The organism is Promicromonospora sp. MEB111, from assembly GCF_030209445.1.
In the GTDB taxonomy this organism is placed as follows: Bacteria; Actinomycetota; Actinomycetes; order Actinomycetales; family Cellulomonadaceae; genus Promicromonospora.
This window is the reverse complement of sequence record NZ_JARVSD010000018.1, coordinates 57,031-169,159: the sequence shown is the minus strand read 5'-3', so window position 1 is coordinate 169,159 and position 112,129 is coordinate 57,031. Positions and strand designations below refer to the sequence as shown.

General features: G+C 72.8%; 112 protein-coding genes (2 of these 112 running past the window's edge). 52 read left to right on the top strand and 60 right to left on the bottom strand.

Annotated elements, in window-relative coordinates; translation table 11 throughout:
* A protein-coding gene (locus QRN56_RS22015; RefSeq protein ID WP_285106858.1) for an acetyl-CoA C-acetyltransferase crosses the window boundary here: on the bottom strand, positions 1-459 show its beginning. 765 nt of this gene lie to the left of the window's left edge; 459 of the gene's 1,224 nt are visible here — the first part of the coding sequence; its start codon is at positions 457-459; its stop codon lies off the left edge, out of view.
* Between the two features lie 43 nt (positions 460-502).
* Positions 503-1,702 carry an acyl-CoA dehydrogenase family protein gene (locus QRN56_RS22010; protein ID WP_285106857.1) on the bottom strand — a complete coding sequence of 400 codons (1,200 nt, stop codon included), beginning with the start codon at positions 1,700-1,702 and terminating at the stop codon, positions 503-505.
* Positions 1,703-1,794: 92 nt separating this feature from the next.
* Here QRN56_RS22010 and QRN56_RS22005 point away from each other — a divergent pair, with 92 nt between their 5' ends.
* Complete coding sequence (locus QRN56_RS22005; protein ID WP_285106855.1) at positions 1,795-2,256, top strand: acyl-CoA thioesterase; 462 nt, start codon at positions 1,795-1,797, stop codon at positions 2,254-2,256.
* Here the strand turns inward: QRN56_RS22005 and QRN56_RS22000 are convergent.
* The 12 genes from QRN56_RS22000 to QRN56_RS21945 all read right to left on the bottom strand — a co-directional run bounded on the left by QRN56_RS22000 (position 2,201) and on the right by QRN56_RS21945 (position 14,388).
* The gene (locus QRN56_RS22000) at positions 2,201-3,859 is read right to left on the bottom strand and encodes an AMP-binding protein (RefSeq protein WP_285106853.1); all 1,659 of its coding nucleotides are present in this window, start codon (positions 3,857-3,859) and stop codon (positions 2,201-2,203) included. The genes QRN56_RS22005 and QRN56_RS22000 overlap by 56 nt on opposite strands.
* Positions 3,856-5,109: an acyl-CoA dehydrogenase family protein gene (locus tag QRN56_RS21995; protein ID WP_285106851.1), complete on the bottom strand. Its 1,254-nt coding sequence runs from the start codon at positions 5,107-5,109 to the stop codon at positions 3,856-3,858. The genes QRN56_RS22000 and QRN56_RS21995 overlap by 4 nt, the downstream gene beginning before the upstream one ends.
* On the bottom strand, positions 5,109-6,227 hold the full coding sequence (locus QRN56_RS21990; RefSeq protein WP_285106849.1) for a phosphotransferase family protein: 1,119 nt from the start codon (positions 6,225-6,227) through the stop codon (positions 5,109-5,111). The genes QRN56_RS21995 and QRN56_RS21990 overlap by 1 nt, the downstream gene beginning before the upstream one ends.
* A 57-nt stretch (positions 6,228-6,284) precedes the next feature.
* Positions 6,285-7,562 (bottom strand): ABC transporter substrate-binding protein, encoded by a 1,278-nt coding sequence (locus QRN56_RS21985; protein ID WP_285106848.1) that lies wholly within the window; start codon positions 7,560-7,562, stop codon positions 6,285-6,287.
* Positions 7,563-7,568: 6 nt separating this feature from the next.
* Positions 7,569-8,609 (bottom strand): branched-chain amino acid ABC transporter permease, encoded by a 1,041-nt coding sequence (locus tag QRN56_RS21980; RefSeq protein WP_285106846.1) that lies wholly within the window; start codon positions 8,607-8,609, stop codon positions 7,569-7,571.
* Positions 8,606-9,484 carry a branched-chain amino acid ABC transporter permease gene (locus QRN56_RS21975; protein WP_285106844.1) on the bottom strand — a complete coding sequence of 293 codons (879 nt, stop codon included), beginning with the start codon at positions 9,482-9,484 and terminating at the stop codon, positions 8,606-8,608. Before QRN56_RS21975 ends, QRN56_RS21980 begins: the two co-directional genes overlap by 4 nt.
* 23 nt (positions 9,485-9,507) lie before the next feature.
* Positions 9,508-10,239, bottom strand: a complete 732-nt coding sequence (locus tag QRN56_RS21970; RefSeq protein ID WP_285106843.1) for an ABC transporter ATP-binding protein — start codon at positions 10,237-10,239, stop codon at positions 9,508-9,510.
* On the bottom strand, positions 10,236-11,042 hold the full coding sequence (locus QRN56_RS21965; protein WP_285106841.1) for an ABC transporter ATP-binding protein: 807 nt from the start codon (positions 11,040-11,042) through the stop codon (positions 10,236-10,238). Before QRN56_RS21965 ends, QRN56_RS21970 begins: the two co-directional genes overlap by 4 nt.
* A 93-nt stretch (positions 11,043-11,135) precedes the next feature.
* Entirely contained in the window at positions 11,136-11,906 is a 771-nt protein-coding gene (locus QRN56_RS21960; protein WP_285106840.1) for an SDR family NAD(P)-dependent oxidoreductase, read from the bottom strand.
* Positions 11,903-12,925 carry an NADPH:quinone oxidoreductase family protein gene (locus QRN56_RS21955; protein ID WP_285106838.1) on the bottom strand — a complete coding sequence of 341 codons (1,023 nt, stop codon included), beginning with the start codon at positions 12,923-12,925 and terminating at the stop codon, positions 11,903-11,905. Before QRN56_RS21955 ends, QRN56_RS21960 begins: the two co-directional genes overlap by 4 nt.
* A gap of 3 nt (positions 12,926-12,928) precedes the next feature.
* Entirely contained in the window at positions 12,929-13,531 is a 603-nt protein-coding gene (locus QRN56_RS21950; protein WP_285106837.1) for a TetR/AcrR family transcriptional regulator, read from the bottom strand.
* Between the two features lie 38 nt (positions 13,532-13,569).
* A complete protein-coding gene (locus QRN56_RS21945; protein WP_285106836.1) occupies positions 13,570-14,388 on the bottom strand; it encodes an SDR family oxidoreductase in 819 nt (272 codons plus the stop codon).
* A gap of 148 nt (positions 14,389-14,536) precedes the next feature.
* Here QRN56_RS21945 and QRN56_RS21940 point away from each other — a divergent pair, with 148 nt between their 5' ends.
* Genes QRN56_RS21940 through QRN56_RS21930 form a run of 3 tightly spaced genes read left to right on the top strand, consistent with a single transcriptional unit; the run spans position 14,537 to position 16,291 of the window.
* Complete coding sequence (locus QRN56_RS21940) at positions 14,537-15,166, top strand: QsdR family transcriptional regulator (protein ID WP_285106834.1); 630 nt, start codon at positions 14,537-14,539, stop codon at positions 15,164-15,166.
* 13 nt (positions 15,167-15,179) lie between these two features.
* The gene (locus QRN56_RS21935; RefSeq protein WP_285106833.1) at positions 15,180-15,716 is read left to right on the top strand and encodes a YbhB/YbcL family Raf kinase inhibitor-like protein; all 537 of its coding nucleotides are present in this window, start codon (positions 15,180-15,182) and stop codon (positions 15,714-15,716) included.
* On the top strand, positions 15,713-16,291 hold the full coding sequence (locus QRN56_RS21930; RefSeq protein ID WP_285106831.1) for a YbaK/EbsC family protein: 579 nt from the start codon (positions 15,713-15,715) through the stop codon (positions 16,289-16,291). Before QRN56_RS21935 ends, QRN56_RS21930 begins: the two co-directional genes overlap by 4 nt.
* 60 nt (positions 16,292-16,351) lie before the next feature.
* On the opposite strand, the gene QRN56_RS21925 is transcribed toward QRN56_RS21930, so the two are convergent.
* A complete protein-coding gene (locus tag QRN56_RS21925) occupies positions 16,352-17,329 on the bottom strand; it encodes a siderophore-interacting protein (RefSeq protein WP_285106829.1) in 978 nt (325 codons plus the stop codon).
* 311 nt (positions 17,330-17,640) lie between these two features.
* Between QRN56_RS21925 and QRN56_RS21920 the strand changes: the two genes are divergently transcribed.
* Positions 17,641-18,456, top strand: coding sequence for an MHYT domain-containing protein (locus tag QRN56_RS21920; RefSeq protein WP_285106828.1), 816 nt, complete (start codon positions 17,641-17,643; stop codon positions 18,454-18,456).
* 278 nt (positions 18,457-18,734) lie between these two features.
* On the opposite strand, the gene QRN56_RS21915 is transcribed toward QRN56_RS21920, so the two are convergent.
* The gene (locus tag QRN56_RS21915; protein WP_285106826.1) at positions 18,735-19,577 is read right to left on the bottom strand and encodes a TrmH family RNA methyltransferase; all 843 of its coding nucleotides are present in this window, start codon (positions 19,575-19,577) and stop codon (positions 18,735-18,737) included.
* A 25-nt stretch (positions 19,578-19,602) separates the two neighbouring features.
* Complete coding sequence (locus tag QRN56_RS21910) at positions 19,603-20,685, bottom strand: DNA polymerase IV (protein WP_285106824.1); 1,083 nt, start codon at positions 20,683-20,685, stop codon at positions 19,603-19,605.
* 188 nt (positions 20,686-20,873) lie between these two features.
* Here QRN56_RS21910 and QRN56_RS21905 point away from each other — a divergent pair, with 188 nt between their 5' ends.
* Positions 20,874-21,587 carry a sigma-70 family RNA polymerase sigma factor gene (locus QRN56_RS21905; RefSeq protein ID WP_285106822.1) on the top strand — a complete coding sequence of 238 codons (714 nt, stop codon included), beginning with the start codon at positions 20,874-20,876 and terminating at the stop codon, positions 21,585-21,587.
* Here the strand turns inward: QRN56_RS21905 and QRN56_RS21900 are convergent.
* A complete protein-coding gene (locus QRN56_RS21900; RefSeq protein ID WP_285106820.1) occupies positions 21,562-24,474 on the bottom strand; it encodes a hypothetical protein in 2,913 nt (970 codons plus the stop codon). The two genes, QRN56_RS21905 and QRN56_RS21900, sit on opposite strands and share 26 nt — an antisense overlap.
* A 118-nt stretch (positions 24,475-24,592) precedes the next feature.
* Positions 24,593-25,546, bottom strand: coding sequence for a hypothetical protein (locus QRN56_RS21895; protein WP_285106818.1), 954 nt, complete (start codon positions 25,544-25,546; stop codon positions 24,593-24,595).
* Positions 25,547-25,732: 186 nt separating this feature from the next.
* On the opposite strand from QRN56_RS21895, the gene QRN56_RS21890 reads away from it, so the two are divergent.
* Both QRN56_RS21890 and QRN56_RS21885 read left to right on the top strand, forming a co-directional pair.
* On the top strand, positions 25,733-26,896 hold the full coding sequence (locus QRN56_RS21890; protein ID WP_285106816.1) for a sensor histidine kinase: 1,164 nt from the start codon (positions 25,733-25,735) through the stop codon (positions 26,894-26,896).
* Entirely contained in the window at positions 26,893-27,504 is a 612-nt protein-coding gene (locus QRN56_RS21885) for a response regulator transcription factor (protein WP_285106814.1), read from the top strand. The genes QRN56_RS21890 and QRN56_RS21885 overlap by 4 nt, the downstream gene beginning before the upstream one ends.
* A 6-nt stretch (positions 27,505-27,510) precedes the next feature.
* Here the strand turns inward: QRN56_RS21885 and QRN56_RS21880 are convergent, their stop codons facing one another.
* Together QRN56_RS21880 and QRN56_RS21875 are read right to left on the bottom strand one after the other, a co-directional pair.
* Complete coding sequence (locus tag QRN56_RS21880) at positions 27,511-27,912, bottom strand: YchJ family protein (protein ID WP_285106812.1); 402 nt, start codon at positions 27,910-27,912, stop codon at positions 27,511-27,513.
* Positions 27,913-27,929: 17 nt separating this feature from the next.
* Complete coding sequence (locus tag QRN56_RS21875) at positions 27,930-28,763, bottom strand: helix-turn-helix transcriptional regulator (RefSeq protein WP_285106810.1); 834 nt, start codon at positions 28,761-28,763, stop codon at positions 27,930-27,932.
* A gap of 101 nt (positions 28,764-28,864) precedes the next feature.
* Between QRN56_RS21875 and QRN56_RS21870 the strand changes: the two genes are divergently transcribed.
* Positions 28,865-29,632 (top strand): SDR family oxidoreductase, encoded by a 768-nt coding sequence (locus QRN56_RS21870; protein WP_285106809.1) that lies wholly within the window; start codon positions 28,865-28,867, stop codon positions 29,630-29,632.
* Between the two features lie 15 nt (positions 29,633-29,647).
* On the opposite strand, the gene QRN56_RS21865 is transcribed toward QRN56_RS21870, so the two are convergent.
* From QRN56_RS21865 to QRN56_RS21830, 8 genes are all read right to left on the bottom strand, one after another.
* On the bottom strand, positions 29,648-29,887 hold the full coding sequence (locus QRN56_RS21865) for a helix-turn-helix domain-containing protein (protein WP_502928825.1): 240 nt from the start codon (positions 29,885-29,887) through the stop codon (positions 29,648-29,650).
* On the bottom strand, positions 29,887-30,480 hold the full coding sequence (locus QRN56_RS21860) for a hypothetical protein (RefSeq protein ID WP_285106807.1): 594 nt from the start codon (positions 30,478-30,480) through the stop codon (positions 29,887-29,889). The genes QRN56_RS21865 and QRN56_RS21860 overlap by 1 nt, the downstream gene beginning before the upstream one ends.
* A gap of 163 nt (positions 30,481-30,643) precedes the next feature.
* Entirely contained in the window at positions 30,644-32,554 is a 1,911-nt protein-coding gene (locus tag QRN56_RS21855) for an ABC transporter ATP-binding protein (RefSeq protein ID WP_285107076.1), read from the bottom strand.
* A 193-nt stretch (positions 32,555-32,747) separates the two neighbouring features.
* Entirely contained in the window at positions 32,748-34,538 is a 1,791-nt protein-coding gene (locus QRN56_RS21850; RefSeq protein WP_285106805.1) for an ABC transporter ATP-binding protein, read from the bottom strand.
* Positions 34,538-35,407 (bottom strand): TetR/AcrR family transcriptional regulator, encoded by an 870-nt coding sequence (locus QRN56_RS21845; protein WP_285106803.1) that lies wholly within the window; start codon positions 35,405-35,407, stop codon positions 34,538-34,540. Before QRN56_RS21845 ends, QRN56_RS21850 begins: the two co-directional genes overlap by 1 nt.
* A gap of 181 nt (positions 35,408-35,588) precedes the next feature.
* Positions 35,589-36,737: an SPFH domain-containing protein gene (locus tag QRN56_RS21840; RefSeq protein WP_285106802.1), complete on the bottom strand. Its 1,149-nt coding sequence runs from the start codon at positions 36,735-36,737 to the stop codon at positions 35,589-35,591.
* Positions 36,738-36,837: 100 nt separating this feature from the next.
* Complete coding sequence (locus QRN56_RS21835; RefSeq protein ID WP_285106800.1) at positions 36,838-37,266, bottom strand: NfeD family protein; 429 nt, start codon at positions 37,264-37,266, stop codon at positions 36,838-36,840.
* 211 nt (positions 37,267-37,477) lie between these two features.
* Complete coding sequence (locus tag QRN56_RS21830; RefSeq protein WP_285106799.1) at positions 37,478-38,263, bottom strand: ABC transporter ATP-binding protein; 786 nt, start codon at positions 38,261-38,263, stop codon at positions 37,478-37,480.
* A gap of 43 nt (positions 38,264-38,306) precedes the next feature.
* On the opposite strand from QRN56_RS21830, the gene QRN56_RS21825 reads away from it, so the two are divergent.
* The gene (locus tag QRN56_RS21825) at positions 38,307-39,068 is read left to right on the top strand and encodes an Rv1486c family protein (protein ID WP_285106797.1); all 762 of its coding nucleotides are present in this window, start codon (positions 38,307-38,309) and stop codon (positions 39,066-39,068) included.
* Between the two features lie 21 nt (positions 39,069-39,089).
* On the opposite strand, the gene glgA is transcribed toward QRN56_RS21825, so the two are convergent.
* Entirely contained in the window at positions 39,090-40,313 is a 1,224-nt protein-coding gene (gene glgA, locus QRN56_RS21820) for a glycogen synthase (protein WP_285107074.1), read from the bottom strand.
* Positions 40,314-40,462: 149 nt separating this feature from the next.
* Here glgA and glgC point away from each other — a divergent pair, with 149 nt between their 5' ends.
* A complete protein-coding gene (gene glgC, locus QRN56_RS21815; RefSeq protein ID WP_285106795.1) occupies positions 40,463-41,704 on the top strand; it encodes a glucose-1-phosphate adenylyltransferase in 1,242 nt (413 codons plus the stop codon).
* Positions 41,705-41,759: 55 nt separating this feature from the next.
* Positions 41,760-42,386, top strand: a complete 627-nt coding sequence (gene serB, locus QRN56_RS21810) for a phosphoserine phosphatase SerB (RefSeq protein ID WP_285106794.1) — start codon at positions 41,760-41,762, stop codon at positions 42,384-42,386.
* A 117-nt stretch (positions 42,387-42,503) separates the two neighbouring features.
* Here the strand turns inward: serB and QRN56_RS21805 are convergent, their stop codons facing one another.
* The 3 genes from QRN56_RS21805 to fabG form a co-directional block, all read right to left on the bottom strand.
* Positions 42,504-43,043: a SixA phosphatase family protein gene (locus tag QRN56_RS21805; RefSeq protein WP_285106793.1), complete on the bottom strand. Its 540-nt coding sequence runs from the start codon at positions 43,041-43,043 to the stop codon at positions 42,504-42,506.
* 17 nt (positions 43,044-43,060) lie between these two features.
* Positions 43,061-43,831, bottom strand: coding sequence for an enoyl-ACP reductase FabI (fabI, locus tag QRN56_RS21800; RefSeq protein ID WP_020013108.1), 771 nt, complete (start codon positions 43,829-43,831; stop codon positions 43,061-43,063).
* Positions 43,832-43,991: 160 nt separating this feature from the next.
* Positions 43,992-44,729 (bottom strand): 3-oxoacyl-ACP reductase FabG, encoded by a 738-nt coding sequence (fabG, locus tag QRN56_RS21795; protein WP_285107072.1) that lies wholly within the window; start codon positions 44,727-44,729, stop codon positions 43,992-43,994.
* A 263-nt stretch (positions 44,730-44,992) separates the two neighbouring features.
* Between fabG and QRN56_RS21790 the strand changes: the two genes are divergently transcribed.
* From QRN56_RS21790 to QRN56_RS21780, 3 genes are read left to right on the top strand one after another with little or no spacing between them, the layout of a single operon-like run.
* A complete protein-coding gene (locus tag QRN56_RS21790; RefSeq protein WP_285106791.1) occupies positions 44,993-45,406 on the top strand; it encodes a DUF3099 domain-containing protein in 414 nt (137 codons plus the stop codon).
* Entirely contained in the window at positions 45,406-45,657 is a 252-nt protein-coding gene (locus QRN56_RS21785) for a hypothetical protein (RefSeq protein ID WP_285106789.1), read from the top strand. Before QRN56_RS21790 ends, QRN56_RS21785 begins: the two co-directional genes overlap by 1 nt.
* Positions 45,654-46,601 carry an SURF1 family cytochrome oxidase biogenesis protein gene (locus QRN56_RS21780; RefSeq protein ID WP_285106788.1) on the top strand — a complete coding sequence of 316 codons (948 nt, stop codon included), beginning with the start codon at positions 45,654-45,656 and terminating at the stop codon, positions 46,599-46,601. The genes QRN56_RS21785 and QRN56_RS21780 overlap by 4 nt, the downstream gene beginning before the upstream one ends.
* 63 nt (positions 46,602-46,664) lie before the next feature.
* Here the strand turns inward: QRN56_RS21780 and QRN56_RS21775 are convergent, their stop codons facing one another.
* A complete protein-coding gene (locus QRN56_RS21775) occupies positions 46,665-48,263 on the bottom strand; it encodes an ABC-F family ATP-binding cassette domain-containing protein (protein ID WP_285106786.1) in 1,599 nt (532 codons plus the stop codon).
* A gap of 127 nt (positions 48,264-48,390) precedes the next feature.
* On the opposite strand from QRN56_RS21775, the gene QRN56_RS21770 reads away from it, so the two are divergent.
* Together QRN56_RS21770 and QRN56_RS21765 are read left to right on the top strand one after the other, a co-directional pair.
* Positions 48,391-49,638 (top strand): MFS transporter, encoded by a 1,248-nt coding sequence (locus QRN56_RS21770; protein ID WP_285106784.1) that lies wholly within the window; start codon positions 48,391-48,393, stop codon positions 49,636-49,638.
* A 54-nt stretch (positions 49,639-49,692) separates the two neighbouring features.
* Positions 49,693-50,349 carry a hypothetical protein gene (locus QRN56_RS21765; protein WP_285106783.1) on the top strand — a complete coding sequence of 219 codons (657 nt, stop codon included), beginning with the start codon at positions 49,693-49,695 and terminating at the stop codon, positions 50,347-50,349.
* A gap of 42 nt (positions 50,350-50,391) precedes the next feature.
* On the opposite strand, the gene thrS is transcribed toward QRN56_RS21765, so the two are convergent.
* The 4 genes from thrS to QRN56_RS21745 form a co-directional block, all read right to left on the bottom strand.
* On the bottom strand, positions 50,392-51,717 hold the full coding sequence (gene thrS, locus QRN56_RS21760) for a threonine--tRNA ligase (RefSeq protein WP_285106781.1): 1,326 nt from the start codon (positions 51,715-51,717) through the stop codon (positions 50,392-50,394).
* A gap of 163 nt (positions 51,718-51,880) precedes the next feature.
* Positions 51,881-52,768 carry a KPN_02809 family neutral zinc metallopeptidase gene (ypfJ, locus tag QRN56_RS21755; RefSeq protein WP_285106779.1) on the bottom strand — a complete coding sequence of 296 codons (888 nt, stop codon included), beginning with the start codon at positions 52,766-52,768 and terminating at the stop codon, positions 51,881-51,883.
* 47 nt (positions 52,769-52,815) lie between these two features.
* Positions 52,816-54,246 (bottom strand): serine hydrolase domain-containing protein, encoded by a 1,431-nt coding sequence (locus QRN56_RS21750; protein ID WP_285106777.1) that lies wholly within the window; start codon positions 54,244-54,246, stop codon positions 52,816-52,818.
* Positions 54,247-54,263: 17 nt separating this feature from the next.
* Positions 54,264-54,908 carry a DedA family protein gene (locus QRN56_RS21745; RefSeq protein WP_285106775.1) on the bottom strand — a complete coding sequence of 215 codons (645 nt, stop codon included), beginning with the start codon at positions 54,906-54,908 and terminating at the stop codon, positions 54,264-54,266.
* Positions 54,909-55,035: 127 nt separating this feature from the next.
* Between QRN56_RS21745 and QRN56_RS21740 the strand changes: the two genes are divergently transcribed.
* The 3 genes from QRN56_RS21740 to QRN56_RS21730 all read left to right on the top strand — a co-directional run bounded on the left by QRN56_RS21740 (position 55,036) and on the right by QRN56_RS21730 (position 57,199).
* Positions 55,036-56,211 carry a sensor histidine kinase gene (locus QRN56_RS21740; protein WP_285106773.1) on the top strand — a complete coding sequence of 392 codons (1,176 nt, stop codon included), beginning with the start codon at positions 55,036-55,038 and terminating at the stop codon, positions 56,209-56,211.
* On the top strand, positions 56,211-56,840 hold the full coding sequence (locus tag QRN56_RS21735) for a response regulator transcription factor (RefSeq protein WP_350224598.1): 630 nt from the start codon (positions 56,211-56,213) through the stop codon (positions 56,838-56,840). The genes QRN56_RS21740 and QRN56_RS21735 overlap by 1 nt, the downstream gene beginning before the upstream one ends.
* A gap of 89 nt (positions 56,841-56,929) precedes the next feature.
* Positions 56,930-57,199, top strand: coding sequence for a DUF1905 domain-containing protein (locus QRN56_RS21730; RefSeq protein ID WP_285106771.1), 270 nt, complete (start codon positions 56,930-56,932; stop codon positions 57,197-57,199).
* A gap of 101 nt (positions 57,200-57,300) precedes the next feature.
* Here QRN56_RS21730 and QRN56_RS21725 read toward each other — a convergent pair whose 3' ends face one another.
* Positions 57,301-58,416 carry a serine hydrolase domain-containing protein gene (locus QRN56_RS21725; protein WP_285106769.1) on the bottom strand — a complete coding sequence of 372 codons (1,116 nt, stop codon included), beginning with the start codon at positions 58,414-58,416 and terminating at the stop codon, positions 57,301-57,303.
* Between the two features lie 165 nt (positions 58,417-58,581).
* Here QRN56_RS21725 and QRN56_RS21720 point away from each other — a divergent pair, with 165 nt between their 5' ends.
* Positions 58,582-59,166 (top strand): NAD-dependent epimerase/dehydratase family protein, encoded by a 585-nt coding sequence (locus QRN56_RS21720; RefSeq protein WP_285106768.1) that lies wholly within the window; start codon positions 58,582-58,584, stop codon positions 59,164-59,166.
* Between the two features lie 134 nt (positions 59,167-59,300).
* Positions 59,301-62,195 (top strand): tetratricopeptide repeat protein, encoded by a 2,895-nt coding sequence (locus QRN56_RS21715; protein ID WP_285106766.1) that lies wholly within the window; start codon positions 59,301-59,303, stop codon positions 62,193-62,195.
* Between the two features lie 30 nt (positions 62,196-62,225).
* Here the strand turns inward: QRN56_RS21715 and QRN56_RS21710 are convergent, their stop codons facing one another.
* The 3 genes from QRN56_RS21710 to QRN56_RS21700 all read right to left on the bottom strand — a co-directional run bounded on the left by QRN56_RS21710 (position 62,226) and on the right by QRN56_RS21700 (position 64,033).
* Positions 62,226-63,026, bottom strand: coding sequence for a hypothetical protein (locus QRN56_RS21710; protein WP_285106764.1), 801 nt, complete (start codon positions 63,024-63,026; stop codon positions 62,226-62,228).
* A 51-nt stretch (positions 63,027-63,077) separates the two neighbouring features.
* Positions 63,078-63,587, bottom strand: coding sequence for an NUDIX domain-containing protein (locus QRN56_RS21705; protein ID WP_285106762.1), 510 nt, complete (start codon positions 63,585-63,587; stop codon positions 63,078-63,080).
* A gap of 113 nt (positions 63,588-63,700) precedes the next feature.
* Positions 63,701-64,033, bottom strand: coding sequence for a hypothetical protein (locus QRN56_RS21700; RefSeq protein WP_285106761.1), 333 nt, complete (start codon positions 64,031-64,033; stop codon positions 63,701-63,703).
* A 150-nt stretch (positions 64,034-64,183) separates the two neighbouring features.
* On the opposite strand from QRN56_RS21700, the gene argS reads away from it, so the two are divergent.
* Complete coding sequence (gene argS, locus QRN56_RS21695) at positions 64,184-65,968, top strand: arginine--tRNA ligase (protein ID WP_285106760.1); 1,785 nt, start codon at positions 64,184-64,186, stop codon at positions 65,966-65,968.
* Between the two features lie 75 nt (positions 65,969-66,043).
* On the opposite strand, the gene QRN56_RS21690 is transcribed toward argS, so the two are convergent.
* Positions 66,044-66,982, bottom strand: a complete 939-nt coding sequence (locus QRN56_RS21690; protein WP_285106758.1) for an aldo/keto reductase — start codon at positions 66,980-66,982, stop codon at positions 66,044-66,046.
* A 115-nt stretch (positions 66,983-67,097) separates the two neighbouring features.
* Between QRN56_RS21690 and QRN56_RS21685 the strand changes: the two genes are divergently transcribed.
* Positions 67,098-67,718: a TetR family transcriptional regulator gene (locus QRN56_RS21685; protein ID WP_285106756.1), complete on the top strand. Its 621-nt coding sequence runs from the start codon at positions 67,098-67,100 to the stop codon at positions 67,716-67,718.
* Here the strand turns inward: QRN56_RS21685 and QRN56_RS21680 are convergent.
* From QRN56_RS21680 to QRN56_RS21670, 3 genes are read right to left on the bottom strand one after another with little or no spacing between them, the layout of a single operon-like run.
* Positions 67,715-67,843 carry a hypothetical protein gene (locus QRN56_RS21680; protein ID WP_285106754.1) on the bottom strand — a complete coding sequence of 43 codons (129 nt, stop codon included), beginning with the start codon at positions 67,841-67,843 and terminating at the stop codon, positions 67,715-67,717. The genes QRN56_RS21685 and QRN56_RS21680 overlap by 4 nt on opposite strands.
* A 54-nt stretch (positions 67,844-67,897) precedes the next feature.
* Entirely contained in the window at positions 67,898-68,638 is a 741-nt protein-coding gene (locus tag QRN56_RS21675; protein ID WP_285106752.1) for an ASCH domain-containing protein, read from the bottom strand.
* 42 nt (positions 68,639-68,680) lie between these two features.
* Positions 68,681-69,268, bottom strand: coding sequence for a DUF4291 domain-containing protein (locus tag QRN56_RS21670; RefSeq protein WP_285106750.1), 588 nt, complete (start codon positions 69,266-69,268; stop codon positions 68,681-68,683).
* Positions 69,269-69,560: 292 nt separating this feature from the next.
* Here QRN56_RS21670 and QRN56_RS21665 point away from each other — a divergent pair, with 292 nt between their 5' ends.
* From QRN56_RS21665 to QRN56_RS21655, 3 genes are all read left to right on the top strand, one after another.
* Entirely contained in the window at positions 69,561-70,238 is a 678-nt protein-coding gene (locus tag QRN56_RS21665; RefSeq protein ID WP_285106749.1) for a hypothetical protein, read from the top strand.
* Between the two features lie 199 nt (positions 70,239-70,437).
* Positions 70,438-70,902 (top strand): NUDIX hydrolase, encoded by a 465-nt coding sequence (locus tag QRN56_RS21660; protein WP_285106746.1) that lies wholly within the window; start codon positions 70,438-70,440, stop codon positions 70,900-70,902.
* Positions 70,903-70,965: 63 nt separating this feature from the next.
* Entirely contained in the window at positions 70,966-71,481 is a 516-nt protein-coding gene (locus QRN56_RS21655; protein ID WP_285106744.1) for a GNAT family N-acetyltransferase, read from the top strand.
* Between the two features lie 104 nt (positions 71,482-71,585).
* Here the strand turns inward: QRN56_RS21655 and QRN56_RS21650 are convergent, their stop codons facing one another.
* Positions 71,586-72,740, bottom strand: coding sequence for a CobW family GTP-binding protein (locus QRN56_RS21650; protein WP_285106742.1), 1,155 nt, complete (start codon positions 72,738-72,740; stop codon positions 71,586-71,588).
* Positions 72,741-72,866: 126 nt separating this feature from the next.
* Here QRN56_RS21650 and rpmB point away from each other — a divergent pair, with 126 nt between their 5' ends.
* Genes rpmB through rpmF form a run of 6 tightly spaced genes read left to right on the top strand, consistent with a single transcriptional unit; the run spans position 72,867 to position 74,247 of the window.
* Positions 72,867-73,103 (top strand): 50S ribosomal protein L28, encoded by a 237-nt coding sequence (rpmB, locus tag QRN56_RS21645; RefSeq protein ID WP_285106740.1) that lies wholly within the window; start codon positions 72,867-72,869, stop codon positions 73,101-73,103.
* Positions 73,103-73,408 carry a 30S ribosomal protein S14 gene (gene rpsN / locus QRN56_RS21640; protein ID WP_285106738.1) on the top strand — a complete coding sequence of 102 codons (306 nt, stop codon included), beginning with the start codon at positions 73,103-73,105 and terminating at the stop codon, positions 73,406-73,408. Before rpmB ends, rpsN begins: the two co-directional genes overlap by 1 nt.
* 58 nt (positions 73,409-73,466) lie before the next feature.
* Positions 73,467-73,589, top strand: coding sequence for a type B 50S ribosomal protein L36 (gene ykgO, locus QRN56_RS21635; RefSeq protein WP_020013141.1), 123 nt, complete (start codon positions 73,467-73,469; stop codon positions 73,587-73,589).
* 17 nt (positions 73,590-73,606) lie between these two features.
* Entirely contained in the window at positions 73,607-73,909 is a 303-nt protein-coding gene (locus tag QRN56_RS21630) for a type B 50S ribosomal protein L31 (protein ID WP_285106736.1), read from the top strand.
* Positions 73,909-74,076, top strand: coding sequence for a 50S ribosomal protein L33 (rpmG, locus tag QRN56_RS21625; protein WP_285106734.1), 168 nt, complete (start codon positions 73,909-73,911; stop codon positions 74,074-74,076). Before QRN56_RS21630 ends, rpmG begins: the two co-directional genes overlap by 1 nt.
* A 3-nt stretch (positions 74,077-74,079) precedes the next feature.
* A complete protein-coding gene (rpmF, locus tag QRN56_RS21620) occupies positions 74,080-74,247 on the top strand; it encodes a 50S ribosomal protein L32 (RefSeq protein ID WP_285106732.1) in 168 nt (55 codons plus the stop codon).
* A 117-nt stretch (positions 74,248-74,364) separates the two neighbouring features.
* Here rpmF and QRN56_RS21615 read toward each other — a convergent pair whose 3' ends face one another.
* Positions 74,365-75,636, bottom strand: coding sequence for an ATP-grasp domain-containing protein (locus QRN56_RS21615; protein WP_285106730.1), 1,272 nt, complete (start codon positions 75,634-75,636; stop codon positions 74,365-74,367).
* A gap of 119 nt (positions 75,637-75,755) precedes the next feature.
* The gene (locus QRN56_RS21610; RefSeq protein ID WP_285107070.1) at positions 75,756-77,165 is read right to left on the bottom strand and encodes an MFS transporter; all 1,410 of its coding nucleotides are present in this window, start codon (positions 77,163-77,165) and stop codon (positions 75,756-75,758) included.
* 260 nt (positions 77,166-77,425) lie between these two features.
* On the opposite strand from QRN56_RS21610, the gene QRN56_RS21605 reads away from it, so the two are divergent.
* Positions 77,426-77,950 (top strand): VOC family protein, encoded by a 525-nt coding sequence (locus QRN56_RS21605; RefSeq protein WP_285106728.1) that lies wholly within the window; start codon positions 77,426-77,428, stop codon positions 77,948-77,950.
* Here the strand turns inward: QRN56_RS21605 and QRN56_RS21600 are convergent.
* Positions 77,947-78,843, bottom strand: coding sequence for a LysR family transcriptional regulator (locus QRN56_RS21600; protein ID WP_285106727.1), 897 nt, complete (start codon positions 78,841-78,843; stop codon positions 77,947-77,949). The genes QRN56_RS21605 and QRN56_RS21600 overlap by 4 nt on opposite strands.
* 81 nt (positions 78,844-78,924) lie before the next feature.
* Here QRN56_RS21600 and QRN56_RS21595 point away from each other — a divergent pair, with 81 nt between their 5' ends.
* Positions 78,925-80,229, top strand: coding sequence for an MFS transporter (locus tag QRN56_RS21595; RefSeq protein WP_285106726.1), 1,305 nt, complete (start codon positions 78,925-78,927; stop codon positions 80,227-80,229).
* Positions 80,230-80,356: 127 nt separating this feature from the next.
* Here the strand turns inward: QRN56_RS21595 and QRN56_RS21590 are convergent, their stop codons facing one another.
* Together QRN56_RS21590 and QRN56_RS21585 are read right to left on the bottom strand one after the other, a co-directional pair.
* A complete protein-coding gene (locus QRN56_RS21590; RefSeq protein WP_285106724.1) occupies positions 80,357-80,857 on the bottom strand; it encodes an SRPBCC family protein in 501 nt (166 codons plus the stop codon).
* A 1-nt stretch (position 80,858) separates the two neighbouring features.
* A complete protein-coding gene (locus QRN56_RS21585; protein WP_285106722.1) occupies positions 80,859-81,218 on the bottom strand; it encodes an ArsR/SmtB family transcription factor in 360 nt (119 codons plus the stop codon).
* Between the two features lie 177 nt (positions 81,219-81,395).
* Between QRN56_RS21585 and QRN56_RS21580 the strand changes: the two genes are divergently transcribed.
* A complete protein-coding gene (locus QRN56_RS21580) occupies positions 81,396-82,652 on the top strand; it encodes a sialidase family protein (RefSeq protein ID WP_285106720.1) in 1,257 nt (418 codons plus the stop codon).
* A gap of 178 nt (positions 82,653-82,830) precedes the next feature.
* Here the strand turns inward: QRN56_RS21580 and QRN56_RS21575 are convergent, their stop codons facing one another.
* Positions 82,831-83,865, bottom strand: a complete 1,035-nt coding sequence (locus QRN56_RS21575; protein WP_285106718.1) for a LacI family DNA-binding transcriptional regulator — start codon at positions 83,863-83,865, stop codon at positions 82,831-82,833.
* Between the two features lie 141 nt (positions 83,866-84,006).
* Between QRN56_RS21575 and QRN56_RS21570 the strand changes: the two genes are divergently transcribed.
* The 8 genes from QRN56_RS21570 to QRN56_RS21535 all read left to right on the top strand — a co-directional run bounded on the left by QRN56_RS21570 (position 84,007) and on the right by QRN56_RS21535 (position 94,050).
* Positions 84,007-85,236, top strand: coding sequence for an amino acid ABC transporter substrate-binding protein (locus QRN56_RS21570; RefSeq protein WP_285106716.1), 1,230 nt, complete (start codon positions 84,007-84,009; stop codon positions 85,234-85,236).
* Positions 85,237-85,240: 4 nt separating this feature from the next.
* Positions 85,241-86,125: a branched-chain amino acid ABC transporter permease gene (locus tag QRN56_RS21565; RefSeq protein WP_285106714.1), complete on the top strand. Its 885-nt coding sequence runs from the start codon at positions 85,241-85,243 to the stop codon at positions 86,123-86,125.
* On the top strand, positions 86,109-87,167 hold the full coding sequence (locus QRN56_RS21560; protein ID WP_285106712.1) for a branched-chain amino acid ABC transporter permease: 1,059 nt from the start codon (positions 86,109-86,111) through the stop codon (positions 87,165-87,167). Before QRN56_RS21565 ends, QRN56_RS21560 begins: the two co-directional genes overlap by 17 nt.
* Complete coding sequence (locus QRN56_RS21555) at positions 87,164-87,916, top strand: ABC transporter ATP-binding protein (protein WP_285106710.1); 753 nt, start codon at positions 87,164-87,166, stop codon at positions 87,914-87,916. The genes QRN56_RS21560 and QRN56_RS21555 overlap by 4 nt, the downstream gene beginning before the upstream one ends.
* The gene (locus QRN56_RS21550; protein WP_285106708.1) at positions 87,906-88,712 is read left to right on the top strand and encodes an ABC transporter ATP-binding protein; all 807 of its coding nucleotides are present in this window, start codon (positions 87,906-87,908) and stop codon (positions 88,710-88,712) included. The genes QRN56_RS21555 and QRN56_RS21550 overlap by 11 nt, the downstream gene beginning before the upstream one ends.
* Before the next feature lie 53 nt (positions 88,713-88,765).
* Positions 88,766-89,794, top strand: a complete 1,029-nt coding sequence (locus tag QRN56_RS21545; protein ID WP_285106707.1) for a ThuA domain-containing protein — start codon at positions 88,766-88,768, stop codon at positions 89,792-89,794.
* Between the two features lie 61 nt (positions 89,795-89,855).
* Positions 89,856-92,207 carry a PQQ-dependent sugar dehydrogenase gene (locus QRN56_RS21540; RefSeq protein ID WP_285106706.1) on the top strand — a complete coding sequence of 784 codons (2,352 nt, stop codon included), beginning with the start codon at positions 89,856-89,858 and terminating at the stop codon, positions 92,205-92,207.
* Positions 92,208-92,280: 73 nt separating this feature from the next.
* Entirely contained in the window at positions 92,281-94,050 is a 1,770-nt protein-coding gene (locus tag QRN56_RS21535; RefSeq protein ID WP_285106704.1) for an ABC transporter ATP-binding protein, read from the top strand.
* Positions 94,051-94,079: 29 nt separating this feature from the next.
* On the opposite strand, the gene QRN56_RS21530 is transcribed toward QRN56_RS21535, so the two are convergent.
* The gene (locus QRN56_RS21530) at positions 94,080-94,550 is read right to left on the bottom strand and encodes a winged helix-turn-helix transcriptional regulator (RefSeq protein ID WP_285106703.1); all 471 of its coding nucleotides are present in this window, start codon (positions 94,548-94,550) and stop codon (positions 94,080-94,082) included.
* Between the two features lie 74 nt (positions 94,551-94,624).
* Between QRN56_RS21530 and QRN56_RS21525 the strand changes: the two genes are divergently transcribed.
* Together QRN56_RS21525 and QRN56_RS21520 are read left to right on the top strand one after the other, a co-directional pair.
* Positions 94,625-95,872: an MFS transporter gene (locus QRN56_RS21525; RefSeq protein ID WP_285106701.1), complete on the top strand. Its 1,248-nt coding sequence runs from the start codon at positions 94,625-94,627 to the stop codon at positions 95,870-95,872.
* Complete coding sequence (locus QRN56_RS21520) at positions 95,872-96,576, top strand: SDR family oxidoreductase (RefSeq protein ID WP_285106700.1); 705 nt, start codon at positions 95,872-95,874, stop codon at positions 96,574-96,576. The genes QRN56_RS21525 and QRN56_RS21520 overlap by 1 nt, the downstream gene beginning before the upstream one ends.
* Positions 96,577-96,631: 55 nt before the next feature.
* Here QRN56_RS21520 and QRN56_RS21515 read toward each other — a convergent pair whose 3' ends face one another.
* Positions 96,632-97,735 carry a sensor histidine kinase gene (locus QRN56_RS21515; RefSeq protein ID WP_285106699.1) on the bottom strand — a complete coding sequence of 368 codons (1,104 nt, stop codon included), beginning with the start codon at positions 97,733-97,735 and terminating at the stop codon, positions 96,632-96,634.
* Complete coding sequence (locus QRN56_RS21510; RefSeq protein ID WP_285106697.1) at positions 97,732-98,394, bottom strand: response regulator transcription factor; 663 nt, start codon at positions 98,392-98,394, stop codon at positions 97,732-97,734. The genes QRN56_RS21515 and QRN56_RS21510 overlap by 4 nt, the downstream gene beginning before the upstream one ends.
* Positions 98,395-98,482: 88 nt before the next feature.
* Here QRN56_RS21510 and QRN56_RS21505 point away from each other — a divergent pair, with 88 nt between their 5' ends.
* Complete coding sequence (locus QRN56_RS21505; RefSeq protein WP_285106695.1) at positions 98,483-99,151, top strand: M15 family metallopeptidase; 669 nt, start codon at positions 98,483-98,485, stop codon at positions 99,149-99,151.
* Between the two features lie 27 nt (positions 99,152-99,178).
* On the opposite strand, the gene QRN56_RS21500 is transcribed toward QRN56_RS21505, so the two are convergent.
* The 4 genes from QRN56_RS21500 to QRN56_RS21485 all read right to left on the bottom strand — a co-directional run bounded on the left by QRN56_RS21500 (position 99,179) and on the right by QRN56_RS21485 (position 107,685).
* Entirely contained in the window at positions 99,179-100,204 is a 1,026-nt protein-coding gene (locus QRN56_RS21500) for a DUF4037 domain-containing protein (protein ID WP_285106693.1), read from the bottom strand.
* A gap of 117 nt (positions 100,205-100,321) precedes the next feature.
* Positions 100,322-101,806, bottom strand: a complete 1,485-nt coding sequence (locus tag QRN56_RS21495; RefSeq protein ID WP_285106692.1) for a BadF/BadG/BcrA/BcrD ATPase family protein — start codon at positions 101,804-101,806, stop codon at positions 100,322-100,324.
* Between the two features lie 153 nt (positions 101,807-101,959).
* Positions 101,960-106,918 carry an MSCRAMM family protein gene (locus QRN56_RS21490; protein ID WP_285106691.1) on the bottom strand — a complete coding sequence of 1,653 codons (4,959 nt, stop codon included), beginning with the start codon at positions 106,916-106,918 and terminating at the stop codon, positions 101,960-101,962.
* Positions 106,919-107,013: 95 nt separating this feature from the next.
* Positions 107,014-107,685 carry a GAP family protein gene (locus QRN56_RS21485; protein ID WP_285106690.1) on the bottom strand — a complete coding sequence of 224 codons (672 nt, stop codon included), beginning with the start codon at positions 107,683-107,685 and terminating at the stop codon, positions 107,014-107,016.
* A 235-nt stretch (positions 107,686-107,920) separates the two neighbouring features.
* Here QRN56_RS21485 and QRN56_RS21480 point away from each other — a divergent pair, with 235 nt between their 5' ends.
* The 5 genes from QRN56_RS21480 to QRN56_RS21460 form a co-directional block, all read left to right on the top strand.
* Positions 107,921-108,493, top strand: coding sequence for a TM7S3/TM198-like domain-containing protein (locus QRN56_RS21480; RefSeq protein ID WP_285106689.1), 573 nt, complete (start codon positions 107,921-107,923; stop codon positions 108,491-108,493).
* 109 nt (positions 108,494-108,602) lie between these two features.
* Positions 108,603-110,297, top strand: coding sequence for a SulP family inorganic anion transporter (locus QRN56_RS21475; protein WP_285106687.1), 1,695 nt, complete (start codon positions 108,603-108,605; stop codon positions 110,295-110,297).
* A 95-nt stretch (positions 110,298-110,392) separates the two neighbouring features.
* Positions 110,393-110,893, top strand: coding sequence for a DUF1269 domain-containing protein (locus tag QRN56_RS21470; RefSeq protein WP_285106686.1), 501 nt, complete (start codon positions 110,393-110,395; stop codon positions 110,891-110,893).
* 17 nt (positions 110,894-110,910) lie between these two features.
* Positions 110,911-111,381: a DUF7144 family membrane protein gene (locus tag QRN56_RS21465; protein ID WP_285106684.1), complete on the top strand. Its 471-nt coding sequence runs from the start codon at positions 110,911-110,913 to the stop codon at positions 111,379-111,381.
* A gap of 203 nt (positions 111,382-111,584) precedes the next feature.
* Positions 111,585-112,129, top strand: partial view of a LuxR family transcriptional regulator gene (locus tag QRN56_RS21460; protein ID WP_285106682.1) — the start only. The gene runs 2,212 nt beyond the window's last position; the window shows 545 of its 2,757 coding nt (coding positions 1-545); the start codon lies at positions 111,585-111,587; the stop codon falls past the right edge of the window.

Below are 112,129 nucleotides of genomic sequence, written 5' to 3'. Positions count from 1 at the left end.
CCCGGCGCGCTTCTCGGTGCGGGCCAGGGCGTCTGCGAAGACGGGGTTGTGCAGGTCCACGCCCGGGATGTAGTCGCTCGACCCGGTCGCGAACGAGCTGACGGACTCCACGCCCGCGGAGACGAAGACGTCGCCCTCACCCGCCTTGATCGCGTGGAACGCCATGCGCGTGGTCTGCAGGCTGGAGCTGCAGTAGCGCGTGACGGTCGCGCCGGGCACGGTGTCCCAGCCGCACAGCACCGCGACGATGCGCGCCAGGTTCATGCCCTGCTTGCCGCCCGGCAGGCCGCAGCCCAGCAGCAGGTCGTCGATCCGCGCCGGGTCCAGCCCCGGCACCTGCCCGACGGCGGCGCGCACCATCTCGGCGGCGAGGTCGTCGGGGCGCACGTCCTTCAGCGACCCCTTGTGCGCGCGCCCGATGGGCGAGCGCGCGGTGGCCACGATGTAGGCCTCGGTCATGTGCTCCTCCTTGAGCCAGTGGTGAGCCAGGTGGGCGGCGCCCTCAGACGAACGCCGCGTGGCCGGTGATGGCGCGGCCCACGATGAGCTGGTTCATGTCCTTGGTCCCCTCGAACGTGTAGACCGCCTCGGCGTCGGCGAAGAACCGCGCCACGCCGTGATCCAGTGTGATCCCGTTGCCGCCGCATGCCTCCCGGCACAGCGCGACGGTCTCGCGCATGCGGGTGGTGACGAACGCCTTGGCCATCGCGGCGTGGGCGTCGGTCTGGGTGCCGCGGTCCTGGAGCTGTGCCACGCGGACGCACATGGCGAAGCTCGCCGTGACGTTCGCGTACGCCGTGGCGAGCTTGTCCTGGATGAGCTGGTAGCTGGCGATGGGGTTGCCGAACTGCTCGCGCTGCCTGGTGTAGGCCACGGCGGCCTCGTAGGCGCCGATCATGGTGCCCAGCGCCTGCCAGGACACGCCGTCGCGGGTGATGCGCAGCACCTTGGCGACGTCGCGGAAGCTGTTGATGTGCTGCAGGCGGTCGGCCTCGTCGACGCGGACGCCGTCGAGCACGATGTCGGCGTTCTGCACGATGCGCAGGGACTGCTTGCGCTCGATCTTGGTGGCGGTGAAGCCGGGCGTGCCCTTGCGCACCAGGAAGCCCTTGACCTGGTCGTCGGCGGTGTCCTTGGCCCAGATGACCACGACGTCGGCGAACGTGGCGTTGCCGATCCAGCGCTTGGCGCCGTCGAGCACCCAGGTGTCGCCGGTGCGGGTGGCGGTGGTGCGCAGGCCCTTGGCGGTGTCGGAGCCGGCCAGGGGCTCGGTGAGCCCGAACGCGCCGATCACGTCGCCGGCCGCCATGGGCGGCAGCCACTGCTCGCGCTGCTCGGCGGAGCCGCCGAGGCCGATCGAGGTCATCGCCAGGCCGCCGGAGACCCCGATGAAGGTGCAGAACGAGGAGTCGACGCGCGCCGTCTCCATGCCCACCCAGCCGCGGAACACGGCCGAGGTGTCCTCCCCCTGCGTCTCGGCCCAGCCCGACCCGATGGTGCCGAGCTGCGCGTAGGGCTTGAACAGGTGCACGGGGCACTCGGCGCGCTCCCAGTAGTCGTCCGCGATGGGGCGCACCTCGCGCTCCATGAACTCCCGGACGGCCAGGGCCTTCTTCTGCTCGGCCGGGGTGAGCAGGTCCTGGAACGCGTAGAAGTCCGCCTCCAGCAGGTCCGTGGCGGGTGGCTCGGGTGCGAGCGTCATCGGTCCTCCGATCATCGTCGATCTGTATGTCCAGTATGCATCATTCTTGGAGATGTTGCACCGACCCCTGGGGGCCGGGCTACGCTGCCTCGATGGGCTATCGGCACCCCTTCCCGCTGCGCTGGAACGACAACGACCAGTACGGGCACATGAACAACACCGTCTACTACGAGGCCATGGACACGGCGGTGAACACCTGGCTCATCAGGCACACCGACCTGGACCCGGCGGGCGCCGTGATCGGGCTCGCCCGCGCCTCCTCGTGCGAGTTCCTCGCCCCGGCGTCGTTCCCCGAGGAGCTGGAGGTCGACGTCGCCGTCGGGCGCCTCGGGCGCAGCTCGCTCACCTGGGACCTGGCGATCCTGCGCGCGGGCGCGCCCGACCGGAGCGAGGCGTACGCGACGGGCAGCTTCACGCACGTCTTCGTGGACCGGGCCGCGCGCCGACCCGTGCCGGTGCCGGACGTGATCCGCGCCGCGGTCGAGGACCACCTCGGCGTCACCCCTCCCGAGCCAGGTCCGGGGCCGAGTGCCGGGCCGTCAGCTCGCGCTTGAGCACCTTGCCGCTCGGGCCCAGCGGCAGGTCCGGGGAGACGTGCACCACGCGGGGGTACTTGTACGCCGCGACGTGCTCCTTCATGTACGCGACCACGGCGTCCGGGTCCACGTCGGCCCCGGAGGACGGCACGACGGCGGCGTGCACCTCCTGCCCGCGCGCGGCGTCGGGCACGCCGAACACCGCGGCCAGCGCGACCCCCGGGTAGCGGGCCAGCACCGCCTCGACCTCCGTGGGATACACGTTGTAGCCGTTGCGGATGATCATGTCCTTCTTGCGGTCCACGACCGTCACGATGCCGTCCGCGTCGACGGTGCCCAGGTCGCCGGTGCGGAACCACCCGTCCACGACGGCGGCCGCCGAGGCGTCCGGGCGGCCCAGGTACCCCTTCATCAGGTTGTGCCCGCGCACCACGATCTCGCCCAGCTCGCTCTGCTCCCCGGCCGCGGAGCCCGGCGCCGGGGCGGGCAGCAGCTCGACCCGGTCCTCCACCTCGGCCACCGCCACGGCCACGTCGACGCCCCACATGGGGCGGCCCACGGTCCCGGGCCGGATGGGTTCGGACGTCACGTTGAAGGTGCACGACGGCGACGTCTCGGTGAGCCCGTACCCCTCGTGCACCTGCGCGCCGTACGCCTCCTCGAACGCCTCCAGCAGCGCCACCGGCAGCGCCGCACCGCCGGAGACGGCGAACCGCAGCGGGGGCCGCGCCGCCGACCGGCGGGCCGCCTCGACCATGCCCGCGAAGTTGGTCGGCACGGCCGTGAACACGGTCGCGCCGTGCGCCACCAGCAGCTCCAGGGCCTCGTCCGGGTCGAACCGGGGCAGCAGCACGATCGACGCGCCGCGCCGGAACGCCATGTTGAGCACCGCCATCTGGCCGAACGAGTGGAAGAACGGCAGGCCGCCGTACACCACGTCGTCGGGCCGCAGGTCGAACGAGTCGATCAGGGAGCAGTGCACCTGCTCGACCATCGCCAGGTGCGAGCCCACCGCGCCCTTGGGCGTGCCCGTGGTGCCGCTCGTGTACAGGATGGTGGCCGCGGCCAGGGGGTTGACGCTCGCGTGCCGCTCGATCGGCGTGGCCGCGGCCGCCTCGTCCTCCAGCCGCCCCACCGGGGTGCCCTGGTCGGCGAGCCGGCGGGCGGCGTCCTGCGGCAGCAGCACGGTCAGCAGCGGCACGCCGGCCCGCGCGGCCGCGGGGGCGGCCTCCGCCAGCATCGGGGCGGCGACCACCACGACGTCGGCCCCCGCGTCCCGCAGCACGAACTCGATCTCGTCCGTGCGGAACAGCAGGTGCACCGGGACCACGACGGCGCCGAGCGCGAGGGTGGCGTAGTAGACGCGCGCGAAGTCGGGCACGTTCGGCACGATCATCGCCACGCGCGAGCCCGGCCCGATGCCCCGGGCCGCGAGCGCCCCCGCGTACGCGCGGGTCTGGTCCCAGAGGTCGCCGTAGGTGGTGGCCTGCCCCAGGAAGTACAGGGCGGGGCGGCCGGGGTACCGGCGGGCGGTCTCGGCGAGCATGCTCGCGATGGACAGGGTGCCGTACCCGGGCCCGTCGACGGCGGGGTCGGGCGCGGCGGCGGGTGCTGGGGTCATGTCGGGTCTCCTTCGACGGTCGACGGGGCTGACGGGGTTGCGGAGGGGCGCGCCAGGTAGGGCGCACGACGGCGGAGCTCGGCCCGGCCGAGGGAGGCGAGGTGCACCTCGTCGGGCCCGTCGGCCAGGCGCAGGGTGCGGACGCCGGCGAGCAGCTCGGCCAGGGGGTGGTCGCCGGAGACCCCGGCGGCGCCGAACACCTGGACGGCGCGGTCCAGGATCTGCCCGACGGCGCGGGGTACCGCGATCTTGATGGCCTGGATCTCGGTCATGGCGGCCTTGTTGCCGACGGTGTCCATGAGCCAGGCGGTCTTGAGCACGAGCAGGCGCAGCGACTCGATCTCGATGCGGGAGGTGGCGGCCCACTCGCGCACCACGCCCTGGTCGGCGAGCGGCCGGCCGAACGCGACCCGCTCGGCGGCGCGCTCGCGCACCAGGTCCAGCGCCCGCTCGGCCGTGCCGAGGGCGCGCATGCAGTGGTGGATGCGGCCGGGCCCGAGGCGGGCCTGGGCCATGGCGAACCCGTCGCCCTCGCCGCCCAGCAGCGCGGTGGCGGGCACGCGGACGTCGTCGAACACGATCTCGGCGTGGCCGCCGTGGTCGCGGTCGTCGTAGCCCAGCACGGTCAGGCCGCGCAGCACGGTGACGCCGGGGGTGTCGCGGGGCACGAGCACCATGGACTGCTGCCGGTGCCGGGGCGCGTCCGGGTCCGTCTTGCCCATCACGACCAGCAGCCCGCAGTCCGGGTTCATCGCGCCCGTGGCGAACCACTTGCGGCCGGTGATCACGTACTCGTCACCCTCGCGCACGATGCGGGTGGCGATGTTCGTGGCGTCCGACGACGCGACGCCGGGCTCGGTCATGCAGAACGCCGACCGCTGCGCGCCGTCCAGCAACGGGTCGAGCCAGCGCTCGCGCTGCTCGGGCGTGGCGAAGTGGGCAAGCAGCTCCATGTTGCCGGTGTCGGGCGCGGCGCAGTTCATGGCGACGGGCGCGAGCCGGGGGCTGTACCCGGTCAGCTCGGCCACGGGGGCGTACTGCAGGTTGGTCAGGCCGCCGAACAGGTTCCACAGGCCCCGCTCGCGGGCCGTGGCCTGCAGGTGGCGCACGACGGGCCGGAACGACCAGTCGTCGGGGGTGGCAGCGAGCTGCGCGGCGAGCACGGGCTCGGCGGGCAGCACGTCGTCCGCCAGGAAGTCCCGGACCCGGCCGGTGACCTCCCGGGTCGTCTCGTCGGGTGCGAAGTCCATCAGGCTCCCCCTTCCGTGGTGGCGGGACGGGACGGGACGACGCCGCCGGTCGCGACGCCGAGCCGGGCCAGCCCCTCGGCGGCCAGCGGCGCCACCAGGGCGCCGATCGTGTCGAACCCGGCGCCGACGGTCTGGCCGCCGGTGAACCGGTAGTGGATGCCCTCGAGGATGACCGCGAGCTTGTAGCAGGCGAACGCCCGGTACCAGGCCAGGTCCGGCACGGCGATGCCGGCGCGGGCCGCGTAGGCGTCGATGACCTCGGCGAAGTCCGGGTAGCCCGCGCCGGGCACGATCGCCCCGGCGACGCCGACGACGCCGGCCGCCCGCGTCAGCTCGTGGATGTCCCAGTACATGCCGAGCATGCCCAGGTCCACGAGCGGGTCGCCGAGCGTGGCCATCTCCCAGTCCAGCACCGCCGCGACGTGGGGCGCGTCGGGCCGCCCGGCCACGAGCACGTTGTCGAGCCGGTAGTCGCCGTGCACGATGCCGGAGCGCGCCCCGTCGTCGGGCACCGCGTCCGCCAGCCGCTCCTGGAGGGTGTCCAGGAGTGGCTGGGGCCGCGACCTGGAGGCGTCGTACTGGCGCCGCCAGGTCTTGAGCTGACGGCCCAGGTACCCGGCGGGCCGGCCGAAGTCGGCCAGCCCGACCGCGACGGGGTCGGTGCCGTGCAGGTCCGCCAGCACCTCGGCCAGCTCGGTCGCGAGCCGGCCCAGGCCCGCGGGGGTCCAGGCCGCGTTGTCCTCGGGCCGGGCCAGGACGGCGCCGGCCACGTACCCCATGACGAAGAACACGGTGCCCGTGACCTCGGCGGCGGCGGTGTCGTCCACCACCGCCACCGTGGGCGGCACCGGGATCGTCCCCGCCAGGGCGGTGATGACGCGGTGCTCGCGCCGCATGTCGTGCGCGCTGGACAGCACGTGCCCCAGCGGCGGGCGCCGCAGCACCAGCGGACGGGCGGCGCCGTCCACCCGGTAGGTGAGGTTGCTGCGGCCGCCGGGGACGAGGGTCGCCGTCAGCCCGGGGCCCGGGCCGGTGTCCGGACCCGCGAGCTCCGGGTGCTCCCTGGCCAGCCAGGCGGACAGGCCGGCGACGTCCAGGCCGGGCAGTTCGTTCGTCATGGTTCCCCTTCCCTGCGGTGGTTCTGGTTCCGGTGCGGCGCCCTCGCCGGACCCCGGTCACTCGGTGACCGGGATGCCCTCGTTCTCCAGCGGCACCTGCGCGGGCTCGGCCGGGGTCGCCCCGGCCTCGGACACCGTGTAGGCCTCGTCGGTGAAGTCCTGCACGCCGTCCGTCACCACCGCGATGCGGACGGTGCGATGGGCAAGATGATCCTCCGCGGAGTACGTCAGCGGCGCGATGCCGTTGCCCTGCAGCTCACCCGACTCGATCGCCGCCACGATCGATTCCCGGGTCGGGTCGGTGCCGGCCGCCGCGAGCGCCTCGGCGAACTGGTAGCCCACGCTCATGCCGTAGGTGGTGTTGCCCGTGTAGGGCGCGCCGTCGTTGTACTCGTCGTTGATCCGCGAGAACAGCTCGTACCACTCGGACGACGGGCTGTTGGGCAGGTAGTTCACGGAGACGAGGCCCTCCAGCACCGGCGCGACGTCCGCGCCGAGGTACTCGACGAGCGTCGGGTGGTCGGCGCCCGAGGAGGACACGTGCCACCGCGGGAACCAGTCCATCTGCGCGGCCGTGCCCACGGCCAGGGCCGTGAACCCGTTGATGGTGCCGAGCACGTTGTGCGTGCAACCGGCCTCCTTCATGGCGCCGATCTGCGCGGTCACGTCCTGGTCGGCGGTGGAGTAGGTCTGGCTGCTCGCCACCCCGTCCGCGCCCACGGCCAGCTCGACGCCCGCCAGGATGCCCTCGCCGAAGTCGTCGTCCTGGCCCAGCACGCAGACGACGGCGTCCGGCTCGGTGTCCAGCGCGTACTGCGCGAGCGCCGCGCCCTCGGTCACGTAGTCGGCGTTGAAGCCGAACGTGTTCGGGTACTCCTCCGGCTGGTCCCACGTCAGGGAGCCCGAGGCGACGAACAGGTCGGGCACGTCGTTCTGGGCCAGGTAGTCGAGCACGCTGGAGTGCGTGGGCGTGCCCAGGCCGTTGACGACGGCGAAGACCTCGTCCTCCTGGACCAGCTCGCGCACCACCGTCTGGGTGTTCGCGGGGTTGTAGCCGTCGTCCTTGACGACGTACTCGATCTCGCGGCCGTGGATGCCGCCGTTCGCGTTCACGTGGTCGAAGTACGCCGCGGTGGCCGCCGAGATCGACGCGAAGCCGGCCGCGGCCGGACCCGTCAGCGGCTGGTGGGTGCCGATGACCACCGTGTCGTCGGTGACGCCGGGGACCTCGGCGGCCGCGGGGGTGGAGCAGGCCGACAGCGCCGTCGCGGCGGTCAGCCCGAGGACGGCCGCCGTGCCCACGGAGCGGGGGCTGGACAGAGAAGCAGTGCGCATTTCCGTTCACCTCACTGTGTTGGAAAGGACGTGGCTGGGAAAGGGCTTGCGGTCAGGGAACAGCCGGGCGAGCCCGCCCGGCCGGAGGACGGTCACGACGATCACGACCACGCCGAACAGCGCGATCTCGAGGTTGCCCTGCAGGCGGTGGCCCAGATCGGCGGGCAGGGCGGCCGTGGCCTGGTCGACGACCCACGGCAGCAGCGTCACGAGCACCGCCCCGATCGCGGCGCCGCCGAGCGAGCCGAGCCCGCCGATCACGGCGGCGACCACGAGCAGCAGCGAGAACCCGAGGCCGTACGCCCCGGGGCTGACCTGCTGCGTGACGATGGCGAGCACCGCGCCGCCCAGGCCCGCGGCGAGCGAGCTGAGCACAAAAGCCCCGGCCTTGACCCGGCCGGGGTCGACGCCGGCCAGGCGGGCGGCCGTCTCGTCGTCGTGCACCGCGCGCATGCGCAGGCCCGCGCGTCCGGCGCGCAGGGCGACCAGCGGCGTGACGGCGCAGGCCGCGACCAGGATCGCGAGCCAGGCGTGCCACTGCTCGGTGGCGATGAGCAGCGCCAGCGTGTCGGGCACGGGGACGAACGGGGCGCGCACGCCCTGCTCCCCCGCCAGGCCGGGGATGGTGCTCGCGGCCGAGGGCAGCGCGATCACCAGGGCGAGCGTCAGGCCCGCCAGGTAGGGGCCGCGCAGCCGGGCAGCGGCCAGCCCGAGCAGCAGGCCGAGCAGTCCCGAGGTGACCAGGGCGCCGGCCACCCCGGCGAGCAGGGGCAGGAGCCGGCCGCCGACGCCGTCGGCCACCGGGGTGCCCTCGATCGCGGACTCGACCCGGGTGGCGGTCAGGGCGTACCCGTACCCGCCGGCGGCCATGAGCACGCCGTGCCCCAGGGAGAGCTGGCCGGTGAGCCCGACCAGGAGGGTGAGCCCGGCCACGGCGGCGAAGACCCCGGTCGCGGTGGCGAGCTGGTAGTTGCGGTACGGGTCGAGCAGGAAGGTGGCGCCCAGGGCGAGCAGCGTGAGCAGCCCGGCGCGCAGCAGGAGTCTCATGCGGTCCGGGCCTCCCTCGCGGCGAAGAGCCCCTGCGGGCGCACGAGCAGCACGACCGTGAGGAGCGCGAGCACCGCCGGCGGCGCCGCCGCGGCCGACGCGTACCCGGTCACGAGGGCCACGAGCACGCCGACCGACAGCCCGGCCACCAGGGCCCCCGCCGGCGAGTCGAGCCCGCCGACGACGGCGGCGGCGAACGCATTGACGAACAGCACGTCGGCCGCGTGGGGGTCCAGGCCGAGCCCCGTGGGCACCAGCAGCAGGGCCGCGAGCGCCGCGGTGGCGATGGAGAGCGTCCAGCCGAGCGTGACCATGCGGGGCACGCGCACGCCCAGCAGGCGGGAGGTCTCGGGGGCGAAGGCCGCCGCGCGCAGCTGGAGGCCCAGCGAGGTGCGGTTGAACAGGAGGGCCAGGCCGCCCATGACGACGGCGGCGACCACGAGCACGAACAGGTCGTACGGGCTCATCAGCCCGACGCCGCCCACCTCGAGGGGCCGCTGCGGGAACGGCGCGTGCACGGGCCGGTGGTCGGGTCCGAAGGCGATCGCGAGCCCGGCCTGGAGCACCATGACCAGGCCGATCGCCACGATGATGCCGGCCAGCGGGTTGTCCTGCGGCACCAGGCGCATGAGCCGCCGCTCGACCACGGTACCGAGCAGCGCGCCGGTGGCGAGCGCGGCGGCGAGCCCCAGCCAGTACGAGCCGGTGGCGGACGTGATCGCGAAGGCCACGTAGACGGGCACGACCGCCAGGGCGGCCTGGGCGAAGTTCACGACCCGGGCGGCCCGGTAGACGATCACGAGCGACAGCGCGAACAGGGCGAGGACGGCGCCGCGCGCGAGTCCGGTCGACAGCAGGAACACGAGTCTTTCCATGGCTGGTCTCCTCTCGAAACCGGCTAGAAGCCCAGGTAGGCGTGGCGGAGGGCGGGGTCGGCGGCCAGCGCGGCGGCCGGCCGGTCGGCGACGACCTCCCCCAGGGACAGGACGACGCCGCGGTCGGCCACCGACAGCGCGCCGGTGACGTTCTGCTCGGCCAGGAGCACGGTGAGCCCGGTGGCCCGGGCCTGGTCGCGGAGCACGCCGAGGAGCTGGGCGACCACCAGCGGCGCCAGCCCCAGGGAGGGCTCGTCGAGCAGGAGCACCGCGGGCCGGGCCACCAGGGCGCGGGCGAGCGCGAGCATCTGCCGCTCGCCCCCGGACAGGGAGTGGCCCGCGGCGTCGCGTCGCCGCGCCAGCGGCTCGAACAGCTCGTACATCTGCCCGACGGCGGCGTCGCGCGCGGCGCTGGTGTGCCCCCGCCCCGCGTCCCTCCACAGGGCGCCGAGCCGGAGGTTCTCCGCGACGGTCAGCTCGGCCACCACGCCGCGCCCCTCGGGGACGAGCGCGAGCCCACGGCGCGCGCGGTCCTCGGTGGGCAGCCCGGTCAGGTCGGCGCCGTCGAGCAGCACCCGGCCGCCGCGGACGGGGACCAGGCCCAGCAGGGCGCGCAGCAGCGTCGTCTTGCCGGCGCCGTTGGCCCCGAGCAGCGCGACGACGCCGCCGGCGGGCACCTCGAGGTCGAGGCCGTCCAGCACGGCGGCGCCGTCGCCGTGACCGACGGTGAGGCGCTCGATCGTCAGGGTGCTCATGCCGTCTCCTCCGAGGCCCCGGTCCCGGCGGGCACGCCGAGGTAGGCCTCCTCGACGGCGGGGTCGCGGCGCACCTCGTCGGGCGTGCCGGCGGCGATGACGTGCCCGAAGTCGAGCACCACCACGCGGTCGGCCACGTCCGTCACGAAGTCGACGTGGTGCTCGACCAGCAGCACGGAGCAGCCGGCGCCGGACACGTCGCGCACGGTTCCCGCGAGCCGGTCGATGTCCGCGGGACCGAGCCCGCCGGCGGGCTCGTCCAGGAGCAGCAGCCGCGGCCGGGTGACCAGGGCGCGGGCGAGCGCCACGCGCTTGCGCTCCGGGTAGGGCAGCGTCCCGGCGGGCACCGCGGCCAGGTCGCCCAGGCCGAGGGCGGCCAGCGTCTCGCGGGCCGTGTCGAGCCCGAGGGCCCGGGCGCGCGAGCCGCCGGGGGTGCGCCGTCGGGGCCGGCGCGGGCTCGTGCCGGTCAGCGGCACCAGCACGTTCTCCAGCACCGTGAGGCGGTCGAACAGCCCCAGGCCCTGCAGGGTCCGGGAGACCCCGGCCCCGAGCAGCCCGGTCGCGGACGACGGCGCGGGCGCGCCGTCCACCCGGACCTGGCCCCGCCGGGCGCGCACCAGGCCGCACACGGCGTTGAACACCGTCGTCTTGCCCGCACCGTTGGGGCCGATGAGCGCGACGGTCTCGCCGTCGCCCACGGTGAAGGACACGTCGTCCACGGCGGTCAGGCCGCCGAACGTCACGGTCAGCCCCGAGACCTCCAGCCGGGGCGGGCTGTCTGCTGTCCTGCTCTGCGTCGTCATCGGCACCTCTTCGTGTCGGATGGGTGGGTGCGAAACCGACCGGCCGGTTTGTTGGGGGCCCAGAACGCCGCCGCCGACCGGCCGGCGGGCGTCCTACCGGTGCGGTATCCCGCTGGTCATGCCGCCGTCCACCACGATCTCCTGGCCGGAGATCCACGCCGACGCCTCGCTCGCGAGGAACAGGATGGTCCCCGCCAGGTCGGCGGGCACCCCCGGCCGGCCGAGCGGGATCACCAGCGCGTCGGGGTCGATCCGCGCGCTCATCTCGGTCAGGACCAGGCCGGGGTGCACCGAGTTGACCCGGATCCCGTCCTTGCCCAGCTCCACGGCGAGCGACTTGGTCAGGCCCCGCACCGCGAACTTGGAGGCGGTGTACCCGTGCAGGCTCCAGCTCCCGCGCAACCCCTCCACCGAGGAGATGTTGATGATCGAGCCGCGCCCCGCCGCCTTCATCGTGGGCACCACTGCCCGGCAGCCCAGGAACACGCCCGTGGCGTTGACCGCCATCACGGCGTTCCACTTGGCGAGCGTGAAGTGCTCGATCGGGGCCGCGTTGGCGATGCCCGCGTTGTTGACCAGCACGTCCACGCCGCCGAGCTCGTCGACCACCTGGCCCACGACCCGTTCCCACGCGTCCTCGTCGGTCACGTCCAGGTGCGCGAACCCGGCCCGCTCCCCCAGCTCCTCGGCCAGCGCCCGGCCCGCGGCGTCCAGCACGTCGGTGATCACCACGTGCGCACCGGCGTCGTGCAGGATCCGCACGTACGCCTCGCCGATGCCGCGCGCCGCGCCCGTCACGAGGGCGACCCGGCCGGTCAGGTCGTGCAGCGCGGCGACCGTCGGGCCCGCCCCCGGGGCCGTCATGCCGCCACCTCCCCGTCGCCGACCACCGCGTCGTCGGCCACCCGGACCACGAGCCGCCCCGTCGTCGCGCCGCCCGCCAGCCGCGCCACCGCGGCGGGCGCCTGGCCGAACCCGACCACGTCGCCCAGCGCCGGGCGCAGCACACCGGTCGCGGCGAGCCGCTCCAGCTCGGCGTGCGCGGCGTCCACGAGGTCGGGCCGCCGCTGCTGGTAGAGCGCCCAGTGCAGGCCGAGCACCCCGTAGTTCTTCACCAGAGCGAGGTCGGCCCGGACCTTCGGCAGCTCCCCGCTCGCGAACCCGACCACCACGATCCGCCCCTCGAACGCCAGGCAGCGCGTGGAGCGCTCGAACGACTCGCCGCCCACGGGGTCGAACACCACGTCGACACCGCCGCGCAGCGCGCCGACCCAGTCGTCGTCGCGCAGGAACACCTCGTCCGCGCCCGCGGCGCGGGCCGCGGCCACCTTCTCCGGGCTGCCCACCACCCCGACCACGCGCGCGCCGGCAGCCGCGCCGAGCTGGCACGCGGCCGTGCCCACGCCGCCCGCGGCGGCGTGCACCAGCAGCGTCTCGCCCGCCCGCAGGCCGGCCCGCCGGTGCAGCCCGAACCACGCCGTCTGGTAGGCGATCGTCAGCGCGGCGGCCTGGGCGTCGTCCAGGGCCGACGGCGCCGCGTGCACCGCCTGGGCCGGGACCGTCGCGTACTGCGCCAGCACCCCGATCTTCGAGCCGACCACACGGTCGCCCACCCGCACCCGCTCCCCCTCGGTCACGCCGGGCCCGAGCGCCACGACGTCGCCGCACAGCTCGATGCCCGGCACGAACGGCAGCTCGGGCCGCTCCTGGTACTCGCCGCGCGCCAGCAGGACGTCGGGGAAGTTCACCGCCACGGCCCGCACCCGGACCAGCACCTCGCCCGGTCCGGGCTCGGGCACCGGCACGTCGTGCAGCTCCATCACCTGCTCGGGCTCCCCGTGGGAGACCACGCGCCACGCCTTCATCGCCGTGGGTGGGTTCACGTCTCAGTCCTTCCTGCTGCCGTGTCTGATGCCGCGCAGGAACAGCTCCGTGAGCTGCTCCGCCACCTCGGCGGTGGTCTCGGGCCCCGTGGGCGAGTACCACTGGGGCAGGTAGTGCACGTCGGAGAAGAAGTTGGCGATGAGCACCGCGGTGGGCACGTCGTCGCGGAACACGCCCTCCTTGATCCCGCGCTCCAGCAGCGCCTGGAAGTCGTCGTGGTACGCCCGACGGCGCCGCTTGACCTCCGCCTGCCGCTCCGGCGCGAGCATGTGCTGGCTGCGGGTGAACACGGTGCCCTCGGGCAGCAGCTCGATCGAGGTGGTCACCACGTCCTCGCAGACGGCGCGCAGCACCTGCTCCACGTCGTCGCCTCGCTCCTCGCCCGCCGCGACGAGCTGGTCGAGCCGCGCCTTCTGCAGCGACAGCATCCGCTCGTAGATCGCGAACAGCAGGTCGTCCTTGGAGGCGAAGTAGTGGTACATGGCGCCCTTGGTGACGCCCGCGGCGGCGACGATCTGCTGGACGCTCGTGGTCGCGTAGCCCTGCGAGGCGAAGAGGTCGAGGGCGGCCCGCAGGACCTGGTCGTGGACGTTCGTGGTGCGCATGGGCACATCCTTCACCGCGAGCGCCGTCGCCGGGCGGCTCACCACGCCGCCCGCACGCTCGCCCCGCCGTCGACCAGCAGGGTCTGGCCGGTGACCCAGGCGGCGTCGTCGGACAGGAGGAAGGCGGCGGGCCCGGCCACGTCGTCCGGCTCCCCGAGCCGCCGCAGCGGGTAGGCGCGCGCCGCCTCCTCCTCGCGATCCTCGTACAGGGCGCGCGCCAGCTTCGTCTTCACGACGGCGGGCGCGAGCGCGTTGACCCGAGTGGCCGGGGCGAGCTCGTCCGAGAGCTGCACCGTCAGGTTGATCAGGGCCGCCTTCGAGACGCCGTAGAAGCCGATGTTCGTGGCCGACGTCGTACCCGCCAGCGACGCCATGTTGACGACGGAGCGCAGGGCCGACCCAGCCGTCGCCCCCGCGACCGCGTCCCGCGTCCACTCCAGCGCCGCGATCACGTTCACCTCGAGGATCTTGCGGGCCACGCCCGTCTCCAGCCCCGCGAGCGGCCCGTAGGCGGGGTTGATCCCCGCGTTGTTCACCAGGTGGTCCAGCCGCCCGAAGCGCTCGATCGTCCGCGCGATGGCCTCGGCGCGGTGCTCGGCGTCGTCCGCCTTGCCTGCGATGCCCAGCGCGCGGTCCGCACCGAGCCCGGCCACCGCCTCGGCCAGCGTGTCGGCGGAGCGGCCGGTGAGCACGACCCGGCCGCCCTCGGCCACGATCCGGCGGGCGATCGCGAGCCCGATCCCCCGGCTCGCCCCGGTGACGAGCGCGACGCGGCCCGCGAACCTGCGCCCGGTTCCACCCTCGGGACCGTACCCGGCCCCGCTCCCGGACCCCTCGGCGACGTCGTCGTCAGCCACGCTACCTCCGTACCGTCTGGTCGGTTTGTATGGGGACCGTAGCACGCCCCGACGCCCGAGGATAGGGTGCTGTTCAGAGAGGGATGTCCCGTATGCATCATTCTGCATTGTGTTGCACGGGACGCCGGTCCAGCGGTTGGATGACCTGATGACGACCACGACGTCGAGCATCGCGACGGTCGGGCTGCAGGCGGCGCCGAGCCGGCTGTCCGCCCGGCTGGCCACGCACCCCGAGGCGCAGCGGGTGCTCGACCTGGCGCGGGACACCTTCATCGAGGGCTACCGCATCGACATGGGCCCGCTGGCCACGCAGCTCGGCGTGGACCGCACGTCGGTGTTCCGCTGGGTCGGCAACCGGGACGCCCTGCTGTCCGAGGTGCTGTGGTCGCTCGCCGTGCCCACGCTGGTGCAGGCGGAGCACGCGACCGAGCACCTGACCGGCGCCGAGCGGCTCGCGGACCTGCTGACCACGTTCGCGCACGACCTGATCGTGGCCGACTACTTCCGCGCGTTCCTGCGCCGCGAGCCGGCCCGCTCCCTGCGCCTGCTCACCACGGCGGACAGCCCGATCCAGCGCCGTTTCGTCGCGACCGTCGAGTGGCTCGTGGTCCGCGACCTGGGCGACGAGCCGTTCGGCGGCACCATCACGCCGGAGGAGCTGGCCTACCTGCTGGTGCGGGTCTCGGAGTCGCTCACCTACGCGGACCTCATCACCGGCGACGAGCCCAGCCCGGCGCGAGCCCGCACGGCGTTCCGCCATCTGCTCCGTGTCACCTGACAGAGTGAGCCCCATGGATTTCACTCGTCCCTACCCGCCGGACCCGTACACGCTGCTGCCCGCGCCCGCCGTCTTCGAGCTGAAGAGCACCGACCTGATCGACGGTGAGCGCATGCCGGACGCGCACGCCGCGCACGACCGGACCATCTCCCCCGCGCTGGAGTGGAGCGGCTACCCCGAGGGCACCAGGTCGTTCGTCGTGACCTGCTACGACCCGGACGCGCCGACGCCGATGGGCTACCACCACTGGACCGTGGGCGACCTGCCGGCCGACGTGACGTCGCTGGAGACCGGCGCGGGCGCACCCGACGGCTCGGGGCTGCCCACCGGAGCGTTCCAGACCCGCAGCGACGGCCACACCCCGGGCTTCGAGGGCGCGGGCCCGCCACCCGGCGACCACCCGCACCGGTACATCTTCGCCGTGCACGCGCTGGACGTGGCGCCCGGCGAGCTCGGCCTGGGGCCGGACAGCACCAACGCGCAGGTGGCGTTCAACGTGTACTTCCACCTGCTGGGCCGCGCCACGCTGACGGCGACGTACAGCCGATGAGCGACAACGCCACCCTGCCGACCCTGGGCGACCTCGCCTGGGCGCCCGCGCTCGACCACCCGGAGCTCCTCGCCGAGCCCGTCCGCGCGGCGCTGGCCGCCTGGGCCGCCGCCGACGAGCGGGTCGCCAACCAGGTCGCGGTCACCGAGATCGACCCGGACCACGCCGACACCGCGACGCTCAACGAGCTGCACGACTTGCCGCCGGAGGCCTCGGCCAACTGCGTGCTGGTGGCCGGCAAGCGGGCCGAGGAGGAGCGCATCGCGGCCTGCGTGGTGCCCGCCAGCACGTTCGCCGACGTCAACAAGCGCGTGCGCAAGCTGCTCGACGTCCGCAAGGCGTCGTTCCTGCCGACCGACCGCGCGGTGGCCGACTCCGGCATGGAGTACGGCGGCATCACGCCCGTGGGCCTGCCGGAGCACTACCGCGTGCTCGTCGACTCCCGGTTCACGCAGGACGGCACCATGGCGCTGATGGGGTCCGGCGTGCGGCGCTCCAAGCTGCTCATGCCCGGGCCGCTGCTCTGCGTCATGCCGGGCGTCGAGGTGGTCGAGGACCTGGGCGTCCTGCGCTGAGACGACGAACCGCGTCGACCGGCACGGTCGACGCGGTTCGTGGGCTCGTACGCCGCGGGATCAGTTCTCCGCGCGGCCCTTGCGCCAGTAGCCCATGAACGCCACGGACTTGCGGTCCACCTGGCACTCGTTGACGAGGTACCGGCGCAGCGTCTTGATGACGCCCGCCTCACCCGCGAGCCACGCGTACAGCACGGTGTCCTGCGCCAGGGGGCGGCCCGCCTCGTCGACCGGCACCTCCCAGAGGATGCCCGTGTCGATGTCGACGTCGTCCGCCTCGCCGGACAGGTCCACGCCGGCGGCGGTCAGCGCGGGCGAGGTGTCCGACGACGGCCGCACACCCATCGCGAGCAGCCGGTCGGCGGCGGCCTGGACGGCCGGGACCAGCACGTCGCCGTGCTCGCGCCCATCACGGGCCAGCCAGTGCACGCGCACGCCCTCGGGCGCGCCGAGCTGCCAGCCGTCCTCGGGGTGGGGCACCTCGAGGAAGACCTCGCCCACGGCGTCCTGGGGCAGGGACTCGCAGATGGCGGCGATGGCGGGCACCGCGGTCTCGTCACCGGCCAGCAGCAGCGCGTGGCTGGACCTCGGCGGCGCGAACTCGACGCCCCCGTGGATGCCGTCGTACTCGGCGTTGGGACCCATGATGACCAGGGGGTCGCCGGCGGCTGCCGTCAGTGCCCAGCGGGACGCGGGACCGGTGTCACCGTGCATCACGACGTCGACGTCGACCTCGCGCAGGTCCTGGCGCACCGTGCGGACCGTGTAGGTGCGCATCGGGTTGCGGTGCTCGTCGGGGAGCATGCGCCAGGCGGCGTACCAGTCGGGGTCGTCCCGGCGCAGCGCGTCCCAGCCGCCCTGGGGCGACGGGAGGAGCAGCTTGATGCGCTGGTCGCGGCCGTTGTCCGCGAACTTGTCCAGGTCCGGGCCCGTGAAGGTGAAGCGAACGAAGGACGGGCACAGGCGCGTCACGCGCGCGACCTGGACATCGAACATTCGCGAGGGCTTGACGTCGAGCCCCTCGGTCTTGGTGGTCACGACGGTGAGCCTAACCTAACTTTGCCGGGCCTGTTCCACCCCCTCCGGAGCGTGGGACGGGACCTGCGTCACACCGGCGGCGGGGCGCCGGCGAGAAACGGAAACCCGAGGAAATGCTGGGCCCCGCGGCGCGAAAAGATCACCCCTTCGTCGGTGAAATTAACCCTGTACAAACAGTGCATGTCGTCCCATAGACCCGCTAACTTGGCGACGATCCGAACCGCTTCGATGTCCGTGCGACATCCCTGCGACGTCCTCGAGCGACGGCGGGTCGCACCCCCCTCACTCTGCACTCGCTGGAGAACGACATCATGATCGACCACTTCGCGCTGGGCTGGGTCACCCCCGTCCTCTCGTTCCTGCTCTCGTGCGCCGGCTGCGCCGTCGGCCTGACCTGTACGGCCCGCGCCCGCGTGGCCCATGGATTCGCAAGCGTCGCCTGGCTCGGCCTCGGCGCGATCTCCATCGGCGGCACGGGCATCTGGGTGATGCACTTCGTCGCCATGCTCGGCTTCTACGTGCGCGGCACCGAGACCCGCTTCGACGTCCCGCTCACGCTGGCGAGCGGCCTGCTCGCCATCGTCGTGGTGGGCCTCGGCCTCTTCATCGTCCGCACCGCGGGCGTCGGGCCGGTCGCCCTGGTCGCGGGCGGCCTGATCACCGGCCTGGGCATCGCCGCCATGCACTACCTCGGCATGCGCGCCCTGCACGTGGGCGTGGAGATCACCTACGACATCCCGACCGTCATCGCGTCGGTGATCATCGGAGTGGTCGCCGCGACCGCGGGCCTCTGGCTCTCGGCGAAGGTGCGCAACTTCGCCGCCGGCGCGGGCGCGACGGTGATCATGGGCCTCGCCGTCTCCGGTATGCACTACACGGGCATGGCGGCCATGCGGGCCGAGGAGACCAACGCGATCATGCCGATCGACACCGGCATCGGTGTGGGAGCGCTCCTAGGCCCGCTCATCATCGGCGTCACGGTCAGCACGATCATGATGCTCCTGGTCGTCGGGCTGGCGCCCAGCCCCCAGGAGATGGAGGCGCAGGAGAAGTTCAAGGGCTGGCAGGGCCGCCAGGACGAGCTCCAGCGCGAGACCGCCGCGCCCCGCCGGTCCCAGCTGCTCTGAGCCGGCGCGGCGGCGTCGAGGGAGTCGACGCCGCCCGCCGTCGGGCTAGCGCACCACACACCACCGACACCCGTCAGGACCAGCGACACGGCAAAGGCTGACCCCTACCAGAGCGGCTGCCACACCAACCCCCGCAACAGCCCGATCCCGTATCAGCCAGGACAGCGGCCAGAATCACGGCCACGACGCAGCCCGAGCCTTGCCGAGGTGGGCGAGCCGTCTGGGTCGACCGAGAACGTCCGCTCCACGATCCGGACGGAGTCCTCCTCGACGAGGAGTCAGTGCCCGTCGTCCGGCACGCGCGTCGCCCATGCGGCTACAGCAACGGCCGATGCGACGTTCAGCGAGTCCACTCCCCCGGACATGGGGATCCGAACGGTCAGGTCGCAGTTGGCGATCGTGCTGGCTTTCAGGCCGTCGCCTTCCGTGCCGAGCACCAGCGCAAGCTTCTCGGGAGGATTCGCCACCAGGTCATCCAACGAGATCGAGTCGTCCTCCAGCGCCAGGGCGGCCACCGTGAAGCCGCGATCGTGCAGCGTCTCGATGCCGCCCGGCCAAGGATCGATCCTTGTCCACGGGATCTGGAACACGGTGCCCATCGAGACCCTGACGGCACGCCGGTACAAGGGGTCCGCACAGCTCGGCGTGAAGAGCACGGCATCGACGCCCAGGGCCGCGCACGCACGCATGGCAGCCCCGACGTTGGTGTGGTCGACGATGTCCTCGAGGATCACCACCCGCCGCGCGCCTGCCCCGCCCCGCGCCCCCGCGAGCAGCTCGTCCACGCCCGCCAGCGGCGGCCGGTGCATCGCGGCCAGGGCGCCGCGGTGCAGGTGGAAACCCGTGATCTCCTTGAGCAGCGGCTCCTCGGCGACGTAGACGGGGGCGCCGGACCGAGCGATCACCTCGCTCATCGAGTCGAGCCACTTGGGCGCCATGAGGAACGAGCGCGGCCGGTGCCCCGCCGCGAGCGCCCGCCGGATCACGGTCGAGCTCTCGGCGATGTACAGCCCCTTGGCCGGCTCGTGCTTGGAGCGCAGGACCACGTCCGTGAGGCTGTTGTAGTCGGCCAGGCGCTCGTCGGCGGGGTCGTCGATGCGGACGACGTCGAGGGTGGTCACCGACCCATTCTCCCTGACGGTCCGGTCAGATCCGCCCGCGGACGGGGGTCCGCTCGACAGGGTCGCCGTCGTCGGGCATCACCATCTCGGCGCGGACGCCGAGCAGGCGTACCTCGCGGCCCGGCTCCATGTCCTCCGCGAGGGCGAGGACGGCGGCGGTCAGCTCCTCGAGCGACCGGGTCGGGGCCGGGAGCTTCTTCGAGCGGTCCCGGGTGAAGAAGGGCGCGTAGCGCACCTTGAGGCCCACCCGGAAGACGGGCCGGTCCTCCGCCTCGGTGTCGGCGTGCACCTGCGTGACCAGGTCCCGCAGCGCCGCCTCCACCTGCTCGGGCGTGGTGAGGTTGCGCTGGTAGGTGGTCTCGCGGCTGTGCCCGCGCGCCACCCAGGGCGTGTCGTCGACGACGGCGGAGCCGCGCCCCCGGCCCAGGTCGCCGTACCAGGCGCCCATGCGCGGCCCGAACTCGGCGACCAGCGCGTCGCCGTCGGCCGCGGCCAGGTGCGCGACGGTCTGAATGCCGTGGGCCGCGAGGCGCTTGGACACCTTGGGCCCGACGCCCCACAGGTCGATGGTGGGCCGCCGGCCCATCACGTCGAACCAGCTCTGCTCGGTGAGGCGGAAGATGCCCGCGGGCTTGCCGAACCCGGTGGCGATCTTCGCGCGGATCTTGTTGTCGCCGATGCCGACCGAGCAGTGCAGGCCGGTGGCGTCGGGGACCGCCTCCTGCACCTGGCGGGCGACCGCCTCCGGGTCGTCCGCGTCGCAGCCGAGGAACGCCTCGTCCCAGCCGAGCACCTCGACCGCCCTGCCGAGCCCGCGGAGGGTGTCCATCACGTGCCCGGAGGCCTCGAGGTAGGCCTCGTGGTCGACGGGCAGGATGATCGCGTCCGGCACCTTGCGGGCCGCGACCCGCAGCGGCATGCCCGACCCGACGCCGAGCTCCCGCGCCTCGTACGACGCGGTGGAGACCACCGCCCGCTCCGTCGGGTCGCCGCGGCCGCCCACGATGACCCGTCGCCCGGCGAGCTCGGGGCGCCGCAGGATCTCGACCGCGACCAGGAACTGGTCGAGGTCGACGTGCAACACCCAGCGGAAGGCGCGCGGGCCCATGGCACGAGTCTCCTTGAGCGGGCCCGGGCTGTCCTGCCTGGAACGCGTGTTGCCGCGCGGCAGCCGGCTGGCACACCGTTATCATCCCGTTATCTCTCACAGCGAAACTCTCCCCTCTTCCCTCGGAGCACCAAGACTCCATATTCTCCGGGCAAGGAAAGTTCGTCTCACTCAACAGGAGAGCTGCGATGAGAACTACCAGGAACTCCCGGTCTCCCCGCTCGCGCCGCGGCAAGGAACCCGCCCCGCACCCGGCGTTGCCGCAGTCCTACGCGGCAATGATCGAGCGCACGCCGTCGCTGGACGATGCGCAGCTGGAGTCCCTCCTCGAGCGAGCAGTCGCCGGAGCGGACGCCGCGCGCACCCTCGACGCCACCGCGGTCTCCCCGAGCCTGCGCGCACAGCTCGAGACCAGGGTCAAGGACGGGCAATACGCGAAGGAGCGTCTCGTCCTCGCCCACCTCCGCCTCGTCCCGGCCATCGCCGGCTCCTACGCGGGCCGCCTGCCGTTCATGGACCTCGTGCAGGAGGGCAACGTCGGCCTGGTCCGCGCCGCCGACTCGTACGACCCCGCGCACGGCACGTTCGCCGCGTACGCCCACCGCTGGGTACGCCGCTCGATCGTCCGCGCCGTCGCCGCCGCCGAGCAGGCCGAGCGCACGAGCGGGCCCACCCCCGAGCAGAACCTGCTGCGCCGCCGCGTCCGGCAGGCCCTGGCCCACCTCGACGCCGTCGAGGCCCGGGTCCTGGAGATGCGCTTCGGCCTCCTGGACGGCACCACGCGCACCCTCGACGAGATCAGCCGCCGCCTCGGCGTGACCAAGGAGCGCGTGGCGCAGATCCTCGAGTCCGCGCTGGCCCGGCTCCGCGACGTCGTCAGCCCGGCTCCCCTCGCTGCGTGACCGCCGGCTGGGCACCCGACTGCCCGGCCGGCGTCAGCCGCCTCAACCGATCGATCACCTCGCCCAGCGCCTCGTGGTACGCCCACGACGCCGGGTACCCCGAGTGCGCCGCCACGGCGAAGAGATAGGCCGACCGGTCCATCTCCTCCGCGCCGCGGTCGACGTCGTTCTCCCCGTAGCCCATCACCGGGAAGCCCAGGAAGTCGGTGCGCCGCCACAGGTTCACCCACGCGGGCTTCTTCGCACCGCAGGTCAGCAGCGACAGCAGCGTGACCTGTTCCCCCGAACCGGGCTCGGGACCCTCCGGCGTCAACGGCGCCGCCGGAACGGCCCCGGGTCCGGAACCTGCGGCCCGCTCCGCGTGCGCGGCGGCCTCGACCTGCCCGCCCCACGGGTCCGCCGACCAGGCCGGGCCGGTGCTCCGCGGCAGGCCGGTCGTCGTCGGCCCCAGGAGGTCGGGGAAGAACCGGCCGAAGAACGGCCGCAGCTGCACGCCGTAGGTCAGCAGGCCGAGACGCCCGTCCGCGCTGTCGGACGGGCGGCCGGACGGGGTGTCGGACGCGGCGTCGGTCACCGGGTTGCCCGCCCGGATCAGGATGACGGCGGCCGCCAGCACGCCGCCCATCGAGTGCCCCGACAGCACCACGCGGCGCTCGGGGGCCACCCGCGCGCGCTCGGCGTCGTCGGCGATGTCGGCGCCGGTGAGCCAGGCGTCCACGCGTGAACGCACCTCGGGCACCACGCGCTCGGCGTAGCTCGGCGGGCCGAACGGGTGGGCGCTGCGCGGCAGGAAGCACAGGAGGTCCCACAGCAGCCCCCACGGGCGGCCCGGGACGCCGCCCGAGGCGCCCGCCAGCGCGCTGGCCACCAGCGTCACCGCGAGCACCCCGAGCGCCGGCACCGCCAGCGACGACAGCCACTGCGGCACCCGGACGGCCCCGGTGCCGTCGTGCTGGGCGATCAGCGGGATGTGGGCCACCAGGGCCGCGACGTAGCACGCGGCAGCCAGGGCACCGACGGCCAGCTCCACCCGGTGCGACATCGCCGCGACCTGCCGGCCCCGCAGCACGCGCTCCAGCACGGGGTTGGCTCCGCCGTCGGGGTCCGGGGCGTCGGCGACCGCCCGCCAGGCGGGCACCGCCGGACCGTACGGCGGCCCGAGGGTGTTCGGCGCGCCCGGGATCCAGAGCGCCCGCGAGCGCAGGGTGTCGATGACGTACGGCCCGGCCGCCGCCACGACCAGCAGCACCACGAACACGAGCGCGATCACCACGGACGCCGTGCCGAACTCGGTGTAGACCGGCGGGACCCGCACGAGGTCGGGGTCGGGCACGGTGCGCGCGACGCCGACCAGGCCGCCGTCGAGCGGTTCCGGCGCCGGGTGCTCGCCGCTGCGCAGGGCCCACTGCACGCCGAGCACCAGCAGGCTGGAGTACACGGTCGCCGCCGCGACGGAGACCAGCAGGAACACGCCCGGCCCGGCGCCGTTCCAGCCCTCGGCGGCCCGGCGCCGCAGCAGCATCGCAGCCAGCACGACCACCACGGGGCTCAGCACGGCGACCAGCGCGACGGCCACGAGCAGGTGGCGCAGCACCGGGCCCGGCTGGGTGACCAGCACGACGCCGACGCACGCGGTGGCGACCACCGGCACCACCGTCCACGCCGCGACGGCCCGGGTGCTGCGCGCGGTGCGCCACGCGAGGCCCGTCGCGGCGATGCCGCCCATGCCGACGCCGAGCAGCGCGGGCACCAGGTCCAGGCCGATCAGGGCGGGCATCCGCCCCGGCTGCGGCCCGGCGACGCAGGCGGCGCACGCCAGCAGCCAGACCAGCAGCCCGGCGGCGAACACGGCGAGCCCGGCCCGGCCCTTCCAGCGCGGGGTGACCGCCTGGACGCCGTCGTCGTCGGTGCGCAGGGCGACGAACCCGCACGCCCCCAGGATCACGACCAGGGCCGCCAGGGGCAGGGCCGGGGCCGGCAGGCCGGCGTCGGCGTAGCGCGTCCAGGTGAGGTACTGCCCCGTCAGGGCGAGCGCCGCGCCCAGGTGCGCCCACAGCAGGCCCGAGCCCGAGCGCTGCGACCAGAAGCCCGCGCGGTGCAGCGGCGGGCCCGACGGAGGCACGGTGCGCCCGGCGCGCATCACCGAGAACTTCGATTCGAACCGGACCTGCCCTCCGTGCGCCACGGCCACGAGCACCGCGACCAGCAGCACCGGGGCGAGGGACAGGAGCGCCAGGCGGTCGCCGACGTCCAGCCGGGCCAGGCCGTACAGGGCGTCGGGGATGCGGGCGCAGACGGGGACCACGGCGTCGGGACCGAGGGTGGCCAGCCCGATGCACCGCGTGCCGATGACGGACATCGCCACCGTCGCGACGGCCGAGACGAACAGCAGCGTCAGCCCGAGCGAGAACACGCGGGTCAGCGCGGCCGTCGGGTCCGGGCGCAGGCTGCCCGTCTGCGTGTCGCGCGCCACGGGCCGGTGCGCCGCAGGAGCCGGGGCCGGGATGCGACGGGCCCAGTACGCGGCGTTCACCAGGCCGAACGGGACCATCGCCGCCCACAGCAGGCGCACCGCGACCGTCCCCACGACGCCCAGCAGGCCACCGAACGGCAGGCCGCCGAGGCGCGCCATCGCGCCCCACGAGTACGCCTCGCGGCGCACGTCGGGCCGGATCGCATGGACGTCGCCGGGCGGGAGCGCCCGGTCCCGCGCCTCGGCGTCCGGCGTGGGCACCCAGAAGCTGCCCAGGCCGTCGCCTTCGGACTGCGTCACCTCGTCCCGGGGCAGGCCGAGCGCCCCGTACGGCAGGGTGTTCGCGATGCCGTGGATCCGCAGCTCGAGGATGCGTGGCGGGGTACCGGGCCGGGTTCCGGGCGCGCTGTCCATAGCGCCCCAACGTAGGGGTGCCCGACGTCGCCGAGCGTGCCGCCACGCGCGGCCCGGCCGGATCCTGCGGGAATCACGCAGGACCCGGCCGGGCGGGCTGACCTGGGACGCCGCCGGATCAGGGGGCGAACGTCACCGCGACCACCGCCGCGGCCAGCAGGAGGTCGTAGACCACGCAGGTCTCGGCGTACCAGCGCCACACGACCGCGCCGGCCCGGTGGTGGAACGCGTCCCAGACCGCGTGGCCCACCAGGCCCGCCGCGACCACGTACGCCCCGGTGTCCTGCCCCGCGAAAGCCGTGGCCAGCAGCGCGACCACCGCGAACACCGCGAGCCCGGCCGCCTGCAGCAGCACCATCGACCGGCCCCGGATGCTGCGCCGGACCAGGCCCACCACGGGGTACACGAGGGCGACCCCCAGGATCAGCCACGGCGGGAGACCGCCCACGCCGCCCGCGATCGTCAGGGCGAGCAGCGCCAGCCCGAGCAGCACGGGCCACCGGCCCCTCAGCCACGCCAGGTCGAACCCGTGGACGTGCTGCGTGTACTCGGCCGGGCGCAGCAGCATCGCCCCCGCCATGGCCGGCACCATCAGCACGTGGCCCCAGAGCATCAGGTCACCCGCTGTCACGACCCCGGCCCAGAACAGCGCGAGCAGCACCGCGAACGGCGCCGCCATCGCGGCGTTCATCTCCCAGATCGCGGCCCAGCCGTGCCGCCGCACCCGCATCCACACCGTCATGGCCGCGACCATGTCCAGGACCATCACCACCGCCCCGACGTCCGGCCGGGCCAACGCCACCTCGACGCCGAGGACGGCACCCGCCAGGTCCCACGCCGGGGCCAGCGCCAGCATGCCGAGCACCATGACCACGACCATCTCGGCGAGGTGCGCCAGGAACCTGCCGACCGTCCGGGCCCGCGACACGGGTGCGGTGTCGTGGTCCGCGTGCGCCATCCCGTGGGCGGCCGGGTGGCCCACCATCGGCGACGCGGTGTCGCCCGTGCCGTCTCCCCTGACCGGCACCGTCATCGAACCTGCGGCCGTGACCCGGCCTGTCGTCTCCGTCATCGCTCCGTCTCCTCGCTCCGGGCGGCGCTCCTCGCCGCGCTGATCTCCACGCTGTCGCGCGACGAGGAGCGCCAGTAGTGCCGGACCGCACCCGGGCGCGGGCACATGTCACGAGCCCGTATGACAGATGTCATCAGGGCGTCGCGGCGCGCCCCGGACCGGCGTCGGCGCTGGCAGGATGGCGTCATGAGCACCGGCCCGGCCGTCGCGGACGACGGCGGCAGCGGACTCGCGAGCTTCCGCCGCAACGTCTGGTGGGGGCTGGCGGGCACCGTGGCGTGCGTGCTGGGCTTCGCCGTCGGCGACTGGGTGCTGGACCCCGACGTCCCCGCCGGGCTGCGTGCGCTGACCGGCCTGTCCACGGCGACCACGATCGTGGCGTGCGGCGTCCTGCTGGGGCGGCGGATGCGGGACCGGGCGCCGTCGGCCGGGTGGCTCGTGACCGCCGCCGGCGCGGCCCTGGTCGCCGCGGCGGTGCCGCTCGCCGTCGGCAACTTCGGGATCTGGTCCATCGCGCCCGCCGCCACGATCGCGGTGCTGGTGATGTTCCTGCCCGCCCGCCGGGCGTGGCAGGCGCTGGGCCTCGCGCTGCTCGTCCTGCCCGCGATCGGCCTGGTCACGGCGCTGGCCACGGGCGAGCCCAACGTGGCGCACGCGGTGTGGATGCCCGCCCTCATGGTCGTGGCGTTCGGCCCGGCCATGCTCGGTATGCTCCGCGGCTGGCAGGTGGCCGCCCGGCTGGACGACGCCCGGCGGCTGGCCGGACAGCTCGCCGTGGCGGACGAGCGGCTCCGCTTCGCCGCCGACCTGCACGACATCCAGGGGCACCACCTCCAGGTGATCGCCCTGAAGAGCGAGCTCGCCGCCCGCTTGGCGGAGGCCGACCCGGCGCGCGCCGCGGAGCAGATGCGCGAGGTGCAGCAGCTCGCCGGGGACGCCCTGCGCGAGACCCGCGCCCTGGTGCAGGGCTACCGGCGCACCACGCTCGACGCGGAGATCGCCAACGCGTCCAGGGTGCTGACGGCCGCGGGCGTGGAGGTGCACGCCGACGTCGACGCCGGCCTCGCCGCCGCCCTCCCCCAGGCGCCGCGCAGCCTGCTGGGCCTGGTGGTCCGCGAGGCCACGACCAACGTGCTGCGGCACAGCAGCGCCACGCGCGCGGCGATCGTCCTGGTCCCCGACGACGCCGGCGCGCGTCTCGTGATCGACAACGACGGCGCGCGTCCTGTCGTGGCCGGCGACGGGACCGGGCTGGCCTCGCTGGCGGAGCGGCTCGACGCCGTCGGCGGCCGCCTGTCGTGGGTCAGCGACGACGACCGGTTCGTGGTGACCGCGACGGTGACCGGATGATCCGCCTGCTGCTGGCCGACGACGAGGAGCTGCTGCGCGGCGCGCTGTGCGCCCTCCTCGACCTCGAGGAGGACCTGCACGTCGTGGCCGAGGCGGCCACCACCACCCAGGCGGTCCGGCTGGCGGGACAGCACCGGCCCGACGTCGCGGTGCTCGACCTGGAGATGCCGCCCACCGACGGGCTGCACGCCGCCGGCCAGATCCTGGCCGACGCCGACGGCACGCCGCCCCGCATCATCATCGTCACGCGGCACGCCCGCCCCGCCGTCCTGCGCCGGGCGCTTGCCGCCGGGGTGAGCGGGTTCGTGCCCAAGTCGACGCCCGCGGCGCGGCTCGCCCAGATCGTGCGCGACGTCGCCGTCGGTCACCGGTACGTGGACCCCGAGATCGCGGCGTCCGCGCTCACCGAGAACGAGTGCCCGCTGACGGACCGGGAGCTGGAGGTGCTGCGGGCGGCCCGGACCGGCTCCCCCGTGGCCGACATCGCGGCCGCCGTGCACCTCGCGCCGGGCACGGTGCGCAACTACCTGTCCTCGGCGATGGCCAAGCTCGGCGTCGCGACCCGCCACGCGGCGGCCCACCGCGCCTGGGAGGAGGGCTGGATCTGACCGGCCCTAGCGGTCGAGGGCTTCCCGGGCGCCGTCGACGTAGAACCATCGGCCGCCCTCGCGGACGAACCGGCTGGTCTCGTGCAGGCTGCCGCGCACGCCCGTGACCGGGTTGCGGTAGAAGGCGGTGAACTCGACGACGCCGCTCGTGTCGAACGGGCCGCCGCGCTCCGTGCGGTGGATGTCGAGGCGGCGCCACTGCTCGTCGCCGATCCCCGCGTCGTCCGGCCGGGTGTCCGGCGCCCACGTGGCCAGCAGGTAGGCGTCGTCCCCCACCGCGAACGCCGAGTAGCGCGAGCGCATCAGGGCCTCGGCGGTCGGGGCGTTCGCGGCGCCGGAGTGGTAGCGCCCGCAGCAGGCGCCGTAGGTGTCGCCGGAGAGGCAGGGGCAGCGTTCGTCGTCGTGCACGGGGACGATCCTCGCACCTAGGCGAACGTCTCGTGCCCCAGGACCGCGAGCAGCCGGACCTTCTCCTCGGCCGCGCTGCCCGGCGCAGGGGTCAGCACCAGGAGGGCCTGGGACTGGTCCTCGGTGAACAGCGCCTGGCAGTCCACGTCGATGCGGCCCAGCTCCGGGTGCACCAGCGTCTTGTGGTCCTCGAACCGGCGGGAGACCTCGTGCAGCTCCCAGAGCCGGACGAACTCGGGACTCTGCCGGAGCAGGACGCGCAGCACCTCGTCGGCGGGCGAGCCGGGCCCCGCCGCCGCGTGGGCCGCCCGGAGGGAGGAGACCTGGCTCCGGGCCTGGCGGTCGTGGTCCTCGGGCGGGTAGACGTCCCGGGACCCGGGGTCGGTGAACCACCGGTAGACGGAACTACGGGCCAGGCCGGTGGTGGGCGCCGGGCCGAACACCGCCTCGGCGAGGCGGTTCTGCACGAGCGTCTCGCCCAGTCCCGAGACGATCAGCGCCGGGGTGTCCTCGAGCCGGTCCAGCACCCGCAGCAGGGCGGGCGCGACGTGGGAGTCGGCCGGCGTGCGCCGCGGCACGCCGTGCCCCGCGAGCCGGAACAGGTAGTCGCGCTCGTCGGCGGTCAGGCGGAGAGCCCGCGCCAGGGCGGCGAGCATCTGCTCGGACGGCTGCGGCCCGCGCTGCTGCTCCAGCCGCGCGTAGTAGTCCACCGACATCCCGGTCAGGGCGGCGACCTCCTCGCGGCGCAGGCCGGGGGCCCGGCGACGTGGTCCGGGCACCAGTCCGACGTCGGACGGGCGCAGCGCCTCCCGGCGTCGGCGGAGGAAGTCGGCGAGGGCTGCGCGGTTCATGCCCTCATCCTGCGCCGCGCTCCCGGAGCGAACCAGGGACCGCCGGTCCCTGGTTCACCGGGTCTCTCCCGCCGCCGACGCCGGGGCCGCACGGTGGAGCCATGAACACCTACGGAAACACCATCTTCCTTCCCGGCGGCACCCGCGGCATCGGCCTCGCCCTCGCGATCCGCCTCCAGGCCCGGGGCAACACCGTGATCATCGGCGGCCGCGACGCGACGGCGCTCGACGCCCTCGCCGCGGAGCACGGGTTCGGCACCGTGCGCGTCGACACGAGCGACCCCGCCTCGATCGCGTCCGCGTCCGCCGAGGTGATCGAGCGGTTCCCCGCGGTGAACGTGCTGGTCCCGATGGCCGGGATCATGCGCGCCGAGGACTGGCGCACCCCGGGCTTCCTCGCGGACGCCGAGGCCGTCGTCACCACCAACCTGCTCGGCCCGATCCGGCTGATCGCCGCGTTCACCGAGCACCTGCAGAGCCGGGCCGACGCGACGATCCTCACCGTGTCGTCGGGCCTGGCCTTCACGCCGCTCGGTGTCACGCCGTCGTACAACGCCTCCAAGGCCGCCGTCCACATGCTCTCGGAGAGCATCCGCCTGCAGTTCGCGGGCACCAGCGTGTCCGTAGTGGAGCTGGTGCCGCCGTCGGTCCAGACCGAGCTGATGCCCGGGCAGGACACCAACCCGCTGGCCATGCCGCTGGACGAGTTCGTCGACGAGGCGCTCGCCCTGCTGGAGAGCCGGCCCGACGCCCACGAGATCCAGGTGGAACGGGTCAAGTTCCTCCGCTACGGCGAGGTCCGCGGCGACTACGCCGAGGTCGTGGCGGCCCTCAACACGACGGACCCGCACGCGGCCGCAGCCAGCTGACCCGCCCGATCGGGCTCAGGAGGCGGCCTCCTCAGGAAGTACCACGAGGAGGTCGCCCGGGGTACAGCCGAGGGCGTCGCAGATCGCCGTCAGGGTGGAGAAGCGGATCGCCCGGGCGCGGTCGTTCTTGAGCACCGACAGGTTCACCACCGTGACGCCCACCAGCTCGGCGAGCCGGGCCAGCGTCATGCCGCGCTCGGCCAGGAGCTCGTCGAGCCGACAGTGCACCCGGGCGTCGTCCTCGTCCGCCGGCATCAGACCAGGCCCTCCGTGTCGCGCTTGAGGCGCGACCCCCGCTGGAACGCGTACCCGACGGCGCCGAGCAGGAAGCCGGCCAGGAGGAGCCTCATGTCGAGGCCCAGCACCACGGCCTGGCCGGTCCCGGCGCCGGCGCTCGCCAGCGCGCTGCTCGCCGCCGTCCCCTGCAGCGACGGGATCAACAGGGAGGCCGCGACCAGGACCGCCGCCGCGACGTTGACCGCCACCAGGTTCCCCCGGCCGAAGAACTCGCCCCGGTAGAACGACCAGCCCAGCAGGGCGAAGCAGGCCGCGACCACCAGCGTCGTGACCGGCGGTAGCACCGCGGCGGCCAGCACCAGGGCGAACGGTGCGGCCTCCAGGCCGGAGACGCGGACCACCGCCTCGGTGGCCTCGGCCGCCACCGTGCGGTTCAGGACCAGCTCGTGCGCCACCCCGTCGAGGTCGACCCGCACCGGGACGTCGCGGTTGGGCAGGATGCGCGCCAGCTCGCGGACGATCGCCACGATCCCCGCGACGACGGCCAAGCCGCCCGCGAGCGCCAGCACCACGAAGTCCGGTCTCGGATCACTGAGCCATCTCTGTGTCATCGTCGTCACCTTTCGGTCGCCATATCGTTTTTCGATACTATCGAAACACGATATGCCCGTGCTGGTCAACGGAAAACGACCATGCGGTTGCTGCCAGAATCGGTCCGGTTCTGGCAGCAACCGCATGGTCGTCTCCACGGCGCCCGCAGACGCCGCGCGCCCGTCACGTCGCGGCCGGCTCCTCCACCACGGGGGCCGCGAACTGGCTCGCGTAGAGGCGCGCGTAGGCGCCGTTCGCGGCGAGCAGGTCGTCGTGCGAGCCCTGCTCCACGATGTCGCCGTGCTCCATCACGAGGATCACGTCGGCGTCGCGGATCGTGGACAGGCGGTGCGCGATGACGAACGACGTCCGGTCCTTGCGCAGCCGGTTCATGGCCTCCTGCACCAGCACCTCGGTGCGGGTGTCCACGGACGACGTCGCCTCGTCGAGCACGAGGATCGCCGGGTCCGCCAGGAACGCCCGCGCGAGCGTGAGGAGCTGCTTCTCGCCCGCCGAGACCGACGAGCCCTCCTCGTCCACGACGGTGTCGTAGCCGTCGGGCAGGGTCCGCACGAACGGGTCCACGTGGGTGGCGCGGGTGGCGGCGAGGAACCCGTCCTCGTCCACCGTGACGCCGTCGGGCACGCCGTACCGGAGGTTCTCCTCGATGGTGCCCTTGAACAGCCAGGTGTCCTGGAGCACCATCCCGACCGAGGAGCGCAGGTCGTCGCGCGACATGTCGCGCGTGTCCACGCCGTCCAGGGTGATGCGCCCGCCGTCCACCTCGTAGAACCGCATGAGGAGGTTGACCAGCGTCGTCTTGCCGGCGCCCGTGGGCCCGACGATGGCGATGGTCTGCCCCGGCTCGGCCACGAGGTTCAGCCCGGTGATCAGGGGCTGCTCGGGCGTGTACGAGAACGTGACGTCCTCGAACGCGACCCGCCCGCGGACGGGCTCCACCTTCTTCGACTCGGCCGGGTCGGCCGACTGCTCGGGCGCGTCCAGCAGGTCGAACACCCGCTCGGCGGAGGCCACGCCGGACTGCAGCAGGTTCATCATCGACGCCACCTGCGTGAGCGGCTGGGTGAACTGGCGCGAGTACTGGATGAACGCCTGCACGTCACCCAGCGACAGCGTGCCCGAGGCGACGCGCAGGCCGCCGATCACCGCCACGATCACGTAGTTCAGGTTCGCGAGGAAGCCCATCGCCGGCTGGATCGTGCCCGAGATGAACTGCGCCTTGAAGCTGGACGAGTACAGCGAGCCGTTCTCCTTCGCGAACGCCTCGGCCGTGGGCTCCTGGTGCCCGTAGACCTTCACGAGCGCGTGCCCGGTGAACGACTCCTCGATGTGCGCGTTCAGGCGCCCCGTGGCCGCCCACTGCTCCACGAACTGCGGCTGGCTGCGCTTGGCGATCTGCGCCGTGAGGATCACGGACAGCGGCACCGTCACCAGCGCCACGAGCGCCAGGACCGGCGAGATCCAGAACATCATGCCCAGCACGCCGATCACCGTCAGGACGGCGGTGACGAGCTGCGCGAGCGTCTGCGTGGTCGTCTGGGCCACGTTGTCGATGTCGTTGGTGACGCGCGAGAGGATCTCGCCGCGCTGCTTGGCGTCCACGTAGGACAGCGGGATGCGGTGCAGCTTCGCCTCCACCTGGTCGCGCAGGTCCCGCATGGTCCGCTGCACGACGCCGGCGGTGATGCGCGCCTGGAGCCAGCCGAACAGGAACGCGCCGACGTACGCCGCCACGACCCAGCCGAGGGTCTGCATCAGCAGCGTGAAGTCGATGCCCTGGCCGGGCACCACGCCCACGACGCCGGACAGCAGGTCGGCCATCTGGTCCTGCCCCGACGCACGCAGGCCGGCCTCGGCCTGCTCGGTGCTCACGCCCGCGGGCAGCTGGGCGCCCACGACGCCCGCGAAGATCACGTTCGTCGCGTTGCCGAGCAGCTTGGGCCCGAGCACGGTCAGGGCCACCGAGCCGATGCCCAGCACCATGAGGGCCACGACGTTCAGGCGCTCGGGGCGCAGCATGCCGGCGAACCGGCGCAGCGAGCCCTTGAAGTCCATCGGCTTCTGCACGGGCATGCCCATCCCCATGCCCATCGGCCCGCCCCCGCCGGGGCCACGCCCGGGGCCGCCGGGGCCGCGCGGGGGCGCGGCGGGCGCCGCCGTCGTGCTCTTCTCCTGTGGCTGCGTCTCCTCGTTGCTCACGCGGCCTCCTCCTCTACCTTGCGGGACACCCGGTCGGCACGCATGATCAGGGCTCCGCCATCGTCGATCACGCGGCCTCCTCCAAGCTCATCTGGGACGTCACGATCTCCTGGTACGTCGGGTTGTCCGCCAGCAGCTGCGCGTGCGTGCCGCGGCCGACGATGCGGCCGTGGTCGAGCACCAGGATCTGCTCGGCGTCGCGGATGGTCGCCACGCGCTGTGCGACGACGATCACCGTCGCGTCGGCGGTCTGCGGCCGCAGGGCCGCACGCAGCCGGGCGTCGGTCGCGTAGTCGAGGGCGGAGAAGCTGTCGTCGAACAGGTAGATGCGTGGCTTGCGGATCACCGCTCGTGCGATGGCGAGCCGCTGCCGCTGCCCGCCGGAGAACGTCGAGCCGCCCTGGGCCACCACGGACTCCAGCCCGTCCGGCAGCGCCTCGACGAAGTCGCGCGCCTGCGCCACCTCGAGCGCCGCCCACATCTCGTCCTCGGACGCGTCCGGCTTGCCGTACCGGAGGTTGTCCGCGACGGTCCCGGTGAACAGGAACGCCTTCTGCGGCACCAGGCCCATGAGCGACCCGAGGTCGCGCTGCAGGAGGTCCCGCACGTCGACGCCGTCGACCCGGACCGTGCCGCCGGTAGCGTCGAACAGGCGCGGCACGAGGTTGAGCAGCGTCGACTTGCCGGAACCGGTCGAGCCGATGATCGCGGTGATCTGGCCCGGCTCGGCCGTGAACGTCAGGTCGTGCAGCACGGGCTCCTCGGCGCCCGGGTACCCGAACCCGACGTTCTCGAAGGTGACGCGGCCGCGCGGACCCGCACTGGCGGGCGATCCGTTGCTCTCCGGTGAACCGTCCTCCGCGACGCGGAGGCCGGGCAGGGCGACCGGGTGCTCCGGGTCGACGACGGACGGCTCGGTGTCCAGGACCTCCCCGATGCGCTCCGCCGCGACCGCGGCGCGCGGGATCATCATGAAGATCATCGTGGACATCATCACGGCCATGAGGATGTACATGATGTAGCTCAGGAACGCCGTCAGGGAGCCGATCTCCATCTCCCCGGCCTCGATCTCGTGCGCGCCGAACCACAGCACGGCCACGGAGGCCAGGTTCATGATCAGCATGACCACGGGGAACGTGAGCGCCCTGAGGCGGCCGGCGCGCAGCGAGGTGTCGAACAGCTCCTCGTTCACCACGCCGAAGCGCTGGGTCTCGCGCCGTTCGCGCACGAAGGCGCGCACCACACGCAGGCCCGTGATCTGCTCGCGCAGCACGGAGTTGATGGCGTCGATCCGCTTCTGCATGCGCCGGAAGTGCGGCACCATGCGCCACACGATGACGCCCGCCGAGGCGGCCAGCACCGGCACGATGACGAGGAGCAGCGCCGACATCGAGACGTCCTCCGACAGCGCCAGGATCACGCCGCCGACCAGCATGATCGGCGCCATCACCATGATGGTGAACGTCATCAGCACGGTCATCTGGACCTGCTGCACGTCGTTGGTGCCGCGCGTGATCAGGGTCGGCGCCCCGAACTGCGCCATCTCCCGCGCGGAGTAGGTCTGGACGGAGTGGAACACGTCGCGTCGCAGGTCCCGGCCGAAGGCCGTGGCGACCTGCGCGCCGAAGTAGACGGCGATGACCGACGCGACGACCTGGCCCAGCGACACGACCAGCATCCAGCCGCCGGTGCTCCAGATGTACCCGATGTCACCGGGCACCACGCCGTTGTCAATGATGTCGGCGTTGAGGCTGGGCAGATACAGGGCCGCGAGCGTCTGCACCAGCTGCAGGACGAGCACCGCGACCACCGCCCAGCGGTACGGGCCCAGATATTTCCGGGCGAGCGTGACGAGCATCAAGAGTTCCCTTCAGGGCTGGGGGTTGGAGAACCTGGTGCACCGGCTCCCGCAGTGGAGGCTGCACCTTCCACGGTGTCGGGGCCAGGCATTTTCGGCGGGCCGGCGAGGCCGTTCACGAGGGCGTCGGCCAGCACGTCGGCCGGCACCGCGGGCTGCAGGTGGTCGATCCGCAGGTGTGCGCCCGCGATCGCGGACTCGACCAGCGAGATCGCCACCTCGACGGGGACCCGCAGGCGGTGCGCGTCCGGCGCCAGGACGGCGGTGATCCCCTCGACCGTAGCCGCGCGCTGGGCCGCCCGCTGCTCCAGCAGCGTCTTGCGGTAGGTGAGCATGCGCTCGTGCTGGTCGGCGACGGACCTGGCGCCGGGAGGCGGCCCCGGCGTCACGACCCGCTGGCCGGGCGGGCCCGGTGGGCCCGGCGGCGCCACCGGCGGGGACCCGCCCGCGGCGCCGGACGCGCTCGGCGGCGCGCCGAACGGCATACCCGGACCGCCGGGCGACGACGCCATGCTGCGCAGGACGGACATCCACCGCATGACCTCGGCCACGCGGTGCCGCCCCAGCTCGATCACGAGCTCCAGGCGCCGTTCGAGCGGCAGCCCGGGGTCGATGCCGGTGAGCTCGGCGAGCGTCTGCTCCGGCTGGCCGGCCCGCGCCAGTCCCTCGACGGCGACCGCGCCCACGAGCTCGGTCTTGTCGCCGAACGCCCGGAACAGCGTGCCCTCCGCGACCCCTGCGGCCTGGGCCAGCTCGCGCGAGGTCACGTCGTGCCCCCGCTCGGCGACCAGCGGCAGCACCGCGTCGACGATGGCCGTCTTGCGGTCCTCGGGAGACATGCGGGGTGCCCGCGTCCGTCCGTTGTCCATGACGGCGACAGTAATTGAGTGAGCGCTCACTCCGCAACCTGTCTACGCCCACGGCAGACACGGGGCCGGACATGCCGGAAGCCCTCCGGTGCGAGCACCGGAGGGCTTCCGTGACCCGCTGGCGGCGGGTTCGGCTCAGCCGAGCCGCTCGCCGGGTGCGGCGGTCAGCCGGCCACTGTCGTCAGCCGGCCGGCGGCGCCGGGGGCGCCGGCGGGGGCGGCGTCGAGTCGCCGGGGCGCTGGCCGCGCTCCGACTCGGTGTCGAACGGCTCGCCCGACCGGGTGCCGGCGCTCGTCGCGTCGGCCGTGGCGGCCTCGGCCTGCCGCTGCGCCTCGGCGAGGGCCTCGGCGGGGTCCGGCAGCAGGGGCTCGTCCAGCACGGAGTCGATGGGCATGCGCGGACCCGAGGGGCCCTCGCCCGGCGGGGGCGGCGGGACCGCGGGGCCGGCGCCGCCGCCGAAGCCCGAGGCGATGCTGCCCAGCGCGGCGGTGAACTCCGTGGGGATGACCCAGGTGGTGTTGGACGTGCCGTTCGCGATCTGCGGCAGCGTCTGCAGGTACTGGTACGCCAGCAGCTTCGGGTCCGCGTCACCGCGGTGGATGGCCTCGAAGACCTGGAGGATCGCTCGCGACTCACCCTCGGCGCGCAGGATCTGCGCCTGGGCGTCACCCTCGGCCTTCAGGATCTCGGACTGCTTCTGGCCCTCGGCCGTGAGGATGGCCGACTGCTTGACACCCTCCGCGGTGAGGATCGCGGCGCGGCGGTCACGCTCGGCACGCATCTGCTGCTCCATGGAGCCCTGCACCGAGGGCGGCGGGTCGATCGACTTGAGCTCGACCCGGTTGACGCGGATGCCCCATCGGCCGGTCGCCTCGTCGAGCACACCGCGCAGCTGGCCGTTGATCTGGTCACGGCTGGTCAGCGTCTGCTCGAGGTCCATCGAGCCGATCACGTTACGCAGCGTGGTCACGGTGAGCTGCTCGATGGCGGTGATGTAGTTCGCGATCTCGTAGACCGCGGACTTGGCGTCCGTCACCTGGAAGTAGATGACGGTGTCGATCTCGACCACCAGGTTGTCGCTGGTGATCACGGGCTGGGGCGGGAACGAGACGACCTGCTCACGCAGGTCCACGCCGGCGCGAACCCGGTCCACGAACGGCACCAGCACGTGCAGGCCCGGGTCGAGCGTCTTCGAGTACCGACCCAGGCGCTCGACCACGAGCGCCACCGACTGAGGAACGATCCGCACGGCGCGGATCACCGCGACGATACCGACGATCACCACCAGGGCGATGATCAGATAGAGCAGGACTTGCCCGAATGACTCCACGACGTCTCCTTACGCGGGCGCCTTGGCCCGCAGGCGAATTACACGCTTCTGACTTGGACTGTCTGGGGACAACACAAAAGGGCGCCCAGGCGCCAGGCGGTTACGCCGGCTCGACGACGGCGGTGGCGCCGTCGATCTGGACCACACGAACGCTAGTGCCGGCGGGCAGCAGCGGCGACCCGGGCACGGACCGTGCGCTCCACACCTCACCGCTCAGCTTGATCAGCCCGGACGCGGTGCTGACCTCCTGGACCACCGACGCCGTACGGCCGACGTTCGCCTCGGCGTTGGTGGGCGACTTGGGCGTGTTGTTGCGCAGGTGCCGGATCAGCGTGGGGCGCAGCGTCACGAGCAGCACCACCGACGCCACCACGAACACGATGGCCTGGACCCACAGCGGCGCGCCCGCGCCGTTCGCGACGGCCGCGGCCAGCGCCCCGCCGGCGAACATGATGAAGACGAAGTCCAACGACAAGAGCTCGATCAGCGCGAAGACCAGCGCCGCCCCTACCCACCACAACCACGCCATGGGTTGCTCCCTCCGAGCGTCCACACCGGTTGGCGACCGGGCGCCGCCGGAACCTCTCCGACGGCGGGCCCTCGCGGTGAAATTACCGCTACCTCGGACCTTTGCCCGGACTTTACCAAGGACCACTGACACAGCGGTAGTGAAATCGCCGTTTCAAACTCTTTTCCTGAGGGCCCTGAACACTGCAGGTTCGGGACGCCGAGAAATGCGGTCAGCGGGCGGCGCGCGCCAGCCAGCGACCGCCGCCGTGGGCCACGACCAGCGGCAGCCCGAAGGCCGCCGAGAGGTTGTCCGCGGTGAGGACCTCCTCGATGGGGCCGGCGGCCTGGATCCCGGCCTTCTTCATGAGCAGCAGGTGCGTGAAGCCCGGCGGGATCTCCTCGACGTGGTGCGTCACGTGCACCAGCACCGGGGAGGCCGGGTCGCTCGCCAGCCCGGCCAGCGTGGCCACCAGCTCCTCACGGCCACCCAGGTCGAGACCCGCGCCGGGCTCGTCGAGCAGCAGCAGCTCGGGGTCGGTCATCAGGGCCCGGGCGATCTGCACGCGCTTGCGCTCGCCCTCCGAGAGGGTGCCGTAGGTGCGCTCGGCCAGGTGGTCGACGTCGAACGCCGAGAGCAGGTCCTTCGCCCGCTGCTCGTCGAGCTCGTCGTAGCTCTCGCGCCAGCGCCCCGTCACGCCGTAGGCGGCGGTGAGCACCACGTCGCGGACGGTCTCCGCCGTCGGCAGCCGCTCGGCGAGCGCCGCGCTGGAGATGCCGATGCGCGGGCGCAGCTCGAACACGTCGACCCGGCCGAGGGTCGCGTCCAGGATCCTCGCCGTGCCCGACGTCGGGTGCAGGCGCGCGGCGACGATCTGGAGCAGGGTCGTCTTGCCGGCACCGTTGGGCCCGAGAACGATCCAGCGCTCCCCCTCGTTCACCTGCCAGTCCACGGAATCGAGGATGGTCGAGGTGCCGCGACGGACGGTGACGCCCGCAAGATGGAGAACCGAGCTCATGGGCACCGACCCTACCTGGTCGACCGTCATTTACAGTGCTGCGGTGGACACCGATCAGGACCTCCCCCGGAGCGTGCTGCTCGCCCTGTGGCTGCAGGGCATAGGCGACACCTCGGACGCCGTGAAGTCCGTGGTGGGCGACGACGAGCCGCACACCGTGGAGGGGCTAGCAGGCTTTGCCGACGGAACAGACCTCGACACCCTCTTCACCGCGTGGACGGAGGGGCCGCGCGAGGTCTGCGCGCTCCTGCCCGCGCCGGGTGACGCCGCGGGCGTCCCGGCCGCCGCGAACCACGAGGCCACCGAGGCCGGCGAGTGCGTGGTGGTCACGACACCCGCCGGGAGCTGGGCCGCCGTGCCGCGGGTGCAGGCGTTCGGCAGCCACATCGAGCCCGGGCACATGGTGACGTGGCACGTGGTGCCGGTCCCCACGTGGACCACGCTGGTGCACGGCACCATCGGCTCGGTCGCCGACGCCGAGCGCGAGCTGCGCACGAGCCTGATGACGGCCACGGACGCCCTGGACCAGCTCGACGTCGCCCGCTGGCGCGACGACGCGGCCGACGCGATCGAACGGATCCGCTCGGCGAGCACGTCGTCGTGGCCGGTGCCGCACCTGGACGGGCGGCGCGCCCGCGTGCTGGACCTCGCGAGCCGGCTGCGCGCGATCGTCGCGCTGGGCACGGTGGACGACGGCGGCGCGGTGAACGTCTTCCAGGTCGACCAGCGGTCCACGGCGCTGCGCGAGGTGGACCGCACGGCCCGCCACGCGATGAGCGCGGCGACCTACGGCCAGATCGCCTGACCGCCGGGCGTCGCCCGACCGCTACGCGCCCGCCAGCACCCGCTCGTAGACGTCCATGGTGCGGTCCGCGATCGCGGACCAGGTGAAGTGCTCCTCCGCCCGACGGCGGCCGGCGGCCCCCATCGCCGCCGCGGTCGCCGGGTCGGTCGCGACGCGGGTCAGCGCGGCCGCGAGGTCGGCCACGAACCGGTCGGGGTCGAGCGGGGTGCCCGTGCCGTCGTCGGACTGCTCGATGGGCACCAGCAGGCCGGTCACCCCGTCGTCGACCACCTCGGGGATGCCGCCCGTGGCCGTGCCGACCACGGGCAGGCCCACGGCCATGGCCTCCAGGTTCACGATGCCGAGCGGCTCGTAGACGCTCGGGCAGACGAAGACGGTGCACGCGCCCAGGACCGCGATCAGGTCGGGCCGCGGGAGCATCTCCTCGATCCAGACCACACCGGTACGGGTCTCGCGCAGGCGCTCGACCAGGACCAGCACCTCGGCCATGATCTCCGGGGTGTCGGGCGCGCCCGCGCACAGCACGAGCTGCACCTCCGGCGGCAGCTCGGCGGCCGCGCGCAGCAGGTACGGCAGGCCCTTCTGCCGGGTGATCCGGCCCACGAAGACGACCGCGGGCCGGTCGGGGTCGATGCCGTGGCGGCGCACGGTCGCGGCGGCGTCGGCCTGCGCCGTCGCGTCGTCGGCGTCGGGCCGCCGCCAGCCCGACAGGTCGATGCCGTTGTGCACCACGTGCACGCGCTCGGGGTCGAGCTCCGGGTAGACGCGCAGGATGTCGGCGCGCATGCCCGCCGAGACCGCGATGACGCCGGCGGCGCCGAGGTACGCGGTGCGCTCGGCCCACGAGGAGAGCGCGTAGCCGCCGCCGAGCTGCTCGGCCTTCCAGGGCCGCAGGGGCTCCAGGGAGTGCGCCGTGACGACGTGCGGCACGCCGTGCAGGAGGCCGCCGAGATGTCCCGCCATGTTGGCGTACCAGGTGTGGGAGTGGAGCAGGTCGGCGCCCGCGACGTCGTCGGCCATCACGAGGTCCGTGCCCAGGGTGGCCAGGGCCGCGTTGGCGTCCGCGAGCGCGGTCGGCGTCGTGTAGCCGGTGACGCCGGACGCCTCGGTCGCGGCGTCGCGCGGGCCGTCGAAGCAGCGCACGCGGACGTCGGCGTGCTGGGCCAGGACCGCGGCCAGCTCGGCGACGTGCACGCCGGCGCCGCCGTAGACGTGCGGCGGGAACTCGCGGGTGAGCAGGTCCACGCGGAGCGCACGAGCGGGCCGGCCGGTGGTGGCCGGGGCGGGGGCGGGGCGGGGGGCGGCGGGAACGTCGGGCACAGTGCCAACCTAGCGTGCGCGAAGTCTCAGCGTGCCACCTGACGTTACGGCCGGAAAGGCCCTAATCTCACCGTATGGCCTCCGCCCCCCGCGTCCTTGCGATCGTCCTCGCCGGCGGCGAGGGAAAGCGGCTGATGCCGCTGACCGCCGCCCGCGCCAAGCCCGCCGTGCCCTTCGGCGGTATCTACCGCCTGGTCGACTTCGCCCTGTCCAACATCGTCAACTCGCGGTACCTGCACGTCGTGGTGCTGACGCAGTACAAGTCGCACTCGCTGGACCGCCACATCTCCAAGACGTGGCGCATGTCGCCGCTGCTGGGCAACTTCGTGGCGCCGGTCCCCGCGCAGCAGCGCGTGGGCAAGCACTGGTACCTCGGCAGCGCCGACGCGATCTACCAGTGCCTGAACATCATCGACGACGAGCGTCCGGACATCGTGGTCGTGGTGGGCGCCGACCACGTCTACCGCATGGACTTCTCGCAGATGGTGGACGCGCACATCGAGTCGGGGGCGCGCGCGACGGTCGCCGCGATCCGGCAGCCGATCGACATGGCCGACCAGTTCGGCGTCATCGACGTGGACCCGGGCGACCCCACGAAGATCCGTGAGTTCCTGGAGAAGCCGACCGACCCCACGGGCCTGCCGGACTCGCCCCGCGAGGTCCTGGCCTCCATGGGCAACTACGTGTTCGACGCCGACGCGCTGGTCGAGGCCGTGACGCGGGACGCCGCCGACCCGGACTCGCGGCACGACATGGGCGGCGACATCATCCCGGCGTTCGTGGCCCAGGGTGAGGCGGGCGTCTACGACTTCATCCGCAACGACGTGCCCGGCTCCACCGACCGGGACCGCGACTACTGGCGCGACGTAGGCACCATCGACTCGTTCTACGACGCCCACACGGACCTGATCGCCGTGCACCCGGTCTTCAACCTCTACAACATGGAGTGGCCGCTGTACACGGGCTACACGGGGCTGCCGCCGGCCAAGTTCGTGCACGCGGGCCCGGGCCGGATGGGGCACGCGGCGGAGTCGATCGTCTCGCCGGGCGTGCTCATCTCGGGGGCGCAGGCGGCCGGGTCGGTCCTGTCCCCCGGCGTGCACCTGCACTCGTGGTCGAACGTGTCCAACTCGGTGCTGATGGACGACGTCCAGGTGCACCGCTACGCGCACGTGCACCGGGCGATCGTCGACAAGAACGTGATCATCAACGAGCGGGCCCGCGTGGGCGTCGACCACGACGAGGACCGGGCGCGCGGCTTCACGGTGACGGAGTCGGGGCTGGTGGTGGTCCCGAAGGGCACGGTCGTGGACTGACCGTGTTCACCATGTGCGACGGCGGCCCGGGGAGACCCGGGCCTCCGGCACACTGGTGAGCGTGAAGCGACTCATCGTGTCCGACGCCGACTCCACGTTCTTTCGCCAGGAGGTCATCGAGCTCATCGCCGAGCACGCGGGCACCCGCGACGAGGTGGCGGCCGTGACCGAGCGCGCGATGCGGGGCGAGCTCGACTTCGCCGGGTCGCTGCGGGAGCGGGTGGCGACGCTGGCCGGCGTGCCCGTCGAGGCGCTGGAGAAGGTGCGCGCGGCGGTCGAGCTGATGCCTGGCGCCCGGGAGCTCGTGGCCGAGTGCCAGGCGCGCGGCTGGGCGTTCGGGCTGGTCTCGGGCGGGTTCGAGGAGGTCGCCGGGCCGATCGCACGGGAGCTCGGGATCGAGCTCGTGCGGGCCAACCGGCTCGAGGTCGCCGACGGTGTGCTGACCGGCCGCACCGTGGGCCCCGTCATCGACCGGGCCGCCAAGGCCGCGACGCTGCGCGAGTGGGCCGCGCAGGTCGGTGTGCCGCTGGAGCAGACGGTCGCCGTGGGCGACGGCGCGAACGATCTCGACATGATCGGCGTCGCCGGCGTCGGTGTGGCCTTCAACGCCAAGCCGGTCGTCCGCGACCAGGCCCCCCACGTGATCGAGGACCGCCTGGACAACCTGCTGGCCCTCCTCTGAGACCACCGAAGCCCCCGTTGAGTGCGGGATATTCGCCCTTCTGGCACACAGAAAAGGGCGAATATCCCGCACTCAACGGGGGCTTTCGGGTGGGGCAGGTGGGGCGGGTGGGGCGGGTCAGGCCGGGCGCGTGACCTCCGTCAGGCGGGCCGTCTTGCGGTCCCAGTCCGCCCAGGCCAGGTCGGCCTCCAGCACCGAGTAGGTCGCCGTCGGGACGCCGACGCGCACCTGCGCGAGGGCGCCGTCCTCCGAGCCGGGACCGGCCAGGAGCTCGGCCGTGCCCGCCATGGCGGGCTCGTGACCGATCACCAGGACGGTCCGCGCCGCCGGGTCCAGCTCACGCACCAGCGCGAGGACGCCGCGCGGCATGGCACCGAGCAGGTCGTCGGTGAAGGCCACCGACGGCTCGCCCAGGTGCTTGCGCACGAGGTCCCAGGTCTGCCGCGTGCGCAGCGCCCCGGAGACGAGGACGGCGTCGGGCACGAGGCCGGACGCGACCAGCGCCGCGCCGACCTTCCCTGCCTGGTCCCGGCCACGCAGGGCGAGTGGCCGCGACTCGTCGGGAAGTTCCGACGCCGGCTCCGCCTTCGCGTGCCGGAGCAACACCAGACGCCGTGACGGCGTCGTGGTGGGCTCCGCGCCCGACGCTCTGCCCATCAGTGCCTCCTGCCCATCTATTGGCCCATGGCGTGCACGCCGCCGTCGACGTGCACGATCTCGCCTGTCGTTGCCGGGAACCAGTCGGACAGCAGGGCGGCCACGGCGCGCGCGGCCGGCTCTGCGGTGGTCTGGTCCCAGCCGAGCGGGGCTCGCGTCGGCCAGGCGTCCTCCATCGTCGCGAAGCCCGGGATGGACTTGGCGGCGGTGGTCCGGATGGGCCCAGCCGAGACGAGGTTGCAGCGGATTCCCTCAGGGCCGAGGTCGCGCGCCAGGTAGCGGTTCGCGGACTCCAGACCGGCCTTGGCCACGCCCATCCAGTCGTAGACGGGCCAGGCGAACTGCGCGTCGAACGTCAGGCCGACGACGGCGCCGCCGTCGGTCATCAGCGGCTTGGCGGCCACCGCGATCGACTTGTACGAGAACGTGGAGACATGCAGCGCGGTGGCGACGTCCTCCCAGGTGCCCGACAGGAAGTTGCCGCCCATGACGGACTGTGGCGCGAACCCGATCGAGTGCACCACGCCGTCGAGCCGCTCGAAGCCCTCCGCGCGCACGGCGTCCGCGAGCGCGTCGAGGTTCTCCTGGCTGGTGGCGTCCAGCTCCACGACCGGCGCCTCGACGGGGAGACGCTTGGAGAAGGCCTGGGTCAGCTTCATCTGCCGTCCGAAGGACGAGAGCACGACCTCCGCGCCCTCCTCCTGGGCGAGCCGGGCGGCGTGGAATGCGATCGACGAGTCCGTCAGCACGCCCGTGACGAGCAGCTTCTTACCTTCGAGGAGACCCATGTTGTCCTTCCGATCAGGCGCAGGCGTGCCGGAGCAACCCCTGTGCTGGGTGCGAGCGTAATGCGGATTGCTGCGCGGGACGAAACTCCGCGCCGTTCTCGATGCCGAGAGTGTTGGATATGTACGGGCGAAACCGCAGGCAGCGGCGTCAGACTACGGGTCAGTGCCCCATGCCGAGGCCACCGTCGACGGGGATGACGGCACCCGTGACGTAGCCGGCGGAGTCGGACGCGACGAAGGAGACCACGGAGGCCACCTCGTCCGGCGTGGCGAACCGGCCGGCCGGGATCGACTTCAGGTAGCCGTTGCGCACGTCCTCGGACAGCGCGGCCGTCATGTCGGTCTCGACGTACCCGGGGGCGACGACGTTCGCGGTGATGCCGCGCGTCCCGAGCTCGCGGGTGATCGAGCGGGCCATGCCGACCAGGGCCGCCTTCGACGACGAGTAGTTGACCTGGCCGGGGCCGCCGGACAGGCCCACGATCGAGCCGAGCAGCACGATGCGGCCCTTCCGGGCCCGGATCATGCCCTTCGACGCGCGGCGCACGCAGCGGAACGTGCCCTTGAGGTTCACGTCGATGACGGTCTCGAACTCCTCGTCGCTCATGCGCATGAGGAGCTGGTCCTTGGTCACGCCGGCGTTGGCCACGAGCACCTCGACCGGGCCCATGTCGGCCTCGATGGCGGCGAACGCGGCGTCGACGGCCGCGGTGTCGGTGACGTCCGCCACGTAGGGCTCCACGCCCTTGGGCAGCTCGCCGCCGCGGTAGATCGTGGCGACGCGGTCGCCGTCGGCGACGAACCGCTCCGCGATGGCGCGGCCGATGCCGCGTGCGGCACCCGTCACGACGACGACACGGCCGGTCGGACCTGCGGCAATGCTCTGAGTGGCGGGCATGGTGGTCACCTGAAGCTCCTCGATGCTGGGCTTTGCGCAAAAGGGCCGCGCGAGGCTGGGGCCGCGGCCGGTACCTGGGTCGATCCGGGTCCGCTGCGACGCTACCCCGCGCGTCGCACGGGCGCCGCGCGCGCCGGGCCACAGGGATGGACCGGACCTTGTCGGTTTTCTACAACAACTCCGAGCGTATCCGGCGCGAGCCGGGTCGTGTGAGGTGCGTCGGCATCGTGTCCGACGGCGTCCGACGCACGTAGACTGGAAGGATGAGCGAGCCGGTTCCCTCCATCACCTCGGCCCCCGAGCCGCTGGCGGTGGACCAGGCGCGCCGCACGCGCAGCTACCTCATCCAGATGTCCATCCGTGTGGTCTGCATCATCGGCGCCGTGCTGGTCGACGGCTGGATCCGCTGGGCCCTGGTGGCCGCCGCGGTGGTGCTTCCGTACTCCGCGGTGCTGATCGCCAACGCCGGGCGGGACCACACGACGCACGACACCTCCCCCGTCACGCCGCAGGCGGCCCCGATGCTCGAGGAGCTGCCCGAGGACGCGCCCCCGGCCGCACGCCAGGGCGGGCAGGGCGGCCCGGCGGACGACCGTCCCGACGACAAGGGCACCGACGACGGGACCGGACGGCTGAGCTACGGCTCGGGCCGCGTGATCAACCACGTGGACGACTGATGGACGTGCTGGGACTGACGGGCGCGACGCCCGACGCCGTTCCCGACGGCGAGCTGATCTGCAGCGCCAAGGGCTGCCGCGACGAGGCCGTGTGGGGCCTGCTCTGGAACAACCCGAAGCTGCACACGCCGCAGCGGCGCAAGGTGTGGCTCGCGTGCGACGAGCACCGGGAGCACCTCGAGCAGTTCCTGGGGGCGCGGTCCTTCTGGAAGCAGACCGTTCCGGTGACGGAACTGGACCGGGCCTCGTGAGCCAGGCGTCCGTGGCCGAGCGCCCCCAGTCGCCCGACGACCCGCGCGGACCGCGCACGACCCGCCAGTGGGTGATCCTGGCGGTGGCCGCCGTGGTGCTGGCTGCACTGTGCCTGGTCGCCGGACGCTGGCAATGGAACCGCTACGAGTCCCGCGAGGCCGAGATCGACCTCATCGAGAACAACTGGTCGGCGCCCGCGGTGCCCGCGGACGAGATCCTGCCCGGACCGGGTGCGGTGGTGCCGGACTCCGACGTCTGGCGCCCGGTCGAGCTCGAGGGCCACTACGTCACGGACGCGACCGTGCTGCTGCGCAACCGGCCGGTCGCGGGCCGCAACGGGTATCACGTGCTGGTGCCGTTCGAGGCGCGCCTGCCGAACGGCCAGGACATAGTGATGGTCGTCAACCGCGGCACGGTGCCGCTCGGCCGTGACGCGAGAGGCCCGGACGCCGTCCCCGACCCGCCCTCGGGCACGGTGACCGTCGTGGTGTCCCTGCGCGCCGACGAGCCGCCGTCGGACCGTGGCGCGCAGCCGGGCCAGGTGCAGGCGATCTCGACGGCCCAGGTGCTCGACGCCGGGCCCGCCGGACCCGGCTGGGCCGAGGGCCGCACCGTCGGGGCGTACGGCGCGCTCCGGTCGGAGCAACCCGCTGCCGACGTGGCGCTGGCGAGCCTGCCCAAGCCGGACACCGACCCGGGGTCGCACCTCTCGTACGCGTTCCAGTGGGCCATCTTCGCGCTCGGCGCCGTGGGTGGGTACGTGGTGCTGTGGCGCCGTGAGCGCGGGGCGCTGCGCGGCGAGAACGTGTCCGCGGGCGACCTGCTGCTGGCCTCCGGCGAGGCGTCCGACGGCGAGGGCGTGCGGGCGCGCAGGCCGGCCCGCGAGCGCCGTCCGACCGCCGAGGACGAGGAAGACGCGCTGATCGAGTCACAGCTGCGCTGAGGGCGGTCGACGAGGCGCGACGGCGGACGCCGTCCCGTGCGCCGGAGCCCTCCGGGGGCAGCGTCAGGCCAGGGAGACGAGCTCCTGGTAGCTGTCGTTCCAGAGGTCCTCGTCGCCGTCGGGCAGCAGCAGCACGCGCTCGGGCTCCAGGGCCTCGACGGCGCCGTCGTCGTGGGTCACCATCACGACCGCGCCCTCGTACGTCTTGAGTGCCCCGAGGATCTCGGCCCGGGAGGCGGGGTCGAGGTTGTTCGTCGGCTCGTCGAGCAGCAGGACGTTCGCGCCGGAGACCACGATCGTCGCCAGCGCCAGACGCGTCTTCTCGCCGCCGGAGAGCACGTGGGCGGGCTTCTCGGCGTCGTCCCCGCTGAACAGGAACGAGCCGAGCACCGAGCGCACCTGCGTGTCCGTCAGGTCGGGCGCGGCGTGCCGCAGGTTCTCGACGACGGTCGCGTCCATGTCGAGCGTGTCGTGCTCCTGGGCGTAGTAGCCGAGCTTGAGCCCGTGCCCGGGCTCGACCTCGCCGGTGTCCGGGGCCTCGACGCCCGCGAGGATGCGCAGCAGCGTCGTCTTGCCGGCACCGTTGAAACCGAGCACCACGACGCGCGACCCACGGTCGATCGCCAGGTCCACGCCCGCGAACACCTCCTGGGAGCCGTACGCCTTGGACAGCCCGCTCGCGGTGAGCGGCGTGCGCCCGCAGGGCGCCGGCGTCGGGAACCGGAGCTTGGCCACGCGGTCGGCGGCGCGCTCGTTCTCCAGGCCGCCGAGCATCTTCTCGGCGCGCTTGATCATGTTCTGCGCGGCGGTCGCCTTGGTCGCCTTGGCGCGCATCTTCTCGGCCTGGGCGAGCAGCGTGCCCGCCTTCTTCTCGGCGTTGGCCCGCTCGCGCCGACGACGCCGCTCGTCCGTCTCGCGCTGCTCCAGGTAGGTGTCCCAGCCCATGTTGTACTGGTCGAGCTCACCCCGGTTGGCGTCCAGGTGGAACACCTTGTTCACCGTGGCGCGCAGCAGGTCGACGTCGTGGCTGATCACGATGAACCCGCCGTTGTACGCCCTGAGGTAGTCGCGCAGCCAGATGATCGAGTCGGCGTCGAGGTGGTTGGTGGGCTCGTCCAGCAGCAGCGTCTCGACGCCGCTGAACAGGATGCGCGCCAGCTCGATCCGGCGGCGCTGACCGCCGGAGAGGGTGCTCAGGGGCTGGCCCAGCACGCGCTCGTCCAGGCCGAGGTTGGCCGTGATGATCTGCGCCTCGGACTCGGCGGCGTACCCGCCGGCCGCGAGGAACCGCGCCTCCAGCTTGGGGTACCGCTCCAGCGCTGCCGCCTGCGTGTCCGGGTCGGCCGACGCCATCTCGCCCTCGGTCTCGCGCATCTGCGTGATGACCCGGTCGAGGTTGCGCGCCGAGAGCACGCGGTTCATCGCGAGGACCTCGAGGTCGCCCGTGCGCGGGTCCTGGGGCAGGTAGCCGATGTCGGTGCCGCGCACGATCTGCCCGCCCGTGGGCTGGGTCTCGCCCGCGAGGGTCTTGGTCAGCGTGGTCTTGCCGGCGCCGTTGCGGCCGACCAGGCCGATCCGGTCGCCCGAGGCGACCCGGAAGGTGGCCTCGCTCAGCAGCACGCGCGCGCCGACGCGCAGCTCGACGCCATGGGCAGTGATCACGCAGGTGTTCCTCACGGTCAGGGGGATGGTGGCAGGGTGGATCGGCCCACGGCGGCGGGGGCCGGACCAGTCTAGGGGGTGCGGGTCCGGCAACGGGCAGGTCGCGACGAATGTCACCATGGAGCCCATGCCCGCACCCAGCTCCCGGCCCGCCGCCTGGCAGCCCGGCGACGTCCGCGACGCGGCCGGCGGCCTGTTCGCGCTGGCCCTCGCCACGTTCGTCGCCGTCACCACCGAGCTGGTCCCGGTAGGCCTGCTCCCCCTGATCAGCGACGACCTCGCCGTCTCCGAGTCGGTGGCGGGCCTCCTGGTCACCGCGTACGCGTTCATGGTCGCGGCGCTCGCCCTGCCGCTGACGTCGGCGACGCGCCGGCTGCCGCGCAAGACCGTGCTGCTCGGCACCCTCGCCGTCTACACGGCGAGCAACGTGATCGTCGCGCTCGCCCCCACCTTCGCGGTCGTCGCCGCGGCCCGGGCGCTCGGCGGGGCGGCGCACGCCGTCTTCTTCTCGGTGAGCATCGGGTACGCGTCGCGCCTGGTGCGGCCGCACCTCGCGGGACGAGCCCTGGCGCTCGTCACCCTGGGCGCGTCGGCCGGGTTCATCCTGGGCGTCCCGCTGTCGACGTCGCTGGGCACCGCCGTCGGCTGGCGCGAGGCGTTCCTCGTCCTGACGGGCGTGTGCGCCGTCGCGGGCGTGCTCACGGCCCTCCTGCTGCCCTCCGTCCCAGGCGGCGGCGCTCCCCCGGATGACGCCGCCCGCGGCGCCCGGCGTACCGCGCTCGCCCAGGTCACCACGGCCAACGTGCTGGCCTACCTCGGCCACTTCACCGTCTACACCTACGTGTCCGTACTGCTCCTGGCCGCCGGGCTCGCCACGGCGGCGCTCGGCCCCGCGCTGCTGCTGATCGGGGCGCTCGGGCTCATCGGGGCCGCGTTCGCCGCCACGCGGCTCGACGTCCGGCCCCGGCAGACCACGGTGATCACCCTGTCCGTCGTCGCGTGCGGTGTGCTCGCCCTCGGGATCGTGTTCCCGGCGACGGTGGGCACGCTCGTCGCCGCGGCCGTGTGGAGCATCGGCTTCGGCGCCGTCGCCGCCGTCTTCCAGACCGCGGCGATCCGGACGCGCGGGGCCTCGCCCGACGTCGTCGGGGCGCTGGTGAACGCGACGGCGAACATCGGCATCGGCGGCGGCGCGGCGCTCGGCGCGCTCGTGCTCGACGGCGCCGGCGTCGCCGCCGTCCCCTACACCGGTGCGGTGCTCGTGGTCGCCGCGCTGGTCGTGGTGCTGGTGGCGCGCAAGGCGTTCCCGGGAGGTGCGGCGGCCGACGCCGAGGACGCCCGGCACGGGAGCAGGGGCGAGACCAAGGACGAGTGATCGCTTCACCGCCAGGACGCGCGCGTACGGCAACGCGGACGTAACGTCCGCCCCATGGGCACTGAGACCTCCAGCGTTCCAGTCACCGTCGCCGACGCTCTGCCGCACCTGCGCGCGGGCCGTCTGACGGGCGGTGACGACCTCACGGCCAACCGGCCGGCGAAGCACCTGATCGCGCGGCGCCGCACGTACTTCCGGCAGCACGCCGTGGCCGTGCTGCGAGGCCGGCTGACCCGCAACCCCGACGCCCACCACCGCGAGATGCGGCACCGGATCACCGGGGCCCGCGCCGCCGCGGACGAGCTCTGGAAGCTCGTGGCCCGGCGCCCGGTCTGGCGGGTGCTGCAGTCCGTCCAGTCCGACGGCGGCGCCCTGGAGCTCGACCAGCTCGTCATCGGGCCCGGGGGCGTCTTCACCATCCACACGATCTACCGGCCCGCGCACGAGGTCACCGCCGAGGCCGCCTGGAACGAGGCGCGCCGCGCCCAGGAGATCCTGCGCTGGGCCACGCGCGTGCCGATCACCGTGCAGCCGGTCATCGTGTTCGTGCGCACCAAGGAACCCCGTGTCGAGGGCTCGCGCGAGGGCGTCGAGGTGCTGACGGCCCGGGAGCTCGTGCCCTGGCTCGAGAAGCACCGGCCGGTGCTCACCGACCGCGAGCTGGAGATCGTCCACCTGGCGGCACGCGACCGGCGGACCTGGGCGCGGTGACAGGCCGGCGACGCGCCGTCGGGACCGCAGGCCCGGCGACGCTCACAGGCTGACCCGCGGCACGCGCCTGCGGGCCGCCTCGGCCAGGCGGTCGCCCAGCTCGGCGAGCGGCACCGAGGCCCTGGCGCCCGACGCCGGATCGGTCACCGCCAGCGCACCCGCCGCCACCTCGCGCGCGCCCAGCACGCCGAGCAGCGCGTCCCGCCGCTGCCGGGCCTTGCGGATCCGGCTGCCCAGCGACCCCTCCCGCTCCACCCGGACCCGCAGGCCGCGGGCCCTCAGGTCCGCGGCGAGATCGTCGACGAGCTGGTCGGGGGCGTCCGGCAGCGGCAGCAGGCAGACCTGCACGGGCGCGAGCCAGAACGGGAGCCGTCCGCCGTGCCGTTCCAGGAGGAACGCGACCATCCGCTCCATCGCGCCGACGGTGCCGCGGTGGATCATCACGACCCGCTCGCGCTCGCCGGACGCCGCGACGTAGGTCAGGTCGAACCGCTCGGGCTGGTTGAAGTCGAGCTGGACGGTGGCGAGGGTCTCCTCGTGGCCGCGCGCGTCGAGCACCTGGACGTCGATCTTGGGGCCGTAGAACGCCGCCTCACCGGCCTCGGCGTGCCACGGCAGGCCGGCGGGCGAGGCGACGTCGTCGAGCACCGCGCGCAGCGCCTCCTCTGCCGCGGCCCACCGCTCGGGCGCGCCGAGCCACCGCTCGGAGGCGTCCCGGCCGGACAGGCGCAGGTACGCCACCTCGATGCCCAGGGTGTCGAGCACCTCCAGGACGGCGGCCAGCGCGGTGCGCACCTCGGCCCCGACCTGGTCGGGACGGCAGAAGACGTGTGCGTCGTCCAGGTTGATCTGCCGTACCCGGCTCAGCCCCGACAGCACCCCCGACCGCTCGGCGCGGAACATCGACGCGAGCTCCGAGTACCGCACGGGCAGGTCGCGGTACGAGCGCGGCTCGGACGCATAGATCTGCGCGTGGTGCGGGCAGTTGGCGGGGCGCAGCACGAGGGGGTCGGCGTCCGCGTCCGGGCTGCCGTCGAGGTCGGGAGCCGAGCCCGAGCTGTCAGCGTTCCCGCCCAGGTACATCGGCGGGAACATGTCGTCCGCGAACTTGGCCCAGTGGCCCGAGCGCTCGTACAGCGACCGCTTGCCGAGCACCGGCGAGTACACCGGCTCGCAGCCGGTGCGCAGCGCGACCTCGCGCGCGTACTGCTCCAGCTCGTACCGGATCGCCGCGCCGGCGGGCAGCCACAGCGGCAGGCCGGGCCCGACCAGCGGGCTGGTGTCGAAGATCCGCATGTCGCGGCCGAGGGCACGGTGGTCGAGGACGGCGGGTGCCTGAGACCGCTGGTTCGGTGCGGGGGCGTTCATGACGGTGCTCCTTCGATGGTGGAGCCGCCCCGGTGCCGTCGTCGTGCACGGCAAAGGCCCCGGAGCGAGCTCCGGGGCCTGGGTGCTGAAAGCAGGTCAGCGCGCGCCGGAGGGGTCCGGCGTCGTCGTGCGTGCGCTGAGGTGCATGCCGCCCACCGTAACGTCAGAGGGTGCGCGCGTCCAGGGCGTTGCAGTCCTGGATCGTGCCGCCGTCGTAGCCGATCGAGAACCACCGCACGCGCTGCTCGCTGGAGCCGTGCGAGAACGCCTCGGGGTTCACGTCGCCGCCGGAGCGGCGCTGGATGTTGTCGTCGCCCACGGCCGCGGCGGCGGACAGCGCCTGCTCCAGCTCCGCCTGCGAGATGGGCTGAAGGAACGGAACGCCCGTGTCCGGGTCCTCGGTGGTCGCGGCGTTGCCGGCCCACATCCCGGCGAGGCAGTCCGCCATGAGCTCGATGCGCACGGAGTCCGACTCGGGGCCGGTGCCCGACCGGTCGGCCCGCTCGAACAGCCCGAGCTGGTTCTCGATGTGGTGCCCGAACTCGTGCGCCGTCACGTACATCTCAGCCAGCGGCCCGCCCTCGGCGCCGAACTGGCTGGAGAGCTGGTCGTAGAACGAGAGGTCCTCGTACACGGTCGTGTCGGCCGGGCAGTAGAACGGCCCCGTGGCCGACGTCGCGGAACCGCAGCCGGTGTCGACCGCACCGGTGAAGCTGACGACCTCGGGCAGCTCGTACTCCACGCCGCCCTGCTCCGGGAGCGTCTCGGCCCAGTAGACGTCCAGCGAGTCCACGGCGGCATTGAGCCGGCACTCGGGGTCGGCGTTCGCCTGCTCGGCGGTGCACGCGCCGATGTAGCCCTGCTCGCCGCCGCCCCCGCTGTCGGTGGTGGTCCCGAGGATGTCGGCCGGACTGTTGCCGGTCAGCACCATGTACAGGAGCGCGATGACAAGCGCCGCACCGCCGCCGACACCCGCGCCGACGGCGCCCCGGCGCCCGCCGCCCTTGCGGACCCGGCCGCCCTCGAACTGCCCGCCCTCGCTGAAAGTCACCTGACAACGCTACCGCGAGGCGGGGGTCACCACCCCGTCGTCCGGCGCTACCCGGCCGTGCGGCTCCGGTACTGCTCGATCGGCCAGGACGTCATCGCGCCGATGCGGACCGAGACGATCTCTCCGTCGGCGTCGCGGTCCGTCTGGACCGGCTCGCCCACCGTGCCGAACCCGGCGACCGGCTCCTGCACCAGCCGGCCGTCGGACACGACCAGCCGCTGCGCGACCTCGGCGGGCTCGGCGGCGCGCACGTTGATCGTGTGCAGGATCCCGCCGAGGACCACGACGTCGGCCACGCCCCACAGGTTGGCGAACCGCCCGACGGGCGCGTCCGCAGGGACTCCCGGCGCCGGGTCGCCGCCCTTGCCGGAGGCACCCGCGACGACCCCGCCGGCCGCCACCTCGTCCGCCGCCGCGAGCGCCAGGTTGATCAGCTGGATCACGCCGTTGGCGATCTGCCCGGCGGTGCCGTCGACGGCGTTGGTCAGGGCGGAGACCACGATCCCGTCCACGGGGTCGATCCAGGTGCGGGTGATGTGCCCGGGGTAGCCGCCGGAGTGGCCGACGACCTCGCGGTCCCCGACCTTGCCGACCTCGATGCCGACGCCGTAGCGGCCGAGCTCCTTGCCGCGCACCGCGACCCGGGACTCGTCGCGCTGCATGATGCGCTTGCTGGCGTCGCTGATCAGGGTCGTGTCGCCGTACACGTGCGCGGCGCCGTAGCGGACCATCTCCGTCGCGGTGGAGTACCAGCCGGTCGCCGCGGCCATCGCACGGGTGTCGACGTGAGGGATGACCCGGCGTGCGTCGCCGTGGGCGATCCGCCCGGTGTGGCCGGCGGCGTACTCGGCGGCGCGGGCGGGGTCCAGCTCGGTCCCGGTCCGCGTCAGGCCCAGCGGCTCGACGACGGCGACCCGTGCCACCTCGTCGTACGTCTTGCCGGTGACCTGCTCGATGATGATCCCGAGCAGGCTGTACCCGATGTTCGTGTACTTGAAGTGCTCGTTCGGCTCGAACACGACGCCCTCGGCGCGCACGCACTCCAGCACCTCGGCGCGGTCGAGGAAGGGCCGGTGGTGCTGCCAGAAGTCGCCGTCGGAGGAGTCGCGGATGATCCCGGCCTGGTGGCCGAGCAGCTCCCGGACGGTGACGCCGGCGGCGCGCGAGCCGTCCAGCTCCGGCACGAGGTCGCCCACCCGGTCGTCGAGCCGCAGCTCGCCGCGCTCCACGAGCTGCATCACCATGACGCCGGTGAACGTCTTGGAGTGCGACGCGACACGGAACAGGTGGTCGCTGGTGAGGTCCTCCCCCGTCTCGACGTCGGCCTTGCCCCAGGCGAGGTCGACGAACACCTCGCCGCGGCGTCCGACGGCGAGCTGCAGGCCGGGGATGCCGTGGTACGCGGCCTGGAACGAGGCCCAGTCGGCGAGGTAGGGGGCGATGGAGCGGAGGGTCTGGGCGGTGCGGTCGTCAGTCACGGTTGCATCATGCCCGATCAGCGCTGGCGGGCATGGCGCGGCCGGTCCGGGTTGCGCAGCGTCTTGACCAGCCACCACACGATCAGCAGGACGGCCACGACGATGACGACCTTCTGGAACACGCCGACGCTCTCCTCGACGATGTGCCACTGGTCCCCCAGCAGGTAGCCGGCGCCGACCAGCAGGGTGTTCCACACGCACGAGCCGAGCGTCGTGAACAGCAGGAAGCGTGACAACGGCATGCGCTCCACACCGGCCGGGATGGAGATGAGGCTGCGCACGATCGGGATGACGCGGCCGATGAGCACCGCCCAGTCGCCGTGCCGGTTGAACCAGGTCTCCGCCTTGTCGACGTCCTCCAGCTTCACGAGCGGCATCCGGTCGACGATGCTGCGCAGGCGGTCCCGCCCGAGCCACGCGCCGAGCCCGTACAGGAGGAGCGCACCGACCACCGACCCCGCCGTGGTCCAGACGAGCACGTGCCACAGCACGAGGGTGCCCTGCGCCGCTGTAAAGCCTGCCAGCGGCAGGATCACCTCGCTCGGAAGGGGCGGGAAGAGGTTCTCGAGGGCGATCGCTACGCCTGCGCCCGGTGCGCCGAGGGTCTCCATGAGCCCGACGGCCCAGTCGGCGACGGTCGTGGCGAAGCTTTGTGTCGTCATGCCCCTACGCTATTCGGCCGCGGAGGGTCGGCGGACTGTGGTAGTCCGTCACAGCGTGGGGGTATGCCGCAGGTGACGTGTGGTTTTCCGCAGTCCGCCCGGCCGCCGCCGTCCCTATCCTGGCGAGGTGAACCCAGCCCCCGCCGCTCCGCACAGCACCCCCGCACGGGTGATGTGGGGTGCTGCCCTCGGCGCCGTCACCTGGCCGGCCGACCTGTTCTGCGCGGTGCTGGCGCTCGTGACGGCGGGCCGCCCGGCGCCGCCCGGGCCGGTTCGTGCCGTGGTCGCGTGGCACCGCCGGCGCGCGGTCCGGTTCTTCGACTGGTCCGACGACGGCGCCCCGCTCACCTCCTGGCGCGCCTCCGCGTACCTCGCGCTGCGCGTCGGCATGAGCTCGCTGAGCCTGCTGGTGCTGGGGCTGCTGGCGTACGGCGTGTTCGGTGTGGTCGTGAGCCTGGCGTCCTGGCTGTTCGACGTGCGCCTCACCGTGGACGCGGCGGTCCAGGGCGACGGTCTCTCCACGTGGGACGTGATCGTCCTGGTGCCCATCGGCGCGATCCTGCTGTACCTGGACCTCATGGGACTGTTCGGGGTGGGCCTGCTGGACCGGTGGACCGCCGCCCGGTGGTTGTCGCCGAGCCGCAGCGAACGCCTGGCGGCGCAGGTCGAGGAGCTGACGGTCAGTCGCGCGGACCTGCTGTCGGCGCTCGACGCGGAACGCGGCCGTATCGAGCGGGACCTGCACGACGGCGTGCAGCAGCGCGCCGTGGCCCTCGGGCTGCTGGTCAACCGGGCACGGCGGCTGGCCGGGCCCGGTTCGGCGGGCTCCCTGCTGCTGGAGCAGGCGGGGCGGGAGGCGGAGCAGCTGGTGACCGACCTGCGCGACGTCGCCTGGCGGGTACGACCCACCACGCTGGACACGCACGGGCTGGAGCCGGTGCTGCGACAGCTCGTGTCGCACACCGCGGTGCCGACGGCGTTGGACTGGGCGGTCCCGGTGCGGCTGCCGGCCGCGGTGGAGACGACGGTGTACTACGTGGTGGCGGAGGCGCTGACGAACGTGGCGAGGCACTCGGGGGCCGCGGGGGCACGGGTGGCGGTGCGCCTCGCCGACGACACGAACCCGGAGGCCGACATCATGCGCGTGGTGATCAGCGACGACGGCGGGGGCGGCGCAGCACCCCGCCCTGGCCACGGGCTCGCCGGGCTGGCCGGCCGTGCGGCCGCCGCGGGTGGCGCACTGACCATCGAAAGCCCGGTCGGCGGCCCCACACGGATCGAGGTGACGCTGCCGTGCGCGTGATGCTGGCCGAGGACTCCACCCTGCTGCGGGAAGGTATCCGCAGCCTCCTGGCGGACGAGGGCCACGACGTCGTCGCTGCCTACGGCTCCGCGGAGGGCCTGCTGAACCGGCTGGCGGCCGAGCGACCCGACGTCGTCGTGCTGGACGTCCGCATGCCGCCGACCCACACCGACGAGGGCGTGCGAGCGGCGGCCACGATCCGGGAGCGCTGGCCGGACGTCGGCATCCTCGTGCTCTCGCAGTATGTCGAGCGGCAGTTCACGCAGGTGCTGCTGGGCGAGGACGCACGCGCCGTCGGCTACCTGCTCAAGGACCGCGTGATGGGCGTGGACGACTTCCTGGAGGCCCTCGACCGGGTGCGGTCCGGGGGCCTGGTGCTGGACCCCGAGGTGGTGGGGCAGCTGTTCCGGGACACGTCGCACCGGCTCGGGATGCTGAGCGAGCGAGAGCGGGAGGTGCTGGCACTGATGGCCGAGGGGCGGACCAACGCAGGGATCGCCCGGGCGCTGTTCATCTCGACGTCGGCGGTGGAGAAGCACTCGAACGCTATCTTCGACAAGCTCGAGCTGGTGGCGGCGGACGGGTACAACCGGCGGGTGCTGGCGATCCTGCGGTGGCTGGAGTCGTGACGGTGAGCTGCCTCTGACGGTAGGCGCCGCTCCAGCGCCCGTGTCATGGTGTTGGCTCGACGACGACTCCTGAGCGGACGGAATCCACCATGGACGAACGGTTCACCGCGACCCTGCAGAAGAGCCCGAACGAGGGCGGCTGGACCTACGTCGTATGGCCCGAGTCCGTCATGTACTACGGCACTCGCGGCCTGGTCAAGGTCCGCGGAACGATCGACGGTCACCCGTTCCAGAGTTCGTTCATGGCCCTGGGAGACGGCACTCACAAGCTGCCCGTCAAGGCGGACGTGCGCAAGGCGATCGGCAAGGAGGAGGGCGACACCGTGACCGTCGTCCTTCAGGAGCGTCTGGACGCCTAGGAGCGCAGCCAGGTCCGTTCCCGACGTGCCACGCCGAACAATTCTCGTGTCTGACCGGCACGTGCCGCACTGTCGTGGGGCAGCAGTACCCCCTGAGTTGATCATGTCAGGCAGTACGCCGCGCCCGTGGCGGCCGCGAACGAGATGAAACCGTCGTTCTCGCCGGAGGCGAGCAGCATCGTGAGGCTCCGGCCGTCGTCGCGCCGGTAGGCATAGGTCACGTAGCCGAGCAGTTGTCCGCCGTGTCCCCACAGCGTGCCGCCGCAGGGCAGGTCGAACCGCTCCAGACCCAGCCCGTAGTGGAAACCCATGCCCATCGGGACGGTCGTCCGCATCTGCACCAGGGACTCCTCGCTGATCAGGTCACCGCCCAGGAGTGCCTCGAAGAAGGCCTGTAGATCACGGGTCGTGGAGACCATCTCTCCTGCGGCCCAGTCGAGAGAGACGTTCTGCTCGGTGACGTCGACGCTCTGCCCGTCCTCAAGTGTGGTGGCTGCGTGGATCGCCGGCTCCGGAATGGTGGGGTCAGCACCCGGGAACGAGGTCCCGGTCAGGTTCAGCGGACCGAGGATCCGGTGCTCGATCACCTCGCTGTACGGACGGCCGGTGACGACCTCGACGAGCCTGCCCGCCACGATGTAGTTGGTGTTGGAGTAGCGGAAGTCCGTACCGGCTGCGAAGTACGGCTGGTGCTCGACGGCGGCATCCAGCAACTGGTCGGGCAGATAGCCCGCGAAGCGGGCGTCGCCCCGCCACCGGTTGGTGGACCAGCCTTCTCCCTTCATGTAGTCGTACAGCCCACTGGTGTGGTTGAGGATCTGCCGCACGGTGATGTCGGCGCCGTTCGGCACGACGCCCGGCAGGTAGGTCTCGATGGGTGCGTCGAGGTCCACCTTGCCCTCGTCCACGAGCTGCAGGATCACCGTGGCCACGAAGGTCTTGGTGATGCTGCCGATCCGAAAGCGCTCGTCTCCGGAGGGCGACCTCGCCCCGCCGCTGGTCGAGGAGCCGGACGTCCAGGTGCCCGCTGGTCCAGGTTCCGTGACTCTCAGAAGAGTGGCCGAGGTCGAAGGCGCAGTGCCGGCGATCACCGAGGTGAGTACCTGGTTGCGCCCGAGTACCAGGGCGAGCGCGACCGCGCCGATCATGGTGACGGCGCCGATGAGAAGTACTGCGATCGCTCGGCGGATGCGGTGAGGTCTGGGCGTTGTGGACATGCTGTTCAACCTAGGAAACCGAGACCGCGCGGAGACTGCGGAAAGCCGTACGGGAGGGTGCGGAGGTCCTCAGCGTGCTGCCGGTCAGGACGAGCGTGACGAGGCCACAGCCGGCCATCCGGTCCGCGCTTTGCACCGTGCAGTACCCCTCCCTAGGCTGCGCCGGTGCGCATCTTCCTCGCCGGCGCGACCGGCGTGATCGGGTCCCGGTTGCTGCCGCTGCTCGTCGCGGCCGGCCATGAGGTCGCAGGCACCACGCGCTCGCCCGAACGCGCGGGCGCCATCGAGCGGCTCGGGGGCAGCCCGGTCGTCGTGGACGTCTACGACGTCGAAGCGCTCACGGCCGCCGTCGTCGCGTACCGGCCCGACGTGGTGATGCACCAGCTCACCGACCTGCCCGACGACGTCGCGGCGATCCCGGCCCGCGCTGCCGCGAACTCGCGGATCCGCACCGAGGGCACGGCGAACCTGCTCGCGGCGGCACAGGCCGCGGGCGCACCCCGGGTGCTCGCGCAGTCCATCGCCTGGACGCCGCCCGGCCGGGGCGACGCCGTGGCCTGGCACGAGGCCGCCGTCCTGGACGCGGGCGGGGTCGTGGTGCGGTACGGCCAGCTCTACGGCCCGGGCACATACCACGAGACGGAGGAGCCCGCGCACCCGCGGATCCACGTGGACGACGCCGCGCGGCTGACGGTGCCGCTGCTGAGCGTGGAGCCGGGGGTCGTGGTGCTGGCGGATCCCGTGCACTGACATGAACGATGTCGCGCCACCGGCTGACCGGGTGCAGGTGAAGAACAGACACAGTTCCGCTCAACCTCATCGCGAAACCTTGCCTCCGCCGACAAACCTTCCCGAATTGTCCGCTTCCTCGTACGCTCGTGCCTGTGGCGGAGGTGGGGCCGGGGGACGTCAGCAGCGGGGGCGGGCGCCGGCTCTGGGTGTATGGCTTCGCATCGACTCTTGCCGTCCTTGTCGGCATCGCGGCAGCGGTCCTCCCGGAGTCCGTACCGCCCTGGGTGCGGCAGACCATGGTCGCCGGCGCCGTCGTCGGCGGGGTCGTCGGTGCGACGCTCCTCGAACGCTGGTTCACCCTGCACGACCGGCACCAGGAGGCGGCTGACCGTGAGGCCCACGATCGCCTCGCCTCGCAGCAGCTCGGCGTCCGGCCGCCGGGAGACGAGGATGCCCCCGGCCGCCTGCTCTCCCCCGTTCGTGAGGGTGACGACCAGATCGTGAGGTTCGTCGGCCGTGAAGACGTGCTCCAGCAGCTGATCGACTGGTGCGTCGACGGCCATGACACCGGCAGACGTTCCCTGCGGGTGCAGCTCGTGACTGGTTCCGGCGGCGTGGGCAAGACGAGACTCGCACACGAGCTGCAGACCGCGATGCGGAGGAAGCGCGGATGGGAGTGCCGCAACCTTCGCGCCGGCGTCGAGGCGGAGGCCATGCAGGTGTTGCGCCGCGCGCATCGCGAGGCGCCCGTGCTGTTCGTCGTCGACTACGCGGAGAACAGGAGCGACGGCGTCGCCGAGCTGCTGCGCCAGGCGAACAGCGATCCCGGGGCGGTGCGTGTCCTCCTCCTCGCCCGCCGGGGCGGCGAGTGGTGGTCGGACCTGTGCCAGCAGTCCGACGTCGGCGCCGTCGTCGGCAGATACGACCCCATCGAGCTGTCCGACCGGGTCGTCCCGCACGACGCCGACGACGGGCACCTCGCCGAGCAGCAGAGGATCGTCGACGTCGCGGTGCAGGACTTCGCCGCGTTCCTCGACCGGAACCCGGTGCAGGTGACATTGCCCGACGTCGTCCCCGGCGCGCGGATGCTCGACCTGCTGTCCATCGGACTCATCCAGGTGCTGCGGACCGAGGAGCATCCGACCGACGTGGGCGCACCACGGCGGACCCACGCGGACGTGTCGATGCACGCCGTGTTCGACGAGCTGCTCCGGCACGAGGCACGCAGCTGGGTGAGGTCGGCCCACGAGGCCGGGATCCCCACCGACGGCCAGACACTCCGGATCCTTGTGGGCGCCGCGTGCCTCCTCGGCGCGGACAGCCAGGCCGAGGCCGAGTCACTGGTCCGTCGTGCTGCGTCGCTGTGTCCGCCGGGCTCTCGGCTCGATCCCCGGTCGGCCGCCCGCTGGCTGCGCGAGCAGTATCCGCCGGGCGACGGATTCCCGGAGAGCTCCGGTGACCCGGCACTCGTCGGGGACCCCGGATGGATCGGGAGCCTCCACCCGGACCGGTTGGCCGAGCACCTGGTCGTCTCCGTGCTCACGGCCGCGGACTCCACAGACGCGAGTCGCGCCCTGGTGAGTTCCGAACGGCGGGCGGTCCTCTTGCACGGCCTGAGCGAGAGCCAGGCAATCCGGGCCATGATCGTCTTGACGCGGGCCGCGTCCGATCCGTCGCGCAGCGAGGATCGCAAGCACGCGAGCGCCTCCGGTTTTCGGCGCCCGGGCCGCACTCACGAAACCGACACCGATCGCCTCGACCCACGCCGAGGAGACGACGTGGCCCAGCTCGCGCTGGATCTCGTGCACGGCATCGACGCACGATGGCGCACGGTCAGTGCGGTGCACGAGCAGCTCCCCTGGCCGGACCCGCCGAGCGCGCTCCACGAGGTCGGACACCGGGTCGCCGAGCTCCTCGTCCTTGCAATCAACAACGACCGGCCGTCCGCGCACACCTACCGGACCGCTCACGCGCAGCACGTTCTCGGGAACTGGACCTACACGCTCGGCCGCTACGACGACTCGCTCAGGGCGCGAGAGGAAGCGACGCGTCTGTACCGCCGGCTCGGAAGGTGGCGTGCCGGCCGCTACTGGCCGAACCTGGCCCAGTCGCTCGACAACCTCGGTGACTCGTTCGCCGTGCTCGGTCGGTACACCGAGGCGCTGGAGGCGCGGCGCGAGGCCGTACGGACGTGGCAGCAGAATGCGCACGTCGACGCCGAGCGGTTCCTGCCAGACCTGGCCAAGTCGCTGCACAACCTCGGTGTCTCGTACCGGGACCTCGGGCTTCCCCGCGAATCCCTTACAACGCACCGCGAGGCGCTGGCCGCACGTCGACACCTCGCTGCGCGGCACGACCGCCATCGCGCCTCGCTCGCGCGATCCCTCAGCTCCATCGGACGGTGCCACACCGACCTCAGCGATACCGATCTGGCGCACTCCGACTTCCTCGAGGCGCTGGAGCATTGGCGGCACCTGGAGGCGGAGACCCCGACGCGCTACGAACCGGACCTGGCCCTCGCCCTCGGCGACCTCGGCAATACCCACGGGCTGCTCGATCGCGCCGAAAAAGGCCTGGCACTGCATCAGGAAGCTCATCGGATCTGGGAACGCCTCACGGCCCGGAACCCGGTCCGCTTCGAGCCCGGGCGCGCCCGGTCCCTCACCGACCTCGGCAGCGCCTATGCGACCCTCGGCAGACTCCAGAGCTCGGTCCGGGCCCACGACGAGGCCATCGCCATCTATCGGGACCTCTCGAACAGATACCCGAACCGGCGCGAGCAGAACCTCGCCTGGAGCCTCGGCGTCTCCGCGTCCTCCCTGGCTCGTGCCGGGCTCGACGAGCTCGCGCGGGAGCGATTCGCCGAAGCGCTCGGCCTCTACCGACGCCGGTACCAGGGCGGTACACAGTCAGTGCAGTTCGTGACGACGTATCGATCGGCGCTGGACGGGTATGCGACCGTGCTGGAACGAGCCGGAAAGGACGACGCTGCCCGAGGGCTGCGGACCGAGATGGAGCCGCTGGACCAGTTCCTCACCGACTTGTGACCGACGCCGCCGACGCCCCGCCCGGCCGGCTCAGGCGAGCCGCACGACGACAAGCGTCTTGTCGTCGTGCCGCTTCGAGCGAACCCAACGACGTCCGTCGGGGTCGGCGGCCTCGGCAACGTGCAGATCACGCAGGACTCGATCCGGACCATGCTCCAACGCCTCCGCGTACAGATCCCGCCACGACCTGGCTCGGGGGTGCCGGGCGGGGTCGACACCGTCCGTCGCGAGCAGCAGCCCGGACACGCCGGTCCGGTCGGTCGTGCTCTGAACACCGTGGTAAGCGGCCGCCGGATCCGTTCCGGCCACGTAGTAGCCCCCGGGGACGTTGCGCAACCGTGCCTGCTCCCGTTGGAGCTCGATGAGCAGCGCGCGATGGCCTTCGTCGTAGCCGTGGCCTGCCGCGAGCCGGGAACGGTACTCCAGTCGCTTCTCGCCGAGGACGTCGCCCAGGTCGTCATCGGTGTGGACCATCTCGGACCCGTCCTCGTGGAGCACGGCAACGATGCTGTCGCACAGCACATAGGTCTCGACGATGTCGGCTGACCACCGGGCGATCGCAACCGTGGAGGTCGGACTCGTCTCGGGTACGAGACGCTCGACGTCACGCACCTCCTCGATCGCCGCGGCAACGACATCGGGGATCGACGGGCCGCCAGGAAGTGCGCGAGCCAGGACCTCGCCGAGCCGACCTGCGAACCACCCCGGATCGTGCGAGCGGTCCCCCGCCACCGACGTGGCGCCGTCGAGCACGACCGTGAAGCCTTCCCCCACGATGTGGCGGTCCTGATTGTTGTGGTCACCGGCACGGGTTGCTGCAAGCGAGGTCACGCAGCAGACCCTAGAGCACGACTACGGCGGCCCTTTCGCCTCGTCCGGCGCTCACACGGACAACGGCTCCGTCAAGGGTCTCCGGACGCCCCGCTCGCAGTAGAACGTCTCCGCGGCCAGCGCGGCATCGAGCGCGACCTGCAATCTGAGCGCCAAAGATTCTTTCGTCTTCTGCACGGCATCAGCCATCGACAGTATCTGCACGGACTTGACCTCGTCGTCATGCCCGCGAAGCGCATCGCACTCGGCGGCGCTGAGTACTCCTCCGTCAAAGATCCAGAGCAACCCTTCCGGCATTCCGTCAGGTGCACCTGGAACGTAATCGACAACGAGAACCGGCATATTTCGCCGGACGAGCCCCAATTCCTCCTCCAGCTCACGCTCGGCGGCCGACCAAGGCGATTCGTCCGCCTCCACCACTCCGCCAGGGATCTCCCAGTTCACCTTGTAGCTCGGTTCGATGAGCACGACCCGACGATTTGCATCACGCAGAAGGACACCTGCCGCCACTCGCTTGCGGGGCAATGTCTTGATGTATTCATCGCAAGCGTGGTCTTCCACACGGGCCAATGTTGCGCTCGGTCCATGCACTCGCAACCGGGCCCGTGATCTTGCCTTCAGCGCGAAAAGCGGTAAGGGGATTTCATCGGGCCCAAGCAACTCTGACATCTTGCTCAACGCACGCGCAAGGCGCGCCAACATGGCGGGGAGGATCTCCCGTGAGAGTTCGACCACGGGCTGAACTTACCCGAAATGTCCGTTCCCGAGCACCACACCTCGTGCAGCAGTGCCTCCCCGGCATGCTCCGCCTTGACGAACGAACGGTCGGCGTCCCCGATCACGTCATCCACCCACACGAACGGCCGCCCGGCCGCGCTCCGGACCAGCGCCCTCGTCTTCCACTGCAAGCTGTCGTCCCCGATGTCACCGGAGTAGGCGGGCAGTTCGGCGACCGGTAGACGCGGCAGGCCGGGCAGGGGCGAGATCACGTCGTTCGCGGCGTCCATCCATGCCGTCGCCCACACCAGGTCGCACCCCCGCCATCCGGCCCGCGTAATACATCGGGACGACGCCGTCGGCGATCCCTAGACTGACCCGACCCGCCCACCCCAGGGCCGGGCCCACCACCCCACACACCCCACGAGGAGAAGCCCCGCGTGTCCCACGTCGTCGCGATCAAGGACCAGGTGGAGGCGGCCGTCCGGGCCGCCCTGACCGAGGTGCTCCCGGCCGAGCTGGCCGGCACCGACCCGGTGGTCCGACGATCCGACCGCGCCGACTTCCAGGCGAACGGACCGCTCGCCGTCGCCAAGCGCGTGGGACGCGCCCCGCGCGACCTCGCCACGGCCACGGCCGACCGCCTCGGCGGCTCCGTCGCCGAGGCCAAGGCCGAGGGCGTCGCCAACGCCGCCGTCACCGCCGAGGTCTCCGGCCCCGGCTTCCTCAACCTCACCGTCCCGGCCGCCACCCTCTGGCGGCAGGTCGCCGCGCGCCTCGCCGACGAGAGTCTGGGCATCGCCACGACGCACGACGGCGAGCGCACCGTCATCGACTACTCCGCGCCCAACGTGGCCAAGGAGATGCACGTGGGCCACCTGCGCTCCACGATCATCGGCGACACCCTGGCCCGCGTCCTGGCGCACCTCGGCGCGACCGTGATCCGCCAGAACCACGTGGGCGACTGGGGCACCCAGTTCGGCATGCTCATCCAGTTCATCGACGAGCACCCGGAGCAGACCTGGCAGGGTGAGGCCTCCATGTCCGCCCTGGACGCGCTCTACCGCGCGGCCCGGGCCGCGTTCGACACAGACCCTGGCTTCGCCGACCGCGCCCGGGCCCGTGTCGTCCTGCTCCAGTCCGGTGACGAAGCCACGCTCTCGACCTGGCGCGAGCTCGTCGCCGAGTCCGAGGCCGCCTTCCAGGCCGTCTACGACCGCCTCGGCATCCTGCTCACCCCGGCCGACGCCGACGGCGAGTCCCGCTACAACGCCGACCTCCCGGGCGTCGTCGACGAGCTCGTGGCCCAGGGCATCGCCGTCGACTCCGACGGCGCCCTGTGCGCCTTCACCGACGGCGTCGTCGGACCCGACGGCGATCCCGTCCCGCTCATCGTGCGCAAGAAGGACGGCGGATTCGGCTACGCCGCCACCGACCTCGCCACGGTGCGCCTGCGCGTCGAGGAGTACCACGCCACCCGCATCCTCTACGTCGTCGACGCGCGGCAGGCGCTGCACTTCCGGATGGTCTTCGACGTCGCACGCCGCGCCGGCTGGCTGCCCGACGACGTCGCCGCGACCCACGTCCCGTTCGGCACCGTGCTGGGCGCTGACGGCAAGCCGTTCAAGACGCGCGACGGCGGGACGGTGCGCCTCGACGACCTGCTGGACCAGGCCGTCGAGCGGGCCCGCGCGGAGCTGGCCGAGAAGGACCACGGGCTCACGCCGGAGGAATTCGAGCGTGTGGCGCAGGCGGCGGGCATCGGCGCGGTGAAGTACGCCGACCTGTCGAACACGCGCACCAAGGACTACGTCTTCGACGTCGACCGCATGGTGGCGCTGAACGGCAACACCGGCGTCTACCTCCAGTACGCGTACGCGCGCGTCCGCTCGATCCTGCGCAAGGCGGCCGATGCCGGGGTCAGGCTCGGCCGGCCGGTCGACCCGACCCTCCCCCTGCACCCGGCCGAACGGGCGCTGGCCCTCACGCTGGACGAGCTCGCGGCGACGCTCGACGACGTCGCCGTCACGCTCGAACCGCACCGCCTCGCCGGCTACCTGTTCGACCTGGCCCGCGCGTACACCGAGTTCTACGACCGGTGCCCGGTCCTCCGGGCCGACGACGACGCCGTCCGCGCAGGCCGTCTGGCCCTGTGCGAGCTGACGGGCCGCACCCTGGCGACCGGGCTCGACCTGCTGGGTCTCGCCGCGCCCGACCGGATGTGACGGCGCCCGCCCCGTCCCACCACGGGTCGGGGCGGGCACCACGAGGCGCCGCCCGCCGCAGGCGCCAGCACGAGATCAGCGCCCCCGGCTGCCCGCCCCGCCGTCGGGCGCGATCTCCGCGATGCGCGCGAGGTCCTCAGCGGTGAGCCGCACCTGCGCGGAGGCGTTGTTCTGGCTGACCCGGCCGGCATCGCGGGAGCCCGGGATCGGCACCACGTAGTCCCGCTGCGCCAGCAGCCAGCCGAGCGCGAGCTGCGAGAGCGTGGTCCCCTTGTCCGCCGCGACCTCGGTCAGCTGGCGTGCGATCTCCACGTTGGTGCCGAAGTTCTCCGGCGCCCACCAGCCGATCATCTGACGCACGTCGCTCGCGTCGAGCTCGTTCCGGGGCCGGACAGCGCCACTGAGGAAGCCGCGGGCCAGCGGCGAGAAGGCGACGAACCCGATGCCGAGCTCCTCCAGCACCGGCAGCAGCGGCTCCGAGTCGCGGGCGAAGATCGAGTACTCGTTCTGCAGCACCGAGATCGGGTGCACGGCGTGCGCCCGGCGGATCGTGTCCTCGTCGGCGTTCGAGAGCCCGAGGTACTTGACCTTGCCGGCCTCCACGTACTCCTGCATCACGCCCACGACGTCCTCGATCGGAACGGCCGGGTCGGGAACGTGCTGGTAGAGCACGTCGATCGTGTCGACGCCGAGGTTCTTCAGGCTGTTGTCGACCACCTCGCGGATGTGCTCGGGACGCGAGTCGGAGCCGTACGTCGACGTGAAGCCGAACTTCGTCGCGATCACCACCTCGTCCCGGATCGGCGCGAGCGCGTGGCCGAGCAGCTTCTCCCCCACCCCCCAGCCGTACAGCTCCGCGGTGTCGAAGAAGGTCACACCCTCGTCGTGGGCGCGACGGATCGCCGCGATCGACTCGGTGTCGTCCGTCGGCCCGTAGGCCATCGCCGTCCCCATCGCGCCGTAGCCCAGTGCGGAGACAGTCAGACCCTGCGTGCCCAGCGTGCGTTGCTCCATGGTTCCCACTCCTTGGTCGAGGCTCGGGTCCGAGAAGCCGGCTCGAACCCGAGTGTCGGCATACGCCGCTTCTGTCAGAGCCTGACACAAGTGACATCAGCGCTACTCTGAGGGCATGTCGAGCACGACGAGCAGCAGACCGAGCAGCGGCCAGAGCCTGCGCGAGATCAGCCGCGACGCCGTGCGCGCGCGCATCACCGAGATCGCGCTCGAGCTGTTCGCCGAGCGCGGCTTCGAGCAGGTGACCGTCGAGCAGATCGCCGCTGCGGCGGGCATGTCCGCGCGCACCTTCCACCGCTACTTCCCCGCCAAGGAGGACGTCGTCATCGGCGACCCGGCGCGCGGCGGCGAGTTCGTGCGCGACGTCCTGGCCGGCCGCCCCCAGGACGAGCCCGTCTGGGACTCGCTCCGCATCGCCTTCGAGGCGCTGGTCAGCCAGGCGCCCCGCCGGGGCGGGGACGACGACCGCGGCAAGCTCGCCATGCGCGTGCTCGTCAGCGCAGCGTCGCTGCGCGCCCGCAGCCTGGAGAAACACCTCCTGTGGGCGCGCATGCTCACGCCGCTCGTCGCGGCCCGCCTGCCCAACGACGACGCCGCGTTCCGCGCCGAGATCATCGTCCAGTCGGCGCTCGCCTGCTTCGACGTCGCCCTCACCACCTGGGCGAACGCCGACGACGGCACCACCGCGAGCGAGCTGCTCGAACGAAGCTTCGCGACGCTCCGCCCGCAGGTCTAGCGCCGCACGCCTGGCACCGCACGCCACCGCACGCCGAGCCGCGGCGGCCAGGCGCGCCAGCCCGACTCCTCGACCAGGGCCAGCTCACGCGGCCCGGTCGGTCGCCACAAGGTCGTCGTCGTCATGGGCGGGATCGTGGCACGGCGGGCGTCGACGGATCGAGGCCTTATCAGCCGGGGTCAGCCCGGGTCGACGGCCCGGAAGCGCACGAAGTCGACCACGTCGTCGTCCGCGGCGTCGGGGTAGTAGTACGTCCGCAGGGCCGTCCTCAGCTCGTCGGCGGTGCACCCCTCCAGCGCCGCCTGGGCATCGGTGATGTCCGCGAACCGGACGTGCTCCACGGATTCGACCACCCCGGGCAGCGCCCGGTACCGGTCGTCGAACTCGAACATCAGCGTGACAGGGCCTGGCAACGCCGGATCGTCGAACCGGGTGGTGGCGGTCTTGCCGCCGTCGACCACGCTCGTCCAGTGCTGCGGACTGAACCGCAGCACGCGCGGCGGGTCCGCGTCCGGGTGCTGGGACGGGTGCGGGAGCAGGTCACGAGCAGGCACCGAGTACGGCTCGCCGGCGCCGGGCACGATGACGCGACAGTCGGGCTGCTGGTCGAGCAGCACCTGTCGGCACCGCCCGCACGGGGGCATGACACCGCGGCCCTCATCGCCGACCGCGACGATCAGCGCGATCGGACCTGAACCGGCAGCGGCCGCCGTACCGAGCGCCACGAGCTCGGCGCAGGGCCCGCCCGTGAAGTGGCCGACGTTGGCGCCGGTGTGGATGTCACCGTGGACGTCCATCACCGCCGATGCCACGGTGTTCAGGTAGGTCCCGTCCTCGGGGAGCCGGGAGACGACCTCGAGGGCCGCGTCGATCAGCCGCTGCTCGGCCAGGGTCAGCACGGGGTCGGTCGCCGTCGTCATGGTCGGGATCCTGGCACGGCCGGCCCCTGCGTACCGAGGGCTTTATCCGTCCGCCCCGATCCGTGCCGCCATGTCCGCCGGCAACGTGTACGGCGTCTCCTGCGGCAACGCGGGCGAGCCGCCCGCCGTCAGCTCGGCGCGCCAGGCGCGGACCTGGTCGGTGACGTCCTCCAGGCCGACCACCCACTCGTCCACGTAGGCGTCCACGGCCACGCCGCCGATCCCGACCTGCAGGGACCGGTGCTCCAGCGCACGGCCCGACGGCGTCCGCTCCGGGTCCCACTGCACCCGCACCGGGCTGGACGCCTTCTGCGCGGCCCAGGCCGCGGCGTCGTCGTGCAGCGAGCGGTCGAAGTGGCTCAGGGCGGCCGTGCGGAGAGCCTGCTCGAAGCCGGTGCGCGACATGCGCACCGCGAGGACCCGCTCCTGGCCGGGCTTCGTCGCCCAGCCGCAGCGGTACATCATCCAGCAGAACGACGGCTTGACCCAGGTCATCCGCTCGCGCTTGAACGGCGGCACGAACAGGCCGGCCCGCAGGGCGGCGTCGGCGATCGCGGACGGGTAGGCCTGGTAGACCGTGATCGTGTCGGCGTCGTGGACGGCCCGCACCTGTCGCTTCGGAGTGCTCATCGGCGGCGACGGTACGCACCCGGGCGGCGTCGAGCCAAGGCAATTGTCCTGCCCCGGAACCACCCGGGCGGCTTCCAGGCAACCACGAGATATCACCGTTGTGATGTCGGGGTTACGGCTATTAATGACGACCTGTCGCAGAGTTCGGTCCTGGAATGTCTTGTTTCATTCCGGGTGTTCCAGGTCACGTTCCGATTGACAGGATGAAAACCCCGTCTGACGCTATTTCGCGGTGAACCCACGCCTGCGTGCAACACCATTGTTCCGGCGGAGCGATTCGAGGGGAAACACAATGATCCGAGGATTCCGTGTCATCAGTCGGGCGGGAACGGTGCTGGCCATCTCGGCCGGCCTGGTCTGCACGGCAGCAACAGGTGCGAGCGCGATGGTGCAGCCGGGGGCCTACCTGCCCGCGGCCCACCTCATCGGCGCGACCGATCCGGTCGACGCCCCGGCAGCCGACGCTCCCGTCGACGCCCCAGCAGCCGACACCCCGGTCGACGCACCGGTGCCCGACGTTCCCGTCGACGCACCCGTGCCGGACGTGCCGGCCGACGCACCCGTACCGGACGTTCCTGTGGACGCACCGGTCCCTGACGTACCGGTCGACGCACCGGTGCCCGACGTTCCCGTGGACGCGCCCGTCCCCGACCTTCCCGTCGATGCTCCGGTGCCTGACCTGCCGGTCGACGCACCCGTGCCGGATCTGCCCGTCGACGCACCGGTGCCCGACCTCCCGGTCGACGCCCCGATCGACGACCTCCCGGTTCCGGACCTCCCGGTCGACGACCTCCCCGTGCCGGACCTTCCGGTCGACGACCTCCCGATCCCGGAGCTCCCGGTCCCCCTGCCGACCGGCGGCCTCCTGAGCTCGCTGCTGGACGCGGTCGGCGGCCTGCTCAGCACCCTGCTGGGCGCCCTCGGCGGCGGGCTGCCCGTCCCGCTCCCCGTCCCGCTCCCGGCCGGATGAACATGACGCTGACGCCAGCGCCGTGAGAAACGACTGAGATACACGGTGAGGCCCTTTTCCGGAGTTCCGGGAAAGGGCCTCACCGCATTTTGAACAATCGTCCAGAAAGGTTGAACAATCGTCCGGAGAAGCATCCGCCGGCGCGCCGGACGGACGCGCCGAGATCGTGCGTGAGCGGCCGGTGCGGTAGGACGGTCTCATGCTCAACACCCGCTCCCCCGAGGAGCCCTACCTGGTCGAACGCAATCCGGGGTACTTCGAGTACCAGCTCCCGGTCTCGGTCAAGGCGGTGATCGGCTGGCGTGGTCGGCTCCCCCTCCTGCGCAACGAGCGCAACGAGCGCGACGAGTGGGAGCTGCCCGGCGGCAAGCTCGACCTCGGCGAGGATCCGGCGCAGTGCCTCGCCCGCGAGATCCAGGAGGAGCTCGCCTGGGACGTCATGGTCGGCGACCCCGTCCACAGCTGGGTCTACCGCGTGTTCCCGCACCGCCACGTCTTCGTCCTGACGTTCCTCGCCGAGTACGACGGCGACGCCGCGCCCACCTTCAGCGACGAGCACAAGGAGCTGGTCCTCGTCACGCCCGGCGAGGCCGACGCCCTGAACCTGCCCTCCGGCTACCGAACGGCGATCCGGCTGGCCGTCGAGCGGGGACACCTCCGGTGAGGACGGCGGCCGCGGTCCGACGCCCGGGCGCCGGTCCCACCGGGCGTCGGATACCTTGAGCCCGTGCCCGACCTCCTGATCGCCCAGCGCCACTCGGCTCATCTCGACCGGGTCGTCGAGGCGCTGCGGCAGGTGCACGAGAGCGACGGCTACCCCATGGTCTGGCCCGACGACCCGGTCGCGTGGCTCACTCCGGCGGGGTGGATCGGGGCATGGGTCGCGCTGGCCGACGGCGTCGTGGTCGGCCACGTCATGCTCGTCGCCGCGGACGGCGTCGAGCACGTCGAGGAGCTCGCGGCCGCCGCGCGGACGTCCGTGACCGGGCTCGCCGGCGTGAGCCGCCTGTTCGTGACGCCGAAGGCGCGCGGCTCCCGTATCGCCTCTGCCCTGCTGGAGCGCGTCGAGGACACGCCCACGCGGCGCGGACGGCGGCTCGTGCTCGACGTCGTGGACGACTGCGGGCCGGCCGTCCGCCTGTACGAACGCCTCGGCTGGGTGCGGGTCGCGTCGGGTCCGGCCGCCTGGACCGGCCCCGACGGCGTCCGCCCGCGGACGGCCGCCTACCTCTGCCCCCGCTGACCACCGCCCCGCACAGACCCGTTGAGTGCTGGGTATTCGCCCCTCCAGCGCCTCCGGAAGGGCGAGTATCCAGCACTCAACGGGGCGGGCGGGGGGCGGGCAGGTCAGGCGGAGCGGGCGCCCAGCCAGGGGGCCAGGTGGTCCTCGCGCCACAGCCACTCGACGCCGGCAGCGGCCTCCTCGGGCGTGCACAGCGCCGCGTGGAACGCCTCCCGCAGGCGGCGCCGCTCGTCGTCCGGCCCGGAGTCAGCGACCCCGACCACCACGATCCGGGTGTGCGGCGGCGCACCCGCGCAGACCTCCGACCACGGGCCCAGGTCGCCGACCGCGAGCTGACCGCCCGCGCCGTCCCACAGGCAGGCGAGCCCGGGCCGGTCGGCCACGTGGAAGACACCGCGGGCCCGCAGTCCGCCCGCGCCGAGCGACTCGATGTGCTCCAGCAGCCGCTCCGGGTGGAACGGCAGGGGTGAGCGCAGCTCCAGCGTCCAGCTCCGGTCGTCGGGCACGCCGCCCGGACCGGTGACGACGACCGCCCCGAGCGGATGCGCCCGGTGCTCTGCGCGAGCCGGCGAGTGCGTGGCGGCGGCGAGCCCGGCGGCCGAGAGGGCGTGCAGCCCGTTCACGCGGCGCGTCCCGGCGCCGCGCAGCCGGTCCAGCAGGCCCGACGCCGTGGGCGGCAGCGAGACGCCGGCGGGCCCGGCCGGCGAACCGTGGGCCACCACGAGGTCCGCCTGCTCGATCTGGGCCGCGAGCGCCTCCCCCACCGAGCGCTCGTCACCGCTGGTGAGGCCGATGCCGCATTCGAGCAGGGTGTCGTCGCCGAGCAGGTCGCGCTGGAGGGTGTCGGCGTCGACCACGGTGAAGGACGTGGCGATGCGCGTGTGGTCGAGCGCGCCACCGGGTGCGGTCTCGGCCGCCAGCGAGCGGGCCGCGGGCAGGGGTTCGGCGCTGATGGGGAGCGCGAGCAGCACGTGGGACCAGCGGCCGTCGCGGGCGAGGCGTGCGATGGTGGGGACGGCGTCCTCGCGGACGGCGCAGGACAGGCAGGCGTGCTCCAGCGGCACCAGCACGTCCTCGATGACGCCGGTGGCGTCGAGGACGACGCGCCGCAGGTGGTCCTCGTAGATGTCGTGCCGGGCGGCGACGACGCCGGGTGTGTCGGTGAGCAACCCGAACAGCGCGGAGTCGCGCAGCACGGGGTCGATGGTGGCCAGGACGCTCACCGGGATGATTCCGCGGCCGTCTCCGGTTCGGTACATGCTGCCTCCTCGCCCGGGGGGCTGCCCCCGGAATAATTGATAACCGTTCTCAGTTCTGGTTCACTGTAGCGCGATATGAGAACGGTTCTCACCAGCGGCGGCCAGTCCGTCGCGACAGGAGGTCATGTGTCAGCCAGATGCCAGGTGCTGGGCACCGTGCCGGGGTTCGGCCACTCGATTTCGCACTCCCACGTGCGGACCAAGCGGCGGTTCGACCCCAACATCCAGAAGAAGCGCTACTGGGTCCCGTCGCTCGGCCGCAACGTCACGCTGCGGGTGAGCACCAAGGGCATCAAGACCATCGATCGCAAGGGCATCGACGTCGTCGTCGCCCAGATCCTGGCCAGAGGGGAGAAGGTCTGATGGCCAAGAAGTCGAAGATCGCCGCCGACGAACGGCGGCGCGAGCTCGTCGCCCGGTACGCCGAGCGCCGCGCGGAGCTGCGCCGCACCCTCCGCAGGCTGGACCTGCCGGCCGAGGAGCGCCAGGCCGCCGCCGCGGAGTTGTCGGGTCAGCCGCGCGACGCCAGCCCGACCCGGCTGCGCAACCGCGACGCCGTCGACGGACGGCCCCGCGCGTACTCGCGGAAGTTCGGGCTGTCCCGGATCCGCCTGCGCGAGATGGCCCACCGGGGCGAGCTGCCCGGGGTGACCAAGTCGAGCTGGTGAGACCGGCCGGCACCCCCGACGGCCCCGCCGTCGCCCACCCGCTACGAAGGAGTGACACATGAAGGTTCGCGCATCACTGCGGTCCCTGAAGGACAAGCCCGGCGCCAAGGTCGTGCGCCGGCACGGCAAGACGTTCGTGATCAACAAGCTCAACCCGCGCTGGAAGGCGCGCCAGGGCTGAGGACAAGGAGACAAGCCATGAAGCAGAACCTTCACCCCACCTACGGCCCCGTGGTCTTCCGGGACGCGAGCGCCGGTTTCACGTTCCTGACCCGTTCGACGCTCGCCGGCAGCACGGACTCCGGTCCGGGCCGCCCCACGGCGACCATCGAGTGGTCCGACGGCCAGACCTACCCCGTGGTCGACGTCGAGATCAGCAGCGCCAGCCACCCGTTCTGGACCGGTTCGGCCCGCGTGGTCGACACCGCCGGACGCGTCGAGAAGTTCCGGCAGCGCTACGCCAAGCACAACAAGAGCAACGACAGCAAGGGTGGTAACTGATGGCTTCGCGTACCGACCTGCGACCCGTGATCAAGCTCCGCTCGACGGCGGGCACCGGGTTCACCTACGTGACCCGCAAGAACCGGCGCAACGACCCCGACCGGCTCGTGCTGCGCAAGTTCGACCCCGTCGCGCGGCAGCACGTGGACTTCCGCGAGGAGCGCTGATCGATGGCGGTCCCCAAGCGGAAGATGTCCCGGTCGCGGACCCGGTCGCGGCGGGCGCAGTGGACGGCCCAGGTACCCGACCTGGTCGCGGTGACCGTGGACGGGCGCCAGGTGCGCATCCCCGCGCGGCTGGTGCCCGCGGTCCGGCGCGGCCTGGTCGCCCCCGACTGATCGCGCACGACTGACCACCCACGACTGATCACGGTCCGCATCCCGCGGAACCACGAACGCCCCAGCGCCTCCCGGCGCCGGGGCGTTCGTCGTACATGGGGGCGGCACGGCCGCGGGTCAGCGCGCGAGCGCGCCCGCCTCGACCCGGACGTCGACCCCGGCCGCGAGCTCGTCGGCCCAGTCCTTGGCCGCGTGCCCGGTCGGGTCCGCGACCAGCACGTGCCCGATCCGCTCGTTGTTGTCGCCCGGCCGCACCTCGCGGCCGGGTGCCGGCGTCTCGTGGCCGAGCACGCGCTCGTCGTCCGCCAGCCGCTGGGCGCCCCGGACCTCGCGCACGACGCCGTCCGCCGGCGCGAGCAGGAACGTCACCGCCGCGCTGGTCGCGGCCGACGGGCCGGGTACCGGCTCGCGCCCGAGCGCCAGGTCCACCAGCACCCGCAGCGGGTTTAATCCCGTCACGAGGCGCACCAGCTCGAAGATGTACCCGCCGCCCTGGCGCGGGTTGAGCTCGATCAGCCGGGGTCCGGCCGCGGTGAGCCGCACCTCGGTGTGGCTGATGCCGTGCGTCAGCCCGACGGCGTCGAGCACCGCGACGACGTGCGCCTCGATCGCCTGCTGCTCGCCGGGCGCCAGCGGGGCGGGGAACAGGTGCCCCGACTCGACGAAGCCCGAACCCGCCTCGACGCCGGGTTCGGCGACGGACTTGGCGGTGATGCCGAGCACCCGCGTCACGCCGTCGCGGGTCACCGACTCGACGCTGTACTCCGGGCCCTCGAGGACCCGTTCGAGCAGCGCCAGCCGCTCCAGCGGCTGGTCCCGGGTGTTGCGCTCGGGACCGGTCGCCTCGGCGAAGGCCACGGCCAGCCCGGCCTCGTCGACCACCTTGCGCACCGACGTGCCGGAGTTCATGTCGACCGGCTTGACCACGAGCGGGTAGCCGAGGCTCGCGGCCTCCTTGCGCGCCTGGTCCCACGTGGCCGCCACGGCGAACGGGACGTCGGGCACTCCCCCGGCCGCGAGCGCGTGCCGCACCAGGTGCTTGCGCGTCACGGTGCGCAGCACGTCGGCGGGCGCCCCGGGCAGGCCCAGGCCCTCCGCGACGTGGGCGACGGCGGGCAGGTAGTAGTCGCAGGTCGTCAGCACGCCGTCGACCGGCCGGCGCGCGGCGAGCTCGCGCGCCGCAGCGAGCAGGGCGTCCTCGTCGTTGGTCTCGGCGACGACCACCTCGGCCGCGAGCGCCAGGACCGGGTGGGGTGCGCCGTCGGGCAGCCGGTAGAGGCCGGGGTCGCGGGTGATCAGCACGTACACGTGGCCGGCGTCGCGCAGGAGGGGCGGGAGCATCAGGCCGGTCGACTGGAGCCAGCTCTCGATCATCAACAGGTTCGCCACGTCAGCACGCCCCGTGCGTGCGAACGCGAACGAGAGTCGTTCTCAACATGGCGCACAGCCTGCCATGCCGACGACGCGGCGGCCTGCCGGAGAGCGCTGATCCGCAGGGCGTTGCCCCGCTACAGCACCCCGTCCGGCAGGGCCGGGTGCTCGTCGACGGGCGGCTTCGGCCGCGGAATCAGCAGCGCCAGGACCGTGCACACGAGCGCCGCGAGGAGGCCGAGCAGCAGGGCCGTGCGGAACGCGTCGCCGGACGGCACCGGGACGCCGTCGTACTGCGCGCCGCCCGCGGCGAGCACCCCGCCCACGACGGCGGCGGCCGACGTCGTGCCCAGGGATCGCATCAGGGTGTTCAGCCCGTTCGCGGCGCCGGTCTCGTGCGACGGCACGACCTGCATGATCAGGGCGGGCATCGCCGCGAACCCCAGGCCGATGCCGACGCCGACCACGATGTTGACCACCAGCACGTGCCACACGTCGAGGTCGACCACGACGGCGATCACGTAGGAGACCGCGATGACGGCGGCCCCGGACGCGAGCAGCGGCTTGGCCCCGAAGCGGTGCGCGAGCCGCCCCGAGACCGGCGACATCGCGAGCATCACCAGGCCGGACGGCATGAGGATCAGGCTGGCCTGCATCAGGGTCAGCCCCAGGCCGCCCGCCGCCGTCGGCAGCTCCAGGAGCTGCGGGAACACCACGTTGGAGGCGAACAGCGCGAAGCCCATCGCGATCGAGGCCAGGTTGGTGAACAGCACCGTGCCGCGCGCCGTCACCCGCAGGTCCACGAGCGGCTCCTCGATGCGCAGCTCGTACCAGCCCCACACCAGCAGGACCACGAGACCGCCGAGCAGGAGCCCGAGCGTGCGCGGCGATCCCCAGCCCCAGTCGTTGCCGCGCGAGACCGCCAGCAGCACCCCGGTCAAGCCCACGGCGAGGCCGAGCACGCCGACGACGTCGAGCCTGCCGCCCGTGCGCAGCGTGCTGACGGGCACGACCCACGCGACCAGCACCAGCGCGAGCAGGCCGATGCCGGCCGCCACCCAGAACACCACGTGCCAGTCGTAGCGCTCGGTGACGAACGCGCTGATCGGCAGGCCGAGCGCGCCGCCGACGCCCAGCGTCGCGCTGACCAGCGCGATCCCCGACCCGAGCCGGTCGCGGTGCAGCACGTCGCGCAGGATCGAGATGCCGAGCGGCACCACGCCCATGCCCATGCCCTGCAGTGCTCGCCCGACGATCAGCAGCACCACGGACGGCGACAGCGCCGCGACCACCGAGCCCAGCGCCAGCAGGCCGAGCAGCGCGAGCGCGACCGTCTTCTTGCCGTACATGTCACCGAGCCGCCCCGAGATGGGCGTGCAGATGGCCGCCACCAGCAGGGTCACGGTGATCACCCAGGCGGTGACGTCACGCGAGACGCCCAGGAGCACCGGCAGCTCCGCCTGGATCGGCAGCAGGATCGTCTGCATGAACGACGCCCCCATGCCGGCGAACGCGAGCACCGCGATGACCACACCCGGCCTCGGCATGCGGGTGAGCCGGGAGCGGTCGCCCGGGGGAAAGCGGAATCTCATGTGGGGCAGACGATCCTTCGACGAGGGGACGTGCTCGGCGCGCGTGGGTAGCCCGCAGCACGGGCTCCGCGCGGCGCGAGGGGGATACCTGCACCTTACATAGTTGCCCGCGCGAACCACGCGGTCCGGCGCTTCGTCTCCGGTGCAGGACAGGAACTGACCTCTTCCCGGCCTACCGTCGTCGTATCAAGCAAACCGCCCCGAGAGGACCAGTCATGCCCGAGCAGACCAGCGCCGCCCCCGCCGGATACACGTCCGTCGCCCCGTGGGTCGTCACCGACGACACCGGCGCGTTCCTCGACTTCGTCACGCAGGCGTTCGACGGCGAGGAGCTGGCGCGCGTCGCGACCGAGGACGGGCTGATCGGCCACGGCGAGATCAGGGTCGGCGACACGGTTGTGTTGGCGTTCGACCGGCGCCCCGAGTGGCCCGTCATGCCGAGCCTGCTGCGCGTGTTCGTGCCGGACGCCGACGCGGCGTTCGGCCGCGCGGTCACCGCGGGCGCCGCCGTCGTCACCGCGCTGGGCGACAACGCCTTCGGCCAGCGCGGCGGACGGGTCAGGGACCCCTTCGGCAACATCTGGTGGGTGGTCAGCCACGTCGAGGACGTCCCGGAGGACGTGATGTGGCAGCGGTTGCAGGACCCGGTCTACGCCGAGGGCATGCGCGTGGCCCAGGCCACGCTCGACGCCGAGCTGAGCGGCCGCGAGCAGGGCCGCAGCAGCGCTCCCGTGCGCTAGCCGGCAGCCGGCTCGCCGCGCCCACCGCGCTCCAGCTCGGCGGCGAGCGCCGCCGCGGCCGCCGACAGCGGACGGCTCGCCGAGTGGGCCAGGCGCACCGTCCACGTCAGCGCCGGCTCGACGTCGAGCGCGACGAGCTGCGGGTCCGGCGACACGGCGGACGCCGGGACGAACATGACGCCGAGCCGTTCGCGCACCAGCGCCTGGCCGAGCTCGAAGTCGGTCGCCTCGGTCTGGATCGTGCGGCGCAGGCCGGCGGCCGCGAAGGCGCCGTCGACCACCGCGCGGTTGCCCCAGCCCACGGGCGAGTCGATGTAGGCCTCGTCCGCGATCTGCGCGAGCCGCACCGAACCCGCTCCCGCCAGCGGGTGGGAACGGTGGCAGACGAACCGGATCGGCTCGCTGTCCAGGTAGCGCAGGCGCATCCCGGGGACGGTCTCGCCGGCCGTGGAGACGAGCGCGAGGTCGAGGTCGCCGCTGCGCACGGCGTCGAGGCTGCCCCGGGAGCCGGTCGCCGTCTGCCGGGCGTGCACCACCACGGCGGGGTGCGCGCGCCCGAAGGCGGCCAGCAGGCTCGCCAGGTCGAAGCCGGCGAGGTGGTTCATCATGCCGAGGCTCACCGTCCCGGCGACCTGCCCGCGCGTGGCGGCGACGGCGGCCCGGGCGGCGTCCAGCGCCGCAAGCACGTCCCGTGCCCGGGGCAGCAGCGCCTCGCCCTCGGGGGTGAGCGCGATGCGGCGGCCCCGGGTGAACAGGGCACAGCCCAGCTCGCGCTCGAGCTGTCTGACAGCGGTGGACGCCGCGGACTGCACCACCCGGGCGCGCTGCGCACCGGCGGTGAAGCCGCCCGTCTCGGCGATCGCCACGAAGTACCGGAGCTGATGAGGCTGCACCGACCCACTATCGCAGATCGCGATAACTTGCTTCGCAAAGATTCGTTGGACACGATCAGTCGGGCTCGGCACGATCGAGGCGTGACACTCTCGACCAGCACCACACCACCGTCCGGCACGCAGGCCCGGCCTGAGCCGGCACGGGCGGCCCGCACCCAGTCCTCGCTCCCCGCGGGTGACACCCGCCCGCGCCGGCACCACGCCCGCGGGTTCTGGATCATCGCCTACGTCTTCGCCGTGACGATGGCCTTCGCCGGCGCCCCGGCCCCGCTGTACGTGATCTATCAGGAGCGGGAAGGCTTCGGTCCGCTGGCGGTCACGTTCGTCTTCGCCGCGTACGCGGTCGGCGTCATCGCCGCGCTGTTCCTCGCGGGCCACCTGTCCGACCGGTTCGGACGCCTGCGCCTGATCGCCCCCGCGGTGCTGCTGAACGTGCTCGCCGGGCTGGTCTTCCTGACGTCGACGGACCTCACGCCGCTCCTGCTCGCCCGCCTCGTCTCGGGCTTCGGCATCGGCCTCCTGACCGCCACCGCGACGGCCCACATGACGGAGCTGCACGCCGCCTCGCGCGCCGCGGCGGGCAGGCCCGCCGGCCGGCACGCCGAGATGATCTCGACGGCGGCCAACCTGGGCGGCATCGGCCTCGGTCCGCTCGTCGCCGGCCTCCTGGCCGACGTCGCCCCCGCTCCCCTGCGCACCCCGTACCTCGTCCTGCTGTTCGCGCTGGTCGTCGGGCTGCTGCTGATGACACTCGTCCCCGAGACCGTCGACGCCGTGGGCGAGCCCTGGCACTACCGGCCGCAGCGCGTGACGGTGCCGGCCGAGTCCCGCGGCCTGTACGCGGGCGCCCTCATGGCCGGCTTCGTCAGCTTCGCGATGTTCGGGCTGTTCACCTCGCTGGCGCCGTCGTTCCTCGCCCACGACCTGCACGTCACGTCCCACACCGTGGCGGGGCTCGTCGCGTTCGCCGTGTTCGGCTCCGCCGCCCTCGCCCAGATCGCGACGGGCCGGCGCAGCACCCGGGCGCAGCACACGCTCGGGGTGACGCTGCTGGCCGCGGGTCTCGTGCTCATCGTCGGGGCGATGCTCACGGCGACCTTCCCGGTGCTCGTGGTCGGCGGGATCGTCACCGGGGCCGGTGCGGGCACGCTGTTCAAGGCGGGGGTCGGCACGGTGGTCTCGGTCGCGGCCGGCGGGTCGCGCGCCGAGGCCCTCGCCGGGCTCTTCCTCGCGGCCTACGCCGGCATGTCGCTGCCGGTCGTGCTGCTCGCGGTCCTCCTGCGCATGGTCCCGACGTCGGCCGCCGTGCTCGCCTTCGGGGTGCTGATGCTCGTGCTGCTCGCCGCGGCGTCGGCCCTGCTGCGCTCGGGCCGGCGTCCGGCGTAGGCCTGCTCACCTTCGAGGCCCGAGTTTCTTCGCTTTGACACCGGTCAAAGCGAAGAAACTCGGGCCTCGAAGGTGATGCGGTCGCGGACGGCGAGCGCCCGGCCGACGGCGTGGGTCAGCGGCGCGGTCAGGCGGCCGCGAGCTCGACGGCGAGCTCCTCGACCAGGTCGTAGCCCTCCTGCATGCCGCCCTCCATGCCCGTGGCGATGATCATGTCGCGGACCTCCTTGCTGGAGACGATCGTGCGGACGGTCAGGGTGGTCCGTCCGTCGTGCTCGGTGAGCGTGTAGTGGTTCAGGCTGGGCTCGGAGTCTCCGTCGGGCATCCCCTCGAACACCTCCGTGTGCGTCATGCGCTCCGGGGCCTCGATCTCGCGGTACTCGCCGTGGAACGCGACCTCGAAGCCCTCGTTCGCGGTCATCACGTACCGCCACGACCCGCCGACCCGCAGGTCGACAGTCGCCTCGGTCACCGTGCCGCGCTGTCCGGCCCACCAGCGCCTGATCAGCTCCGGCTCGGTGAGCACCCGCCACACCTGGTGACGCGGTGCGTTGAACTCCCGGGTGACCAGGATCTCGGTATCGGTCGGGAGCGTCAGGACGGCGCTGCCCTTGGTCGTGGTGGTCATGTCAGTCTCCTTGTCCGGTTCCTGCTTCGTCAGCTGCGTCCTCGAGCTCGCCCAGCACGTCGTCGACCAGGTCGAAGCGCTCGTTCCAGAGCCGCTCGTACCGGGCGACCCAGTCGTGGACGGCCTGCAACGGCGCGCCGTTGACCCGGTACAGCCGGCGGCGCCCGTCGTCGCGCACGTCCACCAGCCCCACCTCCCGCAGCACCCGCAGGTGCTTGGACACCTGCGGCTGGGCGAGCCCGAGCAGTTCGACCAGGTCGCCCACCGCGAGCTCGCCGCCGGCCAGGGCGTCGAGGATCTCGCGGCGGCGCGGCTCGGCCACCGCGTTGAACGCGTCGGTCGTGGTCGCTGCTCGTGCCATGGCTCAAACATATACCCATATCGGCATGCGTCAAGACCTGCGCCACCTGGATGGTGCTTTCATCGTTCTGCACCTTTCCTTGACGCCCCGTTGGTTCGGAATGCAACGTTGTGCCCGGTCGGCCGAGCACGATCTGCCCGGCCGGCGTCTTCCAACGAGGTCTGTGAGGGATGGGGCATGACGCTTTCGCGTCGGATGTTTCTCGGTGGAGCGGCCGGTGTGGCCGCGCTCGGACTCACGGGAGTGGGGGTGGCGTCCCCACAGCGGGCGTTCGCCCTGGACCCGGACGGCATGGAGAGCAAGATGCTCTTCGGGGACGCGGAGGCCGGAGCCGCGTCGATCCCCAAGGAGAGCGGCAACGGCAACTACCACTCGTGCCGGATCCCCGCGATCTTCGCGGTCCCGGGGACGAGCGTGGTGATCGCGATCGTGGAGGGTCGCCCGGACGGGAACCTCGACGCCAGCGGTAACTTCAACCTGCTGCTGCGGCGGTCCACGGACTCGGGTGTGAGCTGGAGCGTCGCGACGGCGCTGGCGGGCGCGGGGTCGCGCAGCTGGACCAACCCGACCCTGGTCCACGACCGGACGACGGGGCAGCTGACGTGCTTCATGCTGCGGCGGCAGGACGGCGCGGACTACCAGGTCGACCCCGACGTCTACATCGCGACGTCGAACGACGACGGCGCAACCTGGACCAGCCCGGTCCTGCGGGCGGACCTGAACCGCACCGCGGGCGGCAACGACTTCATCGGCCCCGGCAAGGGGATCCAGCGCCCGGACGGCACCCTCGTGGTCCCGGCCCGCGGACGCCTGCTCATCAAGGCTCCGGGCGGTGACTGGGCGAGCAGCGGCCTCCCCCAGGGGCTGGCCAACCTCCCGTACGGCGAGGGAACGGTGGCGGAGCGCTCGGACGGACAGCTGATCCTGAACTACCGGGCCCTGGACTCGGAGATCACGGACGGCGGCACGTTCCCCCACACGCGCCGGATCGCGATCGGCAACCCGGGAAGCTGGCAGCAGTTCGGCAGCGAGTACTGGCGTGCCCAGATCATCGACCCCGGAGCCCACGCGGCCCAGATCTCGCACACGATCAACGGCAACCACTTCCTCATCCACCTCAACTCCGCCAGCCAGACGGTGGGCAACCGTTACCAGATGAAGCTCCGGGCGAGCGCCGACAACGGCGAGACGTGGCCCAACGCCTACGAGCGGTTCCTGAGCACCGACCCTCTGGCGAGCGAGGGAAACCAGGTCGGCGACCTGCGCGAGGGTGGCTACTCCGCGCTGACCTCGACGGGTAGCGGCATCGTCCTCGCGCTCGTCGAGGCACGCCGGGTGCAGACCGCCAACCCGACGATCGCCCAGCTGAACGACTCGCCGTGCGCCGTGGTGCTCCGCCGGTTCGATCCGAGCTGGCTCGTCCCGGCCACCTGACCGGCCGGCCGGCGCCCGGCCTGACGGACCGCAGTCCGGCCGTTCGCCGGCGTCGGTGAAGCAACACGCGGACGGAGGGGTAACGGGGAGGGAACAGTGCTACCTCTCCGTTACCCCTCCGTCCGCATCATGCACTCCCCAAGAAGGGACGTCGGCTCCCGAGGTGCGGCAGCACGCCTCAGCCCCGCACCGGCGCCGTCGACGCCCGGACCATCAGCCGCTGCTCCGCCGTGCGACGGCGGGCGCGGGCGGCCCGCGGCAGGAGGGCGAGCTCCAGCGCCTGCCGCCCCATCTCCTTCATCGGCAGGTGCACCGTCGTCAGGGCGGGCGACAAATGGCCGGCCACGGACACGTCGTCGAACCCGGTCACCGAGACGTCGCCCGGCACCGCGACACCCCGCTCCCCCAGCACCGACAGCACGCCGACGGCCATGTCGTCGTTGAGGGCGAGGATCGCCGTGACGTCCGGGCGGGTGTCGAGGATGCGGCGGGCGGCGTCCTTGCCGCCGTCGAGCGTGAACGCGGCCTCGACCACGAGCAGGTCCGCGAGCCGCAGGCCGTGGGCGCCGAGCGCCTGCTCGACGCCGGCGAGCCGGTCCGCCATGGTGGCCAGCCGCCGCGACCCGGCCGCCACGGCGATGTTCCGGTGCCCGAGCTGGAGCAGGTGCTCGGCGATGGCCCGGCCGCCCGCGACGTTGGCCGGCACCACCGCGTCGACGCCGAGCTGGGGGTGCCGGCCGATGACGGCGACCCGCCCGCCGGACGCCTCGAAGGTCTGCACCTGCGCCTTCATCTGCGCCTGGACGTCGCGGTCGAGGTGCCCGGAGCCGGCCACGACGATGATCCCCACGCCCGCGCCCGCGAGCGCCCGCAGCTGGGCCACCTCGGCATGCGGGTCGCGTCCGGTGTGGCAGATCTGCACCATGCGGCCGTGGGCGCCGGCCACCTCCAGCACGCCGCTGGCGATCTCGGCGAAGTACGGGTCGCCGATCTCGTGGACCACGAGGCCCACGGACGGGCTGGCGCCGCTCGCCAGGGAGCGCGCGTGCACGTTCGCGACGTAACCCAGCTCGGCCGCGACCGCGCGCACCCGTTCGGCGAGGGCCTCGGACACCCCGGCTGCCCCGGACAGGGCCCGGGAGGCGGTCGCGATGGACACGCCGGCGTGCTCTGCGACGTCGACCAGGCGGAGCCCGGCGGTGTGCTTGCGCATCGAATCTCCTCGCCACAGGTAAAGCGACAGGTAATGGATGGTGCCAACACCCTTGTCACACAGCGTCCCAGTTCCTAGAGTGCCGTAAGCGGTTACGGAAGCGCTTGCCCACGATGATGTGGACCCACAAGGGAGTGGACCATGAGAGCAACCCGACGCCTGACGGTAGCGGCAATCGCCGCGGCCTCGGCACTGTCCCTGTCCGCCTGCCTGGCGAGCCCGGAGCAGGGTGGTGAGGCCGCCGGCCCCGACGACCCGATCGTCGTCGGCGTCTCGCTCCCCCTGACGGGCGACTTCGCCGAGCCGGGCAAGGGGGTGCAGCGCGGCTACGAGGCCTGGGCCAAGCATGTCAACGAGAACGGCGGCCTGCTGGGCCGCCAGGTCGAGCTGGTCATCGTCGACGACCAGTCGAACGCGGACCGGGTCGCCTCGGACTACGAGCGGCTCATCAACCAGGACGGCGTGGACCTGGTCTTCGGGCCGTTCTCGACCCGGCTCGTGGTGCCCGCGGCGCAGGTCGCCCAGGACTACGGCTTCCTGTTCGTGGAGCCGGCGGGCGCCGCCGCGGAGGTCTTCGAGCAGGGCTTCGACAACCTGTTCTACGCGGCGCCGGCCATCGCCGACGACCACTACGACCACCTGGCCGAGTACATCCTGGCGCTGCCCGAGGACGAGCGGCCGAAGACGATCGCCGTGGCCTCGATGGACGACCCGTTCGCCCAGGGCACCGCGTACGGCCTGCGCGACCAGCTCGCGGAGGCCGGGATCGAGGTGCTGGTCGACGAGGTGTACCCGCCGAACACCACCGACTTCAGCGGCATCGCCGCGAAGATCGCGGACTCGAAGGCGGACCTGCTGATCGTGGGTTCGCAGTACCAGGACGGCGTGAACCTGGTGGTCGCGCTCCAGCAGCAGGACTACCAGCCGCAGATGGCGGCGATCTCCGGCGCGCCGACGAACGCGGAGTTCCCGGCGGCGATCGGCGACAAGACCGAGGGCATCCTCGCCCCCACCGGGTACACGCCCACGGCGCCCTACCCGTCGAACCAGGAGTTCGTGGAGTTCTACACGGCCGAGCACGACGCCCCGCCCGCCGAGGACGAGGCGAACGCCTGGACCACGGGCCAGGTCGTCGCCGCGGCGGTCGAGGCCGTGGGCTGCGCCGACCCGAGCCCCGAGTGCCAGGAGCAGCTCATCGGGTGGCTCAAGGAGAACGAGGTCGAGACCGTCGTCGGGCCGCTGAGCTGGGACGCGCAGGGCCGGCCGCAGAGCGCCCACCTGATCCAGCAGTACGTGGACGGCGAGATCAAGATCGTGCTGCCGGACGACGTCAAGGAAGCCGACCTCGTGCACCCGAAGCCCGCGTGGTGACCCGATGACCGGTGCCCTGTTCGCGCAGAGCCTGGTGCTCGGCGTCCTCCTGGGTGGGCTCTACGCCCTCCTGGCCGCCGGCCTGACCCTGTACTTCGGCGTGATGCGGGTGGTCATGATCGCCCACTCGGCGTTCCTGATCCTGGCCGCCTACCTCGCCTGGTACTTCCACGAGCGCACGGGCATCGACCCGCTCCTGTCCCTGGTCGTCACCGTGCCGCTGTTCTTCGTGGTCGGGTACGGGATGCAGCGGTTCCTGGTGTCCCGGCTGCGGCCCATCACGCTGACCACCATGTCGGTGCTCCTCACGTTCGCCGTGGCGCTGACGATCGAGGGCCTGCTCGGGTTCGTCTGGACCGGCACGCAGCGCCGCATCCAGCTCGGCTACTCGGGCACGAGCATCGAGGTGGCGGGCGTCAGCATCGCCGTGGTCAAGCTCGTCGCGTTCGGCCTGGCGGCGCTGTCGCTCGGCGCGCTGTACCTGATCCTGCGCCGGACGTCGTTCGGCCGGGCGCTGCGGGCCACCACCCAGCACCCGGAGGCCGCGCGCCTGATCGGCATCGACACCGACCGCGTGGCCGGGCTCGGCTTCGGGCTGGGGCTGGCCACGGCCGCCGTCGGCGGGACGGCGCTCGCGCTGGACTACACGATCTACCCGTCGCTGCACTGGCACTGGATCGGGCCGCTCATGGCGATCATCGTCGTGGGCGGGCTGGGCAGCATCCCCGGGGCAGCCATCGCGGCCCTGCTGCTCGGTGTGGCCGCGAGCCTGCTGCAGGTGCCGCTCGGCACCACCTGGGCGCAGACCGTGTTCTACCTGGCCCTGTTCGTGACCCTCATGATCCGCCCGCAGGGATTCTTCGGAGGTCGCCTTGCCCAACGCTTCTAGCGGTACCAGAGCCTCCGGCCCGACGACGGCGCGCGTGGTCCGGACCGCCGCCCTGCTCGCCCTCGTGGTGGTCGTGCTCCTGTTCCCGTCGCTGGCCCCCGACCCGTTCATCCTGTCCGTGGGCGTGGTGATCCTGAGCTACGCCGTGCTCGCCACGTCCTGGAACCTGGTGGGCGGGTTCACCGGCTACATCTCGCTCGGCCACGCCGCCTACTCGGGCCTCGGCGGGTACGCCACAGCGCTGCTGATCCTGCGGTCCGGGCTGAACCCGTGGCTCGCGCTCGTGGTCGGGGCACTGATCGTGGCCCTGATCGCCATCCCGGTCGGCATCGCCTCTCTACGGGTGCGCGGCGCCTCGTTCGTGATCGTGTCGATCGCCCTGGTGCTCATCCTGCAGCTCACGTTCCAGAGCTGGCACACGTTCACCGGCGGCTCGGGCGGGCTGCGCGTGCCCCGGCCGTTCGGCCCGGACGTGCTGCGGCCCGAGCAGCACGAGCGGTTCTTCTACCTGCACGCCGTGCTCCTGGCGCTGGCCCTGCTGACCTGGTGGGCCATCGAGCGCTCCCGGCTCGGCGCCGGGCTCAAGGCCATCCGCGAGGACGAGGACAAGGCGCAGGCCCTCGGCGTGCCCACCTTCGCCTACAAGCTCACCGCCCTGGTGACCAGCGCGTTCTTCACCGCCCTGGGCGGCGGTCTGTACGCGCTGTGGTTCGGCTACCTCGACCCGATCTTCCAGTTCTCGATCCTGGTCGGCACCTACATGGTGCTCATGTCGCTGCTCGGCGGGGTGCGCAGCCTGTTCGGCCCGCTGCTCGGCGCCGTGGTCGTCGGGTACGCGGTCGAGGTGTTCAAGTCGCAGTACGGCGACACGCAGTTCCACCTGGTCGCCACCGGCATCCTGCTGGGCCTGGTCGTCCTGTTCATGCCCGACGGCGTCATCCCGGCCCTGACCTCGTTCCTCAACCGGCGGCGCCGCGCCGCGTCGATCCGCGAGGTGAGCGCCGAGGAGCTGGCCCGGCAGCGCGAGGAGGCAACACGATGAGCACCAGCCCCCCGACCATCGGCTCCGTCACCACCGAGGGCCTGACCAAGTCGTTCGGCGGCGTCCGCGCCGTCGACGGCGCCTCCGTGGCGTTCCACGACGGCGAGATCAACGCCCTGATCGGGCCCAACGGCTCCGGGAAGACCACGTTCTTCAACTGCGTCACCGGCATGATCCGGCCCGACGCCGGGACGGTGACCTACCGGGACCGCGACGTGACCGGGCTCGCCCCGCACCGGATCGCCCGGTCCGGGATCGGTCGCAGCTTCCAGCTCTGCCGCGTCTTCCCGCGGCTCACGGTGCTGGAGAACGTGCTGGTCGCGGTGCAGCCGCACGGCCTGCTGGAGCGGCTGCGCGGCATGCGCAACCCGGACGACGTCGCCCGGGCCCGCGAGCTGCTGGCCCGCGTGGGCATCGACCACCTGGAGCACGCCGAGGCCCGCGACATCTCCTACGGGCAGCAGAAGCTGCTGGAACTGGCCGGGGTGCTCATGGGCGACCCGCACACGATCATGCTCGACGAGCCGGCCGGCGGCGTGAACCCGGCGCTCGTGGACCGCATCGCCGACCTGGTGCGCGAGCTCAACGCCGAGGGCCGCACCTTCATCATCGTGGAGCACAACATGGAGCTGGTCATGGGCCTGAGCGACCACGTGGTGGTCTTCGACCGGGGCCGCCCGATCGCGCAGGGCACCCCCGCCGTCGTGCAGGACGACCCGCAGGTGCTGGAGGCCTACCTTGGAGTCTGAGCTGGAGTCCGAACTCGCACCCCAGGCGACGGCAGGCCAGGCCGCCGAACCCGGCCCCGCGGCCGAACCCCTCCTGCGCCTGACCGACGTGCAGGCCGGCTACGGCCGCGCCGCCCTCGTGCTGCGCGGGCTGTCCGTCACGGTGGCGCCCGGCAGCGTGGTCTGCCTCGTGGGGCCGAACGGCGCCGGCAAGTCGACGGTGCTCAAGGTCGCCAGCGGTCTGCTCAAGCCGCGCGCCGGGCAGGTGGTGGTCGACGGCGTGGACGTCACCGGGCGCTCGCCGCAGCAGCTCCTGGCCGCCGGGCTGTCGCACGTGCCGCAGGGGCACAGCGTGTTCCCCGAGATGACCGTGGCCGAGAACGTGCTGCTCGGCGCCTACACCGTGCGCGACCGGTCCGAGGTCGAGGCCCGCACGGACTTCGTGACCGAGCTGTTCCCGCTGGTCGGCGAGCGGTGGTCGGCCCTGGCGGGCGCACTGTCGGGCGGGCAGCAGAAGCAGGTCGAGTTCGCCCGCTCGCTCATGGTGCGGCCCAAGGTGGTGCTGCTGGACGAGCCGTCGATGGGGCTGGACCCCAAGGCGACGGCGGTGGTGTTCGAGCAGGTGCGGCGCATGCGCGACGCCGGCACGGCCGTGCTGCTCGTGGAACAGAACGCGCGGCGGGCGCTGGAGTCCGCCGACGTGGGCTGCGTGCTCGACCTGGGCCGCGTGCACATCACGGGCCCCGCCCCCGACCTCCTCGCGGACCCCCGCCTGGCCCAGCTCTACCTGGGCGGCCGTCCGAAGGAGGTCTCGTAAGCCCCACCCCTCCCCGTGAGGACTGACTGCTGGCTGTTCAAAGGAGAACCGTCATGTCGCTCAGAACCATGCTCGGAAAGTCGCTCGGCGGTGCGGGACAGGTCGTGCTCGGCCTGGCGATCCTGGCCGCGCTGCTCGCCGGCCTGCACCTCGCGCCGGCCACGTCCGGCGGGACCGCGTCGTCCGGCGCGGCGGGCGGCGGGCCGCCGTCGTCCGCGGGCCGCCAGGACCCCTACCAGGACAAGATCGCCGACTACGGCGTCTGCCGGGGCACGGACCCGGCCTGCTACAACGACTGGGACCTGCCCCGCACCAGCGACGGGCGGGTGCGCGTGCTGGTGTTCACCGCGACCGGTGTCTCGCGGCACGCCCACCTCGGACCGCTGCTGCCCGCCGGGATGAACCCGCCGCTCACCTCGGCGCACGTCGCACAGAACGCCGTGGTCCGCTGGGGGCAGGAGTACGGGTTCGAGGTGGACTGGACCGAGGACGTGCGCCAGCTCGACGCCCCGGCCAAGCTCGCGCCGTACGACGCCGTGGTGTTCCTCAGCAACTCGCGCACCATGCTCGACGACGCGTCCCAGACGGCCCTGCTGCAGTACGTCCGCTCGGGCGGCGGCTTCGTGGCCGTGCACAACACGCTCGGCGCGATGTACCACTGGCCGTGGTTCCAGGGGCTGCTCGGCGGCGCCAACTTCTACGACCACGGGCCGCACCGCGACGGGCAGGTGCTCACCGTGGACCGCCGCGACGCCTCCACGAAGGACCTGCCCCGCCGGTGGGACTTCCGGGACGAGTGGTACAACCTCGAACCGTTCCCCACGGGCGTGCGGTTCCTCGCCGAGGTCGACACCGGCACGATCGGCTCCGGCACCGGCTTCAACGGGCACCCCGGGCACGCGGGCGAGCACCCGGTCTCGTGGTGCCAGTACTACGACGGCGGTCGCGCGTGGGTCACCTCGCTCGGCCACGACCCGGCCGCGTGGACCGAGGACTCGACGCTCCCGGGCGCCGACTCGTTCAAGACCCACGTGGTGGGCGGCATCCTCAGCGCGGCCGGCGAACGGCCGTTCTGCCGGTAGGTCATCGCACCACGTCACGCACAGCACTCCGCAATGACGACGACGACATTCAGGAGGCACCATGCGCACCAGACAACGATGGCGGTCGGCGGTCGCCGCGGTGGCGATCACCGCTACCGCGCTGACCGGCCTGACCACGGCGACGCTGGCCACGGCGGCGGCTCCCGCCGCTGACGCCACGGCGGCGGCCCCGGTCGGCGTCCCGATCGAGGACCCGGCCCCCGAGGAGAAGCAGTCGACGATCGGCCTCGTGCTCCAGGAGTACGCGCAGTTCCCCAAGACGGAGCCGATCCCGGCGCCTGTCGACCGGCGCCTGATGCGGCACGCCCGCATCAACGGCATCGGGGAGCTGCCGGACGGTTCGGGCCGCCTGTACGTGCCGGACCTGAACGGCCCGCTGTACCTCGTCGAGGACGGCGAGCCGCGGGTCTATCTGGACGTGGCGGCCCGGTTCGCGCCGGAGTTCTTCTCGGGACGCGGCATGGGCAGCGGGTTCGGGTTCGCGGCGTTCCACCCGGACTTCGAGCACAACGGCACGTTCTACACGGTGCACAGCGAGCGCCCCGGCAATGCCGGGCCGCCGTCGGACCCCACCACGTACCCGGCGCAGACCCCGACGTTCCTGCACGCGGTGGTCACGGAGTGGGTGGCGGACGACCCGGACGCCGACGTGTTCTCCGGGACGAGCCGGGAGGTGATGCGCCTGGGCTTCGCGGGTCAGGTGCACGCGATCCAGCAGATCGACTTCAACCCGACCGCTGAACCCGGGGACGAGGACTACGGCCTGCTCTACCTCGCGGTGGGCGACGGCGGTATCGGCGTCGGCACGGGCGTGCCGCAGGAGCGGGACACGCCGGCCGGCAAGATCCTGCGCATCGACCCGGCGGGGACCAACGGGCCGGGCGGCACGTACGGCATCCCGGAGTCGAACCCGTTCGTGGACACGCCGGGCACGCTCGGCGAGATCTACGCGATCGGCATGCGCGACCCGCACCGGTTCAGCTGGGACACGAAGACCGGCCGCATGTTCCTGGGGCACATCGGCGAGCACGCGATCGAGGCCGTGTACGACGTCGAGGCCGGTGACAACTTCGGCTGGGGCGACCGGGAGGGCAGGTACGTGTTCGACGCCGCCGACCGGTGCAACCTCTACCCGCTGCCGGAGAACGACGACGAGCTCGGCTTCACCTATCCCGTGGTGGCCTACGACCACGACCCGCCGCCCGGCTGGTCGTGCACGGCGGACAGCGGGTACGCGATCAGCGGCGGGTTCGTCTACCGCGGGCGCGACCTGCCGGCGCTGAACGGCAAGTACCTGTTCACCGACCTGGTCGAGGGGCGGGTGTTCTACGCCAAGGAGTCGCAGATGCGGCGCGGGCGCCCCGAGGCGCAGATGTACGAGCTCGCGCTCTACGACACCGACGGCACCCGCAGGAGGATGCCCGACTTCACGGGTGACGAGCGCGCCGACCTGCGGATGGGCCGCGACGCGTCGGGCGACCTGTACCTGGTGGCCAAGGCGAACGGCAAGATCTGGAAGATCGTGGACACCGTGCACGCGCCCGTGCCCCAGGACGTGCCGCGCTCGCTGGAGAAGAACTCCGTGAGCTTCTACGACTTCGAGCACCCGTTCCAGCAGGACGGGGCCGTGGAGATCGACCGCGGCCTGTCGCGCACCTACCTCAACCTGATCAACGGCGGGGAGGACATGCGGGTGGCGGACGGCGCCTACCCGGGCAGCAACAACTCGATCCAGCTCGGCCAGATCAACCCGCTGACGGCGGGCAACGACGACTGGAAGGCGGGCGTCTTCAACGCCAACGGGGTGAGCACCCTGTCGGCGTTCAACGGGGTGGACGGGATCACCGTGGCGGGCTGGGTCAAGATGACCGGCCAGAACCCGAGCCCGAACACCACCACCGCCAACCCGGACGACTACTACAACGCCGTGGGCCTGGCGGGTCTGCTCAGCGGCGACTCCGACGGGCACGGCGTGCGTGCGCTGCTGGAGATCATCCAGGTGGACGGCGAGCTGCGGCTGGTCGCCCTGGGCCGGCGGCTCGACGGCGGCGCGTCGCAGACCTTCGCCGCGAGCGAGGACTGGCGCACCCTGCTGCCGCAGGACGAGTGGGTGCACCTGGCCGCGACGTTCGACTACACCACCGGGAAGATGGCGCTGTACCGCAACGGTGAGCGGGTGCCGGGCTTCTACGTGGTGGACGGCGACCCGTGGCAGGTGGACGGCACCGGGACGTCGGCCACGACGCCCCGCGGCATCAAGATCGGCGGCAGCTTTCCGCAGGACACGCAGGAACGGAACCCCTGCAACTGCCGCATGGACACGATCCAGCTCCTGGACCGCGCCATCACGTCGAGAGAGGTGGCGGCGCAGTACCGCCTCATGACCCGCTGACCCCGCACGTGTCAGACGTACAGGTCACCGGAGTGACCTGTACGTCTGACACGTGGTGGATAGCATGGGCGGCATGGCTGCCGAGAAAGCGCTTACCGCCCCGATCCTGATCGACAGCACCAAGCCCGCACGGTCGATCCTGCGGCTGCTCGCCCGGCGTCCCGGCCGCATGACCGTGGCCGTCGCGGCGTTCACCGTCAAGGAGATCCCGATGTGGTTCCTGCCGGTGGTCACGGCGGCCGTCATCGACATCGTGGCCACGGGCGGCGACGTCCGCGACGTGCTGGTCTGGTTCGCCGTGGCCGCCGTCCTGCTGCTGCAGAACTTCCCCAACCACCTGGTCTACACGCGCAGCTTCATGACGGTGGTGCGCGACACCGGCGCCGGGCTGCGCAACGCGCTCGCCGCCCGCCTGCAGAGCCTGTCGATCGGGTACCACTCGCGCGCCAGCTCGTCCGTGGTGCAGTCCAAGGTGGTGCGCGACGTCGAGAACATCGAGGTGATGCTCCAGCAGGTCACCCATCCCCTGCTCTCCTCGCTGATGGTGCTGGTGGGCGCCGTGACGATGACGGCGCTCAAGGTGCCGCAGTTCCTGCCCGTCTACCTGCTGGCCGTACCGCTCGCGCTCGGGCTGCGCTGGTTCACGGCCCGGCGCTCGCGGGACCGCAACGAACGGTTCCGCCGGGAGGTCGAGGGCTTCGCCTCGCGCGTGGGCGAGATGGCCTCGCTCATCCCGATCACCCGGGCCCACGGCCTGGAGCAGACGGCGGTCACGCGCCTGGCCGCCGGCGCCGACGGCGTGCGCCGCGCGGGCCTGCACCTCGACATGCTCAACGGCCGCGTCGCGTCGCTGTCCTGGGTGACCATGCAGCTGCTCGGCGTCACGTGCCTCGCGCTCGCCGCCGTCTTCTCGCTCACCGGGCTGCTGCCGATCACGGCCGGCGAGGTGGTGCTGCTCTCCAGCTACTTCACGCTGCTGACGCAGGGGCTCACCCAGCTCCTCATGCTCCTCCCGGTCACGGCGCGCGGCATGGAGTCGGTGCGCTCCGTCGCCGAGGTGCTGGAGGAGCCCGACCTGGAGGAGAACGAGGGCCGCCGCACCGTGGACGCCGTCGGCGGCGAGCTGACCCTCGACCACGTGCACCACCGCTACCCCGGCGCCGACGACGACGCCCTGGACGACGTGACCCTCGCGATCCCCGCGGGCCAGACGGTGGCGTTCGTGGGCTCGTCCGGCTCGGGCAAGTCCACGCTGCTCAACCTCGTGCTCGGCTTCATCCGGCCGACGTCGGGCCGTGTGCTCGTGGACGGCGTCGACGCGCAGGAGCTGGACCTGCGCACGGTGCGCCGCCACGTCTCGGTGGTACCGCAGGAGTCGGTGCTCTTCGAGGGCACCATCCGCGACAACGTCACCTACGGCCTGCCGGACGCGTCCGACGACGTCGTGCGCGCCGCGCTGCGGGACGCCAACGCGCTGGAGTTCGTGGAGGCGCAGCCCGACGGTTGGGACACCGTGGTGGGCGAACGCGGGGCGCGGCTGTCCGGCGGGCAGCGGCAGCGCATCGCGATCGCCCGCGCGCTGGTCCGCGACCCGCGCGTGCTGCTGCTGGACGAGGCCACCAGCGCACTGGACACCGAGTCGGAGACCCTGGTCAAGGAGGCGCTGGGCCGCCTCATGCGCGGGCGGACGACGCTGGTCGTCGCGCACCGGCTCTCCACGATCCGGCAGGCCGACCGGATCATCGTGCTGGAGCACGGCCGGATCGTCGAGCAGGGCACGCACGACCACCTGGTCGCCCACGGCGGGCGGTACGCGACCCTGCACGAGACCCAGGCGGGCTGACCCCGGCGGGAGCCTGACGCGGCGGCCGGTCAGGCCGCCGTCGTCAGCGAGCCCGGACCCGGCACCACCGAGACGGCGTCGGGCGCGAGCTCCCGCCCGTCCTCGGTCAGGAAGGCGACCCGGACGGGCTGCTCCGTGGCCTCCTCGACGTACACGACCGACGGCCCGAAGCCCGAGGGCCGGTGCACGTCGCCCCACGCCGCGAACGCCGCCAGGACGGTCTTGAGCTCCGCCCCCGCCTCGGTGAGCACGTACTCGTCGCGCTGCCGCTGACCCGCGTCTCGGTACGGCCGGCGCTCCAGCACGCCGCCCTCGACCAGGGTCTCCAGGCGAGCCGTGAGCACGTCGGGCGCGATGCCGAGCCGCGCGCGGAAGTCGGCGAACCGCGTGTAGCCGAAGAAGGCCTCGCGGACCACGAGCAGGGTCCACTTCTCCCCCAGGATCTCCAGGCTCCGGGCCACGGAGCAGCGGGCGTTGCGTTCGCGGGGCGTTGTGCTCATGCCCACATCCTATCTAGGTTGTCATTTCCAATCCAGGTGCTAGGTTGTGATTCCCAACTCAGATAGGAACCTCGATGACTTTCACCTGGGCGTCACGCGGCAGCCGCTGGGCGGCGGCGGCCGCAGTGGCCCTCGCGCTCTGGGCGTCGGCGGCACCGACGCTGATCTACCCGGTCTACGCGGCCGAGTGGCATCTGACCACGGCGGTCACCACCACCGTGTTCGCCGCCTACCCCGTCGCCCTGATCGCGACGCTCCTCCTGCTCGGCGGCGTCTCGGAGACCGTGGGCAACCGGGGCGCGATCCTGGCCGGCCTCGGGTTCCTCGGACTCGGCGGGCTCACGTTCCTGCTCGCGCCGAACCTGGCGCTGCTGCTCGTGGGCCGCGCGCTCATGGGCGTCGGGGTGGGGCTGAGCCTCGGCCCGGCCACGAGCGTGATCGCCTCCGCCGGGGCGGACGACACCCGCGACCGCACCGGCGCGATCACCGCCGGCGCGTCCTCGGTGGGCCTCATCACCGCGCTGCTCGTGGGCGGCGCGACCGTGCAGTTCAGCACCAATCCGCTGCACGCGGGCTACGGGGTGCTGCTCGCCGGCGTCGTCGTCGCCGTGGTGGCCGCGTGGTACCTGCCGCGCCGGCTGCGCACCGCCGCGCACGGCTGGCGTCCCCGGCCGTTGGCCGTACCGCGCCACCGGCTGCCGTTCGTGGCGGGTGCGCTCGGCGTCAGCGCCGCCTACGCGCTCGGCGCGATCTTCCTCGGCATCGGCGCCCAGTTCGCGCGGGACACCGTGCGGTCCGACGACGCCTTCGTCAACGGCGTGGTCCTGGCGATCTCCGCCGCCGCCATCGGCGTGGTCGCACTGCTCACCGGGAGGCTGCGCGCCCCGACGGCGCTGCGGCTCGGCGCCGTCGCCGCGCTGGCCGCACAGAGCCTGATGATCGTCGCGGGCGCCACCCACTCGATGACCGCGCTGGTCCTGTACTCCCTGATCGGCGGCGCCGGCTACAGCCTCCTGTTCTCCGGCGGCGTCACCCTGGTCACCCGCAGCGCGCCCGCGGAGCACCGCGCCGCGACGACGTCGTCGGCCTACCTGGTCGCCTACCTCGTGCAGGCGGGCACGGCCCTCGCCGTCGGCCGCCTGGCCACCGCGAACGGGCTGCAGATCGCGCTCGTCGTGGGCAGCGCGACCGTCATCGCGCTCGCGCTGGCCGCCGTCCTCACCGTGCGGGCACGGGCCGTGGCGCCCGAACCGCTCCCCGCCCCGCTCGACACCGCCCCGACCAGCACCACATCGAACATCCTCATGAAAGCGAGCTCGTGATGACTGATCTGAAGAACGCCGTCGTCCTGGTCACCGGCGCGAACGGCGGCCTCGGCCGCGCGTTCGTCGCCGAGGCCCTCCTGCGTGGCGCCACCACGGTGTACGCCAGCGCCCGCACGCCCCGGGAGTGGACCGACCCACGCGTCGTGCCGCTGCCGCTGGACATCAACTCCCCCGAGTCGGTCGCGGCCGCGGCCGAGCTCGCCGCCGACACGACGGTCCTGATCAACAACGCCGGGATCTCCGACGGCGGACGGCCCACGCTGACCACGCCGCTCGACGACGTCCGCGCGGTGTTCGAGACCAACGTGTTCGCCCAGCTCGGCGTCACCCAGGCGTTCGCGCCGGTACTGGCCCGCAACGGCGGCGGCGCGATCATCAACATGCACTCCGCGCTGAGCTGGCTCGCCATGGGCACGTACTCGGCGACCAAGGCCGCCTTCTGGTCGTTCAGCAACGCGCTGCGGGTGGAGCTGCTGGGCCAGGGGACGCACCTGCTCGGTGCCCACCTCGGGTACACGGACACGCCCATGATCGAGCGGCTGGACGTGCCGAAGGAGGACCCGCGCGACATCGTGGCCGCGATCTTCGACGGGCTGGAGGCCGGCGAGCCCGAGGTGCTCGCCGACGACACCAGCCGCCGGGTCAAGGCCGCCCTGTCCGGCCCGCTGAGCGACCTCTACCCGCAGCTCCAGAGCGCGTAGTGCCACGTGTCAGACGTACAGGTCACCCGGGTGACCTGTACGTCTGACACGTGCTTCAGGTCGGCGGGAAGGTGACCGTGGCGACCAGACCGCCGTCCCGGCGGGCCCGGAGCGTCAGCTCGGCGTGGTGGGCCCGGGCGATCGACGCGACGATCGACAGCCCGAGCCCGCTGCCCCCGGCGCGGTCCGGACGGCGCGTCCGGGCGTCCGCGCGCACGAACGGCTCCGCCAGGGTCGCGACCACCGCGGGGTCGAGCGGCGCCCCGGTGTTCTCCACCACCAGCGTCGGACGACGGCGGTCGTCGAGCCGGGTGCCGACCCAGGCCTGGCCGCCCGCGGCGAGGTTGTGCCGCACGGCGTTGCCCAGCAGGTTGCCCGCGAGCTGCCCGAGCAGCACCCGGTTGCCGTGGACCGGTGCGTCGTCGAGCGTCACGACCAGCTCCGGCGCGGCGCCCAGCTCCGGCCACGCCCGGACGGCCTCGCGGACGACGTCGGCCAGGTCGACGGGCTCGGTCCGGAGGCTCTCGTGATCGAGCCGGGCGAGCTGGAGCAGGGACTCGACCATCACGATCGAGCGCTCGTTGGTCTCGTGCAACCGGCTCAGCAGGCGATCCACGTCCCGGCCCGCCGGATCCGCCTGCGCCACCTCCAGCAGCGCCTTGACCACGGTGTTGGGCGTGCGCAGCTCGTGCGACGCGTTGGCGGTGAACCGCCACTGCTCCTCGAAGGAGCGCTCCAGCCGGGCGAGCATCATGTCGAAGGTGTCGGCGAGCCGGCGCAGCTCGTCGTCGGGCCCCTCCAGGACGATCCGGTGGGCGAGGGAACCGTCCGCCGCGAGCGCCGCGGCCTCGCTGATCCGGTCGAGGGGCCGGAGCATCCGGCCCGCCAGGATCCAGCCGCCGACCAGGCCGACGAGCGCGAGGAAGCCGACCGCCGCCACCGACAGCGGGACGGCGACGTCGAGGAGGTCGGAGCGGCTGGGTGCGAACCCCCCGCCGTCCTGGACCATGAGGTTCTCGTCGGGCACGTACCGCAGCACCAGCAGGAGCGCGGCGAACAGGGCCGCGCCCGCCAGGACGAGGAACCCCGCGTAGCTCAACGTGAGCCGCAGGCGCACCGACAGCCCGGCGCGTCGCTGCCCGACGGCGGGCGTGGTCACTGTTCCCCGAACCGGTACCCGACGCCGGGCACCGTGTGGATCAGCCAGGGGTCGCCCAGGCGCTTGCGCAGCGTCGAGATGGTGATGCGCACGGCGTTGGTGAACGGGTCGGCGTTCTCGTCCCAGGCGCGTTCGAGCAGCTCCTCGGCGCTCACCACGCCGCCGCCGGCGTCGATGAGCACCTGCACCACGGCGAACTGCTTGCGGGTGAGCGCGACGTACCGGCCGTCGCGGTAGACCTCGCGGCGGTAGGGGTCCAGCCGCACCGGCCCGAGCTCGACGACGGGCGGGGTGGTCGCCTCCGGCCGCCGGGCCAGCGCGCGCAGCCGGAGCACCAGCTCGCGCATCGCGAACGGCTTGGTCAGGTAGTCGTCCGCGCCGAGCTCGAAGCCGCTCACCTTGTCGGTCAGCTCGCCGGCCGCGGTCAGCATGATGATCCGGACCACGGGATGCTCCGCGACGACCCGGCGGGCCACCTCGTCCCCGTGCACCACGGGGACGTCCCGGTCGAGCACCACGGCGTCGTAGGAGTTGGCGGCCACGAGGTCGAGCGCGGCGGCGCCGTCGTTCGCGACGTCGGCGGCGATCGCCTCCAGCCGGAGCCCGTCGCGGATCGCCTCGGCGAGATAGGGCTCGTCCTCCACCACCAAGACGCGCATGTCAGCACACGCTACCGGCGGGCACATATCCGGGGCGTATCGAAAAGCGGAGACGCCCTGGCAACGTCGGCCCCGGTGGGCTGGGCACATGACTCGATACGAACTGGCCCACCCGCCGGCGCGCGTCGGCGGCCCGCCCCGGCACGTCCCCCGGCCGCGGCGCACCCGCCGCCCGATCGCGTTCACCCTCGTGGTCGCCGCCGTGGTGCTCACCGCGGTGTTCGGCGTCTATCCCCTGCTCGACCGGGGTGACGCGCCGGTCGTGCAGGCCGTCGACCAGGTGCTCGACCGGGGCCGGCCCGGGTCGGACGGCGCCGGGTCGACCGGCCTGGCCGGCGGCGACATCCCGGACGGCGCGGCGACGCTCGACGACGACCTCCCGGCGGTCACCAACCTCGACGCCGACCTCGCCGCCGCCGTCCGCGAGGCCGCTGCCGACGCCGCGGACGACGGCATCGACTTCTGGGTCACGAGCGGCTGGCGCAGCCCCGCCTACCAGCAGCAGCTGCTCGACGACGCGGTCCGGGAGTACGGCAGCCTGGAGGCCGCTCGCGAGCGGGTCAGCACGCCCGAGCTGTCCGAGCACGTGAGCGGCAAGGCCATCGACATCGGCCCGACCGAGGGGGCCTACTGGCTCATCCAGCACGGCACCGAGTACGGGCTGTGCCAGGTGTACTCCAACGAGATCTGGCACTTCGAGCTGCTGACCGAGCCCGGCGGCGCCTGCCCCGCGCTGCAGGAGAACGCCGGCGGATGAGTTCGGGCCCGTGCGGGACCGCGCCGCTCAGGCCCGCGCGGCCCGGGCCAGGCGCCCGCGCGCACCCGCGTCGGTGAGCGTCCCGACGTCGTCCACCCACTGCTCGACGCCGCCGCGGTGCGGCAGCGCCCGTACCTCCGGGTCGGTGACGGCGGCGCGCAGTGCGCCCGCCACGCCGCGCAGGCCCGTGAAGGGCCGGTCGTAGAAGTCCTCGCACACCGGGCCGTCCAGCGCGGGCAGCCCGAGGGTGCGCTGTCGCGCGTGCAGCGCCTCGCACGCCGCGCGCAGGGCGGAGTCCCGCTCCTGCCAGGTCGCGGCCGCGAGCGCGCGGGCGAGCTCGCCGCCGACCGACGACGCCACGGGCAGCCGCCCGAACAGCGTGCCCGCCCACTTGGGGTACGGCGGCCAGTGCCGCTCCAGGAGGAACCCGAGCCGGACCAGGGCCGTCACCAGACGCCCGGTGACGATCCGGGAGCCGAGGTCGTCCCCGCGCTGCCCGGTGCGCCCCACGAACGGCAGCTCCTGCTCGACGCGCGTCCACTCGGCGGCCAGCACGTGCAGCCAGACGTCGTGCGGGTACCACGCGAGCCGTTCGCGCAGCGCGGTCAGCTCCCCCGGCACGTCCTCGAACACCGGCCCCGCCGTCACCTCCAGCGCGGCCTGCCCGGTCAGCGACAGCCAGTCGGTGACCCCGAGGTCGTCGCCGACGTCGAGCCCCGTGCGCGAGCGGACGAAGTCGACGGGCGCGGCCACCTCGACCCGGTGCCGGACGGTCGGGTCCCAGGTGACCGGGAACGCCGTGGGCAGGTCCCGGTACGACGCCGGGAGTGCCGTCGCGAGGGCCTCGTCGACGTCACCGACCCGTCCGGCGGGGACCAGCAGGGTCAGCCGCAGGCCCCAGTCGTGGTCACGCGAGGTGTCGTCGTCCAGGCCCAGCACGTCCGAGCCGGAGCCGAGCCGGGCGGCCGCACGCGGAACGTCCGGCAGCTTCCGGTCCAGGATCGGGCGGACGACGTCGGCCCAGTACGCGCGGGCGAGCTCGGTTCCGGACATGCGGTCAACCTAGGAGCCGCGACACGACGGGTCCAGGTGATTCCCGCGGGGACGACACCCACCGTCGGAGCCGGCAACCACCCACCGTCCGCCGGGCGCCGCAGTGCGCCGACGAGCTCAGCGCACGCTCGCGGTCACGGCGCGCGCCGTGAGGCAGGTCCAGCCGCCCACGTAGATGCGGTCGCCGTCGGCCAGCCAGCGGCGCTCCCCCGGACGCAGGGGTTCGGTGGGCAGCGCGTCACCGCGCGCCGCGACATAGGTCCCGTTGGCCGACCCGAGGTCGACGACGCTCCAGCCGCCCTCCGACCAGGCGATCTCGCAGTGCCGGCGCGAGACGCCGGTGTCCTCGCACACGATGTCCGGCACCACGCCACGACTGCGCGAGGCACGGCCGACCACGAGCCGTTCGCCCGTGAGCGGCACCACGGCGTCGGTCACGGAGGCGGCCGATACGGCGGAGGCCGCCGAGGCCGGAGACGTCCGGGCCGTCCGGGCGGTCGGGGTCAGGCCGTCCTCCGGAGCCTGCTCGGCCGACCACTCGTAGTCCGACCGGACCTCGACCGCCCAGGCGGTGGGCTCACTGGCCTCCCGCAGCGGCCGCACGGCGGGGAGGACCACTCGCGGGAGCGTAACGGAGTCGTCCGGCCGGGGCGCGACGCCGATCCGGACCGCCAGCAGCGGCACGTGCTCCTGGACGACGTTCGGGTGCGCGGCCATCATGCGCGCCAGGGCGAGCGCGCCGTCGAGCGGCAGGCCGGCGCTGGGCTGCACGCGCACGTCGTCCCGCTTCTCCAGGAGGTGCTGGATCACCATCGACCGCAGCGTCGGCGCGTGCATCAGCAGCTTTCCCGTGGTGACCGCCACCGGCACGACGCCGGGATGGCTCAGTACCGCACACAGCCCGTCCGCCAGGGACCGGGCGGCCTCGTCGAGGATCTCGCGGCACGCCAGGTCGCCGTAGTCCGCCGCCGTGATCACCTGGGGCGCGAACCCGGCGAACAACGACACGTCGTTGACGGCCGCCCACCGCTCCCGTCGTCCGAAGTGCTCCTCGGCGGCCCGGACCAGGCCCGGCGACGCCCCCATGCGGCGGCCGTCCATCGACCGGGCCGCGGCGTCCAGGCCACGCCGTCCGATCCAGGCGCCGCCGCCGTTGTCGCCCACGTGCGGCCCCATCCCGTCGGCGAGATGCCAGCGGCCGACGTCGTCGCACGCCACGGCCACCGCACCCGTGCCGACGGCGAGCGTGGCGCCCGACCCGGTGCCGATGGCGCCCAGGTGCGCCGTGACCGCGTCGCTCGAGACGGCGGTCGAGCTGGTCCGCAGCTCCTCGGACAGGATGTCGTGCACCCGGTTGGGGTCGAGGGTCCCGGACTGCGTCTGGGAGCGGAACCCGCGCATCCCGACGGCGGCGGCCGACACCCGCGGACGCCCGCCGAACCGGGCGGCGAAGCCGCGGCACAGCTCGCGCACCACCTCGGGCACGGTCGACCGCCCGCCCACGACGGTGGCGGGCGGCCCGGTGACCTCGTAGGACACGCCGCCCCGCCCGGAGCTGAACCGGAGGCGGGAACCCGTGCCGCCGATGTCCACGCCTACCACCCGAGCGTCCACTTCGAGGCCCTTTGCCCCACCCTGCTCCACAGTCACATTCGGCACCGGCACATATTCACCCGGGATGCCGCATTCCGCATGCGTCGGGTGTCATACGGGAACACCGGTCCGGCGAAGCGCGCGGTGCACCGTTCGACGCCGTCACGAGCCGGGCTGGGACCTCCGGCGCGCCCGCGCCCCGAGCAGGAGGGCGACGCCCAGCGTCAGGAACACCACCATCGCCGACAGCACGCCGCCCAGGTCGGCCCCGGTCGGTGAGAGCCCCGCCCCCGGGGCACCCGCCGGCGGAGCAGCCGGGTCGTCGTCCGGCGGAGGAACAGGCGTCGGGGTCGGCGCCGGCGTCGGGGTGGGGGTCGGCGTCGGAGTCGGGGCCGGCACCCCGTTCTCGAACGCGCAGGTCAGAACACTGGTCAGGCCGACGTCCACGGTCACGCCCCCGTCGGTGTCCGCCTGCCCGTCGGCACCCGTGCACCCCGCGGCGGTGAGCTGCCAGCCGTCCGCCTGCACCTCGGTGATCGAGTACGACCGGCCCGGCTCGAGCTCCGGGAGGTCCACGGTGCCGGTCCCGCCGGACGTGGTCACCGGGATCGTCACGGGATCGCCGTCCGGCAGCGGGGTCACGACGAGGTCGAACGTGCCGTCACCGCCGACGGTGGTCTTGGTCAGCATGCCGGTCACCGCGTCGGCGGTGTTGGTCACCGCGCACCCCGCTGACGCCCCCGGCCGGGCCACGAGCTGGAACCCGTCCGCGTCGGGATCGGCGTCCTCCGCACCCGTGCAGGTCACGGCGCCCGGCGTCCACCCGGCGCCCGGTTCCACCTCCGCGATCGTGTACTCGGTGCCGGGCACCAGCTCCGACCACGACACCGACCCCGGTCCCGTGCCGCTGCCCGAGACGGTCTGCGTCGCGGGCTCGGCGGCGTCGTCCGGCGAGATCGTCAGGTCGAACGACCACTCCAGGAGCGGACCTGCGCCCTCGACCGTCTTGGTCACGGACACGTCGGCCGGGGCCGCGGTGTTGACCGCCTCGCACGACACGACCAGCCCCGGCGTCACCGTGAACTGGAACCCGGCGGTCCCGGGGTCCTCGTCGGCCGTACCGGAGCACGTCAGCTCCGCCGTCCAGCCGGCGCCCGGTCCGGGTTCGTCCAGGCTGTAGGACGCGCCCGTCTCCAGGTCCGCCCAGGTCGCCGTGGGCTCCTGGTCGCTCACCGTCGCGGTGTCGGGCCCGTCCGGACCGGTCAGCACCAGGTCGAACGCCCACGGGGCGCCCTCGGCCCAGCCCGCGACCGTCTTGCCGACGGTGATGCTGCCGGGCACGGCGGTGTTCGCGAACGTGCACAGCACGGTCTCGCCCAGGCCCACGTCGACCGTGACGTCCGGGACGTCGACCACCACGTCCCCGCCCGAACCCGTGCAGGTGATGTCGGTCAGCGTCCACCCGGGCACAGGGTCCTCGCCGACCTGGTAGGCCCCCGGCTCCACCGGCCCGGTCGCGAACGGCTCGTCCGTGTCGGTGAGGGCGAAGGCCTCGCCGGCGTCCCCGGCCGGCCCCCAGGTGAAGCCGAACTCCTGCGGCGAACCCGCCGGGCTCGTCTGCTTGTCGACCAGGAGCATCCCCCACGGCGCGTTCGTGTACGTGCACGTCACCGTCTCGCCCGGGTCCAGCTCGATCGAACCCACCAGCCCGGCCGCGCCCGAGGCGACGCCGTCCGGGTCACCGTCCACACAGGTCAGGTCGGTGGTCTCGAACCCGTCCTGCGGCACCTCGGTCACCGTGTAGGAGCCGGGGTCCACGTCGGCGAACGTCTGCGTGCCCACTCCGTCCTCGGTCACGATCGAGAACTCCGGCGGGTCCTGCCAGTCGCCCGTGAAGTCGAACTCGCCGTCGCCGTCCGTGACGGCCTTGGCCACCACGATCGTGCCCGTCCGGGTGTTCTCGCCGCGGCAGTCCCCGACGTCTCCCGGGTTCACCGAGAACTCGCTCAGGTCCTCGATCACGACCGGACCACCGCCGTCGGCCGGGGTGATCGTGCAGGTCAGGTCGCCCTCGATCCATCCGTCGGCGTCGGACTCGACCAGCGAGTACCGCACCCCGGGGACGATCTGGGGCAGCTCGACCGTCACGGTGCCGTCGGTCGTCGTGACCGGCACCGTCGCCAGGTCGACCGCGCCGTCGAGGTCCGTGAGCACGTACTCGAACGACCCGTCGCCGCCCACTGCGGTCTTGGTCAGCGTTCCGCTCCCCTGCACCGCGCTGTTGACGAACGTGCACGTCAGGTCCTGGCCGACCGGGGCGACGAACTGCAGGCCAGGACTGTCCGGCTCGATGTCGGTGATCCCGGCGCAGTCGGTCTGCGCCGTCCATCCCGGGACCTGCGCCTCGGTGATGGAGTAGGTCTGCCCCGGCAGCAGCCCGGACCAGGTCACGATCTCCCCGGACTGCCCCGTGCCCGAGACCGTCTGGGGCGAGGTCCCGCCCTCGGGGAGCGGGTCGATGCTGAGGTCGAACTCCCACGGCAGCTCGCCCCCGATCGCCGTCGCCACCTTGGCCACGCTGACGGACGACGGCGTCACGGTGTTCTCGGCCCCGCACGTCAGCGCCTGGCCTGGCGTGAGCTGGACCTGGAACCCCGGCGCGCCGTCGAGGTCGGTGAGCCCGTCGCAGGCGATCTCGCCCCGGGTCCAGCCGGCGGGCGTCTCGCCTGCCTCCCGCAGCGTGTACACCGCGCCCGGCACGACGTCCGCCCAGTCGACGGTCGGCGCCTGCGCCGTCGCCGACCTGGTCACGACGGTGCCCTGGGCGTCGACCAGCTCGAAGTCGAAGGACCACTCGAGGCCGGTGCCCGCGCCGGCCACCGTCTTGGTGAGCGACACCGAGGCCGGGGCGGCCGTGTTGGTCACGAAGCAGACGATGACGCCGCTCTCGGGCAGGTCGATCTCGACACCGCGCCCGTCGTCCGTGGGCGTCCAGAACTCGTCGTTGCAGTCCAGGTCCGTCAGCGCCCAGCCGGGTTCGTCCGCGGGCTCGGTGACCGTGTAGACGCCCTCGGTCAGCCCCTGGAACGACTGCAGCGCGACGTTCGGCGGCTCGGAGTTCCCGTTGAGGGTGAACGCTGTGGGGTCGCCGTCGGGCGGCGTGAAGACGAAGTCGAACTCCTGGTCGAACTCGACGGGCACGGTCCGTTTGATCACCGTGACGGAGCCGGGCAGCGTGTTGGTGAAGAAGCACCGTACGGTCTCGCCGGGCAGGACCGTGAGGTCGATGGCGCGCGTCGCCGGGTCGCCTGAGTGGTCGGCGCCGCCGTAGGTGCAGGAGAGGTCCGCCAGCAGCGTCGCCGGGTCGCCGTCGTCGGCCAGCTCCTCGATCGTGTACGTCCCCGCCGGGACGTCGGTGATGACCTCCTCGTACAGCGTCCCGTCCCCCTGCTCGACGTCGATGGAGAACTCCTCGCCGCCCGGGATGTCGCTGGTGAAGTCGAACGTCCGCCCGTCCACGCCGTGCGCCTCCTTGGAGACGATCACCGTGCCGAGCTGCGTGTTCGTGAACGTGCACTCGATGTTCTCGCCGGCCACGGGAACGACCGTCGCCGACCGCTCGTCCTGGGTGAACGCGGACGTGCAGTCGATCTCCGGCGGCAGCCACCCCGCCGCCTCGGCCTCCGCCAGCGTCACGGGCTGGCCCGTCGGCACCGGGAACGAGGCGCTCTCGCCGTCGCTCAGCGTCACCGGGTCCTGACCGGTGACGTCGAACGAGAAGTCTCCGGCGGCGCCGTCGGGCTCGGTCTGCTTGGTGACCGTCACGACGGCGGCGGAGTTGCTGATCACGCAGTCCGTCGTGTTCCCCGGGGTGACAGGGAACCGGTCCGACGGGTCGTCGAGCACGTACTGCTCGGGTGGCCCGCCCGCCGCCGGGATCACGGTGCACACGAGCGACTGCAGGGTCCAGGGCGGCGGGATGTCGGTCTCCGCGAGCGAGAAGGCCGACCCGGCCAGCACCCCGGTGTACGTGGCGGTCTCCCCGCTCGCGACGGTGCCGGTCAGGGTCTCGACCACCGGCGGGCCGGGAAGCACCGGTCCGGTGTCGCTGTCCACGGTGAACCCGAACTCGTCGTCGCTGCCGGTGATCGCCGGGGTGGTCTCCTTGGTGACGGTGAGGGAACCGCAGTTGGCGATGCTCAGGCGGTCCGGGCCGTGGTCGGCGAAGTCCTGGATGTTCGCCTGGGGCGAGTTGCCCGTCCGCGTGAACATCTCGGAGACCTCGAAGCTGGCGCACTGCGCCGGCGAGAACAGGCCGGCGGTGTTCAGGTCGATCGCGAACTCGCCGAACGTCTCCAACGGCTGGTTGGTCAGCGGCGGACCCTCGCTGCGCACCCCGACGGCCCAGTCGAAGTCGACGGTGCCGGGCTGGGCCGTCCAGGTCCCCGCACCGAGGACGTTCGCGCAGCCGTCGCCGGCCGCCGGGGTCCACCGGCGGACGACGGCCGTCGTACCCCCGGACGCGTAGTCGAACTCCAGGAGCACGTCGTCGCACCGGCCGGGCTGCGGCCCCTCGAGGTTCTGGAAGATGCTGACCTCGCCGTTGCCCACGTGGCGCGTCCAGTACCCGTAGAGGATCGTGTGCGGGGCGCCCGACGGGTCGGTGACGACCTCCACGCCGTACCCGGTCGAGCACAGGTCGCCCTTGTCGTTCGGGTTGGCCGACCCGGGACTCCACGGGTTGGTGGCCGGGTTCTGGCTCGGCGGCGCGCCGGTCTCGTCCGGATCGGCGTCGCACGCGTTGGTGGCGGAGCCGTTGTCCCAGCGGAAGCCGGCCTGGACGATCCCCGTCGAGCTGTTCCCCTGGGCGGTGACGTACGGCCCTGTCGGCTCGAACGTGAAGCTGCTGTCCGGCTGCACGTCGGTGATGAAGTCACCCCAGCGGAACGTGTCGGGCGGGCTCGCCGGGGCGGTGGTGCCGTCGAGCACCATCCCGGTCTGCAGGCCGGACGGCTGCAGCGTCGCGGCGACGGCACGCGCCGGGGCCAGGACGGGCACCACGACCGCGCCCGCCAGGGAGACAGCCGCCAGAGCTGCCAGGAATGCTCGCCTGCCGATCATGCAAGGACCCCTCGGAGTTCAGGTCGAACGAGTCAGCGGATGCGCCCGACGCTACGAATGGGTTCCCCGGGCTACCACCTCAGAGAATGCGGATTTCATAGGACGGAAATCCCGTCACCCAGCATCTTCGCACCGATAACCAGCAGAAGGACGGCCATGATCGCCGCGTTGTTGTGGATCATCCACGTCTTCAGCTCGTCGAGGACCGCCGCGGCCCGGTCACCCATGGCGAAGTAGATGACGACGGGCGTGACGACGCCGGCGCTGGCCACCACGGCGAACACGAGCGCCGCGACGAGGGTCGCGCTCGTGTCGTCGGGTGCCGCGGCGGCGATGGCGGCGCCGCCGGAGACGACCAGGAGCAGGTTCTTCGGGTTGACCGTGCCGAGCAGCACGGCGAGCCCCGCGGAGCGCACCGGCGTGAACTGCTCGATCGCGGACATCCACCTCGGCGCCGGCGGCTCGGCGTCGCCACGGGGCCGGCCGCGCCACTGGCGGACGCTCACCAGGAGCAGCAGCACGCCGAGGACGATCTTGAGCCAGCCGGTCCAGGCGGCCGGCCCGTCGTCGTCGGACGTGGCGGAGCCCGTGAGCAGCGCGACGACGCCGACCAGGACGAGGACCGCCAGGAACCAGGCGACGACGAAGGCCAGCGCGTTGGCGCGCGCCCGATCGCTGACGAGCATCAGCACCACCGCGACGATCGGCAGGGGGCTGACGAGCACGCCCACGGCGACAGGCAGCGACTGACCGATCGCGGCACCCACGAGACCACCTCCGTCCGGGACCGGACCGACCGGCCGTGCGGCCGAGGCTAGGTTCCGGCGACGAGGGCGCGGTCACCCGAACAGGGTGACCACCCGGGCGCGCCGGCCGCCGACGATGAGGTGTGACCGACAACGATCTCCCTGCGCTCCCCGCGTCGCGGGCACGCCGGGCCGCCGGAACGTGGGCGAGGCAGGAGGGCGCCGTGCCGCCACCCGATCCTGGTGCGGGCACCTGATGTCCGCCCTTGCCGCCATCCTCGTCGGGCTGGTCCTGTGCCTGGCAGGAACCCGCTCGGTCCGCCTCGCCGTGTTCACGGCGGGCTTCGGCGTGGCCTGGACCCTCGCCGAGGCGATGAACGCCGACACGGGCACCGTGCTGCTGGTCGCCCTGGGTGGCGGGGTGCTGGCGTTCACGCTGACGCTGATCGCCGCCCGGTTCCTCTTCTTCGTCGGCGGCCTGTGCGTCGGCGCGGTGATCGGCGCCAAGCTGTTCGTGCTCGTCCAGGGCGGCAGCGCCGACGTGCTCCTGGCCGTGATCGTCGTGCCCGCGGTGGCCTTCGTGTGCGCGCTGCTCGCCCGCCGGTACCAGCGGCCGTTCCTCGTCTGGGCGACGGCGATCGGCGGCGCGGCGCTGGTGCTCTCGGGCGTGGGGCGCCTCTGGGCCGACGCCGCAGGCGAGCTCTGGCGGCCCGACTCGACGGCGGGCGTCGTCCTGTCCCTGGCGGTCTGGGCCGCGCTCGCGGTCGTCGGACGCACCGTCCAGCGGCGCGGCTCGACGGGGTCCGCGAACGGTCAGGCGGGTTCCTAGCGCCCACCGGGGCACCACCAGGGGCGTCACCCCTTCCGGGTGACCTGGGGCGCCACCGCCCTTGCCTACGGTCTGCCCAGACCCGGCACCACGGAGAGGGGAACCGTCCGTGACCAGATTCCTCGCACCGTCGTTCTCGGGCTACCGGCGCACGTCGGTGCGCCCGGACCTCCTGGCCGGCCTCGCGGTCTGGGCGGTGCTGGTCCCCGAGTCGCTCGCCTACGCCGCGATCGCCGGTGTGCCCCCGGTGGTCGGCCTCTACGCCGCGGTGCCCGCCCTGGCGCTCTACGCCCTCGCCGGCACCTCCCGCCAGCTCGTCGTGTCGCCGATGTCGGCCACGGCCGCGCTCTCGGCCGGGATCGTGGCGGGCATCGCGGGCGACGGCGACCCCGTGGCGCTGACCACCGCGCTCGCCCTGGCCACCGGGATCGTGGCGGTCCTCGCGGGCCTGCTCCGCCTGGGCTTCCTCGCCGCCTTCATCTCCGAGCCCGTGCTCAAGGGCTTCATCATCGGCCTCGCGCTGACGATCATGATCGGCCAGGTCCCCGACCTGATCGGGGTCGACGGCGGCTCCGGCAACTTCTTCCAGAAGACGTGGGCCGTGCTGGGGCAGCTCGGCGACATCGACGCGCTCACCATCGTCGTCGGCCTGGCGAGCCTCGCCGCCCTCGTCGTCCTGCGCCGCACGATGCCGCTGCTGCCCGGCTCGCTCGTCGTGGTGCTCCTGGCGATCGGCGCCACCGTCCTGTTCGGGCTCGACGACCGCGGCCTGGCCGTCGTCGGGCACATCGACGCCGGTCTGCCGCAGGCCGGGATCCCCGACGTGACCGGGCCCGAGTTCGCGGAGATACTGGGCGGCGCCGTGGGCCTGATGCTGGTCGGCTTCGCCGAGGGCCTCGGGGCGGCCAAGACCTATGCCGCGGGCCAGGGCTACGACATCGACCCCAACCGCGAGCTCGTCGGCCTGGGGCTGTCCAACCTCGGCTCCGGGTTCCTGTCCGGCATGGTCGTCAACGGGAGCCTGTCGAAGACCGCGGTGAGCGCCGGCGCCGGCGCCCGCTCCCAGTTCTCGGCCCTGACGGCCGCGGTGCTGACCGTCGTCACCCTCCTGTTCCTGACCGGCCTCTTCGAGCGGCTGCCCGAGGCGACGCTGGCCGCCGTCGTGGTGGCCGCCGTCGTCGAGCTGGTCGACGTGCGGTCGCTGCGCCGCCTGTGGCGCGTCCGGACGAGCCGCATGGCGCGCGTCTACCAGGTCACCGCCCGGGCCGACTTCATGGGGGCGGCGGCCGCCCTGCTGGGCGTCCTGGTCTTCGAGACGCTGCCCGGGCTCGTCATCGGCATCGCCGTGTCCCTGATCCTGCTGCTCGCCCGGACCTCGCGGCCCCGCATCGCGACCCTGGCGCCCGTCGGCGACGAGCCCGGCCGGCCCTGGGTGGACGCCGCCCGCAACCCGCGCTACCCGGCCGTGCCCGGGATCCTCGCCGTCCGCGTCGAGGCACCCCTGCTGTTCGCGAATGCCGAGTACGTGCGGTTCCGCGTGCGGGAGCTGGCGGCGCAGACCCCCGGCCTGCGGCTCGTGGTCCTGGACGGCCGCGCTACGCCGTCCATCGACGTGACGGCAGCCGCGATGCTCGTCCAGCTCCGCTCCGACCTGCAGGGCGACGGGTGCGACCTGGCGCTCGCCGAGGGCATCGGCCAGGTACGCGACGTCCTCGCCCGGATCGGCGCGAAGGGCGAGCCACACCTCTACACCACGCTCGACGACGCCGTCCGGGCCGGCCGCGCCGACCACGGGCCCGCGTGAGCAGGTTCACCGGGAACGGGTGAGGTCAGGGGCTCGCGCGAGCAGTGGAGTAGCAAGGGCCAGCCCACGCGCACGCCAGCCCGAAGGAGCCTCACATGTCCCAGGCCACACTCACCGTCTGGAAGTTCAGGACCAGCGGGGGGGCGGACACCGCATCGAGGACCATCCAGCAGCTCGCCAAGGAGAACCTCATCACGGTCCGCGACGCGGCGACCGTGTACTGGGAGCCCGGGGCCAAGAAGCCCAAGACCCAGCAGCTCGAGTCACTCACCGGCAAGGGTGCCCTCGGCGGCGCCTTCTGGGGGATGCTGTTCGGCCTCCTGTTCTTCGTCCCGCTGCTCGGCGCCGCCATCGGCGCCGCCACGGGCGCCCTGAGCGGCTCCCTCACGGACGTGGGGATCGACGACGGCTTCATCAACCGGGTACGGGACGAGATCACGCCGGGGACATCGGCGCTCTTCATCATGTCCACCGACGCCGTCGTGGACAAGATCCGTGACGCGTTCGCCGGCCAGGAAGCACCCGAGCTCATCTTCACCAACCTCAACACCGAGCAGGAGGCCGCGCTGCGCGAGGTCTTCGGCGAGGCCGACTGACGGACCAAGGAGCGATCATGACCAGTGCACACGAAGCCGGGCCCGACCCGATCCCGGGGTCGTACTATCCCCCCGGAACCTATCCCGGGGCACAGTACGACCCCGGGACCTCGGGGTCCGCCGCGATGACCACCGCGGCGTTCGCCGGGACGATGCTCCTGATCGTGGGTGCGTTCCAGGTTCTCCAGGGGATCGCCGCGCTCGCCTCGAACACCGTGTACGTGTCGGGCGTCGAGTACGTCTACAAGCTCGACATGACGAGCTGGGGCTGGATCCACATCGTCATCGGCGCCATCGCCGTGGCCACCGGGATCGGAGTGCTCGCCGCACAGAAGTGGGCCTATTTTGTCGGAATCATCCTGGCCGTTGTCGCGAGCTTCACGAATTTTGCATTCATACCCTATTACCCCATATGGAGCCTGGTAATTCTCGCGTTCAACATTGCCGTGATCTGGGCGCTGAGCACTCTCCTCGCACGAGGCAATTAGCACGTCCCATCGGGTGAAATAACCATTCCTCATGCGCCGCGGGGCGACGTCGAGCATCATTGTCGGTAAGCGCGTTACGGACAATGAACCGAAGTTCGTGATCTCCGGAAATGCGCGGACATGAGGTCTGGGGCGTTCCTCCGTCCCGGATCGGCGGCTGGGGGGCGGCCGCCACTTCACATTCGAGTGAAGGACGCCGCGGAATGCCTTCGAAACCGAGCACGGTCACCCCGCGCAGCGGGGCCTTCGCACCGCGGGTGCCCCGCCCGGCCCACGCCCCGCGGTCCTCGGAGCGGGCCTACCGCCCGGCCGGGGACCGCGCCACGCCTCACCTGCCACGGATCTACGTCCCTCGGCTGCGGCTGTGGCAGCGGCTCGACGAGGCCGTCGAGGGCTCGGTGACGGTGCTCGTCGCACCGTCGGGAGCCGGCAAGACGCTGGGGGTGGCCGGGTGGCTGCAGCGCTCGGGATCGGCGCGCGCGGGCGACGCCGTCTGGATCTGCGCCGACGACTCGTGGACGGCCGAACGACTCGACGCGACCCTCGACGGCACGGCCGCTCCCGACGAGCAGGGCGGGATGCTGCCGCTGGTCGTGATCGACGACGCCCACCAGCTACCGCCCGCGGCACTGCGCCGCATCGACGAGCGGCTGAACGTCGCCCCGGAGTCCATGCGCGTCCTCCTCCTGAGCCACTGGTTCCTGCCGCTGACCCGGCTCGTCCCGGAGCTCCTCGGCAACTTCACGTT

Coding starts and splice junctions, on each gene's coding strand:
- QRN56_RS22010 (WP_285106857.1), bottom strand. CDS start 1,702: ATGACGCTCGCACCCGAGCCACCCGCCACGGACCTGCTGGAGGCGGAC.
- QRN56_RS22005 (WP_285106855.1), top strand. CDS start 1,795: ATGGGCTATCGGCACCCCTTCCCGCTGCGCTGGAACGACAACGACCAG.
- QRN56_RS22000 (WP_285106853.1), bottom strand. CDS start 3,859: ATGACCCCAGCACCCGCCGCCGCGCCCGACCCCGCCGTCGACGGGCCC.
- QRN56_RS21995 (WP_285106851.1), bottom strand. CDS start 5,109: ATGGACTTCGCACCCGACGAGACGACCCGGGAGGTCACCGGCCGGGTC.
- QRN56_RS21990 (WP_285106849.1), bottom strand. CDS start 6,227: ATGACGAACGAACTGCCCGGCCTGGACGTCGCCGGCCTGTCCGCCTGG.
- QRN56_RS21985 (WP_285106848.1), bottom strand. CDS start 7,562: ATGCGCACTGCTTCTCTGTCCAGCCCCCGCTCCGTGGGCACGGCGGCC.
- QRN56_RS21980 (WP_285106846.1), bottom strand. CDS start 8,609: ATGAGACTCCTGCTGCGCGCCGGGCTGCTCACGCTGCTCGCCCTGGGC.
- QRN56_RS21975 (WP_285106844.1), bottom strand. CDS start 9,484: ATGGAAAGACTCGTGTTCCTGCTGTCGACCGGACTCGCGCGCGGCGCC.
- QRN56_RS21970 (WP_285106843.1), bottom strand. CDS start 10,239: ATGAGCACCCTGACGATCGAGCGCCTCACCGTCGGTCACGGCGACGGC.
- QRN56_RS21965 (WP_285106841.1), bottom strand. CDS start 11,042: ATGACGACGCAGAGCAGGACAGCAGACAGCCCGCCCCGGCTGGAGGTC.
- QRN56_RS21960 (WP_285106840.1), bottom strand. CDS start 11,906: ATGACGGCCCCGGGGGCGGGCCCGACGGTCGCCGCGCTGCACGACCTG.
- QRN56_RS21950 (WP_285106837.1), bottom strand. CDS start 13,531: ATGCGCACCACGAACGTCCACGACCAGGTCCTGCGGGCCGCCCTCGAC.
- QRN56_RS21940 (WP_285106834.1), top strand. CDS start 14,537: ATGACGACCACGACGTCGAGCATCGCGACGGTCGGGCTGCAGGCGGCG.
- QRN56_RS21935 (WP_285106833.1), top strand. CDS start 15,180: ATGGATTTCACTCGTCCCTACCCGCCGGACCCGTACACGCTGCTGCCC.
- QRN56_RS21930 (WP_285106831.1), top strand. CDS start 15,713: ATGAGCGACAACGCCACCCTGCCGACCCTGGGCGACCTCGCCTGGGCG.
- QRN56_RS21920 (WP_285106828.1), top strand. CDS start 17,641: ATGATCGACCACTTCGCGCTGGGCTGGGTCACCCCCGTCCTCTCGTTC.
- QRN56_RS21910 (WP_285106824.1), bottom strand. CDS start 20,685: ATGGGCCCGCGCGCCTTCCGCTGGGTGTTGCACGTCGACCTCGACCAG.
- QRN56_RS21905 (WP_285106822.1), top strand. CDS start 20,874: ATGAGAACTACCAGGAACTCCCGGTCTCCCCGCTCGCGCCGCGGCAAG.
- QRN56_RS21900 (WP_285106820.1), bottom strand. CDS start 24,474: ATGGACAGCGCGCCCGGAACCCGGCCCGGTACCCCGCCACGCATCCTC.
- QRN56_RS21895 (WP_285106818.1), bottom strand. CDS start 25,546: ATGACGGAGACGACAGGCCGGGTCACGGCCGCAGGTTCGATGACGGTG.
- QRN56_RS21890 (WP_285106816.1), top strand. CDS start 25,733: ATGAGCACCGGCCCGGCCGTCGCGGACGACGGCGGCAGCGGACTCGCG.
- QRN56_RS21885 (WP_285106814.1), top strand. CDS start 26,893: ATGATCCGCCTGCTGCTGGCCGACGACGAGGAGCTGCTGCGCGGCGCG.
- QRN56_RS21875 (WP_285106810.1), bottom strand. CDS start 28,763: ATGAACCGCGCAGCCCTCGCCGACTTCCTCCGCCGACGCCGGGAGGCG.
- QRN56_RS21870 (WP_285106809.1), top strand. CDS start 28,865: ATGAACACCTACGGAAACACCATCTTCCTTCCCGGCGGCACCCGCGGC.
- QRN56_RS21865 (WP_502928825.1), bottom strand. CDS start 29,887: ATGCCGGCGGACGAGGACGACGCCCGGGTGCACTGTCGGCTCGACGAG.
- QRN56_RS21860 (WP_285106807.1), bottom strand. CDS start 30,480: ATGACACAGAGATGGCTCAGTGATCCGAGACCGGACTTCGTGGTGCTG.
- QRN56_RS21855 (WP_285107076.1), bottom strand. CDS start 32,554: ATGCCCGTGCAGAAGCCGATGGACTTCAAGGGCTCGCTGCGCCGGTTC.
- QRN56_RS21850 (WP_285106805.1), bottom strand. CDS start 34,538: ATGCTCGTCACGCTCGCCCGGAAATATCTGGGCCCGTACCGCTGGGCG.
- QRN56_RS21845 (WP_285106803.1), bottom strand. CDS start 35,407: ATGGACAACGGACGGACGCGGGCACCCCGCATGTCTCCCGAGGACCGC.
- QRN56_RS21835 (WP_285106800.1), bottom strand. CDS start 37,266: ATGGCGTGGTTGTGGTGGGTAGGGGCGGCGCTGGTCTTCGCGCTGATC.
- QRN56_RS21830 (WP_285106799.1), bottom strand. CDS start 38,263: ATGAGCTCGGTTCTCCATCTTGCGGGCGTCACCGTCCGTCGCGGCACC.
- glgC (WP_285106795.1), top strand. CDS start 40,463: ATGGCCTCCGCCCCCCGCGTCCTTGCGATCGTCCTCGCCGGCGGCGAG.
- QRN56_RS21805 (WP_285106793.1), bottom strand. CDS start 43,043: ATGGGCAGAGCGTCGGGCGCGGAGCCCACCACGACGCCGTCACGGCGT.
- fabI (WP_020013108.1), bottom strand. CDS start 43,831: ATGGGTCTCCTCGAAGGTAAGAAGCTGCTCGTCACGGGCGTGCTGACG.
- fabG (WP_285107072.1), bottom strand. CDS start 44,729: ATGCCCGCCACTCAGAGCATTGCCGCAGGTCCGACCGGCCGTGTCGTC.
- QRN56_RS21790 (WP_285106791.1), top strand. CDS start 44,993: ATGAGCGAGCCGGTTCCCTCCATCACCTCGGCCCCCGAGCCGCTGGCG.
- QRN56_RS21785 (WP_285106789.1), top strand. CDS start 45,406: ATGGACGTGCTGGGACTGACGGGCGCGACGCCCGACGCCGTTCCCGAC.
- QRN56_RS21770 (WP_285106784.1), top strand. CDS start 48,391: ATGCCCGCACCCAGCTCCCGGCCCGCCGCCTGGCAGCCCGGCGACGTC.
- QRN56_RS21765 (WP_285106783.1), top strand. CDS start 49,693: ATGGGCACTGAGACCTCCAGCGTTCCAGTCACCGTCGCCGACGCTCTG.
- thrS (WP_285106781.1), bottom strand. CDS start 51,717: ATGAACGCCCCCGCACCGAACCAGCGGTCTCAGGCACCCGCCGTCCTC.
- QRN56_RS21745 (WP_285106775.1), bottom strand. CDS start 54,908: ATGACGACACAAAGCTTCGCCACGACCGTCGCCGACTGGGCCGTCGGG.
- QRN56_RS21735 (WP_350224598.1), top strand. CDS start 56,211: ATGCTGGCCGAGGACTCCACCCTGCTGCGGGAAGGTATCCGCAGCCTC.
- QRN56_RS21730 (WP_285106771.1), top strand. CDS start 56,930: ATGGACGAACGGTTCACCGCGACCCTGCAGAAGAGCCCGAACGAGGGC.
- QRN56_RS21725 (WP_285106769.1), bottom strand. CDS start 58,416: ATGTCCACAACGCCCAGACCTCACCGCATCCGCCGAGCGATCGCAGTA.
- QRN56_RS21700 (WP_285106761.1), bottom strand. CDS start 64,033: ATGGACGCCGCGAACGACGTGATCTCGCCCCTGCCCGGCCTGCCGCGT.
- QRN56_RS21690 (WP_285106758.1), bottom strand. CDS start 66,982: ATGGAGCAACGCACGCTGGGCACGCAGGGTCTGACTGTCTCCGCACTG.
- QRN56_RS21685 (WP_285106756.1), top strand. CDS start 67,098: ATGTCGAGCACGACGAGCAGCAGACCGAGCAGCGGCCAGAGCCTGCGC.
- QRN56_RS21680 (WP_285106754.1), bottom strand. CDS start 67,843: ATGACGACGACGACCTTGTGGCGACCGACCGGGCCGCGTGAGCTGGCC.
- QRN56_RS21675 (WP_285106752.1), bottom strand. CDS start 68,638: ATGACGACGGCGACCGACCCCGTGCTGACCCTGGCCGAGCAGCGGCTG.
- QRN56_RS21670 (WP_285106750.1), bottom strand. CDS start 69,268: ATGAGCACTCCGAAGCGACAGGTGCGGGCCGTCCACGACGCCGACACG.
- QRN56_RS21665 (WP_285106749.1), top strand. CDS start 69,561: ATGATCCGAGGATTCCGTGTCATCAGTCGGGCGGGAACGGTGCTGGCC.
- QRN56_RS21660 (WP_285106746.1), top strand. CDS start 70,438: ATGCTCAACACCCGCTCCCCCGAGGAGCCCTACCTGGTCGAACGCAAT.
- QRN56_RS21650 (WP_285106742.1), bottom strand. CDS start 72,740: ATGTACCGAACCGGAGACGGCCGCGGAATCATCCCGGTGAGCGTCCTG.
- rpsN (WP_285106738.1), top strand. CDS start 73,103: ATGGCCAAGAAGTCGAAGATCGCCGCCGACGAACGGCGGCGCGAGCTC.
- ykgO (WP_020013141.1), top strand. CDS start 73,467: ATGAAGGTTCGCGCATCACTGCGGTCCCTGAAGGACAAGCCCGGCGCC.
- QRN56_RS21630 (WP_285106736.1), top strand. CDS start 73,607: ATGAAGCAGAACCTTCACCCCACCTACGGCCCCGTGGTCTTCCGGGAC.
- rpmG (WP_285106734.1), top strand. CDS start 73,909: ATGGCTTCGCGTACCGACCTGCGACCCGTGATCAAGCTCCGCTCGACG.
- rpmF (WP_285106732.1), top strand. CDS start 74,080: ATGGCGGTCCCCAAGCGGAAGATGTCCCGGTCGCGGACCCGGTCGCGG.
- QRN56_RS21610 (WP_285107070.1), bottom strand. CDS start 77,165: ATGCCGAGGCCGGGTGTGGTCATCGCGGTGCTCGCGTTCGCCGGCATG.
- QRN56_RS21605 (WP_285106728.1), top strand. CDS start 77,426: ATGCCCGAGCAGACCAGCGCCGCCCCCGCCGGATACACGTCCGTCGCC.
- QRN56_RS21590 (WP_285106724.1), bottom strand. CDS start 80,857: ATGACCACCACGACCAAGGGCAGCGCCGTCCTGACGCTCCCGACCGAT.
- QRN56_RS21585 (WP_285106722.1), bottom strand. CDS start 81,218: ATGGCACGAGCAGCGACCACGACCGACGCGTTCAACGCGGTGGCCGAG.
- QRN56_RS21580 (WP_285106720.1), top strand. CDS start 81,396: ATGACGCTTTCGCGTCGGATGTTTCTCGGTGGAGCGGCCGGTGTGGCC.
- QRN56_RS21575 (WP_285106718.1), bottom strand. CDS start 83,865: ATGCGCAAGCACACCGCCGGGCTCCGCCTGGTCGACGTCGCAGAGCAC.
- QRN56_RS21570 (WP_285106716.1), top strand. CDS start 84,007: ATGAGAGCAACCCGACGCCTGACGGTAGCGGCAATCGCCGCGGCCTCG.
- QRN56_RS21565 (WP_285106714.1), top strand. CDS start 85,241: ATGACCGGTGCCCTGTTCGCGCAGAGCCTGGTGCTCGGCGTCCTCCTG.
- QRN56_RS21555 (WP_285106710.1), top strand. CDS start 87,164: ATGAGCACCAGCCCCCCGACCATCGGCTCCGTCACCACCGAGGGCCTG.
- QRN56_RS21545 (WP_285106707.1), top strand. CDS start 88,766: ATGTCGCTCAGAACCATGCTCGGAAAGTCGCTCGGCGGTGCGGGACAG.
- QRN56_RS21540 (WP_285106706.1), top strand. CDS start 89,856: ATGCGCACCAGACAACGATGGCGGTCGGCGGTCGCCGCGGTGGCGATC.
- QRN56_RS21535 (WP_285106704.1), top strand. CDS start 92,281: ATGGCTGCCGAGAAAGCGCTTACCGCCCCGATCCTGATCGACAGCACC.
- QRN56_RS21530 (WP_285106703.1), bottom strand. CDS start 94,550: ATGAGCACAACGCCCCGCGAACGCAACGCCCGCTGCTCCGTGGCCCGG.
- QRN56_RS21525 (WP_285106701.1), top strand. CDS start 94,625: ATGACTTTCACCTGGGCGTCACGCGGCAGCCGCTGGGCGGCGGCGGCC.
- QRN56_RS21520 (WP_285106700.1), top strand. CDS start 95,872: ATGACTGATCTGAAGAACGCCGTCGTCCTGGTCACCGGCGCGAACGGC.
- QRN56_RS21510 (WP_285106697.1), bottom strand. CDS start 98,394: ATGCGCGTCTTGGTGGTGGAGGACGAGCCCTATCTCGCCGAGGCGATC.
- QRN56_RS21505 (WP_285106695.1), top strand. CDS start 98,483: ATGACTCGATACGAACTGGCCCACCCGCCGGCGCGCGTCGGCGGCCCG.
- QRN56_RS21500 (WP_285106693.1), bottom strand. CDS start 100,204: ATGTCCGGAACCGAGCTCGCCCGCGCGTACTGGGCCGACGTCGTCCGC.
- QRN56_RS21490 (WP_285106691.1), bottom strand. CDS start 106,918: ATGATCGGCAGGCGAGCATTCCTGGCAGCTCTGGCGGCTGTCTCCCTG.
- QRN56_RS21480 (WP_285106689.1), top strand. CDS start 107,921: ATGTCCGCCCTTGCCGCCATCCTCGTCGGGCTGGTCCTGTGCCTGGCA.
- QRN56_RS21470 (WP_285106686.1), top strand. CDS start 110,393: ATGTCCCAGGCCACACTCACCGTCTGGAAGTTCAGGACCAGCGGGGGG.
- QRN56_RS21465 (WP_285106684.1), top strand. CDS start 110,911: ATGACCAGTGCACACGAAGCCGGGCCCGACCCGATCCCGGGGTCGTAC.